This window comes from Photorhabdus sp. RM323S (genome assembly GCF_042879375.1).
GTDB classification, from domain to species: Bacteria; Pseudomonadota; Gammaproteobacteria; order Enterobacterales; family Enterobacteriaceae; genus Photorhabdus; species Photorhabdus tasmaniensis.
In genome coordinates, this window is sequence record NZ_JBHFKZ010000010.1 from 1 (window position 1) to 101,294 (window position 101,294).

Below are 101,294 nucleotides of genomic sequence, written 5' to 3' on the forward strand. Positions count from 1 at the left end.
TAATCCTCGTTTTCACCCCTTTTAATACGGGATTTTTATTACATTTAATCACCATAAAATATCATGTTTTACATTTAAAAACCCCTAAACACCTCCACTTTTTATCTTTACCAACGCTGTTTTACCCGCCTTTTTCAGCACTTAAATCCTGCCACATTAACCGTTTTATCCCTTTTTTATTGCATGGTTTTTAGAGTTTTACCCGTAAAATAACCATCGATAAAACGCTTTAATACCTATTCTGTTCTGATAGTATTCTTTTATATGCAGATTTCTTTTCAACTCTCTTTTAACGGTTAATCATTTTCGATTAAATACCATTAAATCCCCCGCTAAAAACTCGCATTTACCGAGTTAAATCCGATCTTGATAAAAAAGCCAAAAGCTTTAATACCTTTTTATTTGCATTTTCAAATATTCATGGCAGGTTAGGTAAATGTAAAATAAATCGTGTATAAAATTTTAATCCTTGTTTTCACCCCTTTTAATACGGGCTTTTTATTACATTTAATCACCATAAAATATCATGCTTTACGTTTAATAAACCCTAAATCTCTCCACTTTTTATCTTTACCAACGCTGTTTTACCCGCCTTTTTCAGCACTTAAATCCTGCCACATTAACCGTTTTATCCCTTTTTTATTACATTACTTTTAGGGTTTTATCCGTAAAATAACCGTCGATAAAACGCTTTAATACCTATTCCGTTCGGATAATATTCTTTTATATGTGGATTTCTTTTCAACTCTCTTTTAACGATTAATCATTTCCGATTAAATACCATTAAACCCCCCGCTAAAAACTCGCATTTACCGAGTTAAATCCGACCTTGATAAAAAAGCCAAAAGCTTTAATGCCTTTTCACTTGCATTTTTAAATAATCATGTCAGGTTAGGTAAATGTAAAATAAATCGCGTGTAAAATTTTAATCCTTGTTTTCACTCCTTTTAATACGGGCTTTTTATTACATTTAATCACCATAAAATATCATGTTTTACGTTTAACAAACCTTAAATCTCTCCATTTTTTATCTTTACCAACGCTGTTTTACCCGCCTTTTTCAGCACTTAAATCCTGCCACATTAACCGTTTTATTCCTTTTTTATTGCATGGTTTTTAGAGTTTTACCCGTAAAATAACCATCGATAAAACGCTTTAATACCTATTCTGTTCTGATAGTATTCTTTTATATGCAGATTTCTTTTCAACTCTCTTTTAACGGTTAATCATTTTCGATTAAATACCATTAAATCCGCAGCTAAAAAGTTGCATTTACCGAGTTAAATCCGATCTTGATAAAAAATCCAAAAGCTTTAATACCTTTTCTTTTTCTTTTTCTTTTTCTTTTTCTTTTTCTTTTTCTCTCTATTAATCCGGTTAATCGAAAAGCTTCCTAGCTTTCTTTAACGATTTATCTCACTTTTCGAAAACCTTTTTCAACCATGTAACATCTTTTACTTAAAAAAATTTTTTAATGCGATTAATCATGCTTTCAATACCTTGTGATTAATAGGATCGAATAGAAAGCGAACGTGTTTTTCAGGAACCGGAAACCTTGCATCAGCAACTTTATCCAACTGGCTGTAAACCCGGCCAGAGAGCTGATAATGAACATCAGGCTGTTTATCTTTACTTGGGCGTCCACGGCCTTGATAAGTGACGACATCCTTAGCCTCAGGCGTATCAATACGGATAAGCTGGCATTCGGATTCAAAATCGTACAGGGTTTGCAAGGTATAGGCCTGAAAGAAACCGCCATGCCAACAGAAGGGGAGCCACTGGCAGCAGGCCGGTTCTACCGCGAGCTGGGCTCCTCATTAGGTAAAGCGCAACGGGCAAACAAAAAATCCCGGGTGAAAGCTATCCACGCCAAAATAAAAAACCGCCGCAAAGATGCAATCCATAAATACACAAAACATGCGAAAGATAACACTATCTTTAAATCAGGAATTAGGTGCGGAATGACGGATGAAATACTCCATTGCCAATTTTAAACTTTTTGTCGGCAATTTTCATGATGAGCATGGCTATCATTTTGCCGTTTGGATGTTTGTGTCCCGATGCCAAAAGATTTGGAGAGGAACTCGAAATAGAAAAATTGTAGGAAGGAATGGAAAGTGCTGGAGCTTCTGGCTATGAGTTGCAGTAATACAGGGCTATATAGCCCTGATTACAAAGCTCTGATTGCCATTATTATGGTTTTTCAGGTACTTGCACACGAACATTGATCACTCTTCCGTCTGGAATATCGCACGGTTCACCATCATTGTAATAAACGATTTCTCCTGTTGACATTAGGCTTTTGACGCGCTTATTTTGAGCAAATTTCGGTGCGTCTGTGTTTTGACGATGGTAACATTCGATGGTTATATTACCGCTGGATGTGTCTACCGATTCGCAAACCCAAATAAGATTTAACCCGTTGCTGTCTGCTGGGACGACAGTTCCACCGTGAATTCCCCATGCCCCATCTTTGGCAAAACCGTTGCAGCCGCTAATACGATATTTCCCTGTATCTACACGCTTAACAGTCACTCCCTCAGCTTCGCTAGTTAACTGGTAAGTTCCGTCTGGATGAATATCTACAACTGGGCTGGCTCTTCTAAGAATGCCGTTAGCGTCAGGGTGTGCATTTTTATCTGTCCAAAGTCGGCTAACTTTTGTATTTCCGCCCCCATCATTTCCGTGGATAAAGCTAATACCGGCATAGTCGTGATGCGCGACAAATCCTGCCCATATATCATGCATTCTTGTTATATAGCCGCCTGACCATGAATAGCCAATGCCATGCTCCCCGTTAAATCTGAATGCATGACCGCCCTGTGGCAATGATTTTATCCATGCTGTAAAATCAGTTATATTCGCTTGAGTCACATATTTTGGCTGGATAAATTCAGAACCTTCAGATTTTGTATATGCTCCGATATCCGCCGCAGTCGGTTTATTTTTTGTTGTGTAAATATAAGTCCAATCTTCCTCAAAACCATAACTATCACGGGCAGAGCGATAAGCGATTCCTCCATTTCTGTACTGCACTCTCAATTGAAAAGCGGGGCAACTTCCAATGCCATTATTGAAATGAGCGATATGCGAAGAATCTATTCCAGGGTTCAGCAAATCATATAACCCTGTGTTTGCGTTCCAAGGAACTTGATTATTAACAGTGTATCTTTCTGTTAATCCGAGCCTAAATGCTTCCACATCTCCAGCATTCAGAATAACATCCCCAGTCAACGCCTTGCCGTTAATTTTTCTGCTATTCGGCACGGCATTCTTGGCCAGATTCACAGTTTCCGCCAATCCGAGATTTTTCACAAACGCATTTTTATCCGGAATGTCTGCGCCATTTTGGTTTTTTGCCAATCTATTGTTAGCATTATCATTGATATCAGAAACAAGTTTCTGAGTGACTGCAAGTGAATTACTGTTGCCAGTTTTGTCTGTGAGTTGAACTATTCCTTTTTGAGTTAATGAAGCGCTGGGAACTTCTGTTGCTATCTTTTGTTCTAAGGCTTTATTTAATTGATTAGTGAGTTTAACTATATTTCCATCATCAAGAACATCATTGCCAGATTGTGTCTCTATAAAATTAGCCACGACAGATGATATGGTTGATGACTGACGTAATACCTTATTTAACACATGAGTGGTAATATGCTCTGGAGGAAACCCAGTTTTTAAACTTTGCTCTTCTTCATATCTTTCTTGGCTTACTACGTTAGCATTATTGCTAATAGAAAAAGCCTTAAAATCATTCTTCGTACTCATATATTCCCCTCAAATAAAATAATGTTATTTTATAATAAATATATTAAATTATTATAAAGACAATCCCCTTGGATTCGCGTTAATGACAGTTTAGTTCGAGGCAAAGATAATTAAATGTTCTTATAACTTAGAAGATTAACTATTTTTGTATAGTTGGTGGTAATAAATAATTTAACAATTTGCAACCAGAACTATATTAAATTATTTGTATTAAGTTATTTATATTAAATATCTGAAAATTATTTTTCCATTCCGCACACTGTTTCTTCATGAAATTTTCCATGATGATATTTCTTGAACTTATTAAAATAAGAGGTGAATGGCACGAATATTTAGGATACGACTAATCATAGGCCATGCCCCTGTACCGGAATAGGCATAACTTTGGGGTCATGCGCAATGCTAAATTCTGCTTCAGTTTTTTCCCGCAGAATTTCTAGTGTGACGTTTGGTGCATGTTCTTTCAGGATTAGCAGGCCTTGTTCAAAGTAGAAGACGCCCAGCTCAGTTACAATCATGCTGACTTTGTTGATGGCGGTAAGTGGAAGAGTACATTGCTTAACAATCTTGGCAGAACCATCTTTGGTACAGTGTTCCATTGCAATTATCACTTTACGGGTGCCAGTGACAAGGTCCATTGTGCCCCCCATTCCTAGTACCATCTTCCCCGGTATCGTCCAGCTGGCCAGATTGGCATACTGGTCAACTTGAAGACCGTCCAGAACACAGGTGTTTATGTGACCACCGCGGATCAGGGCAAAAGAAAGGGCACTGTCAAATATGGCCCGCCGGGCAGGATACCACAAGGTTTTCTGCCAGCGTTGACCAGATGGGGATGTGCTTCTGCCGTGGGGCCAAGGCCCAGAATGCCGTTTTCTGACTGGAGAGTAATGTGCATGTGATCAGAGTTTAGCTGTGAGGACTGTTCAGATGACAGATATTCAGGTAGATCATCAGGGAAAATAATAAATCCGGTACTCATGATCACTGCGCGTTCAAGGGGGTTGGAGAGTTACCGAACATTACCCGGCCAGTGGTACTCCTCCAGAATTGACAATGTACTGGCGTCCAATCCGATGATTTCTTTATTGTTTTCTGCACTGAATTTTTGCAAGAAATGATGAGCCAGCAGGGGAATATCCTCAGGGCGTTCCCGTAGTGGCGGTGGAGAAAGATGGATAACGTTAAGACGGTAGAAGAGATCCTGACGGAACTCTCCTCGTTCCACCATAGCAGTCAGATTACGGTTAGTTGCTGCAATCAAGTGAATATCAGTTTTAATAGTCTGGCTGCCGCCTAAGCGTTCAAATTCTTTTTCTTGTAATACACGTAGCAGTTTGGCTTGTAGGCTTAGGGGCATCTCGCCAACTTCATCCAGCAACAGAGTGCCCTGATTGGGACGTTCAAATAGCCCCTGACGTTGTATCTGTGCGCCAGTAAAGGCCCCTTTTTCATGGCCGAATAGTTCACTTTCCAGTAAAGATTTAGGTAAAGCGCCACAGTTGATTTTGATGAACGGTCCTTTTGCCCGTGGGCTGTTGTAATGGATGGCTTTAGCGATTAGTTCTTTACCGGTACCGCTTTCGCCAGTAATCAATACTCTCGCATGGCTGCGGGCAATTTTCGCTGTATCTCGGCACAAGGCCATCATTTTGGGGCTGTTAGTTAAAATCCGATCCCTGCAGTAGCTGTCGGATGAGGCACGGTGTCATTGATTGACTTCCTGCTTCATCAATTAGCCTCCGAAAAACCTCGCCGTTCAGGATAGGGGAAAGCGGTGATTGGGAGTATAGAAAGCGTTGCCGAATGGGGGCAAGGGCGAAAATAGGTAAGTGTGAGGGGGCTTCTAATGGGTTTGGTTCACTTTAGCCTTATAGGTGTATAACGTAGTGATGACCTGTTGGTACTGAGAAGTACGGCATTGTATTCAATACCGTACCTTGAATCTATTTGCTAAGACAAATGTAGGAGAGGGTTTCTAAGAGAAATAGTTATAGTTCCGACTTGATTACCTTTGCGGGTATCTTGTCCATAATTAAAATCAAAATATTTCATCTGGTCTCCGGTTTCTACCATCTTTCCATTAATTGCTGTGAAATTTTTGCGGAGCATTGTATTAAGTCCATAGGCATTAGCATCTTTTGGTGCGACATCAATGACGACTTTTCCTGTATTCTTTTCCCCTTTAGCCATGAAATTGAACATACCTTTAGGGTAGTCTTCTCTGTAAATATCTAATGGGAAATTGATGCCATCCAGGGAATTGAGATTTAATGAAGTGTCTCCAGCTTTGAGGATGAAATTTGTGCTGGGTAAAGAGGGATCTTGTTTATCCAATTTATTATTTATATCCAATACTTGGGAGCTTATTAACATCTGTGCATTATCTTGTAAGATGATACTACCACCACCTATAGAGACAATATGACTTTCAAGACTAGCTTGAGCGGATTCAGTGATAGAGAAATAACAATTTAGTGAGATAAAGTTTTCTATGTTTTCTGGTACTTGTTGGATCTTAAAACAACTTTTCCCTGATATATCCACTGTTGGTTTTTCTTGTATTGGTGCTGTATTTTTGTCGTTATTTGTGTGGGTGCTGATTCCTATAACTCCGGCGTTTTCTATTGTAAAGGTACTTGAGTTTTGTAGTTCAATTCTATTTTTATAGTTAAATAAAAAAATTTCATTATTCAGATAAAAATTAACAGGTTTTTCTTTACTTCCAGATATTATAAGATTTCCTGAGGATATAGTTATTGTTACCCATGGAATTTCATCTGTATTTTCTGACTTATAGGCTTTGTCGCTTTCGTTTAGTTCAATTAATGGCGAAAAAGGCCAATTAATATTATTTCCTTTATTATTTCTCGTGTTATCAGTGGTATCCAGTGTTAATTTGTGTTCTCCCGCGTCCATTGTAAAGGTGAAACCAAGAGTTTTATTGAAAGAATGTAATGGGGGAATACTTTGAGTGCCGTATTCATGACTGTATAATTGATTTTCATCAGGGAACCAGATAAATTTTTCGTTCATTGTTCTACCCTTGTAGGAGTTGATATTATTTTTGTAATTAAATAAACGTGAATTAATGTAAATATAGTTCAAAATGGGTGGATTTCAAGATACTTTTAACCTATTTTATTGTGATTTTGTTACTGCTGGATGAAACTTAATATCAGCATTTTTCTCTGTTTTTGATAAAATATTTTAATAGTTTATTTATATAAATCATAACACTATAAGGGAGTGGTTTATTACGTTTTCTAACCAAATAATGCTGTATGAATGCAGATTTACTCGATCATAATTGGTGAAAAAATTGCTTAAGTTGATAAACAATTCTTTGTGATTGAGAAAATAATGATAGGTGATAATCCTGTGTCAGGATAGATGTATTTGGTGGGTTATTAATGTAACTGGTTATAAGAAGACGATATTAATTTTAATATGAAAATTAGCAATCTCATAATTTCTCAATTGTAGAGAAAAGGTGTGAGTTCTATAGGGTATAGAAGGATTATATCAGGGCGAGAACACGAACGTTTTTTGAACTTAAATTGCACGTAACACAATCTAAATATAAACAAAAAACACTCAATTCAACGCTATTCAAGCATTGGGCAGTGCTTTATTTGAGCGATTTGTTTAAAATACAGCCTTTCATGCTCTCGCCCTGAGGATTATATCGTTTTATTATCTTCTGCCAAAGATTTTCGTTGGAATTTTAATCTATTGGTTTTATTGGATAAGTCTGTGCTAAGTAGGCTATCAGCACATTTCAATAGCCTGTTATCATCTTATTTCTTTTCATATAGACAATTAAGATAGTTGAGTGAACCAATCGATTTTCCTATATGTGATTTAAATCTCAAAAAATAAAATTTCTAATTCATGTACGCTTTATTGTAGATTGTCAAATGAAGTGATTCTTTGAAGGGGGTTTTATTTTGGATAACATATACTGAATACTATAATTAATTGTAAATACTACAATAATTGCAAAATTAATTGAGAATATATTTGAGCGTGACGATTTCTAGGATGGTTAATTTTATTAGGAGATAATAATAAGCAAGATCAGAATATTATTCTGCTTTGTATTTTTTTAGCACTCTTATAGGCATAATTAACTTATTTTATTTTTTACATAGATTATTTTGTGGTTTTCAATGTCTCAATATGAAGATGGATAAGATGTCATAAAATAACTTTAAAATTTAGTGGAAAAGATTAGAACTTTGGCTATATTTAATTAACAACGTAACATGATAAATAAAAATGATAATACTTTAGTGGAATAGAAGATAAAATTTTCCGTCAACAATCAATTTCGAGATTAAGGAGGTGATTAGAGATTAATTTATCAATTTAATTAAGTCAGAATTTATATTGTGTTTTGAATGTAAAGATAAATGCTATTCAATATCTTATGATGTTTTTTTGATTTTTTAATAATATAGGTGAATGAAATGATAGAAAAAATGGATAATATTGAAGCGTTACAAGTCCTTGAGAGTTTAAAATCAACACATATTGTTTCTGTGTCCAATTATTTGCCTCCTGATACGATAAAGTTGCATGTAATGCCATATAGTCTACCATACTATAATTTTATCGTTGATGTGGAGACTACGCAAGTACCCCCTTGTGGCTTATTACTAATTCCATTGACTGGTCCAATGGATAAGCGAGATGATACAATTCTACTTGCCACTATGCCTATTCCAGGTAGGGGGCCTGCTCGTCAAAATATTTGGCTATTCCAAGATAAATACAGTAATGACAATGCTGTTATGTACAATATTGGTGATGCCTATAATTACAACAATAGACAACCGGTTCATGGTGATTCTAAAGGTGGGGGACAGAGGCATATGATAGTTACTCCTGATCCGAAAGTGAAAGAAAATATTATTTTGACAATGTATAGAGCGTTATAATAGACCATTTTTATGAAATGGAATTTTATAGATTAAGTATTTTCAATTTATTGAAAACTCATCATGAACTTAAATAAGTTTTTGCAAACTTACAAATTAAATTATATGTAATTGCTTTACGAGTATGATGGTTTTTTAATTCATGGCTACGCTCTAGTCGTAGCCTTTTTATTTTATGGGTAATATAATTCTAAGATATAGAATAATATTTATAATTAACAAATTAATGATATGAGGGATGTTATCAACAAGTAACTAATACTGTTGTTTAGGCGTTAGGTTGTTTGATTTTTTTGGCTTATCTATTGATAAAAATCTATTAAATCAGATTTTTTTCTAATCTTATATTCTGTACAGCCAAATGGTATATTGCTGATTTTTATTTTTCCATATTGCAGGTTAAAACCACCGTCTTTAGACGGTGACTTTGACTTTAATGTTTTGACCTATGCGCGTTTACGAGGTGCGTGGTTCGACGACTTTCAGTCGTCGGCACCGAAGTGCGCTAACCCACCTACTTCAGTAGGTGGTAGTTAAGTTATATTGAGTGGTACGTCATCTTATTTTGTGTCGTACCACAAAGGGAAAATTAATTATGGCCGGCCATGTGTTTATATTTACTCTATAAAATAATTGATATTATAATTTGAGTGATATTTTTGTAGTTGTCACACTATTACCTTGGCGATTTTCAGTTCCATAACTAACGCTAAAATTCTCTTTTTCTGCTATTTTCCCATTTATAGCTATGAGTTTTTTATTAAATATCTTATCGATGAATTTGGGGTCATTTATGACATCAATGATAATTTTTCCTTTATTATCACCTTTTGTAGTAATGAAGTTAAATAGGCATTCAGGATATTCTATATTATCAAGATCCAGAGGAGAATTAATACCAGAAAAAGATGATATTTTTAATAAAGGAGAACCGGTTACAAGATTAAATTGTGTCTTACTTATGTCTATACCACTTTTCGGAAATATACCGTTGTTGTCTAACATTAACTTTGAGTTATCTTGTATGTGTATATTACAGTAATTAAATTGACCATCTCCCAGAAATAGTCCACTACTTTCAAAAGTAAGTTCAGATGAGTCCTCCAGAGAAATACTACTGGCCAAAAAAATAAATGCAGGAGAATCTTGTTGTATATCCATTGGTTGTGTTATCTTGAATTTGCTTTTTCCTAACATAGTTAGTATAGGAGGCTTATCAGAAGTAATATAATCTATGAACATAAACACAGTTCCTGGGTTTCTTATTTCTAATTCGCTTAAGTCTCTAAAATCAAATGTGGCGCTATCAGCGCAGCCAAAATAAATAACCGTATTATCTCTTTTTTCTGATTGATAGTCTATTGTTAATATCCCTGTAGAATTATTTATTGCCATAACTTTGTCACTACCAATGAGTTCTCCATTATCGTTGGAACTAAACTCTGGCCAATAGATAGAGACATACTTAGATTTGCTTGTCAATGTTAATATCTTATCATTTTTATCCATGGTAAAACTGGTACTATCTGATTTATCTAACGAATTAGATTCAGATTGCGGAGGAAGGATAATCGTTTGGGTTCCATAATCGTCAGTGTATATTTTAATTTCCTGTTGATTTGATGATTTAGTAAAAATTTTTCTCATTTTTAATTCCCCATAAAAATTAATTTTTTCATAATTCAGAGTGGTTAAAATAAATATAGTTCAAAACGGATGAATTTCAAGGTAATAAATAACTTATATCCATATTTTATTAATTTATTTCTCGTTCAACATAAATACAATTTTAGTGAGTGGTTTAGTCGCTTCTACTGTTAATGAGTTTACTTGAAGAATAACATTTTATCTTTAAATCTAAACGTTAAGCACAATTAACTTTAATATTTTATTCTTTGAATGGTTGGGTTTTATATCTTGAATTATTTAAACTTTATAATACATTGATTCAATTGAAAATTAAATTTATATTATATGTTGTTTGAATGGAATTTATCCATATTGATCTGTCTAATTAATGCTTAATTAATAAAGGTTTATATTTAACTCATTATAATCTTGTAGGGTAAATAATATCATTCTAATGATAGCTATTTGGAGTTAACATATGGTTTTATTTATATGATATTCCAATTGGCTTGTAATTATGTGGGGAATTGACTACTTTTTTAATATGAATATATGAAACTTTCAGATTCACTAAAGAATGGTGGATTCACATCATAAATGCAACATAATTACTCTGCGAGTAAACAAGTTCGTATTCGATTAAATCATTTATTTGCGGATTTTGTTATTCCTATTTTTTACGAATAATTATTTAATTGGCTGATAAAGAATTCACTCTCCGATTGAAAACGTTATTAAATCCGGTTCTTTTTTTAAATATATTGTCTGAATGACCTATTATATATTCTTATGTGTCTTTTTACAGGGGATATAAGCATTAATAAAGCCAATGCTTTTTCTCATTTTTACTGATAGATTTATGATGGGTAGGTTTTTAACCTCTGGTTTTAATTGATATAATAAAGTCTTAACCGTTGTTTTTACTGCTTTTAACACTTGATTTTTATTAAACTTAATCATCATGGTATATTGTGTTTTACGTTTAACCAATGTTAATAATATTCGATTTTTATCTTTATTGAAGCTGTTTTACTGGAAATTCTGGGTAGTTTTTATAAGTTACCATCCTTTGTTTTATCTTCATAAATAGACTTGTAAATAGCTTTGTAGTATACAGATACTCCTTTATGTTTTTTCGGATAATATTTTTTGTCGCTGATTTATTTTAAGTTTTTTGTTAATGGTTAATGTCATTTAAAAAACTGCACTTATTAGTCGAATCCGCCTAGGCAATATATTTTCCAAAAGGAGCAAGATTTAATAACATTTTTAACTGGGAATAAATTTTTTCATAAACCAATTAAACCATCAAGCATAAAAATTGGTATAAAAAAAGAGACCCTGTAAATGATTTAACCGAATACGAACCAAGTTACTTACAACATTATTATGTTGAATTTGTTATAAAAAACCACGATACTTTAAATATGCCAATTTAAACTTACTTTACCCTGATTTAACCCGTTCAATCGCATTTCTTTTCTACGCTTCGATTTAATACCCGTCCAACCGTTATAACCTTTCTAACTAATTAATTCGCCAGACTTTTAACCATTGGTACCAATTTTTCGGTTAAAGATAACTCGACACCACAAGCAGAGCTTGAGCCATCACTTAAATATCCTTCGCAAATAATAGGTTATTTTCCTAAATTCACCATTACGCACCATCCCGATCAGAATCCCCAGCAGCGTATAAACCACGCCAAGGATCAGCATCATGGCGATATCTCCCAGTACATTCTGTAATGGCAGCCCCATCTGGTTAACACCTGCAATCGCTTTTGTCGCCCAAGTGGATGGTAAGGCGGAAGAGATTGCCCTCACCCAATCAGGCATCGCCTGTACCGGCCAGATTGTGCCGGAAATATAGAACACCGGCGTTGTGCTAAGGGCAAGCGTCAGATAGATCATTTCCACACTGCGCATGCATTCTGTCACCAGCTTCCCCAATCCAAACACCGATAACATAAACAGGAAAGTCAGCATTAATAACAGAGGAATAGGCGCTTCCTGACGGTATCCCAATACCCACGGCCAAAGAACAAAAAATATGATGGAGAGGAAAAGCCAGATGGGTAATAACGCCGACAATGCCCCTAAATAGACGGGTAATGGTGGTTTACCTTTCGGCGTACTGCGCATCGTAATACTGACCCGCACACAAGATATGAGTAAAGAGTGTTGCAACAGCATCACCAACAAACCAGGAAAGGTAATTGCAGCAAAGCTAACACCTGGGTTGAACAACCCAACAGTTTCACTACGAATTGGCATCAGTAATAGTTTTACCTGTTCAGGACTAAAACCATATTTCAGTAGTAATTTGCTGTTATATTCACTCAGCAATTGCCGGTGAGCAGAGGTCAACTCTTGCTGAATTTGCCCATTGGCAAGACGACTCGTTGCATCTCCATAAATCGGGAAGGTGATGTTTTTTCCATTAAGGATATTTTTCTCCAGATCCGCCGGTATGATGATGATCGCAAAAATTTCACGTAATAGCAGATCGTGACGAGCATCAGCCAGATTGTCATAGCTGTGAACAGCAATTTTAGCCGTGGAATTAAGCTGACGTATCAGAGCACGACTGGCGAAGCTGTGATCCTGATCGATCACGGCAACGGGCAAATCCCATACTGTTGGCCGGACATACACTAAACTCATCAGACACAGGGAAGCCAGCATCAACATCCACATGGGTTTTTCCAGCATTCCCATTAATACCCGGCGAAAAGTCTGCCAATACATCTGCATCATTCACCACCTTGTGGCAGACTAAGCCGTTTCAATAACCGGTTACGCACCAGCAGGGAACAAACGACCGGATAGCTCAGTAACGAAGCACAAACAGATAAAATACCCAGCAAAGAAACCTCACGCAGAAAAATATCAAACATCGCATTCAAGGCATGGGTCAAAGGCTCAAGATTGGCAATTATCCGCGCCGGCAATATCATTGATAATTCGGGTACTGACATACCTGAAAAGGTCATCGCGATACTTACCAGCACCCCGATAAGGCTATAAGCTGTCAGTGCGCTATTAGTGAAAGTAAATAACAACAGGCCAACACTCTGGGCGGCAATCACATAGAAGAAACCTACTATCACCATATATATTGGATTACCATTCACTTTTGCATCAAATACCCCAATCAGCGCCGCCAACTCCACAATCAACAACAGAGTAAAAAACAGGGTATAAGGCGCCAGTTTTCCCAACAGGGCGAAGGTAAACGGTTTCATTGTCATCAGCGTACTGCCGCGAGACATGCTGTAAATAGTGCAAGTCACAACAAAAAGCTGTAACAAATGGATAGTAGCCGCAAACTGCTGATAATAGATGTAACTACCACTGGCGTTGAAAAGACTGTCATAAGCAAGTGTGACATTGGCTAACGGAGGTAACTGGTGCCCCATCTCCGTTGCCAATACGGAACGGTATTTCGCATTGATTTCCGCCATTACTCCACTGAAATCCTGAATAGAATAACTTCCAGCGCCATAAAACAGTGCGTTGTAATACATACGCACTGTTGGCTGGTACCCCCGGAGGGCATCAGCCTCAAAATTATTCGGGATATAAAGCAGGGAATAATCCTTAGCGTTGCCAAGCCGTTCAAAAGATTCATGCAATCCGCCATCATAGGATTTAATATGCGCATGAGAAGCGCCATCCAGGTTCCGTATCAGACTACGTGACAACGGGCTATGATCATTATCCACTACCGAGACTGGCAGATTGAGCAACGTCCCTTCTGAAAAGTTAGCGCTGATTAACACAAACAGCATCAAAGGGAATAACCAACTTAGCCAGTGAAAAACCGGACTGCGGATCGTTGCCCGAATCTCTTGACTAAAAGCGCGCTCGAACCCACGCCATGCAACCTTGCCCCTCATCAACCAGCCACCTATTTATCCCAACGCCACAAGGCGCTCATGCCAGGGCGTAAGCCTTCAACCGGCTGTAAGGGGAATAAACGAACTTCAAAGGTTCTCAGATCAAAATCACCGGTTGCACGAGTCGCGCGTTTGGTTGCGTAATCTCCCATCGGGGCGATATAACGTATTTCTGCTTCGATCTCTTTATCACCCAGCGCGGGAACACGCAGTTTGACTTTATCCCCTTTACGCACTTTCGCCAGAATGTCTTCCCGCAAGTTATAAATAAAATAAGCTTCCGGTACGCGAACTAATGTCACCAACGGGCTGTTGGCATTAAATAATTCACCAACCTCTGCCGGAATCGGACCAACTTCACCCGCCACTGGCGCTTTAACCTGCAAATCATCACGTTGGGATTGTAATTCAATCAGTTGCTGTTCAGCCTGACGTAAAGCTGCCGCATATTTCTGGCGTAGCTCAATCCTGTCACCATGTATGCCTTCATCTAACGCAGCTTTCGCTCCCTGCATTTTTTGATAGACAACATCCCTGTCTCTGCGGGCATTATCCAGTTCATTTCGTGAAACATAGCCTTTAGACGCTATGTTCTGAATACGGTTATATTCACGTACCGCATTATCATATTCAGACTGAGCTTGTGCTAAACCCGCTTGCAGATTCCGGATACTTTCTTCACGCGTACCATGCAGAGATTGCTCTAACTGGGCTTTAGCCTGATCACGGACAGCTTCCAATGAAGCAACTTGAGCCAGTAATTCAGGGCTTTCAAGTGTGATCAAGAGCTGACCTGTTTTGACATCATCCCCCCGTTCGACGTGACGCTCGAGCACTCGGCCTTTGGCTTTGGATGCCACAATCACTTCCGGTGCATCAACTTCACCTTGCAGTAATAAATATTGGTTATGAGAACGGAATAGCACAGCCATTGCTGTGAGCAAAATAACCAGTAAGATCGTAAAAAGGGTTCTTTTTTTCATTATGTCTTACACATCCAAAATTGCTCAATCGGAAACTAATAGCATCTTCACATTATTCTATAGAAAGTTTCTTGTATATTTGTGCATATAATCACTAGCAGAAAGAATAGATCTTCATAATAGTGTAACGGTTTATGACTCTTGTCAAATATTGACCTACTTAAAATAAGCTTTTGATAATCTTGTTAGCTAATTCGGTAAACTGGTAGCCTTCGCCATCCTTCCGGAAAACTTAGTTACCAATATATGTCGAAAAACAACGAAAAGGGAGAAAGGCTATTTATGTGTACTGACAAAAAACAGCTCCTGTAAAAAGGAGCCGTTTTATTATTTGAATATTAGTTCAGTCAATTACTGCGCGTTACTGTTGCTATAACGGCGGCGTGGAGCAGCAGATGAACCTTGATCATCACTGCGGCCACGGAAATTGCTACGGCTTTGGCCTTCACCACGACTTTCGCCACTACGGCCTTCACCACCACGGCGCTCACCGCTAAAACGACGGCCACCACCGTTAAAATTTTCACGATCACGACGAGGAGCATTGCCGTTACCGTTACCATTACGTGGGCCACCACGGCGTTCGCGGCGTTCGAATGGCTGTGCATCACCCATTAACTGCATATTCATTGGCTTATTCAGAATACGAGTACGGGTAAAGTGAGACAACAAGTCGCCTGGCATACCTTTTGGCAGCTCAATTGTAGAATGAGTTGCAAACAGTTTGATGTTACCAATATAACGGCTGCTGATATCGCCTTCGTTAGCAATCGCACCAACGATATGACGGACTTCAACACCATCATCACGACCGACTTCAATACGGTACAGTTCCATTTCACCCACATCACGACGTTCACGACGAGGACGATCACCACGTTCGCCCCGATCACCACGATCATCCAAACCATTGCGACGACGATCATCACGCTCATTGAACTCACGACGAGGACGGCGAACCGGATCAGGTGGCAGAATCAATGGACGCTCACCTTGTGCCATTTTCAACAACGCCGCTGCCAGAGTTTCGATGTCCAAATCTTCCGCCGGTTGCAATTTGGATAACAGAACGCGGTACTGTTCCAGATCACTGCTTTCCAACTGCTGCTGTACATTGGCAGCGAATTTTTCCAAGCGACGCTGACTCAAAAGCTCCACATTTGGCAATTCAACTTCAGGAATAGTCAGCTTCATCGTACGTTCAACGTTACGTAACAAGCGGCGTTCACGGTTTTCTACGAACAATAACGCACGGCCCGCTCGGCCCGCACGACCAGTACGGCCAATACGGTGAACATAAGATTCCGCATCCATTGGAATATCATAGTTAACAACCAGACTGATGCGCTCAACATCCAGACCACGCGCGGCAACATCCGTCGCGATCAAAATATCCAAGCGACCATCTTTCAGGCGTTCTAGTGTCTGCTCACGCAGTGCCTGATTCATATCACCGTTCAAGGCTGCACTGTTGTAGCCACTACGCTCCAGCGCCTCTGCCACTTCCAATGTTGCATTTTTAGTACGCACGAAAATAATCGCAGCATCAAAATCTTCAGCTTCCAGGAAACGTACCAGCGCTTCATTTTTGCGCATACCGTGAACAGACCAGTAGCTCTGGCTGATGTCAGGACGAGTAGTTACACTTGCCTGGATACGCACTTCCTGCGGATCGTTCATGAAACGACGAGTAATGCGGCGGATAGCTTCTGGCATTGTTGCAGAGAACAGCGCAGTTTGGTGTTCAGCCGGGATCTGGCTCATGATGTTTTCAACATCTTCGATAAAGCCCATGCGCAGCATTTCGTCTGCTTCATCCAAAACCAAGCCGCTCAAGTTAGAAAGATCCAAAGTACCACGTTTCAGATGATCTAAAAGACGCCCAGGTGTACCCACAACAACTTGTGGGCCTTGACGCAAAGCACGTAGCTGAACGTCGTAACGCTGCCCACCATACAGTGCAACAACATTCACGTTACGCATATGTTTAGAAAAATCTGCGCACGCTTCAGCTACCTGTACCGCCAGTTCACGGGTCGGGGCCAGAACAAGGATCTGCGGAGCTTTCAGCTCAGCATTGATATTATGTAATAAAGGCAGGCTGAATGCCGCCGTTTTACCACTGCCGGTCTGTGCCATACCCAACACGTCACGACCATTTAGTAAATGGGGAATACATTGTTGCTGGATTGGAGATGGCTTTTCATAGCCAAGATCTTCCAGTGCAGAAAGAATAGGTGCTGATAAACCTAAATCAGCAAAAGAGATTTCAGTTTCAGTGGTCATGTAATGGTGCCTCATTAGTTATGGCGGCCAGTCTACATAACGCATTGAAAAAAATTTCGGTCATTTTCATTTAAAATGTGAACTGGCTCAAAGTATGTAATTAAACGAACAAACAAGCCCTCATCGGTCAAGATGATGGACTTTGCAAATCGATCTCGAAATGTTCGTCAGCTATTGCTGGTCCGATTCTGATAGGTCGTCTTGTTCCTGGCCTAACAGCGCCAATTCCAACAATGCGTAGCGGTGCTCAACAAAGTTATGTGCATTGTTAGCTACCGTCAGCTTGAATAACGCAGATGCGCTATCCTTGTCCCCCAGACTTAGGTAATGTTTACCTAAATAGAAGTCAGTTTCACTGAGATGCTCAGCGAGCGAAGTGTTATCCGTTGCATTCTCTTTCAGGCGATCCATCAATGTATATTCACTGATTTTGCCTAAATAGAATTCAACTATATTCCAGCCCCATTGCCCCCGGTTCGCTCTTTCATAGTGTTGCGACAAGTTTACCATCGCTCCTTTAGGATAAAATTCTTTTTCCACCAGGTATAACCATAACGAACGGAAGGGATCATTTGGATCGTCTTGATAAAACGCCTGCAGATCATCCTGCGCTAACTTATACCGGCCACCGTAATACAACGCGATGCCGCGGTTCAGACGCGCGTAATTGTAAGTTGGATCAAGCTCTAATACAGAATCAAACGCTTCATAGGCGGCATCAAAATTGCCAGCCTGCGTAAAGTAAATGCCCAGATAATTAAAAATCTCTGGAATATTAGGCCGAATAGACAAGGCAATAGAAAAATCATTCCGTGCCAAGGCTCTCAGCCCGAGACTATCATACAGCACACCCCTCTCATATAAAAGCTGTGCGTACTCATCTTCTGTCAATGATCGACTCGCAAGAATCTGTTCCATACGGGCCAGAATAACTTCCTGCTGCAATGAAGGTTGTAATGGAATAGCAAAGACTTCGTTTTTACGCCAATCCTTACTGCTGCATCCTGCCAAAATAAGTATTGCTACAGCATAACACCAGCGCAGAAAAAAATTCATTTCCTACTCCCGAAAGTCAGACATTGATTAAGAATGCCCTATCACCTATTGCATTTATTGGGCCTCCTGCCCTGAGTCTGTTAAACGGCGCTTTTTTACAAGACACCGTTTATGACATCAAATTTATTCTGCTGATTGTGGTGCTGGTTGTGCTTCCTCAGCCACGGTGCCGGCTGTCGCTTCTTTGATGCTCAGGCGAACACGACCCTGGCGATCAATTTCCAGTACTTTAACTGATGCTTCCTGACCAACCTGTAAATAGTCAGCCACTTTCTCAACGCGCTTATCAGCAATCTGAGAAATATGTACCAGACCTTCTTTACCACCACCAATAGCAACAAATGCACCGAAATCAACGATACGAGTTACCTTACCAGCGTAAATACGGCCAACTTCGATCTCTGCGGTAATTTCTTCAATACGACTGATTGCATGTTTTGCTTTTTCGCTATCAGTTGCAGCAATTTTCACGGTGCCATCATCTTCAATTTCAATGGTAGTCCCGGTTTCTTCAGTCAGTGCACGGATAACCGAACCACCTTTACCAATAACATCTTTGATCTTATCAGGGTTGATCTTGATAGTGTGAATACGTGGTGCAAATTCAGAAATATCATTACGTGGGCTGTTAATTGCCTGTTCCATCACGCTCAGGATATGCAAACGCGCACCTTTTGCCTGATTCAAAGCAACTTGCATAATTTCACGAGTGATACCTTCAATTTTGATATCCATTTGCAACGCACTGACACCTTCACAGCTGCCCGCTACTTTAAAGTCCATGTCACCCAGATGATCTTCATCACCCAAAATATCAGACAGAACAACAAAGTTATCACCTTCTTTCACCAAACCCATTGCAATACCAGCAACAGCCGCTTTAATCGGTACACCTGCATCCATCAACGCAAGAGATGCGCCACAAACAGATGCCATTGAAGATGAACCGTTAGATTCTGTAATTTCAGAAACTACACGAACTGTGTATGGGAACTCGTTAGCTTTTGGCATAACTGCCAATACACCACGTTTAGCCAAACGACCATGACCAATTTCACGACGTTTTGGTGAACCCATCATACCTGTTTCGCCAACAGAATATGGAGGGAAGTTATAGTGCAGCAAGAAGCGATCTGTACGTTCGCCCATCAGCTCATCAATGATCTGTGCATCACGTTCTGTCCCCAGAGTCGCACTAACCAGAGCCTGGGTTTCACCGCGAGTAAACAATGCAGAACCGTGAGTACGAGGCAGAACACCAGTACGTACATCCAACGCACGGACCATATCTTTTTCACGGCCATCAATACGTGGTTCACCGCGTAAAACACGACTACGAACAACATTTTTCTCTAAGCTGCCCAGAATTTCATGGATTTCCGCTTCTTCCAAAGTTTCATCCTGCTCTAACAGCGCTGCTGTAACTTCATCTTTGATAGCATCAACCTGAGCATAACGCTCCTGTTTCTCAGTGATACGGTAAGCATCACCCAGACGCCTTTCTGCTAATTCAGCTACACGATCATGCAACGCCTGGTTAACAGATTCTGGCACCCAATCCCATTTCTCTTTGCCCGCTTCCGCAGCCAACGCATTAATGTTATCAATAACCACTTGTTGTTGATCATGGCCGAACACTACCGCACCCAGCATTTGTTCTTCAGCCAGCAGATCTGCTTCAGATTCCACCATCAAAACAGCACCGGCAGTACCTGAAACCACCAGATCCAAACGGCTGTTTTTCAGCTCATCACTGGTTGGGTTCAGCACATATTGATCATTAATATAACCAACGCGAGCAGCGCCAATCGGGCCATTGAATGGAATACCAGACAATGCCAGCGCAGCAGAAGCACCAATCATTGCAACGATATCCGGGTTAATTTGTGGATTGACAGAAACAACAGTCGCTACAATTTGAACCTCGTTCAGGAAACCTTCCGGAAACAGAGGGCGCAAAGGACGATCAATCAAACGGGCTACCAACGTTTCGCCTTCTCCTGGGCGACCTTCACGACGGAAGAAGCTGCCTGGGATACGGCCAGCGGCGTAAGTACGCTCCTGATAGTTAACAGTCAGCGGGAAGAAACCCTGACCAGCTTTTACTTTTTTCTGACCAACAACAGTGACGAATACAGCAGTGTCATCCATATTGACCATGACAGCAGCTGTGGCCTGGCGTGCCATCATACCAGTTTCGATAGTAACGGTATGTTGACCATATTGAAATTTACGAACAATCGGATTTAGCAAAATAATATCCTTTCGTTAACGTTGTCTTTTATATTCAGCAGACAACAATGAATGATCTCTTCATGCCACATCCTCGCGACTAATGACAGCTCTCACTCCTTTAAGCACTCTCATTAGCCGCGCGAACCTCTGTAACCGAAGAGCCTTACCCAAAAACCATCATCAGCATTCTTATGCTGTTACATATGATGATTTCTCAGAAGAAAAGGGGCCATATATGGCCCCTTTCCACTGAAACTTGCTTGATTAGCGACGTAAGCCAAGACGCCCAATCAGCGCAGTGTAACTTGTTACATTCTTACGCTTCAGATAGTCCAGCAATTTACGACGCTGAGAAACCATGCGCAGCAGACCACGACGGCTATGGTGATCTTTTTTGTGCTCTGAAAAATGGCCTTGCAGATGGTTAATTTGTGCGGTCAGCAGAGCAACCTGCACTTCACTAGAACCACTGTCATTCGCATCACGACCAAATTCAGCAATAATTTGCGCTTTTGCTTCAGTATTTAGAGACATATTACAACTCCAAAAATACATAAATTAAAATTACAGGTGCCGATCTCTAATTCAGCTACCCAACATATAGCTGCGCCATTCTACGCTGCAAATAAGTTAAGCGCAAGATAGCCCCAAATACCCTAATCCTGGTTTTCAACAACCAAACGGCGAGGAGCAACAAGCCCATCATCATTGATAACAGCAATGCCAATGAATTTGCGTTCATTACCCTCAGTTACACGCACTATACTCTCAATCAGAGCCAGAGATTTAGCACTTCGTACCGCCTGACCTTGTTTAAAATAAGCCGCAACTACCGGAAGTAAATTAACCTCTGGGAAATGAGCAACTGCACTATCCATGGGTAATAACAACGAATCAATTAATTCGTCCACAGGTATTTCCCGATCTTCAGCCTGCTTTTGCAATTCATATAATTGCTCAAGCGTAACCATTCGATCATTTGGATAATTTGCTACCTGTAAACGACGTAAATAAATAACATGAGCACCACAACCTAATAATTCACCTAAATCATCAATAATAGTGCGAATATAGGTTCCTTTCGAACAGTGTATTTCCAATTCCAGTTCATCATCTTCCCAGCGGATAAACTGTAATTCATAGACCGTAATTGGCCGTGCTTCCCGTTCTACTTCAATACCTTGACGAGCATACTCATACAGTGGTTTCCCCTGATGTTTCAGTGCAGAATACATTGAAGGAATTTGCATGGTATCACCGCGAAATTTAGCCAAAGCTTCATTAAGCTGAACCTGATCTAACCGGATTGCTCTTTCACTGATAATCTGCCCGTGTGAATCAGATGTGTCAGTACGCTGACCAAGGCGGGCTATCACCCGATAACGCTTATCAGAATCAAGTAAGAACTGGGAAAACTTCGTAGCTTCACCGAGACAAACCGGCAGCATACCCGTTGCCAGCGGATCCAACGCGCCAGTGTGACCAGCTTTATTGGCGTTGAAAATACGTTTTACTTTTTGCAACACATCATTAGAAGAAATATCCTGCGGCTTATCCAGTAACAACACGCCATGTATATCACGACCGCGACGACGACGCCCCATTACTGCTCCTCTTTGTGATCCACAGAAGCCCGGCGCTGTTCATCATTCTTCACAACATTAGTGACCAGATTGGACATTCGCATCCCTTCGACCAGGGAATTATCATAGGAGAAAGTCAGTTCTGGTACGATACGCAAACGCATTGCCTTACCCAGCAAAGAACGAATAAAACCAGAGGCTTCATTCAATGCCTTAATACCATTTTTCACCACATCGGAATCATGTTCTTCAGTCAACACATTCAGAAAGGTAACAAATACTTTGGCATAAGCCAAATCACGGGAAACTTCAACACCAGAAACAGTCGCCATACCGATCCGAGGATCTTTTACTTCTCTCTGTAAAATGATGGCAATCTCTTTTTGCATTTCCTGTGCAACGCGTTGAGTACGGCTGAATTCTCTTGCCATTGTTATATCTCCTGACATTTGGGGGGCATAAGCCCCCCAACAATGAAATTAACCAGCGGTAGGAATTAAGCGATAGAACGTTTAATTTCAATAATTTCAAATACTTCTATCATATCGCCGACACGAACATCGTTGTAGTTCTTAACGCCGATACCACATTCCATACCGTTACGGACTTCGTTAACGTCATCTTTAAAGCGGCGCAGGGATTCCAGTTCACCTTCGTAAATCACCACGTTATCACGCAGTACGCGAATTGGGTTATTACGCTTAATGGTCCCTTCAGTCACCATACAACCTGCAATCGCACCGAATTTCGGTGATTTAAACACATCACGAACCTCTGCCAAGCCCATGATCTGCTGTTTATATTCAGGTGACAGCATACCACTCATTGCCTGTTTAACTTCGTCAATCAGGCTATAGATAACGGAGTAATAACGCAGATCCAGGCTTTCATTTTCAACGACACGGCGTGCAGAAGCATCGGCACGAACGTTGAAACCCAGAATAATTGCATTAGAAGCAGCTGCCAATGTAGCGTCAGTTTCAGTAATACCACCTACACCAGAGCCGATGATTTTCACTTTCACTTCATTGGTAGACAGTTGTTCCAGTGCTTCACGGATTGCTTCACATGACCCTTGAACATCAGATTTCAGAACGATATTCAGTTCAGAAACTTCACCTTCTTCCATATTAGCAAACATGTTTTCCAGTTTGGATTTCTGTTGGCGAGCCAGTTTGACTTCACGGAATTTACCCTGACGATACAGAGCCACTTCACGGGCTTTCTTCTCGTCACGTACAACAGTTGCTTCATCACCAGCTGCCGGTACGTTGGACAAGCCAAGGATTTCCACTGGAATAGATGGGCCCGCAGAGAACACTTCACGCCCTAGCTCGTCACGCATTGCACGAACTCGTCCATATTCAAAGCCACAAAGTACGATATCGCCTTTGTTCAAAGTGCCTTCCTGAACCAGCACAGTCGCAACCGGACCACGGCCTTTATCCAGGAACGATTCGATAACAACCCCGCTTGCCATACCAGAATAGACCGCATTCAGTTCAAGAACTTCAGCTTGCAGCAAGATTGCATCCAGCAGTTCATCAATTCCGATACCAGCTTTAGCAGATACATTGATAAACTGAGTTTCACCACCCCACTCCTCGGGCTGAACACCGTGCTGAGAAAGCTCCGTTTTCACGCGATCTGGATCGGCTTCTGGTTTATCGATTTTGTTAACTGCAACAACCACAGGAACATTGGCCGCTTTTGCGTGCTGGATAGCTTCGATAGTCTGAGGCATTACACCATCATCAGCTGCAACAACCAGAACCACGATGTCAGTCGCTTTCGCCCCGCGCGCGCGCATTGAAGTAAATGCGGCGTGTCCTGGAGTATCCAGGAAGGTAATCATGCCACTTTCAGTTTCAACATGGTAAGCACCGATATGCTGGGTAATACCGCCTGCCTCACCAGAAGCCACCTTCGTAGAACGAATGTAATCCAACAGAGAAGTTTTACCGTGGTCAACGTGACCCATGATAGTCACAACCGGCGCACGAGATTCGGCTACAGCTTCACCGGTATCGCGGTCACTCATCAGCGCTTCTTCCAGCTCGTTTTCACGACGCAGGATGACTTTATGACCCATTTCTTCAGCAACCAGTTGTGCAGTTTCCTGATCAATCACCTGGTTGATGGTTGCCATTGCGCCCATTTTCATCATGGCTTTGATGACCTGAGAGCCTTTAACCGCCATCTTGTTAGCCAACTCAGCAACAGTAATCGTTTCACCAATTACAACATCACGGTTAACCGCAGCTACAGGCTTGTTGAAGCCCTGCTGTAATGTACTGGTTTTACGTTGTTTGCCTTTTGTACGGCCAACTGCACGGGCTTCTTCACGATCCGCTTTGGATTCAGAATGTTTATTATTTTTCTTCTGGCGAGTAGTTTTGCCACTGCGGGTACGAGCACGGCGATCACCTTCAACTTTAGCATCGTTTTCGTCTTCGGCAGCACGGGCGTGGCGAGAGGTAGTGACATGATAATCTTCATTATTATCGCTGGAATCTGAATCATTTGACCATTTATCCTGATTCTCCTCAGCCATACGACGAGCCTCTTCAGCAACGCGTTTAGCTTCCTCTTCTACCTTACGGCGCATTTCTTCTTCGGCTTTACGCTTAAGATCAGCAGCTTCTGCTTCTCGACGCGCTTTCTCATTTTGAGCTGGTTTTTGTCTATGTTCGGTATGTTGATTGGTCACTTTTTCATTTTCCGCTGCCTGGCGCTTAGCTTTTTCAGCTGCCTCACGTTCGGCTATTTCTTCTGCCTCACGTTTAGCCTGCTCTTCAGCGAGTTTCTTCGCTGCTGCTTCGGCTTCGCGTTGCGCTTTTTCTTCTGCTTCGCGCCGTGCTTGCTCTTCCGCTTCACGCTTCGCCTGTTCTTCCGCTTTAGCCTGTTCAACTGTATCGCGGTTTACATATGTGCGCTTTTTGCGGACCTCGACGGCTACCGGTTTGCTTTTTCCATCGGTGCCTGAAACACTCAATGTACTACGTGTTTTACGCTGTAATGTTAATTTATCTGGTTTACCAGCTGAACCGCCTTGTTCGCGGTTCAAATGCGCCAGTAAAGCTTCTTTTTCTTTCTGGGAGACAAAATCAGTTTCGGTTTTTCTAATCCCTGCATCAGCAAATTGCTGTACCAGGCGATCAACCGAAGTCTGGATCTCTTCTGCCAGTGATTTTACGGTTACATCTGTCATGCTGTTCCTTCCTGCTACAGTTTATTACGCATCATCACCAAACCAACAGATATTGCGAGCAGCCATGATGAACTCTCCTGCTTGCTCATTACTCAAACCTTCAATATCCGATAGGTCGTCGATACCCTGCTCGGCAAGATCTTCCAGCGTACAGATGCCACGGGCAGCCAGGTCAAATGCCAGAGTGCGGTTCATACCAGTCAGATTTAACAACTCTTCAGTTGGTTGCTTATCACTAAGACTCTCTTTCTGAGCCAGTTCCAAAGTAGTTAAAGCAGCTTTTGCACGTTCACGCAGGACTTCGATAGTTTCCTCATCAAGGCCATCAATTTCCAGAAGCTCTTTAATTGGCACATAAGCCAGTTCTTCCAGAGTTGAAAAACCCTCTTCGACCAGAACAGTAGCGAACTCTTCATCAATATCGAGATGCTTAGTGAATGTATTAATAGAAGCGTGAGCTTCTGCCTGATGTTTTGCTTGCAGCTCCTCAGCAGTCATGACATTTAATTCCCATTTGTCATCACCACGGTGTTTTTTCAGCAACTGCGCAGCCAGACGCACATTTTGACCATTACGGCCAATAGCCTGAGCCAAGTTGTTGCTTTCAACGGCAACATCCATCGTGCATTTGTCTTCGTCAACAACAATGGATGCAACATCAGCCGGAGCCATAGCATTAATCACGAATTGAGCTGGGTTATCATCCCACAATACGATATCAATTCGTTCGCCGCCCAGTTCACTGGAAACAGCCTGTACTCGCGCACCACGCATACCAACACAAGCACCAACCGGATCGATACGCTTATCATTAGTTTTTACTGCGATTTTAGCGCGGGAACCCGGATCACGGGCAGCAGCTTTAATCTCGATAAGCTCCTCACCAATTTCCGGAACCTCAATACGGAACAGTTCAACCAGCATTTCCGGACGGGAACGGCTGACAAACAGTTGCGCTCCTCGTGCTTCAGGGCGAACATCATACAGTACACCACGCACGCGGTCACCTGGACGGAAATTTTCCCTAGGTAACATGTCTTCGCGAAGGATAACGGCTTCAGCATTATTGCCCAGATCAAGAGTGATATTTTCACGATTTACTTTCTTAACGACACTGGTGATGATCTCACCTTGTTGTTCGCGAAACTGGTCAACAACCATGGCGCGTTCAGCTTCACGTACTTTCTGTACGATAACCTGTTTAGCAGTCTGCGTTGTAATCCGGTCAAATGTGACTGATTCAATTTGATCTTCGGTATAACCACCCAAATCAATTTCAGGCTCTTCGAATCTAGCCGCTTCCAACGTAATTTCACGAGTCGGCTGAGTCACTTCTTCAACAACTAACCAACGGCGGAAGGTGTCAAAATCGCCAGATTTACGATCTATACTGACACGAACATCAATATCTTGTTCATATTTTTTCTTGGTGGCTGTGGCCAGTGCTGTTTCCAGCGCCTCGAAGATTTTTTCGCGTGGAAGGGATTTTTCATTAGAAACCGCTTCCACAACAGCCAGAATTTCTTTATTCATCCTAGTTGCCTCATCCGAACTTTAAAAGTGGGGTACCAGGTTCGCTTTCTGGATGTTGCTCAGTGCGAACACTTCATCTTTTCCATCCACCGTAACCGTGATCATTTCGCCGTCGACAGTTTTGATAATGCCCAGCCATTTCCGACGGTTTTGCATTGCAATACGTAAAACCAGACTGATTTCTTCACCAATAAAACGCTGGTAATGTTCAGCATTGAACAATGGACGTTCTAGACCAGGTGAAGAAATTTCCAGGTTATAAAGCACCGAGATAGGATCTTCGACATCCAATACCGCACTGACCTGGTGGCTAACATCAGCACAATCATCAACAGTGATACCATTCTCACTATCAATATAGATCCGCAGTGTAGAAACACGCGCACGAATAAACTCCAAGCCGACTAATTCAAAGCCTAAAGCTTCAACTGGTGCTGAAATCATCGCTGTTAATTTTTGTTCTAATGTGGACAAACCCACCCCCAAGACATAAAAAAAGGGCTCATTAGCCCAGTAGTTCTGTTGTCAAATAACAAAAAACCCCGAAATTCGGGGCTTTATGCAACTGGACCCTATTTGCTGCCAGTGACTTAAACCACTCACTTCGCGCACCTTTCAAATCAGGATCAATACGTTAAATATTGCTGAATTATTTCATTCGAAAAAGGTACATCTTATTAAGAAGTGGTTGCGGGAGCCGGATTTGAACCGACGACCTTCGGGTTATGAGCCCGACGAGCTACCATGCTGCTCCATCCCGCGTTCGAAAACGTGGCAAATATTACGCTGATAACTGCCAAAACGCAAGCTATCTAAATTTAATGGTACCGAGGACGGGACTTGAACCCGTAAGCCCTAGTGTGGGCACTACCACCTCAAGGTAGCGTGTCTACCAATTTCACCACCTCGGCACTGATATAAGGCTATCTACTTAACCAATAACCTTATCTTAATTCTTTTTCGTGACGATTATTGCGGAATGTCACTATTTGGTGCTGCTGGCGTTGCCGGGATTTCTGTGGACTTCTCGACTTTAGCCGGTTCACCAATATTCTCCCACTTACTGCCTATACCCGTTTGGTTACTGGTCATGTTCCCAAGCACCAAACTAAGAATAAAAAACAGAGTGGCAAAAAGCGCAGTCATGCGGGTCATAAAGTTACCAGAACCCGATGAACCAAACAGTGTTGCAGACGCACCCGCACCAAAGGAAGCACCCATATCAGCACCTTTACCCTGCTGTAGCATGACCAAGGCAATTAGCCCGATAGCAACCAGCAAGAAAACAACTAAAAGAGCTTCATACATATGTTGTACCTGTATCCTCGTGGGGTTTACCACGATTTACGTGGTTACCTTATTACCGCATCACCCACCCAAACAGATTAATCCCCTGTTGAGTGGGTGTGAATACTAACCAAACAACATCTGATACGCAAGGTTAATTTCAATAATCAGAATCACTTGGGGAAAAAAACAACAAATTAACCAGCATGTTTCACTGCATCAGCAATGCGATGCGCCAAAGCCGTTACCTGAACATCATCTTCGCCTTCCACCATGACACGAATCAATGGCTCAGTACCTGACTTACGTAACAGTACCCGTCCACGGCCATTTAATTCAGCCTCAACAGATTTGGCGACACTGATTACATTTTCTGATTGAAGCGGATCGTGTGAACCAGAAAAACGAACATTTACCAGCACCTGCGGTAAAAGTTTCATACCACTGCATAAATCATGCAGGCTCATATGGTTACGCACCATTGCACTCAGAATTTGAAGGCCAGCAACAATACCATCACCTGTGGTTGTTTTATCAAGCAGGATAACATGACCGGAATTTTCAGCACCTAAACGCCAGCCTTCTTCCTGCAATTTTTCCAGCACATAACGGTCACCCACCTTAGCACGCAAGAATGGGATACCAAGCTGCTTCAATGCCAACTCCAATCCCATATTACTCATCAGCGTACCCACAACACCACCACGCAGTTGCCCCTGTCTCAGGGCTTCGCGGGCAATAATATAAAGGATCTGATCACCATCAACCTTCTGCCCCAAGTGGTCAACCATAATCACGCGGTCACCATCACCATCGAATGCCAGGCCAACATCTGCCTTCTCTTCTACAACACGTTGCTGCAACAACCGAACATCGGTAGCACCACATTTTTCGTTGATATTAATCCCGTTCGGCTCACAGCCAATCGTCACAACATTAGCCCCTAGCTCTCTGAGTACATTTGGAGCAATGTGATAAGTCGCACCGTTAGCACAATCAAGAACAATTTTTAACCCATTGAGACTTTGTTCGCTTGGAAATGTACCTTTACAGAACTCAATATAACGACCAGCCGCATCAACAATACGGTTTGCACGTCCTAACTCTGCGGATTCCACGCAAGTCAGTGGTTTTTCCATTTCAGCTTCAATCGCTTCTTCCACATCATCCGGCAGTTTCTTACCGTCAATAGAGAAGAATTTAATACCATTATCATAATAAGGATTATGAGAAGCAGAAATAACAATTCCAGCTTCAGCACGGAAAGTACGGGTCAGATAAGCAACAGCTGGTGTTGGCATAGGACCAGTAAATGAAGCAGACAAACCAGCCGCTGCCAAACCTGCTTCTAAAGAAGATTCCAGCATATAGCCGGAAATGCGGGTATCCTTACCGATAATGATCTTACGAGAACCATGACGGGCCAGTACCTTACCCGCAGCCCAACCGAGCTTTAACACAAAATCCGGCGTGATTGGGCTATCGCCCACTTTGCCACGGATGCCATCAGTACCAAAGTATTTGCGGTTACTCATAATTTCTTTTCTTCCTTTACTGAAAGTGTTTCTTCAACAATTCGCATTGCCTGCACGGTCTCTTTAACGTCATGTACCCGGATAATTTGTGCTCCTTGCATAGCAGCAATAACAGCGCAGGCCACACTACCGGCAACCCTTTCTTGTGGTGGGACATCAAGCAGATGACCTATCATGGATTTACGTGACATTCCTGCCAACACAGGCAAACCAAATTGATGAAGTTCGTTTAAATGCGCCAGTAACTGATAATTATGTGTCAAGTCCTTGCCAAAACCGAAGCCCGGATCAAGAATAAGTTTATCTTTCGCTATCCCTGCCGCCATACAACGTTCAATTTGCTCAGTAAAAAATTGTTTCACTTCGCCCAACAAATTTTCATAATGTGGCGTATCCTGCATAGTCCTCGGCTGACCTTTCATATGCATCAAACAAACAGGTAAGCCAGATTGAGCAGCACTTTCCAAAGCACCAGACTCTTGCAATGAACGAATATCGTTAATCAAATGAGCACCAGCTTTTGCTGATTCACTCATAACCAATGCTTTTGAGGTATCAACAGAAATCCAAATATTAAATCGTTGAGCTAAAGCTTCAATAACCGGAACAACCCGATCTACTTCTTCCTGTTCACTGACCTCATCAGCCCCCGGACGGGTAGATTCTCCGCCAACATCAATGATTGCAGCGCCTGCGAGAACCATCTTTTCAGCATGTCGTAAGGCCATATCCAAAGTATTATGAGCACCGCCATCAGAAAATGAATCTGGAGTAACATTCAAAATACCCATCACTTGCGGGCGGGAAAGATCGAGAACATTATCTCTAGCTATGAGTTTCATGTTGGTCTACCTTTAATATCAAAACCCCAGGGCTTGCCTGGGGTTTAATGCGTATATCTATCGGACTAATGAACAATTACTGATCTTTATTTCCTGATTGCTCACCATCTGGTACCGACGTATTGATATCATCAGCTGGTTTTGCAGCCTGTGGAGATGGCGTATTACTTGCTGGTCGGCCGTTATTGTTACTACCATTACCATTTTCCCATCCTGCTGGCGGGCGCACATTGGTACGATTCATTAAGTCATCGATCTGAGGTGCATCAATAGTTTCGTACTTCATCAATGCATCTTTCATCGAATGCAGGATATCAAGGTGTTCCATCAAAATTTGACGGGCACGTTGATAGTTATGATCAACAATCGCTTTAACTTCCTGATCGATCAGACGAGCCGTTTCATCAGACATTTGTTTAGCTTTCGCAACTGAACGCCCGAGAAACACTTCCCCTTCTTCCTCAGCATAGAGCAATGGGCCGAGTTTTTCCGAGAATCCCCACTGAGTGACCATGTTACGGGCTATTGATGTTGCAACTTTGATATCGTTAGATGCACCAGTAGAAACACTATCTGGACCATAAATAATTTCTTCTGCCAGACGGCCTCCGTATAAGGTTGAAATCTGGCTTTCCAACTTCTGACGGCTAGCGCTGATCTGATCCCCTTCTGGCAAGAAGAAAGTCACACCCAAAGCTCGCCCACGCGGAATAATGGTAACTTTATGAACGGGATCATGCTCAGGAACCAAACGACCAATAATGGCATGGCCTGCTTCATGATAAGCAGTTGCTTCTTTTTGCTCTTCCGTCATCACCATGGAACGGCGCTCCGCCCCCATCATGATTTTGTCTTTCGCTTTTTCGAATTCAACCATAGAAACTACACGTCTGTTGCCACGGGCAGCAAACAAAGCCGCTTCATTCACCAAATTCGCTAAATCAGCACCAGAGAATCCCGGAGTACCACGCGCAATGACAGAAGCATCAACATCAGTATCCAGAGGAACCCGGCGCATATGAACTTTCAGAATCTGCTCACGACCGCGTACATCTGGCAGACCGACAACAACCTGGCGGTCAAAACGCCCAGGGCGCAGTAACGCCGGATCAAGTACGTCAGGGCGGTTAGTTGCGGCAATAACGATAATACCTTCGTTACCTTCAAAACCATCCATCTCAACCAGCATCTGGTTCAAAGTCTGCTCACGTTCATCGTGACCACCACCCAAACCGGCACCACGCTGACGGCCTACTGCATCAATCTCATCAATAAAAATGATACAAGGTGCTGCTTTCTTCGCCTGTTCGAACATATCACGAACACGAGATGCACCAACACCGACAAACATTTCAACAAAGTCAGAGCCAGAAATAGTAAAGAATGGCACTTTTGCCTCACCGGCAATTGCTTTTGCCAGCAAAGTCTTACCAGTACCTGGAGGCCCGACCATCAGAATACCTTTTGGGATTTTTCCACCCAATTTCTGGAAGCGGCCTGGCTCACGCAGATATTCCACCAGTTCACCGACTTCTTCTTTGGCTTCGTCACAACCAGCAACATCAGCAAAAGTGGTTTTAATCTGATCTTCTGTCAGCATACGGGCTTTGCTTTTACCAAAAGACATTGCCCCTTTACCGCCACCACCCTGCATCTGACGCATAAAGAAAATCCAGACCCCGATAAGCAGTAACATCGGGAACCAGGAAATGAAAATAGAAGTTAGCAGACTTGGTTCTTCCGGCGGTTCACCAACCACTTTCACGTTCTTATTCAGTAACGTATCAAGTAGTTTTTCATCCTGTATTGGTAGGTAAGTGGTGTATCTGCTGTTATCTTTCTTACTAACATTAATTTCACGACCTGTGATACGAACTTCGCGCACCTGATCCTGGGCTAACTCATTGATGAAGGTAGAGTAATCCACCCTACGACTATTGGAATCGCTGGGACCAAAACTCTGGAATAACGACATCAGCACAACTGCGATAACTAACCAGAGAATCAGGTTTTTCGCCATGTCACTCAAGGGATTAACCTCATATTACAACTGTGTTAACAAATAGCATTCAGGGTACTATAGTTTCCGCCCTGTCGCTACAATGTATACTTCACGCGATCGTGCCCGCGAAGCGTCTGGCTTACGAATTTTCACGTTCGTAAACAGGGAGCGAATTTCCCTCAGGTATTCATCAAAGCCCTCTCCCTGAAACACTTTGACAATGAAACTCCCCCTAGGGGCCAGCACATCACGACACATATCTAACGCCAATTCAACCAGATACATGGATCGAGGAATATCGACCGCAGGTGTTCCGCTCATATTGGGTGCCATATCCGACATGACAACCTGGACTTTGTTATCACCAACTCGCTCAAGCAATGCTTTCAATACAAGTTCATCACGAAAATCGCCCTGAAGGAAATCGACTCCGACAATTGGATCCATCGGTAAAAGATCACAGGCAATCACCCGCCCATGCTCATTAATTTGACTTACTGCGTACTGAGACCATCCACCAGGGGCGGCACCTAAATCAACAACGGTCATGCCGGGCTTAAAAATTTTGTCACTTTGTTGAATTTCATCAAGTTTAAACCAAGCGCGAGAGCGAAGCCCTTTTTTCTGTGCCTGAAGAACATATTTATCACTAAAGTGTTCTTGTAACCAGCGGCTGGAGCTTGCCGAACGTTTTTTATTGGCCATTGTCCTTTCCAACTATACTAATAAAAGCCAGATATCTATGCTCAACACACCAAAACCACAACACACTATTTATGGTGATAGATATGAGATGGCGGTAGAATGTCCCGTTTTCAATCCTAACTAAGCAAAAAAACAATGACTCTTAACAAAAAACAAGTGCAACACCTGAAAAGTCTCGCTCATCCATTAAAACCTGTCGTCATGATTGGTAACAATGGTTTGACTGAGGGCGTGTTGGCTGAAATTGAACAAACGCTGGCACACCATGAGCTTATCAAAGTCAAAATCGCAGGCGAAGATCGTGAAATCAAAAATTTGATCGCCAATGCAATTGTCCGCGAAACTGGTGCATATAATGTGCAAATTATCGGAAAAATACTGGTTCTTTACCGCCAATCGGCAGAACGCAAAATTATTTTACCTAAATAATCAAACCACATTTATATAAAAATGCCATGCGTATGATTATGGTAAAAAAGGCCATATCCGGCCTTTTTTACCTTCTCTACGATTTTTATGTAACTTTACCTAATAGGAATCAATAGCAACAGGCTGATTCTGAGGTTTAAATATATTCAACTTTCAGGATTTCATATTCAACTTCACCGCCTGGCGTTTTGATAATAACAACGTCATCAGCTTTTTTACCAATCAAACCACGGGCAATCGGTGAATTCACTGAGATTAAATTTTCTTTAATATCAGCTTCATCATCACCCACAATCCGGTAAGTCTGCTCTTCATCCGTATTTATATTCAAAGCTGTAACTGTAGCGCCAAAAATAACGCGCCCAGTCTTGGGCATTTTTGTGACATCAATCACTTGTGCATTAGAAAGTTTAGCTTCGATTTCCTGAATACGGCCTTCGCAGAAACCTTGCTGTTCACGAGCCGCATGATATTCAGCGTTTTCTTTCAGATCACCATGTTCACGCGCTTCAGCAATGTCTGAAATAATTTTTGGACGGCGTACGTTCTTTAGATAATCTAACTCTTCGCGCAACTTATCCGCGCCACGTACCGTCATTGGAATCTGTTTCATTTATTAATCCTCTAAATCTTTCCTGAGCAAAAAACAAGCATCATCCTGATGTTTTCAGATAACAGCACAATGAGCACGCCTTGTCGGGCGGGCTTCCAGACAATAAACAATAATGTGAACCACCGCGCTACCCAGAGTTCACAGTCATATTCTACATATTAATATATCATTCTAACGTAGACTTGATGATGGGTCATCGTTTACTTTCCCCCTCGTTGCGCTTTAGTATTGTGGCATGTCCACATCCATATGCGAAATTTATGTCCTTCTTTAAAATTGCCAGCAAGTTAGTCTGCGTTACCTGTCTGTACTTGGCTACCCCCAATGCAAACGCCACACCTGTTGAGGAATATACGCAATATCTGCCTGATGGCACCAATCTTGCGTTAATCGCTCAGAAAGTTGGTGCCAGTACCCCGGTAATTGATTATCACGGGCAGCAAATGGCTTTGCCAGCAAGTACGCTGAAAGTTGTCACCGCGCTTGCAGCATTGTTACAACTGGGAAAAGACTATCGCTTTATCACCACATTGGAAAGTCATGGCAAAATTTCAAACGGTATTTTAAAAGGGAATTTGATCGCTCGTTTTGTCGGAGATCCAACACTGACCCGTCAACAACTTCGCAATATGGTTACAGTTTTGAGCCAAGCCGGCGTGAAAAAAATTGACGGTGATCTCTTAATAGATGTTTCCGCTTTTGCCAGCCACGATAAGGCTCCCGGCTGGGTATGGAATGACATGACCCAATGTTTTAGTGCGCCACCTGCTGCTGCAATCGTAGATCGAAACTGTTTTTCCGTTTCACTGTATAGCGCAGAACGTCCCGGTGATACTGCATTCATCCGTGTCGCATCCTTTTATCCAGTGAATATGTTCAGTGAAGTTAAAACATTGGCAAAAGGCGCTCCTGAAAGCCAGTACTGTGAATTAGATGTCGTTCCAGGAGAACTCAATCGTTTTACACTTACCGGATGCCTTACTCAGCGCAGCGAACCATTACCATTGGCTTTCGCTATTCAGAACGGAACCAGCTACGCGGGGGCAGTTCTCAAAAACGAACTGCAAATTGCTGGAATTGAAATCACAGGCAACCTAAAACGCCAAAGCTTACCAACTGAACCGGGTAAAATTCTGGCTCATAATCAATCCGCACCATTACATGATCTGCTGAAAATAATGCTAAAGAAATCTGACAATATGATCGCGGATACTGTATTCAGAACAATAGGCCGACAACACTTTAATATACCAGGAACCTGGCGTTCAGGCTCTGATGCGGTACGGCAAGTATTAAAACAAAAAGCAGGTATCGATCTGGGAAATACCGTGATGGTAGATGGCTCAGGATTATCCCGCCATAATCTGATTACCCCAGCAACCATGATGGAAGTATTACAATTCATTGCTCAACATGATCAAGAATTAGATTTCATTTCCATGCTGCCATTAGCCGGTCATGACGGTACTCTAAGATACCGGGGAGGATTGGATGAAGCAGGAGTAAACGGGAAAGTTTCGGCTAAAACCGGTGCCCTGCAAGGAGTGTATAATCTGGCTGGCTTTATAACCACTGCTAGCGGTCAGCGAGTTGCCTTCGTGCAGTTTATTTCTGCTTATGCCGTGCCACCAAAAGAGCACCGCAGCCGGCGAGTTCCTCTAGTGCGATTCGAAAGTCGGCTATATAAAGATTTATATCAACAAAACTAATAAAATCGGCGCCACAAATAGGTGGCGCCCTTAACTGCAATGAGAGAGACTGAAGAATCAGCGTTTATAAATCACTTCAATACCTTCGTCGTCATCTTCATCCCAATCGTCATCCCAGTCATCGTCTGCTGCCGAAACCTGTTCTAGTTGCTCTTTATGGTAATCATCCCACATGAATTCAACTTTCTCAGGTTGAGCTTCATCTTCTGTTGTACTCATATTACGAGGTTTGGTTTTCATAAACTCCATAATATCCCAACAAAGCTCTTTAACACCCAGACGATTTATCGCTGAGATCATGTAAAAATCGCCTTCCCAACCCAATTCATCAGCAATAACTTGTGCACGCTGTTTAGCTTCTTCTGGCTCTAACAGATCAACTTTATTGAATACCAACCAACGTGGTTTTTCTGCCAATTTTTCGCTGTATTGCTGTAACTCATTGACAATAATCCGGGCATTTTCAACAGGATCTGATTCATCAACAGGACAGATATCAATTAAGTGCAACAACACCCGACAACGTTCCAAATGTTTCAGGAAACGAATACCCAAGCCAGCACCGTCGGAAGCACCTTCAATAAGCCCTGGAATATCAGCAACCACGAAACTCTGCTCGTTATCCATCCTTACAACACCCAAGCTGGGTACCAGAGTTGTGAATGGATAATCTGCAACTTTTGGTTTAGCGGCAGAAACAGCACGGATAAATGTAGATTTCCCTGCATTTGGCATCCCCAGCATACCAACATCTGCCAACAACATCAGTTCCAGCATCAATTCGCGGGTTTCACCTGAAGTCCCCATTGTTTTTTGGCGAGGAGCCCGGTTAACAGAAGATTTAAAGCGGGTATTACCCAGTCCATGAAATCCACCTTTCGCTACCATCAGACGCTGTTCATGACGAGTCATATCGCCCAGAATCTCACCGGTTGCCATATCACGGACACGCGTACCAACAGGCACTTTAATCGTAGTATCCTGACCACGCTTACCGGTACAATCACGGCTTTGACCATTTTGCCCACGTTCCGCCCGGAAAGACTTTTCAAAACGATAGTCAATCAGTGTGTTGAGATTTTCATCTGCCAGCAGATAAACATCTCCACCATCTCCACCATCACCACCGTCTGGCCCACCTTTCGGAATATATTTTTCACGACGGAAGCTGACACAACCATTGCCACCATCCCCCGCAACAACCAGTATTCTGGCTTCATCTACAAATTTCATATTTTTTCTCCGTATGATAGCCATTATCGTGCTGGACGGCTGTTTTACCCAGAGATGGCGTATTCAGAATAATAAAAAGCCCCGCAACACATTGCGGGGCTTCTGATTCGGTTTGTAACTCGAAAAACTTATTCAGCTTCGATGCTGATAAATTTGCGGTTTTTCGGGCCTTTAACTTCGAACTTAACTTTCCCGTCAGCTAATGCGAACAGGGTGTGGTCACGACCACAACCAACGTTGCTGCCCGCGTGGAATTTAGTACCACGTTGACGAACAATGATGCTGCCTGCTAATACAGACTCGCCACCAAAACGTTTTACACCCAGACGTTTGCTTTCAGAATCGCGGCCATTACGAGTTGAGCCGCCAGCCTTTTTGTGTGCCATTTAATCTGCTCTCCTAAATCTTAAGCGATGCCAGTGATTTTAACATCAGTGAACCACTGACGGTGGCCTTGCTGCTTACGGCTGTGCTTACGACGACGAAACTTAACAATTTTAATTTTCTCGCCGCGACCATGAGCAACCACTTCAGCTTTGACTTTAACGCCTTCAACTACAGGAGCGCCGATTTTGATGTCATCACCATTAGCGACCATCAGAACCTGGTCAAACTCAACAGTTTCACCTGTTGCGATGTCCAGCTTTTCCAGGCGAATTGTTTGACCTTCGCTGACTCGGTGTTGTTTACCACCACTTTGGAAAACCGCGTACATATAAACTCCGCTTTCCGCACGCCCCCTAAATATCATTCCAGAGCGCGCTATAAATATTCATAATAGGGCGCGAATTCTACGCAAAAAAGCCTAAGAAGACAAGAGCAGAATTAGAGCAGATGATAAAAAAACATAGTTTCTGAATTGTCATTTATTTGAACTGTTTTTCGAGTACAATCAAGCCACAGCGATAACTATTATAATGTTAATATGAACACTGCTCTGCATTAGAACCCATAGCCGAAAAAACATGAATTTAGAATCTATTATCAAGCTAACCGCTGATGATATGGCAGCGGTAAATGAAGCCATTCTTAGCCAGTTGAATTCTGACGTTACTCTTATAAATCAACTGGGCTACTACATAATCAGTGGCGGAGGAAAACGCATCCGCCCAATCATTGCCATTCTCGCTGGCAGAGCATTAGGTTGTCAGGGTGATAAGCATATTACTGTTGCTGCTTTAATCGAATTTATCCACACAGCGACCTTGTTACATGATGATGTTGTGGATGAATCGGATATGCGACGTGGCAAAGCCACCGCCAATGCCACTTTTGGTAACGCGGCCAGTGTACTGGTTGGCGATTTTATATACACCCGCTCTTTTCAGATGATGACGACGCTTAACTCTATGCGGGTTCTTAAGCTGATGTCAGAAGCAACCAATGTTATCGCTGAAGGCGAAGTTTTACAGTTAATGAACTGCAATGACCCAGATATCTCTGAAGACGATTATATGCGCGTGATTTACAGTAAAACAGCACGGCTGTTTGAAGTTGCCGCCCACTCCTCTGCGATCCTTTCCAACGCGACACCAGAGCAGGAAGCTGCTTTACAAGATTACGGACGTTATTTAGGTACTGCATTCCAGCTAATTGATGATTTGCTAGACTATGATGCCGATAGCAACACACTAGGCAAAAATACTGGTGATGACCTCAATGAAGGTAAACCAACATTACCATTGCTACACGCTATGAATCATGGTAACCCAGAACAATCATCACTTATCCGTGAAGCAATTGAAAAAGGTAATGGTCGCCATTTACTCGAAACCGTACTGACAACAATGAAACAGTGCGGTTCGCTGGAATATACCCGTAAGCGAGCAGAAGAAGAAGCAGATAAAGCCATTGCTGCTTTACAGGTGCTAGGAAGCTCCCCATACAAGCAAGCACTTGTGGGGTTAGCACATATCGCCGTACAACGCCTCTCTTAATTGATAGCAGCAAAACCTGGGGTTAATCCGCCTCCAGGTTTTTTTCTACGTCTTCAACATCAATATAGCTAATAAGTTTTGCCAACCCTTCCCGAAGAATGAATTTCACCATTTTTTCCCGCTCAACTTTAGTCAGTTGATAGTAAGCTTCAACCCAGATTAAGAATGGGTCCTGCCGTTTGTTTGCATAATCAACGGTGTTTTCCCCTACGGATAACATATTAAGTACATCTTCAGGCAAACTATTTATATTGTATTCAAGAGCCTTACCCTGAACACCCAGTTTACGTCTATACTCCCATCCTTCCCGCCTTGCCATCAGATTTATTCCCTGTGGCGAAGAAGGAAGTCCGGCAATACCAACCAGCTCTTTAGCTGAGTACCATTCTTTTTTCATACTTTTCTTCTCACTTTGCACCGGGATAATGAAGAAGAAGCCAAGTTAATTGGCATTTTTAATTTCCAAAAATGAGCTAAATAACAGAAATTTTTTCCAAAAAACTTCTGATACCGTCTCGTAAAATCATGGCTGTCACAGCCTGTTTCTCAGATTCTGACAACTGGTGGAAAGCTCCAACCCAAATCGATAAAGGATCTTGCCTCTGCACCTGATACTCAGAAGATGATTCATGAAGCTCCAGCGCTGCAATGGTCGTCTCTGGAAAACAGGAATAGTGATATTCGACTGCTTTGCCTTGTACCCCTTGCTTTTTCTGACATAACCACTCCTCGCGTTTTGCTCTGGCATTAACTCCTTGTGGTGATCCAGGTAACTCACCCACGCCAACCAATTCCTTGGCCGAAAACCACTCTTTTTTCATCACGTTTCTCTATTTTTGTAACCAAGTTCAAAAAAGAAGTTTTTAAGAAAAAATTTGGAAATATTTTTAGGAAAATAATGCTATTTTATTTCTCAATAACAGGTTTCAGTTCGTTATTGCTCTCATGCAGACCTGTTATTTATACCACTAACATAGCATCAAATTTAATAAAAAAAGGATTAAAAATGATTTCAAGGAAATCTGATTGGCATCCAGCCGACATAATTGCAGCTTTACGCAAGCGGGGAACAACCTTAGCTGAGGTATCACGCAAAGCGGGACTGAGCTCATCTACACTCGCTAATGCACTGTCTCGCCCATGGCCAAAGGGGGAATGGATAATTGCGAATTATCTGGAAATACATCCTTCAGAGATTTGGCCGAGTCGTTATTTTGATCCAAATACTGGAGAATTATTAGAAAGGAAAGTACGCGAACAAACAAATAATTAGCTAACGAATTATTTTCGTTAAATAAAAACCGCCGGTAATTCGTTATACCAGCGGTTTTTATTGTTTCATAAGTATATATTTTATATCTATAAAATATACCAATTAGTTATTAATGAATTTTTCACCTAATTCTATATCTTTTCTCAATACGTCCAACATGCCTTCCAGTGATTTCTGTTCAAAATCACTCAACTTGCCGATGTCCAAACGCTCTTCTACACCATTTTTACCCAAACGAACCGGCTGAGCGAAGAAACGCGCATATTTGCCATCACCTTCAACATAGGCACATTCCACAACATTGCTTTCGCCTTGTAAGCCACGGACCAAAGAAAGACCCAGACGAGCCGCGGCTTGCCCCATAGACAGAGTTGCTGATCCACCACCAGCTTTAGCTTCAACAACTTCAGTACCTGCATTCTGAATACGTTGAGTTAAAGCTGCCAATTCTTCATCAGTAAAGCTCACACCAGGGATTTGGGACAACAGAGGCAGGATCGTCACACCAGAGTGACCACCGATAACTGGCACTTCGATTTCCTGTGGTTTTTTACCTTTCAATTCAGCAACAAAAGTATTGGAGCGGATAATATCCAGGGTTGTTACACCAAACAGGCGGTTTTTATCATATACACCCGCTTTTTTCAGCACTTCAGCCGCAATAGCTACAGTTGTGTTGACTGGGTTAGTAATAATCCCAATCAGTACCTTCGGACACGTTTTAGCCACTTGTTCTACCAGGTTACGAACGATACCAGCATTAACATTAAACAGATCTGAACGATCCATACCTGGTTTACGGGCAACACCAGCAGAAATCAATACAACGTCCGCGCCTTCCAACGCTGGCGTTGCATCTTCACCAGCAAAGCCCTTAATTCTCACATCCGTTGGGATGTGGCTCAAATCAACAGCCACCCCAGGTGTCACTGGCGCGATATCATATAAAGAGAGTTTTGAACCTGAAGGAAGCTGGGTTTTTAGTAGAAGAGCAAGAGCCTGACCAATACCACCGGCTGCACCGAGAACTGCAACTTTCATCCTGATACTCCTTAAATCGTTTATACTTTAAAATGCTGTGAATTCATCTGGTTACAAACCATAGATTACTACTTTCTTGAAAACAACCTGTTAACAGCCAAATTGCGGACTTACGCTCTAATCGTCGGACGTAAAAGTCGCCGTATTCTAGGCAAAATGCTTATCTGTTAATGAGATAATGGACACTATTTTGATAATTACCTTATGATTTTATGAAATAACCCGCAAATACCTTACACCCAACAACAACACCAAACAACATCATTTGATTAACAATATACTTACATGATAACCCGCCCAAAAAAGCAAATTCTCATATTCATATTTTGTGAATTTCTATATAGCATAAGACTAATTCATGCTTTTAAAATAGTGATAAAATCATTTTTATTGCATAAAAATTCATTTATATGCATAATATAATCTTCATAGCTGATTGAATATGGTGAAATATGCGTACTCCCTCTAAACAGGAAGAGTTAGTAAAAGCTTTCAAAGCGTTATTGAAAGAAGAAAAATTTAGCTCTCAAGGAGAAATCGTCACCGCCTTGCTGGAAGAAGGTTTTGAGAATATTAATCAATCCAAAGTCTCCAGAATGCTGACTAAATTTGGTGCTGTTCGCACCCGTAATGCCAAAATGGAAATGGTCTACTGCCTTCCTGCTGAGCTTGGCGTCCCTACTGCCACTAGTCCACTAAAAAACCTGGTACTGGATGTTGATCACAACCATTCAATTGTTGTAATTCGTACAAGCCCTGGTGCTGCCCAACTTATTGCTCGCCTGTTGGATTCCCTTGGTAAAGCAGAAGGCATACTTGGCAGTATCGCGGGTGACGACACCATCTTCATCACACTTGCCAGAGGCTTCACAGCAGAACAACTACGTGAAAAAATTCTTGAATTGTTCGAACAAGAACTTTAAATGAATCGCGCCAGCATGGCGCAATTCATTTTTCCTGCCGTCATCCTCAGGACTGATAAGTTTTTTTATTCAGTTCAAAGAGTAGTTTCTCATGAATACCGCTAAACCCGCCATTACTCATAACCAAAATATGATCGCCTTTCTGTGCCTTATCAACAATCATATGCACCAGCGAATCAATGTCAGCGCTCCAATACGCTGGCTGAACACAGCGATCTGCAATTTCTGATACATGCCATTTAATATTAGCTGGTTGAAATAAGAACACTTCATCAGCACGCCCCAGCGCTGGCGCGATCTCATTCTTGCTGACACCCATTTTCATGGTATTTGAACGCAGTTCTAACACAGTAATAATACGGGCAGTTCCACCAACCTTACTACGCAGAGCTTCCAGTGTTGCCAGAATTGCTGTCGGGTGATGCGCAAAATCATCATAAACGGTAATACCATTCTCCTCACCACGTAGTTCAAGGCGACGGCGGGCATTAATAAAATCGCTCAAAGCACGACAGGCATCGGCTGGCTGGACACCAACATGATGTGCAGCTGCAATTGCAATCAGCCCATTACGCATATTATGTTCACCAACCAGTGACCAATTCACTTCTCCAACAATTTCACCACCATAAAACACCCGATAATCACTGCTATCCGTACTTATCTTTTTTGCCTGCCAGCGACCGGTTTCACCCACCAGCTCCAATTCACTCCAGAATCCCATAGACAAGACATGTTTCAGGTTAATATCGTTATCTGGCATAAAGATCTTGCCACTACCCGGAATGATCCTGACAAGATGATGGAACTGTCGCTGAATAGCAGCCAGATCGCCGAAAATGTCTCCATGATCAAATTCCAGATTATTCATGATCAGCGTACGTGGGCGGTAATGCACAAACTTAGATCGTTTATCAAAGAAAGCACAGTCATATTCATCGGCTTCTATCACGAAAAACGGGCTTTCTCCGATCTGAGCTGATGTTGCAAAATTCCCAGGAACACCACCGATCAAGAAACCCGGTTTATAGCCACAAGCTTCAAGAATCCAAGCCAACATGCCCGCTGTTGTTGTTTTGCCATGCGTCCCTGCAACCGCCAGAACCCAACGCTCCGGCAAGACATAATCATGCAGCCATTGAGGGCCAGAGATATAAGGAAGCCCGCGCTCCAACACAGCTTCTACACAAGGATTTCCACGGCTCATGACATTACCGATGATGACCATATCTGGCACAGAATCCAATTGTGCCGGATCATATCCCTGAATCAGGCTAATCCCATGTTTTTCTAATAAGGTACTCATTGGTGGATAAACATTGGTATCTGAGCCGGTTACCTCATGGCCTAGAGAACGTGCCAAAATTGCCAGTCCACCCATAAAAGTACCGCAGATACCAAGAATATGAATACGCATTGATTTCCCATTCCGTAGCATGAAGTTAGCCACTATTCTAACCATCAAAAGCAAGATAAGAAATGGAATAGCCTATGAATCATCCCTGTCTTTGGCTAAACTGCCCGCGAAAGAGTGCAATGGACACTCTAAAACCACTATCAAATCACATTCAGGACTTTCGTCATGAAAACATTAGGCGAATTCATCGTCGAAAAGCAGCAAGATTTTTCTCATGCCACAGGTGAACTCACCGCATTGCTTTCCGCTATTAAGCTCGGAGCAAAAATCATTCACCGTGATATCAACAAAGCCGGTTTAGTGGATATTTTAGGGACCAGCGGTGCGTCCAATATCCAAGGCGAAGTACAGATGAAACTGGACCTGTATGCTAATGAAAAACTCAAAGCAGCACTGAAAGCACGCGGTGAAGTTGCCGGTATCGCCTCAGAGGAAGAAGACAACATCGTTATTTTCGAAGGTGACCGCGCTGAAAATGCAAAATATGTTGTTTTGATGGACCCATTAGATGGTTCTTCAAATATTGATGTAAACGTTTCCGTTGGTACTATTTTCTCTATCTACCGCCGTATTACCCCAATCGGCGAGCCCGTGACTGAAAAAGATTTCCTGCAACCAGGTCACCACCAAGTCGCTGCCGGATATGTTGTCTACGGTTCTTCAACTATGTTGGTTTATACCACTGGCTGTGGTGTACATGCCTTTACTTATGATCCTTCACTCGGCGTATTCTGTCTTTCTCATGAAAAAGTCCAGTTTCCCCCCAAAGGCAATATGTACTCCATCAACGAAGGGAATTACATCAAATTCCCTATGGGAGTGAAGAAATACATTAAATATTGCCAGGAACAGGATGAGGAGACTCAGCGTCCTTACACCACACGCTATATCGGCTCGTTGGTTGCTGATTTCCACCGCAACTTGCTGAAAGGCGGAATCTACATTTATCCAAGTACCGCCAGCCATCCATCAGGAAAATTACGCCTGCTATATGAATGTAACCCAATGGCATTCCTGGCCGAACAAGCCGGCGGTAAAGCCAGTGATGGTGCCAACCGGATTCTGGATATCATCCCATCCAAACTGCATCAGCGCGTGCCTTTTTTTGTTGGCAGTAAATCAATGGTAGAGAAAGCCGAAAGTTTTATGGCTGAATTCCCGGATGAGTAATTTCATCGGTTAATTATGAATAGAAGGCGGAACTCACCGCCTTCCTTAGTTTTGCAGATTTTTAACAGAGAAGGTGCTAGATATGGTGAGATTTCATCATCATTCTGGCTATAATAGCCCCCACTCTATTCTGGTTTGAAATAAAGGAAACTTTCATGAGCCTGAACTTAGTACCGGCAGGAAAAGAACTGCCTGAAGACATCTATGTCATTATTGAGATCCCTGCCAACGCAGATCCCATTAAATATGAAGTTGATAAAGAATCCGGTGCGCTGTTTGTAGACCGTTTTATGTCTACCGCCATGTTCTATCCATGCAACTATGGTTACATCAACAATACTCTGTCTCTGGATGGTGACCCGGTTGATGTTCTGGTTCCAACGCCATACCCATTGCAACCCGGTGCTGTGATCCGTTGCCGTCCAGTTGGCGTTCTGAAAATGACTGATGAATCAGGTGAAGATGCAAAACTGGTCGCGGTTCCACACAGCAAATTGACCAAAGAATATGATCACATTAAAGATGTGAACGACCTTCCAGAATTGCTGCGTGCCCAGATTACCCACTTCTTTGAGCATTACAAAGATCTGGAAAAAGGCAAGTGGGTTAAAGTTGATGGTTGGGATAATGTCGAAGCAGCTAAAGCAGAAATTATCTCCTCTTTCGAACGTGCCGCTAAAAAATAATTTTTCTCTGTCTGCATAATTAAAAAACCCCCGCCAAGACATTTCTGACTGGGGGTTTTTGATATCACAATCCCTTAAAAAGGGAACTCCACTTTACTCTTTTTCGTGGCGTTTCAGCCAGTCACCGCTTTTTATCCGCCGTAAACCGGTTACCGGAAACTGATAAAGATATATCCATGCACTGCCATACGGTGTCTGAATCAACTCCCTTACATACTCACGAGAATTATCTTTCAAATCATCTAACTCTGTCAGGATAGTAGAATTGATGCGATATATCTCACATTCAATACTCCCGTCACCACGGATTACCGCAGGATAATGCCCAAGGTCGTATAACTCATAGCCTTCCAGCTTATGATCCCCTAACCATTGAGCATCAGTCATCCAGTGATGATTGCCTTGTTTGCGCCGTAAGCTGCCATAAACAATAATTCGCATTTTCAAAACTCAAACTGATAGAGCAAATCCAATGTCTGATCAATACCAGACACTGCTTCCAGATACAATCTAGGCATTAACCTATAGCGTAAGGTTAATGTTGCCAGTGAATCAAATATACCAACACCATACTTAACTTGCAGATCTTTTGTGATCTTTCCGCTAACAACTACCTGTGATTTATCACCAACCCCTTGAGTATCCAGTGCTAAATCGGAAACACCAAATATTTCACCAATTTTACCTACCAACTGACTACTCTGCGCAACCCCCAAACCTATCAACATTGCCGCCATCTGGGAGTTGTCTGAGTCACTGCTCTCCAACCCTTCACCACGCAACAGGTAAGAAAGCGCTTCCTGTTGTGATTTGGCAGGTTCTGAGAAAATTTCCACTTTTGGCTGATCCGCCAAACCGGTAACTCTCACCCCAGCAATAACACGACCATCCGTTGATTCTGGGTTACGGATAGCCTCAATATTAAGCAATGGTTGATCCGATGGACCTGAAAACACAATCATCCCTTTACGGACAATCAGATCTTGTCCATAGGCATGGAAACGGCCATCAAGAATATCAACTTGTCCATTCAAACCCAGGCCCTGTTCACCCTGAACAGCTTTCAGAGCGCCTCTAAGTTTCGCTGTGAGGCCAAATGCACTGAGTCGAACATCATCTCCTATATGAATCATCAAGTTACTTTGAATCGGGATTGACGCTTTTTTCACGTCTAACGGCTGAAGATTCTCACCCAACATAATCTCATCCGATGATGCCTCAACAGCCGATTCAGGTAGTTCTTTAACTGTAATACTCGCCCAGGGAATATCAACATTACCATCCAATTTCAGCAACTGAGGAGAAGCCTCAAATACCAAAACAGGGCTGACATCAATTTTCACCATTGGTGGAAAAGTTACCCTCAACTTATCACCGTTAGCGGCAATTCTTGCATGCCACGCATCCAAATTACGCCAGTCAGCATCACCATTCAGGTAAAGCTGCCCCTTAGGCGTTTTGATAACCCCCTCAAGATCAGAACGTATTCCATCAAAATTTACACCAAGTTGCCCTTGAGTAATATCAAATGGAATCCAATGACCCGAAGCTTGCAGTGCGCTCAGGTTCAACCGACCAAACAGTAATGGATTTTTGGCATTTCCGCCCAGGCGCAGGTCAGCATTCAAATGACCTTCTGCCTTATCACCTTTTCCAAGAATCGGTTTGATCAACGCCAGTGAAATATCCTGAATACCAATATTGCCCGATAATTTGCGACGCCCTTCAAGATCAGCAACCTGTACCGCACCGTTAAACTGACCATTTCCCATAATTTTAAACAGCCAATTCAGCTCTGCGGCTCCGTTCTTCAAACCTGCATTGAGTGTCAGGGTTTGAAAATCTACAGGTAATGCGATGCCATCAATTACTTGCTTAACCTGCACCGCCTCACCACGCAAATTAACGTTGGCCTGGGGCAATCCACCTCCAGCACTCCACTTAACATCCGCATTACCACTGAATACACCTTTCAAATGTGTTTCAGGCCCCAGTAATGGTTGAATCATAGCAAGATCAAAACGATCAAGAACAATAGACGCACTACCGCTGGCACCCGCTTCAATGGGTTTCGGTGCGCAGAGCTGCGCATGTGGATTCAACCAACAATGAGTACCTACAGTGACTTTCTGCTGCTGATTGAGATAATCAATAGTAATAGCTTTGGTTAAACGCCATTCGCCAACCGGAGTATCAAAACGGGTATTATTAATACTGCCTTTCCATCGTTGTTGCTTGCGATCAAAACTACCATTAAGCGCAAGTTGACCGGCAACCGGCTCACCATCGACCTTCAGTTGCAAATTATGTTGTTTCTCATTGCCCTTAGCATTCAGCGTCAAACTACGAACGATTAAATCAGCCTGTTTCAACTGACCAACTTTGATAGCAAGATCGCCTTGGATCTGTGCAGCAGAACGTACATCTCCCTTCACATTCACACTATCAATGCGCAAATCCTGCCATTTCAACCCATTAGCATTCAGATCAGCCAGAATTTGAGGCGCTTGCATATTACCACGCAGTTTCAGCGTCCCATTAACGACACCACCAAGTCCTGGTAATAAGCCATCCAGCCTAGGTGCTCTGATATCGCCATCAAGTTGCCACTGTTTGAACAACTGTCCCTGGAGATTGATTTTATTACGCCCTAAGGCCAGCTCAAATTGAGGAATATTCCACTGACCAGCCGCATTACCCGAAATCTTACCCCTGGCTTTTATCAAGTTCTGTTTTACATTACCATCAAGTGTGATTTCCGGGATTCGGAGCTGCCAGCTACCACCGTGCAAACTGCCACGAGTCACTATTTTTCCATCTATTTCGGCTGGCCATTCCGGCCACTGTTTAGCAGTATTGATTCCAGAGAGTGTCAACACCGCATTCCAACTTACCGCCTTACTCCAATCTGCCACACCGACCAGTTCAGTCCTTCCCTGCAAAGCAGACAAACGTAAGCGGGTCAACTTAAAACGTTCTTCATTACCTTTAGCATCCAACACCAATAATGCCGGTGGAATTTCATTACCTTTAATACCCGAACGCAATGACAAATCATAACCACTCGTTTTACCATTCAGGCGCATTTTTACATTATCAAGCTGATATTCAGGCTCCCCCGCCAAAGGCCAACTCAGTTGCTGGCTTTCAAGCGTCATACGCACGGGCAAACCTGCCTTAGCCAGTTCCACCTGGGCATCAATTTTAGCTTTGACAGGGCCAGACAAATTCAGAATTAAGTTGAGTTGCTCCAGCAAGGCTCCATTAAGCTTCAAGTCAACTTTTTGCCCTTGAATCTCTTGCTGATCTATCTCACCTTTTATTGACAGCTTCACCGGCCATTGCTGCGCCAAAGTCGCGGAACCATGAACGGCTAAAGAACCTTCCAGTGCCTTTACATTCAATTTATTAAGCTGAATCTGCTGCCCCTGATTACTAATTTGCAGTAATAACTCATTGATTGTGATATTGGTATCACCAGTCAGCCGTAATTGCTTACCACTGATCTCTTCAACCGTAATATCCAGTGGAATAGGCACTTCCGGTAACCTTGCCAATAGCGGCTGAGAAAATAGTGCTTTCAGGATTTCTCCCAACGACTTTTCTGGTTCAATTTCCCGTTTTGCTTTTTCTGCTGCTTCCGCTGTTTTCAATTGTTCAGGAGTCGTCTTTGGTAATCCTACCCGCAATCCATTGATTTTCGTTGGCTTAAGAATTAATGCCTTTTGCTGCCACTCAGCTGCAGTCCTGAATTCATCAAGGTCAAACACCCTATCATCTATGGTGACCGCAGCATTTTTAATGGATAGCAAGTTAAGTGAAATCGGATATGGAGTCTTTAGTTCAGTCAGAGGTGCTGATTCTGGCGACGGCTCTCCCGCAAGTGGCAATTGTTTGGTGTTAATCGCGACTTTTACGCCTTCTGTCGTCAATGCATTAATACATAACTGACTATTTTTCAGGCAAGAAAGACGTAAAGAAAGGTGGAGTTGATTCACATTAACATCAACACCGGGCATCTGATACCTGACACCTCTCAAAGTCAAATCACGCCAGCCACCACTAACACCTGCTATATCCAGCCCCGGAACCCAACGGACGGCACTGTTAATCATAGTATGCAAACCAGATTGCGTTCCTACCAATCCGGCAACAGCAATAACCAACAGAGTAATAATCAGCAAAAAAGCAATACTGACCTTCTTAATCCATCTCATAATTCAGATCCTAACCCTATGTAAAACTGGATATTACGGGATTCTGAATCCCCTATTGGCCTGGCAAGGTCAAACTTAATGGGTCCGACAGGAGAGGCCCAACGCACACCGACACCTGCGCCGGTTTTAAAATTGCTCCTTCTAACATCATTGACTGCTTCACCTGTATCGACAAAAACAGCACCCCACCAATCACCCGTTACGTTATATTGATACTCAAGCGAACCCACGATCAGCATAGATGCCCCGGTCAATTTTCCGTCATTGTCTTTAGGGGAAATTTTCTGATATTGGTAACCACGGACACTACGATCACCACCAGCAAAGAAACGTAAATCAGGAGGGACTTTCTGGAACTCATTGGTTTCTATCCAACCCAAATTACCTCGGGCAACAAAACGGTGGTTATCCCAGTAAGTTCTGATCCAAACGTTTTGCGCCTGTAATACCAGGAAATCCACATCAGAACCCCAAAGGGTATCAGAAATATCAATGGAATAACGCTGGCTATCGCCCCAATAAGGCATCGTACCCCCACGTTGGCGGATACGACTAACGTTCACTCCCGGATACAACAACATAGCCGTATTGGTGACATTAGCTTGCGTAAAGTGGCTGAGACTCCAGCGCATATTAATCCCATATTGCCAACCAGTTGAAAGATCCCAGTTACGGGAAAGGTTCACCGTTGCGGTATCTGATACGGTATCGTTGACATCCTTACGTTTATAGCCGGTCTGCAACGCATAATATTGCTCCAGCGGATTCGCTTTCAGCGGCATTTTATAGGTAGCATCAATCACCTGTTCAGGTGCAGAAAGGTTGATACTCGTGCCAAGGCTGTGTCCACGAGAATTTAGCCACGGTTTTGTCCACTTAGCTTTTACCCGTGGCCCAACATCTGTTCCATAACCCCCACCCAGTTCAACATAGTTTTTGGAACGTGGTGTTAATACCGCCTCAAGAGGGAGAGTCTTATTACCACTTTTTCTGGCAGCCTTAAAATCAGGTGTCACCAGTGCTGAATTAAACCAGCCGGTTTCTGCCAGCCGCCGATTCAATTCCGCCAATTGTTCCGAGGTATAAAAATCCCCTTCTTTAAACGGCACCAAGTGACTCAGATAATCTTCACGAATTTGTGAACCACGATAATGTATCTGACCAAAGTGATAACGCTCACCGCTGTTAAAATTAAAATCCCAAAATGCCTCATACCGCTCTTTAGCAACACCCAATTGGCTCTTTTTCATTACGGCGTCAAAATAACCTTTTCTAATAGCAAGCCCAGTCAGAGAGCCTTTAAAGCTTTCATAGCCACCATGATTAAGAATTGTCCCTTTTTTCGGACTTTTGCTTTTAACCAGTTTGGCATAATCTCCATCTGTCTTAGCCCCACCGTCCAAAACAACATTAACACCGGCAATCCGTACAGGTTCCCCGACCGTGACTTTTGCTGTTAATACCGAACGAGCGGGGGGGTTATTTTCCTGATAGGTAAATTCGATAATGGGTTCATAATAACCAAGCGGACGCAGACCTTCACGAATCGCTTTATCTACACGAGCGCGGAAACGCCCATCTGCTGCAACCTCGTCAGTACTGATAGTGGAAAGATGAACTCGGGCATTTTTTTCCAAACTGCCGGTTAATCCTTCTATTTTCAGGCGAAGACTAGCACTATGAGCGATAGGCGTTACGATAGACACACAAAGAAGACATAAAATGGGGTATCTCGACACGCGAACTCCTAACCTGATCGGAACAATTTAACTATAATAAAATTTATTTTGATTAAAGTTTATAATATATACAATCTATTAATATCTGAAAACTTAATAATTACAGGAGGGAATATTGTGCCAACTTCAGCTAATGAGATCCAATCTCTTGATCCTCAACGCATATTACCGGGCAGAATAGAATCACTTAAAGTTTCACCTGAACATACTGTCACCAATCATACGATAGAACCTGTTCCAGAAAATATGGAAGTTGCCTATGTTGGTATGGGATGCTTCTGGGGTGCAGAACGGCTGTTCTGGCAACAACCTGATATTTACACGACCTCTGCGGGTTATAGCGGCGGTACAACACCAAATCCAACTTATGAAGAAATCTGTAGCGGTCTGACCGGTCACGCCGAGGTTGTCAGAATTGTTTATGATCCGGTAAAAAATAGTTACGAAAACCTGCTAAAACTTTTCTGGGAAAACCACGACCCGGCTCAAGGAATGCGTCAGGGAGGGGATATTGGCACTCAGTATCGTTCCGCGATTTATACTGTATCACCTCAGCAACATGAACTGGCATTAGCCAGCCGCGAACGCTTCCAAAAAGCCATGCAACAACAAGGAGATAACCGGCCTGTTACAACCGAGATCACAGAAGCAGGGCCATTCTATTTTGCGGAAGATTATCACCAGCAATATCTGTTTAAAAATCCTGAGGGATACTGCGGGTTAGGCGGTATTGGCATTTGCCTACCACAAATGAGCAAAAACTAGCCAGCTCACCTAAACTGATGTTATAATTATCACACTAATCAATAGCTTTCTAAGTATCTATTGCAACTTTTTATTTTACATAATTTTTATTGTTTCCTCCGGTGATCTTTCAACCATAACCAATCCTATCGCCGGAGGTAAAACACGGATGCCTTATGCTAAATAGTCTCTTAGTGGTGCTTTTACTGTGCGCGATCAGCGCTTTTTTTTCGTTATCGGAAATCTCTCTGGCCGCCTCAAGGCGAATCAAATTAAAGCTGATGGCAGATGAAGGTAATGTCAACGCAGCTCATGTCCTCAAATTACAAGAATCTCCGGGAATGTTTTTTACCGTTGTGCAAATCGGCCTGAATGCGGTGGCCATTTTGGCTGGTATTGTTGGTGAATCGGCATTTTCTCCTTCACTGAAAGCTTTTTTCATTCAATTTATGCGGCCCGAATGGGCAGAACAACTCGGCTTTATCTGTTCATTTATCATTGTGACCAGTACATTTATTTTGCTTGCTGACTTGACACCAAAGCGTATCGGTATGATCAAACCAGAAGCTGTCGCGGTGAAAATCGTTAATCCAATGCGTTTCTGTCTGGCAATTTCCCGTCCGTTAGTCTGGTTATTTAATGGACTGGCTGATCTTATCTTTAAGATCTTTAAAATTCCGATGGCGCGTAATGAAGACATCACATCTGATGATATTTTCGCGGTTGTGGAAGCAGGCGCTGTTGCGGGGATCCTGCGTAAACAAGAGCATGAACTGATTGAAAACGTGTTCGAACTCGAATCCCGTACCGTTCCTTCTGCCATGACCTCACGGGAAAGCATCGTCTACTTCGATAAGCATGAAAGTGAAGAAAGTATCAAACAACAGGTTTCCACCCAACCACACTCCAAATATCTGATATGTGACGGCGATATTGATCATGTTATCGGTTATGTGGATTCCAAAGACCTGCTTAACCAAGTCCTGAGTGGTCAGAGCCTGAGCTTCAATAAAGGTGTCCAGATCCGCAACGCGTTGATCATTCCAGATACTTTAACGCTTTCAGATGCTCTGGAAAGTTTTAAAGCTGCCGGTGAAGATTTCGCTATTATCCTGAATGAATATGCGCTAGTCATGGGGGTAATTACCCTCAATGATGTGATGACTACCCTGATGGGTGATTTGGTTGATCAAGGACAAGAAGAGCAGATCGTCGTCCGGGACGAAAATTCATGGCTGGTTGAAGGCGGAACACCGATTGATGATGTACAGCGGGTACTGGATATTGATGATTTTCCTGATTCCAGTAACTACGAAACTATTGCAGGCTTTATGATGTTCCGATTGCGGAAAATTCCAAAACGTACTGATTCGGTCAAGTTTGCGGGTTATAAGTTCGAAGTTGTCGATATTGATAACTACAAAATCGATCAGCTATTAGTCACAAAAATCACTGACACCCCCACCACAGCTCCCGCTCACAACCCAACCATCAGTGATGATAAATAAAAACGGCCTTTGAACTGAGGCCGTTTAATATTCTGTGTTATGCGCCACTTATTGTGGCGCAGATTATTCAGTATGCTACTCGCGGCTATTCTCGTTATCTATCCTATTTCGGCCTGCAAACGTAGCACCTGCTGATTAACTTCACTCATCACACTAAAATGGCGTTTGTCTCTTACCTTCGGCGGTAAAATTTTGCCGCAGTCGAATTCAAAAGCCCCCATATCTTTAATGTATAAACGTCCACGGAATAAAGTTTTAACGTAGAGAGCAATTTTCAGTGGGTTATATCGGTGAAAAATTTTCATCTCTGCTTTTTTCCTCCTATGCTTCTTACGGTTACGTTTGGTGAACCAGCTCCATGCACCACACCGTTATGTAGAATAGTAGACTTAATTTATCGGATTTTGTTCCCCCCATTTTCAGTTTTATGTACTAACTTTACATAAAATGACAGATATTTAGATATGCATAATTATGTAAATTTATCCCTTACTTAATGTTAAAAAATTGATCTTCTTTAAAGAGATAAATCAACTGATAACCGCTATGCTAAAGGCCCGTGCATCGTCACATTCACTTACAAAGGAAAAATTATGATCAAAAATTTTATGTTATATGCTGCGCTACTCTGTTCTCCTGCTCTGGCATTCGCTCACAACATTAACCTGGAACAAAAGGTTCCTGCGGTCAGTGTTTCTGATAAAGGTGAGTTGTTACTCAACAATAATAAGTTTAGCTACCAAAATTGGGATAGTGGAAAACTGATCGGAAAAGTGAGAGTCATACAACATATTGCAGGTCGTAGTGCAGCAAAAGAACTGAATGCTCCGCTGATAGAAGAAATAAAACGTGCTGATTTTTCAAAAGAAAAATACCAAACAACCACCATCATCAATGTTAATGATGCCATATTTGGTACCGGGCCATTTGTCCGCAGCAATATTGAAGACAGCAAAAAAGAGTTTCCTTGGTCCCAGTTTATCGCTGACAGCAATGGTGTAGTCAAGAAAACCTGGCAGTTGGAACCCAAAAATTCTGCCATTGTTGTCCTGGATAAAAATGGCGTAGCGAAGTTTGCCAAAGAAGGTAAGCTAAACAGCAACGAAATCAAACAGGTAATTGAATTAGTTCGTAAAGAATTACAGTAAAAACATCAGTGGTGATAACGACTTGCGGATATATTTCGATTTGCCCTTATCACCACCACCCTACTGAAAAGCAACTTATTTAACATCAGCTTTGCTTAAGAGCAGCAATTTCAAGATCACGTAAATTCAAGCTCGGTTTGCGACAAATCTTGCGACCACACCTACTCGATATCACGTTAACATGAAATAAAAACCTTCAGGGACAATTGTAATGATTACCATTCTCACATTAAGATGATACCGTGATTATTAACTTTTGATATTATAAAGCTATGTCTGACTACATTGTTGTTTCTGCGGAGCTGACGCTTGAATCGTTTTACGGCGCGCATCACGGCTGGCTAAAAAACTGGCTCACGTGCAAACTGCAATCGTCCTTTGACGCCGACGACGTAGCGCAGGATACCTTCCTCCGCGTGATAACCAGTGATTCGCTACAGACAATTCGCGACCCAAAATCCTTCCTCTGCACTATTGCCAAAAGGGTAATGATCGATCTGTTTCGCCGCAACGCTCTGGAAAAAGCCTATCTGGAACTGCTTGCGCAACAGCCCGAGGCGCTTATACCCTCGCCAGAAATTCGTCAGTGCCAACTTGAGACGCTCCAACAAATCGACCAGATGATCGATGGCCTGAGCAGCAAAATTCGCCAAACGTTTTTACTGTCTCAGCTTGAAAGTCTGACCTACAGCGATATCGCTTCACGTCTTAATGTGTCTGTCAGTTCCGTGAAAAAATATATGGCCAAAGCCACCGAGCATTGCTTGCTGTTTCGCCTGGAGCATGGACTCTGATATGAATACCACATTGACCAATTCTCGTCTCCAGGCCCTAAAATCAGCATCACACTGGTATGCAGTACTGAGTAGCGATCAAGCAAGCCCACGGCAAATCGAAAAATGGCAGCGTTGGTACGAACAGCATCAGGATAATCAGTGGGCGTGGCAACAGGTGGAAAATCTGCGTAACCAGATGCTTGTAGTGCCAGGTAATGTGGCAAGCCGCACACTTCAGGAAACACACCTGTCACGCCGCAGAATAATGAAAAGCGTGCTGTTGCTACTAGGGGTTGGCGGTATCTGGCAACTGTGGCATTCAGAAACAGGAGAGGGTCTGCGAGCTGGTTACCGTACTGCTAAAGGGGACATTCAGCAGTATCAACTGAGCGATGGCACACTGCTTACACTCAATACTGACAGCGCAGTGGATGTCCGTTTTGACCCTCAGCAACGTCTGGTGCATCTCTGGTATGGCGAAATTGCCATCACCACCGGGCACGGTGCTGGAACAAAGTTATTGCGCGTACAAACCCGCCAAGCACAACTGACTGCGTTGGGTACCCAATTTACGGTTCGTCAGGAAGACAACACCACGCTGGTTAGCGTACAGCAACATGCCGTAGAAGTGATCCTGACCGGCGCTGACCGCAAATGTATTGTACGTCAGGGTGAAAGCTTAAGATTCAACGCTACCGATTTTAGCGAGCTGACAACAGCAATCGCCGAAGACAACGCGTGGACGCAAGGTATATTAAGCTTCAGCGACAAACCACTGAGTGAAGTGATAGCGACCATCGCCCGCTATCGCAACGGCGTATTACGCTGCGACCCAACTGTCGCCTCACTACGGTTAACCGGCACTTTCCCGATAAAAAATACCGATACGGTATTAACCGTCATAGAAAAAACACTTCCCGTTAAGATTCAATACATTACCCGCTACTGGGTGAATGTTCTGCCCGCATAAAAATCATTAACATAAAAATAATCATTTTCAATTGTCCCTTTTTACCTCTTCATTCGACTTATAAGTGAATACAGCAACAAAATGATTATGGAGACGTTATGACACTTTTACGTGCACGGTCACTGCGCGCGCTTTACAAAACAACACCGCTGGTAATGGCGATTCATTTAAGCCTGTTACCGGTGGCTTGCCTAACCTCGGGGATCGCGTATGCTTCTGTGGTGCCAGCTAGCGCACACTATGACATTAATGCAGGCGAACTGGATAAAGTTCTCAATCAGTACTCCACCCGCGCTGGTATTACCTTTTCGGTAGATGCCAGCTTAACGCGCGGCAAACAGAGTAGCGGCCTACACGGTGATTATTCCATCACCGATGGACTGAACACCTTACTGATCGGTACTGATTTACAGACAAAAACGTTGGGTGATAACACGTTCACACTCGAACCCGCTTCTGCCACGCAGAAAGACTCGATGACCGTGATAGGCGACTGGCTGGGCAGTGCTCGTGAAACTGACGTGTTTGAACATGCAGGTGCACGCGATGTTATCCGCCGTGAAGATTTTGCCAAAACAGGCGCAACAACAATGCGTGAAGTGCTAAACCGCATTCCTGGCGTCAGCGCACCGGAAAACAACGGTACCGGCAGCCACGACCTGGCGATGAACTTCGGCATTCGTGGCCTGAACCCGCGTCTTGCCAGCCGCTCTACGGTTCTGATGGATGGCATTCCGGTCCCCTTCGCACCCTACGGCCAGCCACAGCTATCGTTGGCGCCAGTCTCTCTCGGCAACATGGACGCAGTAGACGTAGTACGCGGCGGCGGCGCTGTGCGCTACGGACCACAAAGCGTAGGTGGTGTGGTGAATTTCGTGACTCGCGCTATCCCACAGGATTTTGGCATTGAGGCAAGCGTGGAAGGCCAACTTAGCCCCACATCTTCACAAAATAATCCAAAAGAAACCCATAATCTGATGATTGGCGGTACGGCAGATAACGGTTTCGGCACGGCGCTTCTCTACTCCGGTACACGTGGCAGCGACTGGCGCGAGCACAGCGCCACGCACATTGACGACGTGATGCTCAAAAGCCGCTATGCCCCCAATGAAGTGCACACCTTCAACAGCCTGCTGCAATATTATGATGGCAGTGCGGATATGCCCGGAGGTCTTTCACGCGCCGATTACGATGCCAATCGCTGGCAATCCACTCGCCCATATGATCGCTTCTGGGGCCGCCGTCAGCTCGCAAGCCTTAGCTATCAGTATCAGCCCGACCAGCAGCACAAATTCAATATTCAGAGCTTATATACCCATACCTTGCGCAGCGGTTATCTCGAGCAGGGCAAACGCATTACCCTTTCCCCACGGGAATACTGGGTGCGCAGCATCGAACCGCGCTATAGCCAGCTCTTCAATTTAGGGCCTTCAGCCCATGAAGTAGGGATTGGCTACCGTTACGTGAATGAAGCCAGCCACGAAATGCGTTACTACACCGTCACCAGCAGCGGCGAATTACCCAGCACGTCGAGTCCTTATGACCGTAATACCCGCTCTGGTACCGAAGCTCATGCCTGGTACATTGACGACCGCATTGATATCGGCAACTGGACCATCACTCCAGGGATACGATTCGAACATATCAAATCCATCCAAAACAACAACCTGAAAGGCACCCGCCAAGAAGTAAGCTACAATGCGCCGCTGCCTGCACTCAACGTTCTTTATCACGTTACTGACAGTTGGAATCTTTATGCCAATACGGAAAGCTCATTCGGTACCGTACAGTACAGCCAGATTGGTAAGGCTGTACGGAGCGGCAATGTAGAACCGGAAAAAGCGCGAACCTGGGAAGTCGGAACCCGCTACGACGACGGCGCTCTGACTGCGGAAATGGGGCTGTTCCTGATTAACTTCAACAATCAATACGACTCCAACCAGACCAACGATACTGTTACGGCACGAGGGAAAACCCGGCACACCGGGCTGGAAGCTCAGGCACGTTACAATCTTTCCGAGCTTACGTCTAAATTGGAGAACATTTCGGTTTACGCCAACTACACCTATGTAAACGCGGAAATTCGTGAAAAAGGCGATACCTACGGGAATCAAGTGCCGTTCTCACCGAAGCATAAAGGTACATTTGGTATGGATTACAAACCTGGCAACTGGACCTTCAATCTCAACAGCGAATTCCAGTCCAACCAGTTTGCTGATAACGCTAACACCATACAGGAAAGTGCCGATGGCAGCACTGGCCGCATTCCGGGCTTTATGCTGTGGGATGCGCGCATGGCGTATGACTTCGGTCCACAAATGGCCAATCTGACTCTAGCCTTTGGGGTGAAAAACATTTTCGACCACGAGTATTACACCCGTTCTTATGATGATAACAATAAAGGCATCTACGCCGGGCAGCCGCGCACATTCTATATGCAAGGCTCGCTGAAGTTCTGATGCTGCATTAACCCTTTCGCCGGGCCATTGCCCGGCTTTACTATTTCTGATAGAAAAAGCTGTTGACCAACTTAAAAATATTTCCCAGATGAACACACAAAGCACCGTAGTATACTCGGCTTTTTGTTAGAGATTGTGTCGGGATTAATTGTTTATACCTTCCAACCAAAAAAGCCGAGCTTGAATTTACGTGACTCTGAAATTGCTGCTCTTAAGCAAAGCCGACATTAATTTATTAAAAGATTGTTACTCTAAATCCTGGATTCAGGAATGATTCACGAGGCGTATAATTCAGAGTCTGGCCTTTCCAGTTTGTTACATGAGCACCGGCCGCAATTGCCACAGCATGGCCTGCTGCGGTATCCCAGATATTAGTTGGTCCAAAACGGGGATAAAGTTGCGCTTTTCCTTCGGCCACCAGGCAGAACTTTAATGAAGAACCCACAGAAACCGTCTGATGTTCACCTAACTGATTGAGATAATCCTCCAATTCTGTATCCATATGAGAGCGGCTGACTACCACCATTGGGGGATTAGCATCACGAATTTTAATCGGCAAGCATTGACCACTACAGGTTTTTTTCCATGCCTGCCGCCCTTGCCCGAAATAAAGCGTATCCTGTACAGGAGCGTACACCACCCCCATCACAGGAATGCCCTCATCAATCAGAGCGATATTAACCGTGAATTCGCCGTTACGATTAATAAATTCCTTGGTTCCATCCAGCGGATCAACTAACCAATAGCGCTTCCAATCACACCTCTCCTCCCAGGCTGGCGGCTCTTCTTCCGACAACAATGGAATTTCCGGTGCGATACGGGACAATCCGGCTTTAATTATTTTATGAGCCGCAATATCAGCAATAGTAATCGGTGAATCATCCTGTTTATGATCAACTTTCAGGGGATGTCCATCCTGATAAACTGTCATAATAGCCACGCCAGCTTCCCGGGCCAGTTGGCAGACTTGTTCTAGCATCATACACCTCTACAGTGAGTTATCTGTTATCATTTTAGACTATATTATCAATCGATCTTCTGCCGGAATTGTAAGAATTTTATTGCCATCACCAAAACAAAAACAGCCGGATATACCGGCTATTTTTAATCATATTTCTGGATAAAATTATAGAATATCCAGTAATTCCACTTCAAAAATCAGTGTGCTATATGGAGGAATCGATGCGCCGGCACCACGCTCACCATAAGCCAAATCATATGGGATATACAGTTCCCATTTAGAACCGACAGGCATCAGGGTCAATGCTTCGATCCATCCAGCAATCACACCATTCACTGGGAATTCGGCAGGTTCGCCACGCTGTACTGAACTGTCAAACACAGTGCCATCAATCAGGCGACCAGTATAGTGAACACGAACCTGGTCAGTACGGGCCGGAATTGCACCATCACCCTGTTTTAGTACAGAGAACTGTAAACCAGATTCTGTCGTACTGATACCATCACGCAGGGCATTTTCTGCCAGAAACTTCTGACCCTCTTCTGCCATAGCCTGCTGGCGTTCACGGCGCACACCGTCTGCACGCTCATGCATCTCACGTAAAGCACGATGCAGTATATCAACCGGCACTGCTGGAGAACGACTTTCCAGCGCATCACATAACCCTGCCAGCAATGCTTCCGGCTCCAGACCTTGCAAACCAGATTCCAGTAATTGCTGACCGACTTGTAAGCCAACCCCATAACTTGCTTGTGCTTCGATAGAGTCAAAAGAAAGTTTTGCCATGAAAATACCTGTGATCAAATTAAATTAGGCCAGCAAGCATAACAGTGCTATGTAACAGGGTAAACCTAAGATATCACTGGAGGATACGTCTCGCCGTAATATATAAGACTCAGTAATCGATATAACTCTAAGTGGCATATTCATTTCTTAAAGGTTATAATACAAATAAATTTTTTAAAATATTTTTACTTCCAATTGATTATATGAATAAAATATTATTGATATAGAATTAATTCTACTGCTAATATTATACAATGAGGAAAATCTTATGAATACATCATTTAATGAGATTTTATCAGAAATTCAGAAATCCAAGACTATGCCGGAATTAGAAGAGAAATTATTAAACGCGATAAATTATCTGGATTTTGAATTTTACTCAATTTACCAGGAAGAAAAATACCCATTCACGATAAAGAAATATGTTCTAATAACCAATTTAAATATAGAAACTGCGAACAATTATAATCAAAATAACAATCACGACAGCGACCAATTAATGAATGGTGATTATACTTTCTCCATCCCTTCAATTTGCAATGAAAAAATATCAAAAAACGCTGATTTTATGATTAAAAAATCAAATATAGACGAAGTTCAAAATAGTCTCTCAATTAAAATAAAAGGCTCTCATGGAGAAAGATCAATTTTTTCAGTCGCTAGAAAAAAAGGTGCTATTTCTCACAATGAGATACTTAATAAAGCAGGCATGTTAGGCATATTGGCAAATGAATGCGTGGAAACATTCAATAAATTAAAGAATAAAAAGGATAAAATAATTGTCCCAACACTATCCACGAGAGAAGTCGAAGTAATACGATGGACTTGTGAAGGAAAAACTTCGGCTGAAATAGCCAATATACTGGAAATCTCAACAAGAACAGTCAATTTCCATATCAATAATGTTATGGAGAAATTAGTTGTTCCCAATAAAGTCGCAGCGGTTGCTAAAGCAATAGCATATAACCTGATTATATAACAATTAGAGCCAAAATGAGGCTCTAATCACTGAAATTACAAAATATAATTTTTCAAAATATCTCTCCAGGCGTCATTAATTTCATTCATCAGGGATCCACATTTGATATGCTCGTCATTAATATGCACACAAACATAACCACAGAAATCATTATTGCTCTTTGGTGTTTCGTAAACCAGCGAATTTTTGTCTAAATTAATTTTTATTGAAATAATATCATAATGTAATTTCCTCAGGATATTATCAATAGATACTAACAATAATCTATTTACCTCTGTTTTACTAAATTTATCATTAATTTTTCCGTCTTTACCCGCTAGCAAATTAATCAAAAATGCTCTCCCCTTCGCTTCGGGTAATATCATTCGATCACTAAATCCTTTAACTAAATGATCAACCCAAATTTCCTGTAAGCTTATACCATATACCCGATTAGCCATATCCCAAATACGCATACCGGCTGGTCTACGGTTAGTTTCAACCAGGAAAGTTTCCCCCGTTTTACTATCTTGTTTAATCTCATTATGGAATGCGCCGAGAGTCTGCCCTGAAATCAGGTTAATTGCTTGCCCTGCTTTATGTAATGCAATAGCATTTCTTCCATCACATTGCGCGGGAACTATTTGCCCTATTTCAACAGGATATTCACCTTTCTGAGAGACTTTTTGCGTTAAAAAAGCCATACAACCAATACCATCGTACGAATATTCTGTATCGAAAGTAATAAATTCCTCTGCAAGAATTGGGTTGCCACCAGACTGCTCAACAGATTGAGCAAAAGCAGTTGGGATTTTATTCCTATCTTTAATCGCCACTACACCGAAATTTGCCCGGCCACAATTAGGTTTAATAACCACACCATACGGAACAGAGTCATAAAACGCTTCCAGTTCATTAATATTATTAATGAAACTGTATCGAGGGGTTTTAATATGTTGGGCCGCAAGCAGTGGTAATATACGTGTTTCTTGTTGACGGAACTGAGATTTCTCAATACCGGCGAAGCTTAATTCAGGATCATCACCATAAACATTCAGTTTCTTGGCTATAACAGCAGCATACCCGGATACCGCATCCATAAAGGGAAGAATAGCGGCACATGTCATATCAAGTTCAGAAAGAACACCTATTACTTGATCAACATAACTTTCTGTCCGTACAGGTATATGATAGACAAATGGGGTAATATTTTTCTCTTCACCGGACAACATATCACTAATAATCACTAATTCAAGGGAATAATTATATTGAATATAGTCACGAATATTAACTATTTCATTCAGTCTTGCCGGAAGATAATCAAGTACTAACAAGTATTTTCTCGAACTCATATTTCCTCCATTATTAACTATTATGCAAATTGAATTTAAGTGAACGATAAGGATTAATAATGACGAACATTAATAAAACAAATACAGAGAATATCAAATAAATACTATTGTAGGAAAAATAGTTCAGCAAATTAGCACAAATGAAACTAGTTAAAGGTGTCGCTACCTGATTCAAAACAAGCACAACACCGAGATACTGAGAAAAATTCTTCTTCGGAATAAGGCTTGCCCGATAAGAGCGAGAAAAAAGATTGAAACAACCTTCCGAACCAATGACCAGCAAGAAACCCAACGTATAAATAACAAATAACGGACCGGTAGCGAATAATGTCAGACCACATAACGCAATAAGAAAAGCCGTCACACCAACGATACGCACATCAAAAATACGGCATAATTTCGGAGCAACAAAGAAGACACAACAATTCACCACCCCTGCATAAGCCAAAAGCCGGGCATAACTCTCTTCCGATTGCGAAAAAATACTGGTAATAACATAAACAGCCGTTGATAAGATAGCCCCTTGCATCACATTCATCAGAAATGTCAGGCTAATAACCCGTAGCAGCGATGGATTTCCCATCAAGAATTTAAAAATCGCAGGCAGATTATAACCTTCTCTATTCGCATGCTCTGCAATCTGATTTTTCCTTTGTAGCTGAAACCATATGAAGCTGCTAATCAGGAAAGGAAAAAAAGCAAACGCAAATACGGCATAAACACTGAATTTATAAACCAGTACACCAACAACTGCCGGGGCTGCGATATAGGTAAACTGTTCAACAAATTGCAAACGAGAGTTAACAGAAGGTAACTCTATTGCATTAATGTTTTTAGAGACGAAACCTTCGAGGTTGACATATCCCGCGCCACTAAAAAAAGATAAAACACATGAGAGAGGAATAATGATATATACAATATTATTATCGGAATATATAAATGAAAGAATAAAAAGGAATAAACAAACCAATGAGCGTAGAACATCACTCAGGAATAACATAACCAATGTATGCATCCTATCACCCATCCAACCAGAAATAGGGAGTGAAATGACTCTGAATAACCGTTCAAGCCCAAAAGCAAAAGATGAAAGTGAAGCACTATTAGTTGAGGTATACACTAATACAGGCACAGCAAACATAACAAATGCCTCTGAAAAAACAGAAAAAAAGCGGGCCAGTATGATCCTGTGTATCATTAGTATTACCCCAACCTTATTGTCTATCCCATTAGGCTATTTTATTTATCAAATTGAGTCTGGGCAATACTCAAACTGATTTTATCAATTATGCCTACTGGGATAGACTTCTACTACGCAAAATTTAATGAATCGATTTAATCAAATAATTCCCCAAAACTAAATAATCAATATTTGTCTTCATGAAAGTTTTAATAGCATCCTCAGGTGAACAAACAATCGGTTCACTATCGTTATAAGAGGTATTCAGCAACAAAGGAACACCTGTTTTCCGATAAAATTCCTCAATCAACCGAGCATAACCTGAATTTGATTCACTATCTACAACCTGAACTCTGGCAGTGCCATCTGCGTGAACGACGGCTGGAATTTGCGATGCTTTATCGACTTTAGCATCCATCGCCAACAGCATATATTTTGCAGCTTCAGGTAATTCTTTCCGAACGTGGAACCAATCAGCGACATGCTGACGCAATACACTCGGCGCAAATGGCCTGAACATTTCACGATGCTTAATTTTACGATTCATTAAGTCCCGGATATCTTTATTTCTCGGATCTGCCAGCAAACTACGATTACCCAGAGCCCTGGGCCCAAATTCCATCCGCCCCTGGAACCAACCAATCACATTATTTTCAGCCAGTAAGCCTGCGACGACCTCATGAATATTTTCTTCATATGTCCAATCCAAGCCATACTCACTCAAACTACGCTGGTAATCATCATCACTATATTCAACCCCCCAATAAGTGTGAGGCAAAGGATAACGTTGCTCATTGCCAAGAATCTGATGCCAAATAAATAACGCAGCACCTGTAGCAGTACCCGCATCATGCGCGGCAGGTTGCACAAAGATATCTTCAATATCCAACTCTTCATACAACCGTTTATTTGTTATGCAATTTAATGCAACGCCACCAGCAAGACAGAGCTTATTCGTTGCTGTTTTCTGTAAATGATAACGAGCCATATTTAAAACTATCTCATCAGTTATTTCCTGAAGAGAGGCGGCAATATCATAATATTCCTGTGCAACTTCTCCACCAGGAACTCTTTTCTCAATGCCAAACAAAGATTCCAATTTAGAAAAATCTTCACTGCGGAAATTGAGAATAGTATTATCGATAGTAAACTCACCTTTATCATAAATCTTGACTAATTGTTTGAATGCCGGCATAAAACCTTCATGCGTTCCATAAGCAGACATCCCCATCACTTTGCAAGCATCGTATACAGAGAAACCCAAGAATTCTGCCAATTTCTCCCACATAAAACCGATTGAATTAGGATATTCAATGGTTTTAATTTTTTCTATGCTATTGCCATTGCCCAGATATATTCCAGCAGTATTATCTTCTCCAACACCATCAAGTGATAACGTTAACGCTTTATCAAATGACGAGACAAAATAAGCCGATGCCGCATGAGCTGTATGATGAGGCACCCAATGAAATTGACCACGAAATCCCATCGACTGCAAAATTTCGGGCACTGAGGTCGTTTTACGATAGAAAACTGACTCACCCGAAACACTTCCCCAACTGCCTTCATTCTTAATTTCATCAATAAAGACTGACTTTCTTCGTTCTATCGGATCGATAGAAAACCCTATATGACTCACATCTTCCAATTTAATACCAGCAAAGTCTAATGCAACTTCAATTGAAGCCAATGGCAGTTCATCAGGATTATCAATATTTGCTGGCTTTCCGTGTTTTTTTCTATTTAACCGCTCTTCTTCAATGGAAAAAATAGTTTCTCCATCCTTTAATAAACAAACTGCTGATTCATGATAAACAGAATTTATACCTAAGATATACATGACTTATTATCCTCTCACTATAGTTAGTTTATTTTTAATACCAAGCAGCGCAAGCTACCACCACTCTTTAAGAATTCACCCATATCACATTTAACAACATGATAGCCATAATTATTTAATTGTCGTTCAACCTCAATAGAACAATCATGCATAAAAATATCTTTTCCTATTGGGATATTATTACAGACAAATAACTCTTTGGCATCATGCTCTGATATTGGGATCCTTCGTTCAAAGGTTTTAGAGATATAATCCTGACTTTCTTTAGTAAATGCCTCCGGATAATAAATAACAGTATCTTTGTCAATAAATGAAAATGCCAAAGCCACATGGAAGAAAGTGTTATCCTGAATATGAAGTTCTCCTTTGACTTTAAGCTCCGGATATACTTTCTGAATTGTATTTATTGCTTCTTTATCTGATCGAGGACCATAACCAAATATGATGTCATTATCCCAATAGATAACATCTCCCAGCCCTTCAAAATAGATATCTTCCTCAACGCGATGTATCTCATAACCCAGATTTTCCATATAGTCTATATAATACTGACTTTCGCCCTGACGTTCAGCGTGCCGGAAATTACTGGAAAGAAACTTATTATTATGCACCATGCCACTATCTCCTGAAAAAGTCATATCAGGCAAACCATTGACAGGATCGATAGTGCGAATATTAATACCTCTTTCAATCAATCGTTCATAAAGAAAATCCCACTGTTGTTGTGCTAATCTCTTATTCACTTTGTTATTAGGATCCATCCAGTCATTAATAACGTATTCAATATCGTAAAAATCAGGTTTACACATTAATAATTCTTTAATCATAATATTTTCCTCATTCTGGATTTAACACTTTGATTAGTATGAATATTAAATATTTTTGCGAATCCATTTGCATCATTTTGACTATATAAATGACCACATTTATATATCGCCAAATTATGATCATAAATGCTGCTCTTTGAAGAACGGGAGCAAACATTGATATATTTATAACCTAATTCAAGTTTGACCTCACCATTGACATGCTGATTCATACTATCAATAAATTGGTTCAAATGAGTAAATAATGGATCATACCAAAGCCCGGAATAAACTAGTTCAGCCCATTTTTTATCAATTATTTCTTTAAACCAGTTTTCATTACGATTACTACAGTAAAGTTCCAAATCACGATGAGCGGTAATTAAGATATGTGCAGCAGGTGATTGATAAATTGCTCGCGTTTTCAAACCTACAATGCCATCTTCAACAATATCAAAAATACCAATTGATAGATTTTTACCAATTTCATTTAATATTTCAATGATTTCATTTAATGATTTTTTTTCGCCATCAAGCAATAGAGGTATACCATTTTCAAAACCTAATGATAAAGATATTGGCTCAGTGGCCAATAGTGCCCGCTCAAATAATTTCTCTTTGACATCCTCAGGAATCAATGTTTCCGGTTCTTCCAATGGGCCACACTCGATACTTAATCCCCATATATTTTCACTGGTAGAATAGGGATTATTACAACCAAATTCTTGAGGAATACCATATTGGGCAGCATAATTATTTACGATATTTTCATCGTATTTAAAATCTCTCAACGAAGAAATAGGAATTTTATCAAGAATTTCTATATTCATATCCATTCTGGCTTGATCATTACCTCTGAATTGGTGCGCAATATAATTAATATTGAGTGCACTTGCTACTTCAACTGCGGCTTCAGCAATTGCGGGCCGGGAAAGTGCAGCACTGAGATAATAGCCATTTTGATAAATAGCGTTGGCTTTGATTGCTTTTGAAAGAAATTTTTCAGCAAATTGCGTTCGATAATCTTTATAAATAAACTTATCAGCACCCGCAACCATGCATTCCAATTCAATATCTTCAATGTCTCTTACTTGTCCCTCATCAATATAAAGAGCAATAACCTCTTTAAACTCAGATTTAAGACTTCTTATGATAAGAGGATTATAGCGGCGATTATAGTAAATCACCAAAACACTATCAGAATTCATTTAGCGTGCACCCCATGCTTATAATAATTTCTTCTAACCCAGACTCTGTCGTACTTTCTTCAATGAGTTCTGAGAAATTATTTTCAAATAGCCAGGTATTGTTATAAATCGTGTCTATATAACGCTCTCCACTATCAGGAATAATGACAACGATATTATCTCCAGGTTTAAAATCATCCAAGAGATCCAGTGCCGCACTAACTGCACAGGCTCCCGTCCCACCAATCAGAATACCTTCATTTCTGGCTAATTTTCTTGCCGTACGGAATGCGTCAATATCTGCCACTTTCAAGGTAAAATCGATATTGCTGCAATCGAGAATAATTGGTATAAATGCCAACCCCGCACCCTGCACCAGATATTTTCCTGGCTCTCCACCGAAAATAATCGATCCAGCAGGTTCAACACCATAAATTCGTACTTGTGGATTTTTTTCTTTCAGATAACGAGAAATCCCTGTAAGGGTTCCACAACTTCCTGCCGTAGAAAAACAAGCCGTCAAATTATCGCCAAAGGTTTCATACAACTCACGCCCTGTGGAATGATAATGTTCATCAGGATTAACCTGGTTTTCAAATTGCATGGGACTGAACGCATTCGGATAAGCTTTTATGATCTCTTTGGTTAAATCAATACGATATTTGACAGTATCCACTCCAGCTTCAAATTCTGGCAAGAAAATAATTTCTGCGCCAAATGCTCTGATTTTATCGCGTTTCGCTATCGGCACCATGCGGTCTAAAACAGCAATAAACCGGTAACCCTTAACAGCACACGCCATTGCCAAACCAATCGCAGTATTACCCGATGATGGTTCAATAACTACCATTCCTGGTCTCAATTCTCCCTGGGCTTCCGCCCTTTCCAGCATGGCGACGGCAATACGGTCTTTAATACTCCCACCGGGGTTAATATTCTCCATTTTCAGAAAAACATTAACACCTTTAGTATATTTTCCATCCAACATAACCACAGGGGTATTACCTATAGTTTGTAATATATTTTTACCTAGCTTCATATCCGTTTTATCTCTCATTTTTTAGTCAATGTGAAGAACATACAGTGATAACGAGGTATTTTTATTAACAAATAAAGTGCTTTTATATTTAATATATCTATTAATCCATTGATGAAATTACCTATTTTATAAATAATTACAGGAGTAATTTAACTCCTATTAAAAATAAGCCAATTTATTTATGCTCTCACTCAATGATTAATCAATACAACTGATAATTATAAATTTACACTTAAAAGTCTACTGTCAACTCTGACAGTTATATACAGAAAAATCCATATAACTTTTTGATATTATTATTTAATAATAAGAATATGAATCATTAATTCCCCATATTCTTATATAAAATTAGATAAAATAAATTATTATTACAAATAACAGTGATTATATAAGAATATATTTTTAAATTATTATAAAATAATAATATATGCAATTAACCAGATCTATAAGAAAATATATCAAAATAGCTGATAAAAGATCGCCCATCAAAATGAAATTATCAAGGCCATATTATTAGATAGTGAAAAACATGAAATCAATTATTTATAGATAACAATATGATAACTAGTGGTATTTTCACCATAGAAAACCAATAATAAAAACAAACCAAAAGACAAAAAATGGAAAATAAGTCAGATTAATGTTCAGTTTAATATAAATTACCCACGAAAATTATATAGATTAACGAAACAATAGTGGGTTAAAACAATAAAAAACGCTGGCAATGCCAGCGTTTTTTACTTGTTAGCATCAGTTAATCAGAGATTAAGCTTCAGCAACAATGTTAACGTTCAATTTCGCGAATACGTCGCTGTGTACCTGGAAGTTAACTTCATGTTCACCAGTAGTACGCAGAACACCGTTAGGCAGACGAACTTCACTTTTAGATACTTCAACACCTGCGGCAGTCACTGCATCAGCAATATCGCGGGTACCGATAGAACCGAACAGTTTACCTTCGTCACCCGCTTTAGAAGCGATAGTAACGGAACCCAGTGCGCTGATTTTCTCAGCACGAGCTTGCGCTGCTGCCAGAACGTCAGCCAGTTTGGCTTCCAGTTCAGCGCGGCGAGCTTCGAAGAATTCGATGTTTTTCTTAGTCGCAGGAACAGCTTTGCCCTGTGGTACTAAGTAGTTACGGGCATAACCCGCTTTAACGTTAACTTGATCACCCAGGCTACCCAGGTTTGCTACTTTATCAAGCAGAATAATTTGCATTACCTTATCCTCTCAGAGTCGTTAATGGACTGTGCCGATTACTGATGACGATCAGTGTAAGGCAACAAAGACAGGTAGCGCGCGCGCTTGATAGCACGAGCGAGCTGACGCTGGTATTTTGCACGGGTGCCAGTAATACGGCTTGGTACAATTTTACCACTCTCGGTGATGTAGTTTTTCAGCGTAGCGATGTCTTTATAATCAATCTCTTGAACACCTTCCGCGGTGAAACGGCAGAACTTGCGACGACGGAAATAACGTGCCATTTGGCTAGTCTCCAGAATCTATCAATTCAATCTGCTCGGCATGAAGAACCAGTTTGTTCAGACCATTGCGACCTTGATGGCAACTAATGAATCCTGAAACGGTTAATCGACTGCCGACCGTTATACTGTGAGTTAAAACTTGTAACAATTGTCCGCTGGCAATAACGGGCATTCTGCACCATGCTTGCCTGCTCAGACCGGCTTCCTGCTGCTGTGAGCGATGCTCAAGTACAAACTGGCAATGAGGGATACCGGTAGGACTGATTTTTCGAATGGGGGCTTTGCACACTGTGCCAGAAAGCACCAAACGATTAGTTGTCACAGTTATTACTCTTCAGAATCCCCAGCTTCTTCAGCATCAACGCCGGCGTCTTCCATAGAGTAATCGCGGCTGCGACGCTCATCTTTGGCTTTAACCATTGGAGATGCTTCAGTTACCGCGTGCTTAACGCGCATAATCATGCTGCGGATAACGGCATCGTTGAAGCGGAAGTTAGTTTCCAGCTCATCAATCACTTCCTGCGGCGCTTCAACGTTCATCAGAACGTAATGAGCTTTGTGCAGTTTGTTGATCGGATAAGCCAGTTGACGGCGGCCCCAGTCTTCCAGACGGTGAATCTGACCTTGCGCGTTAGCGATAGTCGCACTGTAACGCTCGATCATGCCCGGAACCTGTTCGCTTTGGTCAGGATGGACCATAAAAACGATTTCGTAATGACGCATTAGAATTGCTCCTTACGGATTATTCAGCCTCCTGTCAGGGTCAACCGCGGCCCATGGAGGCAAGGAACTTGTTTAAGTGCGGCTGAAAAATTGACGCGTAACTATACCCGCCCCATATAAAAAACTCAAGGAGCGGGTAATGCTTTATGTTATGGGTTACTGCGAACTCCGCTGACGCACTGCTTCAAACAGGCAAATCCCCGTTGCAACAGACACATTCAGGGATGAGACCGAACCCGCCATTGGAATACTAATCAACTCATCACAGTGTTCGCGGGTCAGACGACGCATACCTTCCCCTTCAGCCCCCATCACCAGCGCCATCGGGCCGGTTAGTTTACTCTGATGTAGCGTATGGTCAGCTTCTCCTGCTGTACCCACCACCCAAATATTGTGTTCCTGTAACAAACGCAAAGTACGGGCAAGGTTGGTGACTCGAACAAGCGGTACGCTCTCCGCGGCTCCACATGCCACTTTCTTCGCAGTGGCATTAAGCTGGGCGGAACGGTCACGGGGTACAATGACAGCATGTACACCTGCTGCATCAGCACTGCGCAGACAAGCCCCCAGATTATGTGGATCTGTCACACCATCAAGCACTAGCAAGAAAGGAGTTTCCATTTGTGCCAGCAAATCTGGCAAGTCGTTTTCCTGATACTGACGACCTGGCTTTACTTTAGCAATAATCCCCTGATGTACAGCACCTTCCGTTTGATTATCCAACCACTGACGATTTGCCAGTTGGATAGTCATCCCGATATTTTCCAGTTCATTAATCAATGGCATCAGACGGCGGTCTTCACGCCCTTTCAGTACATAAACTTCCATAAAACGCTGAGGGTCGCGCTCCAATAAAGCTTTAACGGCATGAATACCGTAGATAATTTCACTCATAATCTTCTTATTTTCACTGTCATACCATGAACCCATCCATCAGGCTCAATGTATTCAAGAGACTAAAATATTCAGGCTACCCTGAAAAAACAGGATAGCCCTTTGATTATTTATCTGCGCTTTTCTTAGCCCGTTTAGCTTTGAATTTAGCAGCAATTTTCTGTGTTTTGGCTGAAAGGTTCTTACCCTTTTTCTTATCTCCTTTAGGCTTATCCACAGATTTCTTTTTACGGAAAGCGCCATCGGGTTCAAAGTTAGCCTCTTTGCTATAACTACGCCCTTTCTTACTGTTTCTACGGCCAGGTTCTGCTTTTTTCGCCCTGTCACGCGCTGTCTTACCGATATTTCGGGCTTCCCGACTAATGGAGAGCAGTTTAAAATCAATATTACGCTCATCCATATGGACAGCTTCCACACGGATTTCAACTTCATCTCCCAGCCGGAAAGTTTTACCAGAAAACTCACCAATTAAACGCTGACCAACATTATCGAAATGATAATAATCATTATTCAATGTAGAAACATGTACCAAACCGTCAATAAACAGATCATTTAAGCGAACAAAGAAGCCGAAACCGGTCACACTCGTGATAATGCCGGTAAAGGTATTACCCACCTGATCCTGCATAAAGTCACACTTAAGCCAATCGGCGACGTCTCTTGTTGCTTCATCGGCACGGCGCTCTGCCATTGAGCAATGTTGGCCCAGTTGCAGCATATGCTCCATATCGCTGTGCCATCCACCTGTCGGTGTCCCACATTGTTCAGCAACACCTTGTTGTTCCACCAGCAGATATTTAATCGCTCGATGCAGTGCCAAATCAGGATAACGGCGGATAGGTGAGGTAAAGTGCGCATAAGAATTCAATGACAGACCGAAATGACCACGGTTTTCCGGATCATAAATTGCCTGTTTCATTGAACGCAGCAACATAGTTTGCAATAACTCATGATCCGGACGTTCAGCCACTTGATGCATCAGTTGCGCATAATCTTTTGGTGTTGGTTGCATACCACCTGGCAGAGTTAACCCCAATTCGCCGAAAACAGAGCGCAGATTAACAATGCTCTCTTCTCTTGGCCGATCATGAATGCGGTAAAGCACCGGCTCGCTGTTTTTCTCCACGAAACGCGCAGCCGCAATATTCGCCAGAATCATACACTCTTCAATCAGCTTATGAGCATCATTGCGGGCAACCGGTTCAATTCGCTCAATACGGCGTTCAGCGTTAAAGATAAACTTCGCCTCCTCTGACTCAAAGGAGATAGCACCACGCTGTTCACGGGCATTTTCCAACGCCTGATAAAGCTCATGTAAATGTTCAATATGCTGAACCAACGGTTTATAGTGCTCACGCAGTTCTTCATCACCCTGCAACATACGCCATACTTTGGTATATGTCAGGCGTGCGTGAGAATTCATTACTGCTTCGTAAAATTTATAAGATGACAATTTTCCCTGCTCTGAAACCGTCATCTCACACACCATACAAAGGCGGTCAACCTGCGGATTCAGAGAACAGAGGCCGTTGGAAAGCACTTCAGGTAACATGGGAACAACCTGAGATGGAAAGTAAACTGAGTTACTCCGGTTGCGTGCTTCTGTATCCAATGCCGTTTGTGGGCGGACATAGTAACTGACATCAGCAATAGCAACCCATAAACGCCAACCGCCACTTCGCTTTCTTTCACAATAAACGGCATCATCAAAGTCACGAGCATCTTCACCATCGATTGTCACCAATGGCAAATCACGTAGATCAACGCGGCCTTTTTTCGCAGATTCCGGCACCTGCTCATCCAGGGAGGCCACTTGGTTTTCTACCTGTGGAGGCCAACTGTGCGGAATTTCATGAGTACGCAGGGCAATTTCCACTGCCATGTTTGTTCCCATCTTTTCACCCAGCACTTCAACTATTTTACCAACAGCTTTTGTACGGCGCGCCGGGCGTGTAGTCAACTCGACGACAACGACGTTACCCATGCGGGCACCACTATTTTCATCTTTCGGGATCAGGATATCAAAGCTCAAACGACTATCATCCGGCACAACAAAACCCATGCCGGAGTCAATAAAATAGCGGCCAACAATCTGGCTGGTCTTGGGTTCCAATACACGGACAATGCGCGCTTCACTACGCCCTTTGCGATCGGAAGGTAATTGCTGCGCCAACACAACATCACCATGAATAGCCATTTTTAACTGCTCGGCAGAGAGATAAAAATCGTCTTTGTGGCCTTCTACCCGCAGGAAACCATAACCATCCCTGTGACCAATGACTGTGCCTTTCAATAAATCCAGTTTTTCCGGCAAGGCGTAACATTGACGGCGCGTGAAAACCAGTTGACCATCACGTTCCATCGCCCGTAAACGACGACGTAACGCTTCAAGCTCCTCATCGTTAGTCAGATTCAGCTCTTGTGCCAGTTCCTGGCGACTTACCGGTGCAGTGTGTTTAGAAATAATGTCTAAGATGTATTCGCGGCTTGGAATAGGAGATTCGTATTTTTCTGCTTCACGTTCCAAAAAAGGATCTTGTGACATGGCGGTTCCTCCGTTGTCATCAGCAGGCTGTTTGCGCCATTTCTTCATTCGGTCAGAAGCAGCTTATAAAGGGGGATATTATCTTCAACCATATCAGCTAAAGTATGCTTATCCAGTTCATTCAAAAATGTTTCTACTGCCTGACTTAATACCACTTTCAGGCGACATGCAGAGGTAATATGGCAAGATTCCTGACTACAGTTAACCAATGATAATGGCTCGAGAGCACGAACAACATCACCAATTCTAATATCCTTTGCTGGCTTACCCAGACGAATACCGCCGTTTTTACCACGAACAGCATCCACCAATCCTAAATGGCTCAACTGGTTAATAATTTTTACCATGTGGTTACGAGAAACACCATAAACACGAGTGACTTCAGAAATACTGGTCATCCGGTTTTGCGGTAAAACAGCCATATAAATTAGCGCCCGCAAGCCATAATCTGTAAAACTCGTTAACTGCACATCAACCTCTGGATAATGAGATATAATTAAAAAAATAAGTATTTGTTCAATTTATATACCTTGAATTGGCCAAAATCATGTTAATCATCTGGTAGTTAGCAAAAAAGACCATAATAAATAGCAAAAAACCGGGCTGAAAAGCCCGGCTTTACCTGATTATGTGACACAATCAAGCATCAAACGGATCACGCAGAATCATCGTTTCTGAACGATCCGGGCCTGTAGAAATAATATCAACCGGAACACCGGTCAGCTCTTCTACACGTTTGATATAATTCAGTGCCGCCTGAGGCAATTTACTGTGTTCTTTCACACCAAAAGTACTTTCGTCCCAGCCTGGCATAGTCTCATAAACAGGTTCAATACCTTCCCAGTCATCCGCAGCCAGAGGCGTTGTTTCAACCACATGACCATCAGGCATCCGGTAACCAACACAAATTTTGACTTCTTTCAAACCATCCAATACGTCCAGTTTGGTCATACAGAAACCTGACAATGAGTTGATTTGTACTGCGCGACGGATAGCAATGATATCCAGCCAGCCAGTACGACGGCTACGCCCCGTCGTCGCACCAAACTCCTGGCCTTTTTCACGCAGATAATTGCCAGTTTCATCAAACAGCTCAGTTGGGAATGGGCCAGCACCTACACGAGTGGAGTAAGCCTTGATAATCCCCAAGACATAATCAACATAGCGTGGACCTAGACCGGAACCTGTTGCAACGCCACCCGCCGTGGTGTTGGAAGAGGTCACGTATGGATAGGTACCGTGGTCGATATCCAACAGCGTGCCTTGTGCGCCTTCAAACATAACCAGCTCACCTTTCTGAGTTGCTTCATACAACAGGTCAGAAACGTCAACAACCATACCCGTCAGAATATCGGCAACAGCCATGATTTCGTCCAGAGTTTTCTGGTAATCAACCGCTGGTTCCTGGTAATAGTTAACCAGTTGGAAGTTATGATATTCGATAATTTCTTTCAGCTTGGCCGCAAATACTTCTTTATCAAACAAATCACCAACGCGCAGGCCACGACGTGCAACTTTGTCTTCATACGCAGGGCCGATACCGCGGCCGGTTGTACCAATTGCTTTTGCGCCACGTGCTTTTTCACGGGCATTATCTAACGCAACATGGTACGGAAGAATAAGCGGACAAGCTTCTGAAATGAGCAAACGCTCGCGGACAGGAACACCTCGGGACTCTAACGCGTTCATCTCTTTCATCAGCGCGTCCGGTGCTAATACGACTCCGTTTGCGATGATGCTGATAACATTTTCACGCAGGATCCCCGACGGGATTAAGTGGAGAACGGTTTTTTCACCGTTGATAACCAGTGTATGACCAGCATTATGGCCCCCTTGATAACGAACAACATACTTAGCTCGTTCAGTCAGCAAGTCGACGATCTTGCCCTTGCCCTCGTCACCCCATTGGGTGCCCAATACGACAACGTTCTTACCCATTTCAAAAATTCACTCGGTTGCTTAAAAATGGATTCTAACATCTCATTCCGCACCTTTCAGTAATTTTTATCACATCCGTTATTTTTGTTGACCACCTGACACGACAAGGCCCGCCTGATGCGGGCCTTACTTAGATATTCAAACATCAATCAATGCTGAACTGCACGTTTTTCAGGTGCTTTCATATAACGGAAGAAATCAGTATCCGGGCTTAACACCAGAACATCTTTCCCATCTTCACTGAAGCTCTTCTCGTAAGCGCGTAAGCTACGGATAAAGGCATAGAAGTCAGGATCTTTGCTGAATGCATCAGCAAACAGTTTAGCGGCTTCTGCATCACCGGAACCCCGTAAGGTACGGGCTTCACGCTCCGCTCTTGCCAATGTTTCAGTCACTTGTTTATCCGCTGTTGCGCGCAATTTCTCTGCTTCTTCCTGCCCCTGAGAGCGGTGACGACGGGCTACTGCTTCACGCTCTGCCCGCATACGCTGGAAAATAGCTTCTGAAACTTCCAATGGCAGGTTAATCTGTTTGATACGCACATCAACAACCTCAATCCCCAGAGCAGCCATACTGTTCGGATTAATAGCCAGTTGTTTACCCGCAGTTTCTTTCGCTACACGAGCCGCAGCGGATGCAATAGCGTCATCTGCTTCACTGGTAGCCGCTGCTTCGCCGTCAGTCGTACCTTTGTTCAGGGCATCACGAACATCAGTAGTCAGTTTACCACGGGAATCAGTCACAATGCCGCGTACATCCAGACGACCAATTTCAGAACGCAACCGGTCACTGAACTTACGTTTTAGCAGAACTTCAGCCTGAGAAATATCACCATTACCGGTAGCCAGGTAGTAACGGCTAAAGTCGATAATGCGCCATTTCAGGTAAGAATCAACAATCAGGTCTTTGTTTTCACTGGTCAGGAAACGGTCCGCCTGAATATCCATAGTCTGGATACGAGCATCAAGTGTTTTCACTGTTTCAACGAATGGCACTTTAAAGTGCAAACCCGGTGCATAAACGATCGGTTTATTTTCCGCGTCACGGGCAACCTTACTGAAACGCAGAACAATACCACGCTGCCCCTCATGCACAACAAACACTGAGGTATACAAAGCCACCAGTACAGCGACAATAATAACAATGAATGACTTACGCATGATTATTGTCTCCCTACTCTGACAGTATCGTTACGCAGATTATCTGTACGACTGTAATCTACTGTCCGGTTTGAACTTGAGGGTGTTGTTGGGCGAGTAACGCGCGGGCTGGAAACCGTTGTATTACCAAGCTGACTTTCCACGGCCGTTTTACCACTGGCTGCATCGCTACGGAACATTTGCTCTAATGGCAGGACCATCAGGTTATTACTGTTCTCATTGGCAATAACTTTGCGGGTATTACTCAGTACTTTTTCCATAGTTTCAATATACAGACGCTCACGGGTAATTTCCGGTGCTGCTTTATATTCAGGCAGCATCTTGGCAAAACTCGCCACTTCACCCTGCGCTTCCAGTACCACACGCGCCTTATAAGCCTTGGCATCTTCGATTAATCGTTGAGCCTGGCCATTTGCACGTGGCTGAACTTCATTAGCGTAAGCTTCCGCCTCACGAATGTACTGCTGCTCATTTTCACGGGCAGCAATCGCATCATCAAACGACGCTTTGACTTCTTCCGGTGGACGGGCAGTCTGGAAGTTGACATCCAGCAGTGTAATACCCATTTTGTATGGACGAATTGTTTCTTCCAGTACCCGCTGGGTATCACTACGTACAATGGTACGGCCTTCAGTCAAAATTTTATCCATAGTGTATTTGCCGATAACACCACGAACCGCGCTGTCTGTTGCCTGACGCAGGCTGTTATCAGGGTTTGTTACGCTATAGAGGTAAGCCGCTGGATTAGTCACACGGTACTGAACGTTCATTTCCACACGAACAACGTTTTCATCGGAAGTCAACATCACACCGGATGCTGCCAGTTCACGAACAGATTCCACGTTAACCGGAACAACTTCATCAATGAACGTTGGTTTCCAGTTCAAACCTGGCTGCACAATATGGCTCAATTTACCCAAACGGGTAACAACACCACGTTCTGTTTCTTTAATCGTATAGAAACCACTGGCGGCCCAGATCACGACAACAGCGACAACAGCAAGGCTAACAATACGCCCGCCAAACTTTGCCCCCTGGTCAGAACCATTACCGCCCTTATTCCCACCGAAACCACCGAGTTTACTACTCAGCTTACGGAACAGATCGTCGAGATCAGATGCCCCACGGTTTCGACTACCTTTGTTCCCGCCGGAGTTGCCGCTATTATTCTTGCTGCTCCCCCACGGGTCGCGGTCTTGTCCGTTGTTTCCGGGCTGATTCCACGCCATGTTTTAACTCCATTCTTTTATGATTGGTTTTTCAGGCCAAGAGCCGCTTGTAAACAAGCCCGCTCTCAATCACACAAGTTTTCAGATATTCATCTGACAAGCACATCAGACGATATAATCAAACAAATCCTGTTCTTGTTTGCACAGACGGCGCCAGTCAACAATCGGCATTCTCACTTCAATACCAACTTTGCCGTCCTCTTCTACCCACTCTTTCTCTATTGCCTGAAGTTGATAGAAGCGGCTGCGTAAACGACCCGCTTCTGGCGGCAAGCGCAATTCGTAGTGTGCGATTTCACCCGAAAGACGCTCCGTTAACGCTTGTAACAACAACGGGATACCTTCACCGGTTTGCGCCGACAACCAAACTCTGACCGGTAAGTTATCTTCGTTGCGATCAATACGCGGGGTGAAGTCCTCCAGCATATCAATCTTGTTCATCACCAGCAGTACCGGAATTTCATGAGCTTCAATTTCTTCCAGTACACTGTCAACCGCGGTAATATTTTCGTCCAGGCGACTATCCGCAGCATCAACAACATGCAGCAATAGTGTTGCCTGCCGGGTTTCCTGCAATGTCGCTTTAAATGCCGCAACCAGATCATGAGGCAAATGACGGATAAAACCAACAGTATCAGCCAACACTGCCGTGCCAACATCATCAACTCCAATCCGCCGCAACGTTGGATCCAGTGTTGCAAACAGCTGATCAGCCGCGTAAACCTCAGCGGAAGTCATACGGTTAAATAAGCTCGATTTCCCGGCGTTGGTATATCCCACTAGAGAAACCGCCGGTATATCCGCCTTATTCCGCGCCTGACGCCCCTGTTCACGCTGCTTCTCAACCCGACTAAGGCGGCCCAGAATCCGGCGGATCCTATCCCGCAGCAAACGCCGATCTGTCTCTAGCTGAGTTTCCCCCGGCCCCCTTAGACCAATCCCACCCTTTTGACGTTCAAGGTGAGTCCATCCCCGGACAAGACGGGTAGAAAGATGGCGTAACTGTGCCAGCTCTACCTGCAACTTCCCTTCGTGAGTTCGCGCCCGTTGAGCAAAAATATCTAGGATCACACCGGTACGATCGATCACCCGACACTGACAGAGCCGTTCAAGGTTACGCTCTTGCGCAGGGCTAAGAGTATGATTAAACAGCACAACATCAGCACCACTAGCCTGTACAGCCTCCGCAATCTCCTCAGCCTTACCTTCTCCGACAAAATATTTCGGATTAGGTACTTTTCTGCTCCCTGTAACAATTTGAACAGGAGCCACACCAGCAGAGGTTACCAGTGATTCAAACTCACTGAGATTGTCTGTGTCTTTATCCTGCGAGAAGAAAATGTGCACCACAACGGCTCGTTCACCGCCTTCATAACGCTCAAACAAAGGTGAGACCTCTCAGGCTGAGTAAAAAACTATAGGAAAAAACATAGGTAAAGTCTCCCTACCTATGTTTTTCTGCATTTTGTTACCGTTCTCAAGCTTATTCAGCGCCATCACTTTCCTGTTGTGCTGCCGGAGCGGAAGCCCCACCAGAGTGGTAATTACCGACACTTGCCCCTACACCCGTATTGCTACTGTGATGAGAAACCGGGCGGGAAGGTACAACAGTCGAAATGGCATGTTTATAAACCATCTGGCTAACCGTATTTTTCAGTAAAATGACAAACTGGTCAAAAGATTCAATCTGCCCCTGCAATTTGATGCCGTTGACCAAATAAATAGAAACCGGGACCCTTTCACGCCGTAATGCGTTCAGGAACGGATCTTGCAAAGATTGCCCCTTAGCCATTCTATATTTTCCTTATTTTGTTGTTTTTAACTAAGAACCTGGAGGTTCGAAAAAATAAACTACTCAAAAATTGCGCTTTGGTACTCATCAATTGTACACAATCAATAAACCTATGCACTAACAACCTGCATAACTGTGCTTAAAGCCTGTTCAGGTTGAGAACTCTCCAACCAATGAACAGGCTCCCAACCTCTGAGCCAAGTTATTTGACGCTTTGCCAACTGGCGTGTTGCACAAATACCACGATAAACCATTTCATCGTAGTTAATCTCGCCGGAAAGATAGGACCACATCTGACGATAACCAACGCAACGAATAGAAGGTAAATCCACATGCAAATCATGACGAGCATAAAGTGCTTTAACTTCTTCTTCAAATCCTGATTCAAGCATTTGATGAAAACGCGCTTCAATACGTTGATGAAGGATCTCACGCTTTGCCGGCGCAATAGCAAATTGATGGACACGGTAAGGAAGCATTTCTCCTGACAATCTCGTCAGCTCAGTAAGAGTTTTACCTGAAATAAGAAAAACTTCCAGTGCCCGGGAAAGCCTCTGTGGATCATTGGGATGAATTCTTAACGCCGCCACAGGGTCAATCTTCTGTAGTTGCTGATGCAATGCATTCCATCCTTGTTCTGCCGCCTGCTGTTCTATCTCCGCCCGAATAGCCGGATCAGCAGAAGGCAAAGGCGATAAACCTTCAAGCAATGCCTTGAAATAAAGCATCGTTCCGCCAACCAACAGAGGAATACGACCAGAAGCGGTAATTTCTGCCATTTCCCCCAATGCATCCCGACGGAAATCAGCCGCAGAATAAGGCTGAGAAGGATCAAGAATATCGATCAAACGATGAGGTGCCAACGCTTGCTCTTCTGCTGTTGGTTTAGCGGTACCAATATTCATTCCACGATAAATCAACGCAGAATCAACGCTTATCAGTTCCACAGGAAGATGCTGACGCAAAGCGATAGATAAGGCAGTTTTGCCTGAGGCCGTCGGCCCCATAACAAAGATTGCCGCTGGCAGGTATTGAGCTTTCTGATCACTCATGAGTAAGGGATGCCACCACTGCTTGTAAATCAATTAATTGTAATAGCCCATCTGGTGGAGATTTTACCAGTTGTGGGCAAAGCCGCTCAACATCAGCCAATAACTGTATTGCCTGAGCAACATTCCACGTTTCATGCTCACTGCCAATATGACGAGCAAGCCAAGTTACAATCTGTTCTTCCGATACTGATGGCTGCTGCGCCAAATAGTTTAACAATTCAGGAATTAATTTGGGCAAATTTTGCTGGCGCAATGGTAACGATACAGCACGTAGTGTTGCTTTTCCATGAGATACAGACGCTTCGATACCAAAAGAGCCTAATAAGTCATTATAACGATTTAAAGCGCTCGCTTCTTCCTTACTGAGAGCAAGTTTCAGCGGGATCAAAAGTGGTTGTGGTTTCAGTCCTTGCTCCGTTGGTGTCAACTGTACTTGTTTCAACCAACGTTCGGCGACTGGCAAAGATAGCAATCCAAGACCTAACGGAGATTCAATCAGAGCGTAACATGGCGGATATATACTCAATACTTTACCAAAACTATGACTATTATTTTTAACCTGAACAGGAACAGACGTCACTTTTTCCGCCATAACAGGAGAGGTTCTTGCCGGGAACAGCTCCCTTTTCTCTTCGGGTTCCGGTACAGATTGCATCAACTTCTGATACAACTCACCCTGAGGTTTTTGATAATTGTCCCCATGATACTGACGGTTTTCACCACTGCGGGGAAAACCTGTACCACTCCTGCCTGACAAAGCCTCTTTTGGTGATGAAGTTGCCGTAGATGCGGCGGTATTTTGCCGGGAAAAATGATTTTCGCCCGCTGATGGGCGGTTTTCCGGCTCCCAAACCGGAGCAGGTTCACAACATGCCATACCCAGTTCAGCGCCGCTTCCGCGCTGTTTTAATACAGCGGTTACCCCCTGATAGATAAAATCATGTACCAAACGGGCCTGATGGAAGCGAACTTCATGTTTCGCCGGATGTACATTCACATCCACCTGATGCGGATCGACTTCCAGATACAAAACATAAGCCGGCTGCTGTTCTCCCTGGATCAAATCTTGATAAGCCTGACGGATAGCATGATTAATTAAACGATCACGCATCATTCGTCCGTTAACATAGCAATATTGAATCTCTCCACTCGCCGTCGCATTCATCGGATCAGCAACCCATCCCTTGATGGACAAATCGCCATGCTGCCAGGAAAGAGCAAGCGCTTGTTGCATAAAAGCGGCACCACAAATGGAAGACAAACGTCGTTCATACTGTGATTCATCTTTTGCTGGCCGGTACTGGCGAAGCAACTTGCCGTTATGATGCAAATTGATTGATACATCCAGACGCGCTAGCGCAATACGCCTGACTATTTCATCAATATGACCAAATTCTGTTTTTTCTGTTCGCAGAAATTTACGCCGCGCGGGAGTGTTATAAAACAGATCTAACACTTCAACCGTACTGCCTACCGGATGGGCAGCCGGCTTCACTGTGACTTCCATATCCCGTCCTTCAGCGTAGGCTTGCCAGGCTTCATTCTGCTCTTCAGTACGGGAAGTCAATATCAGACGCGAAACTGAGCTAATACTGGCCAGCGCCTCTCCGCGGAATCCCATACTGATAATCGCTTCCAGATCATCCAGTGTGGCAATCTTACTGGTGGCATGACGAGCCAGTGCCAAAGCAAGATCCTGATGATTGATTCCACAACCATTATCACGGACACGGATAAGTTTTACTCCACCGCGTTCAATTTCAATATCAATGCGGCTGGCACCAGCATCAAGACTATTCTCCATCAACTCCTTTACTACTGATGCAGGACGTTCTACTACTTCGCCAGCAGCAATTTGGTTTGCCAATTGAGGAGGTAAGATCTTGATCGCCATAGTTAACCTTTACTTCCTGGCTGTTTTAGGTGCAGCCTGTAATGGATGGGCCAGAAAATAGTTGCGCAATCCCCGATGGATAGCGCTTGCCAGCTTATCCTGAAAATCACTGGAACCAAGTAATGCTTCTTCCGCTGAGTTACTGATAAATCCTGTTTCTACCAAAATTGAAGGGATATCCGGTGAACGTAGCACACCCAAACTGGCATGTTCTGGCGAGCGTTTATGTAATGAACCAACTTTGCGCAACTCATTCAAAACCTGTACTGCAACATTATAACCCACCCGTTGAGAGTGACCGAATTGTAAATCCAGTACCGCCTGGCTTAGATAAGGATCTGCGCCATTTGCCAATGCATCGCCTGCACCGCCTAGTAATTCAGACTGTTTCTCATGCTGCTCAAGCCAATTACCCAATTCGCTGTTTGCACGCTTGTTTGACAGTACCCAGACAGAAGCACCACGGGCGCTGCGATTAGGTGCAGCATCAGCATGAATAGAAACCAGCATATTTGCGCTATGTTTACGCGCAACCTCAGAACGACCTGCAACAGAAATAAAATAGTCTCCGTTACGGGTCAAAACAGGTTTGAACATAGGATCATTACGCAATAGCACTTCCAATTTACGCGCAACACTAATAGTGACATTCTTCTCTTTCAGTCCATGTTGCCCGATCGCACCAGAGTCTTGTCCGCCATGTCCCGCATCAATCGCAACAACAACCCGCTGACTCCCCTTGGGAGTCATTAGTGGAGTCGCCTTTTTTGTCGCCGGCTGTTTATTATCAGCAATGACTGATTTACTTGCTGCCACGTGTGAACTTTCTCTGAAAACAGGATTACTGACAGCTATACCGGAAGCCCGCAAGGTAAAAATAACCCGATATTCACCACCCGACTGCTGCACTATAGAGTTGACTTTAACTTTTTTATTTAGTTCAAACACAATACGTTTTTTTTGTGCATCAGGTGCCTGACTGGCGCGAATTTTCTTCACTAAATCCAGTCCCGGCAAATTCATTGGCAAACCAATAATATTTCCTGGCTGGTGAATATCTACCACCAAACGTTCGGGTAAATGCAACGGGAAAAAGCTGTAATCAGGGCGACCACCTGAAAAAACCATCGTCACTTTGGATTCACTGACACTATTACTCACGTGAATATTGGATAAAGTCGCCGCTGTCGCTGTTACCACCACTAAACTGCTCATCATGATAAACAGCCAGCAAATTATCATAAAACTGATTTGCCATTTCTTTATCATTTTTGCAACTAAAGGGTGCATCATGGTCGGGTTATCCCTCATAAATATTTCAAATTATCCAACAAGCTCTCACCATATTCAGATAAAGCAATAAAATGTGCCTGTCGCCCTTCGGGCTGGTAACTCAAATGTAATTTAATATCTGCCTCCGGTAACACACCTTCTCCTTGCTGAGGCCATTCCACCAGACAAATGGCATTCTGATGGAAATAATCACGAATTCCCATAAACTCCAACTCTTCTGGGTCAGCTAACCGGTAAAGATCAAAATGGTAAACTGGCCTCGGTGTTAAAGCGTAAGGTTCAACCAAAGTGTAGGTTGGGCTCTTCACATGCCCTTGATGACCCAGAGACTGCAAAAAACCACGGCTGAATGTCGTCTTACCCGCGCCTAAATCACCATATAAATAAACGACACTGCCATGATTACAGGCAGCCGCAACCGCGCCTCCAAGGGAAACCGTTGCCTCTTCATCTTGAAGTGATAAAACAAGTTCTTTCATCGAATAATATCTGTTGTTTTATGAATTCATCAGCTAAAACAATAACCCTAACACAACTCTATTATCAACATTTAACATCTTCTGCTCTGTTTCACTGCCGGACTCACTATTTTTGGCCTGCAACAGATTATGCTATACTGCGGTTCCTTGCAGCATAAACTAATTTCCGCCATGGCAACTTCTCTCGATCTCAATCTCTTGGTCACAAGCATCAAACAATGGGGCCTCTCTCTTGGTTTCCAGCAAGTTGGCATTTGTGATATTGATTTATCAGCAGAAGAGCCGAAGCTCCAGGAATGGCTGGATAAACAGTATCACGGTGAAATGGCATGGATGAAACGCCACGGTATGATGCGTGCCCGCCCAAATGAACTGCTGCCAGGAACATTACGCGTCATTAGTGTAAGAATGAATTATCTCCCTGCCAAAGCCTCTTTTGCCAGCACACTCAGTGATTCTGCACTCGGTTATATAAGCCGTTACGCTTTGGGAAGAGATTATCACAAACTACTGCGCCAGCGTCTGAAGAAACTGGGTGAACAAATTCAAGACTATTGCCATGACTTCGAATATCAGGGCATCCTTAATTTCCGGCCTTTTGTTGATTCCGCACCAATAATGGAACGCCCACTCGCTGCTAAGGCCGGATTAGGCTGGGTTGGTAAACACTCGCTTATCCTTAATAGAGAAGCCGGCTCATGGTTCTTTCTTGGTGAACTACTGATAAACCTTCCCCTACCTGTAGACACGCGACAGGAAGAACAATGTGGCCGCTGTGTGGCCTGTATGACAACCTGCCCAACAGGTGCAATTATCGCTCCTTATACCATTGATGCTCGCCGTTGTATTTCTTATCTCACGATTGAATTGGAAGGTGTTATTCCTGAAGAATTTCGCCCACTGATGGGAAACCGCATTTATGGTTGTGATGACTGCCAGATTATTTGTCCGTGGAACCGCTTTTCCCAACTAACAGATGAAGGTGATTTCAGCCCCCGGGCAGCATTACATACGCCGGAATTATTGGATTTATTCAATTGGAGTGAAGAAAAATTCCTGCGAATAACAGAAGGTTCTGCAATCCGCCGTATCGGGCATTTACGCTGGTTACGCAATATTGCGGTTGCCTTGGGAAACGCGCCATATCAAGACAACATCGTTCTGTCTCTGCAACAGAAACTAGGATTAAACACAATGCTTGATGAGCATATTCATTGGGCTATTGACCAACAAATGACTCGCCGGGCAACCAATACTGTCAATGTACAAACTTCTCAACAAAAACGGCTTATCCGAGCGATAACCAAAGGCTTACCCAGAGATGCTTAATTATTAGCCATCCTGGCAGTGTATAAAAAAATTCAAATAATTTTCCTGTGAATAAAATAAAAATCCCTTGCTGATCAATACTCAAAAAAAGCGCAAGTGATCAGTATGACATTTCTTAACAAAGGACTATTCCGAAAAATTATCAATAACTTACAGAAGAAATATTGATTTTATAAAATGTAAGATCAGCAAAATCCGAAAGAAACAGCCTGTGGATAAGTCTGTGTGGTAATTTTAAGGTGTCGTACTTATTTACCAGGGAATCACTTTCTATTCTGTGGATAAAAAATAGAAATCAGCACCGAACCCTACAGCCCAAAAATCGAATCAAAATAAGCGAGTATTATCATTGAGGAAGAAACTTGGAAAGGGAAGCAAATCGTTTGAATCCCACTTAACTCATTGATTCAACAGAGATTTTTAAATAGATCGTCGTTGAAAGGAGTGCATTATGTACCACCCTCAAAAGTTTGGCAAGCAGAAGTTGAAAAAACTTTGGGGGCTAAAGGATTATGCCTTTCTCCTTCCTGCGTGTCCTGAGCCAAACGACGAAGATAAATCAAAATTGATTTCGCCCATTTACAACAGATTACTATCGCAGGCACACACTACCGAAATATAAGGTGGCTTATGCAAAGAAAAACAGGAAACCAACAACCAGGCAGTAACTCTTTACGGATAGACATTACACAATAACTGTAGAGTCGCCGCACAGATTTAAACATCCAACGAAAGCTTGCGTTTGATCCCAGGTTATTGCAGTGAGACTCTCTTCATATCGGATTGCGCGCAGTTGTTGCATACAGATAACAGTAAAATAACTATCTAGCAATGAGGATCGAAAAATGAAAAGATTCACCAAAATTGCAGTAGGTCTTCTAGTATTAACCGCAGCTCAAACGTCCTTTGCCGCCACCAGCAATTGGTCACAAACAATTCGTGCTCCAAACGTTTATGGTGGAAACTCCACCAACTCAAACTTCTTTAACACACCCATCTCGGTACCGGCAAAAGCAACTATCACGACAGTATCCTGGAACATAGGCTTGTATGCCAATGGTGCAACAACTCAGACTTTTAACGTTTGTTACACCCCAAGATACTCTTCCACCCCATCACAATGCCTGGATGTCTCCGGCAGTCTCAATGGCTCCACAAATGCCTTTATTGGCAATGATGCCAAAGGTTCCTTTAGAATTAGCGGGATTCTGACCGGAGGAACTTACCCTGTTTACCCATCTCACTACAATACGATCATAGTCGACTATCAGTATTGAGCAACCCGACCTGAAGCCATAAGGCTTCAGGTCATTAACGAAAAGTCACACCAATACATGCCAAAACAACACCCCATCGATAGCGTTGAAAGTGCCATCTTTTCTGATGATCCTACGCCTACCTAGCAACGAAGTCTGTCAATTGAGAAACTGTCGAACCCACCATTCGGAATTTTTTAACCGTCAATGTGATACGGGCCATGAACCAATGAAACCTGCCGGAAATTACTCTCTCTACTGTCCCCTTTTAGTATCGGCATGATTACCAGCGCTGACTGGGGTTATGCCAGAAAAGTGCCGAAAGATAAGCATCTGACCGGAAAAATCTTTACTCAGCGCATTAAGCGTAACAACCTGACGCAGAGAACTCGAATCAAACAGCTTACCCGCAAAACCATCTGCTTTTCGCGCTCTGTCGAATTACATGAAAAGGTCATCAGCGCTTTCATCAAAAAACGTATGTTAAACTAATGGGAGGCATTACCAGATTTTTCAACAAAATTTATATTTCATTCAAATTCGAAAAACTCTATCAGCAAACTGGATTGTTGATTGCCTATGCGCAATCATAATTCGCGTTATTTGCATGTTGCCTATAGAAAGGTTTATTATATTTTCGTTTTCATCGTCTAAATGGCTTGTTGCCTCATCTAAAAATAGAATTTTTGGTTTTTTATATAAGGCACGAGCAATCATTAATCTCTGTTTCTGACCTCCAGATAAAGAATTACCTAATTCACTAATATTCGTAAAATAACCGCGTGGCAAATCTTTAATAAAGTTGTGAATGTTGCATTTTTTTGCACAGTCTATAGCAAAACCAATATCATAATTAGTATTAAAGCAGGTTATATTCTCTACGATAGAACCTGAGAGCAATTTGTCTTCTTGTAATACACAAGCAATCATGTTTCTATAATTATTCAAACCAATTTTATAAATTGAAATTCCATTAATTAAAATATCTCCTTTTGTTGGTCTAATCAGACCCGCCATTATTTTCATTAAAGTAGACTTTCCTGCCCCTGAACTACCAATGATTACTATATTTTCACCATGATCCATTTTAAACGATATGTTTTCCAATACATAATTATAACTATCATATGTATGATTGATATTTTTTACTTCAATTGTTCTGGGTATAACCTCATAATTATCATTAATATCTTCCGTTATTTCCTCCTTCTTTTGAAAGGCAATTTCACTAACGCGCTCTCCATGCAGACTCAGTATCTTAAATTGAAGAAAAACATTAACTAAATTTGAAAAACGGTCTGAAAATACACCTCGATATGAATTGAAAGCTATAAACATACCAATAGTCATTTCATGTTCTATAACCATAGAACCCGATAAAAAAAGAACTATAACTTGTTCTATTGAAACCGTTAGTGCATTTATTTCCAAAAATAGCATATTAAACTTATCAGCCCTTATATTAGCATTATTGTTATTTATTTGTAAGTTCATCCACCTATTTTTTCTAATTCTTTCAATACCTAAAGACTTTATTGTCAGTAAACTATATAAAGTTTCCATTATGTGTGAGTTATTCTGGGCGTTTGTTGTTATTTTATTACTTTCTAACGATTGATAATAATCGTAGGTTGCTATTCTTAATACAGCATATAAAAAAGAAAAACCACATACAACAAGGATTAACCATTTTCCATACACAAACATCATAACAATAAGGGTGCTTATCATTATTAGGTCTATTAGGCCACGAATAAATACCTCGGTATATGTTTCCTTAATAGAATTCAATGGCGGATTCGACTAATAAGTTCTATCATAGATTCAGTTCCCGCTATTAATACTTTATAAAAAGAAAGGGAATCGATATTCTTATAAGGCTTTAAATTATACTTAGATATTTCATCATCGGTAGCAGAAAGATTAGAGATAGATTCTATTTTTCCAACAAATTGACCGTATTGCTCATAAGGAAAAGCATCATACCGTATTATTACTTGATCATTCACTTTAATATATGGAATTACATAGTTAGGCACCCATGTTATAATATTGTGCTTTTTGATTGATGGACTAACTTGGATGAGAACATCACCTGTATTTACTTGTTCACCCTGTGATGTATTTAATGATTCAATTATGCCATTAATAGGTGATACCACTATCTGTTCATTTTTTATCTCAAGATCATTTAAGTAATTTTGCAAATCAATTATTTTTAACAAATTAGATTTTATAAATATTTCACTATCGTTTTTTTCTTCCTCTTCTTTCTCTTCTAACTCAGCCATTTTCGAAACAATATCATTCCTCTGCATAAAAATCGATTGATAGAGGCCATATTGTTGATAATAATTATAGCTCTGAATTACTGCCTGTTCTTTTGTTATTAGTCCTTTTTTAAGAAAATCCTCAAAAGATTTTTTATTATTTTCAAAGCTGGACAAGCCGTTTTGAATATCGATTTCAATTTTTGTTGTTTTACTTAATAATAGTTTGTATTGAGATACTTGTTAATTGAACGCATAAATTCTTTTTGTAGACAATTCTTCACGATTAGCTATTGATTTTTTGATAATCTCTATTTGGTTAGATACATTATTTAATTTTAGATTAACATCTCTTCCTTCCTTAGTTATAAAACTGGAATCTATAGATACTAATTTATCACCTTTATTAACAAGCGCTCCATTATGAACAAATACATTCTTTATGAAACCATAACTATTAGTTTTTATGTTTAATGATTTTGGCGTGCTAACCACTTCCCCTTCAATTTCAATCCTTTTGGCAAATGAACAAAAAAACATCAGGTAAATAATCATGAATATAACTAAAAATGACAGAATATAAATTACATTTGAATTAAAGGTGTTAACTAAATAAGCATTACCATCCCATTCAAATCTATCTGTATTAGACCTATTTATATTTTTAGTCATGCTGACCTCTACAGTTAAAGCCTGCTAGCAATGCTAGACAGGCTTTCATTACATCACATGTTATAATATATCATTTATTAAACAATGTTTAAATTTAGCTATTTCTTTTTCGTCGATATCACGTAAAGGTTTTTGCGTGTCATCAGTTATTAAAAGCTCACCGCTAGATTTAGGATTTCCTTTTGTAGCATCAATTGTAACATTTAAGTTTATAGTGTATTTTTTCCCATTTTCAGGCAGATAGTTGATACAATGTGTAATTGCTCCTTTCTTTTCATACTTAGCCTCATGGTTGTTAGATTCTGCATAAGTTAATGCAGGAATAAATAAAGTCAGAATAAGGAAAAAGTATATTTTTTTAAATAACATAGTCATATTAAACACCTTATTTTCATGTAATTGAAAGGCTTTACTCTTCATATAGAAGAATATCACCGGGTTGGCAATCTAGAACTTTACATATTTTCTCAAGCGTGTTAAATCTAATTCCTCTTGCTTTCCCATTTTTTAAAATGGACAGGTTTTGCTCAGTGATTCCAATTTTCTCAGCTAGAGCTCTTGATGTCATTTTATTTTTAGCCAGGATTATATCCAGGTTAACCACAATAGTCACTTTTCACCTATATAATCGAATCAATGTCATTTTTAATATTAAATCCACTCTTTAATATGTTAGTAAAAATAAACACAAACCCACTAAAATACAGCCCCATTACCTGCCCCCAAGATAATGAAATCATTATCAACCTATCACCCGGTGGGTTATTTAATGTAAGCAAATAAGATGTCAGCGGAACTGACAAGAAATCTATCACAACCCATGAGAAGATATAGAGAGAGATTTTTTTCAGAGACCTCACATTAGCGAGACTAAAAATTTTCATTTCAATTACGCTAGTGTAGAAAACTTTAATTTTATGCAGAATTGTTATTAACAAAATTATTGGAATTGTTGAAAGTAAAGCGCATAAAAAACCTGATTTTATCGACAAAATTTGGAATTCTGGATTGGCTCTAATTCGGTCTGCCAAAAAAAAACCTAAACCGCTTGGGTTATAACTTTTGTTAAACCAAGTGTAAACATTCAACACAGCTAGTGTCACAATGAGTAATTGTGTAATAAGAATCATTACGTTGATAAGTTTGTTGTTCATGGTTATCAGCATCTTGTTTAACGATAATTATTTATCGTAATACGATAAGTTAATTTGTCAATGTTTTTTTTGAAACGTCTTATTCATTGTAATGTAAACAATATTTTTATGGATGGACACGACTTTTGAAGTGGTCAATAAAAATTGATCACAACCTGAGAGGTTTTCCAAAATCATCGTTCTGATTCGTTGGGTGTTAGCCCATGGCTATACCAATGAGAGCGAAGTTGGCTGTAATAACTCGTGATTGAGTGGAAAGCCTCCGTAAAATTCGGATATCCCTCTTGAGGAACCCATTCACTTTTTAAGCTCCTGAAGAAGCGCTCCATTGGACTGCTATCCCAACAATTTCGCTGGCGGCTTTCCCCTTGACTCCCAAGCCATTGTAAGGGATTTCTTTGTCAGCCCAGAGTCCGGTGAGAAGGACATTGCCCAGCCGATGGGTTTACGGGCAAAAAGGTCAGCAAGCGAAGCCGCAATTTGAACAAGACGTTTTGAACGTCGCTTATCGCCTAATGGATCGGTCGAGCAGTTTGCATTCCCGCACTGGGACATGCCGATACAATCAGCGGCACGTCCAGCTATAATAGATTGTGTTTTTCTGACAAAATCAGAAACATGTATATAGTTTTCATCATCCGCATCAAACCATAAATCATAGACTTTTTTCCACGGTTCAAAAAATTCATCAGCGTCTAACCCTAAATCATTAGTTGAAAATGCTTTCCTCCATCTTAAACGCTGTGGTATAGCGACCCGTTATGCCAAAAATAGTGGCTCATTTCTTGCTCGTGTTTAGATCCGCTGTCTCGCTCTTTGGTTAGGAATTTTATGACGACACTATCTAGCATTCAACCTACATCAAGCTGTCTCTTGTCGCCATCATCTGGAGCAGGACATTTGTTGCAGGTCGCTACATTTCTGTCGAAACGCCGCCCTTACTGTCAGCAAGTCTCAGATTCATTCTTGCGGGTATAACGCTAATCATCTTCCTCATTTTGCCAAGAAAGATGTTCGTCAAGATTAATCTACATCAACTATTGAAAATCATGGGACTTAAAAGTCGCGATTGGCTAAAGACTTTAATAGATATCTATGGAAGGATAATTGGAGCGGGAAACGAGACTCGAACTCGCGACCCCGACCTTGGCAAGGTCGTGCTCTACCAACTGAGCTATTCCCGCATTACTGACTGACTAATCATAGCCTGATTGAAAACTTGGAGCGGGAAACGAGACTCGAACTCGCGACCCCAACCTTGGCAAGGTTGTGCTCTACCAACTGAGCTATTCCCGCGTCGCTGATTGGCTAACTATAACCTGAAATAACATACTGATGACAAACCGAAATTTGGAGCGGGAAACGAGACTCGAACTCGCGACCCCGACCTTGGCAAGGTCGTGCTCTACCAACTGAGCTATTCCCGCATATCTTTCAGTATGCCATACCTGACAAAATTCTTCATCGGTATGGGGAGCGCATTATACGAAAAATCGTTGCGCTCGCAAGTCCCTTCAACGCAAAAAAACAAACTTTTCGGTCAAATGGCGATTTAATAAACACCAATGCGGATTAATAATCATCACACTGAGCTTACGTTATCATAGCCAACAGAGGACAAAATAAAACTTTCTTATTCCGATTGAATAAAATGTTCCCGGTAATACGCTAATTCAGCCACTGATTCGCGGATATCATCCAATGCCTGATGCGTATTCTGCTTTTTTAATCCCGCCAAGATTTCCGGTTTCCAGCGACGGGCTAATTCTTTCAGTGTACTGACATCCAGATAACGGTAGTGAAAATAGGCCTCCAGCGCCGGCATATAACGGAACAGAAAACGCCGATCCTGACCAACACTATTACCACAAATAGGTGAAGCCCTCGCGGGAACCCATTGTTCCAGAAATTCAATCGTCGCCTTCTCTGCCGCACGATCATCTATTTTGCTTGCTTTAACACGTTCAACCAACCCACTGCCAGTATGGGTACGCACATTCCATTCATCCATCAGAGCAAGTTGCTCATCAGACTGATAAATCGCAATGACCGGCCCTTCAGCCAGAATATTCAAATTTGCATCGGTGACAATTGTCGCAATTTCAATAATGCGATCCCGCTCTGGATCTAAACCCGTCATTTCCAGATCTATCCAGATAAGATTGTGCTCACTTTTTGACATGTTATATCCTAGGTTGGAGAGATAGTTCTTATTAATGGTGTATCATAGCGCTTTTAAAAAATAGCAGCGATAAATATGGAACAAGTGAGGTTCGGTGGCTAAGAATAAATTATCCAAAGGCCAGCAACGGCGGGTACAGGCAAATCATCAGCGCAGACTGAAAAAACAGGATAATAAACCTGAAATGGATGATAGCCAGTTAGGTGAACCCCAGGAAGGGTTGGTTATCAGCCGTTTCGGCCAACATGCTGATGTAGAGGCTGCAGACGGTTCTATACAACGTTGTAATATTCGCAGAACGATCCGTTCATTAGTCACCGGTGATCGGGTGGTATGGCGTCCTTCGCTGCAAACGCAAACAGATGTTAAAGTAAATGGCATTGTTGAAGCGGTTCACGAGCGGACTTCGGTACTGACACGCCCTGACTACTATGATGGCATTAAACCTATCGCCGCCAACATTGACCAGATAGTTATTGTGTCAGCCATTCTCCCTGAGCTTTCACTCAATATTATCGATCGCTACCTTGTTGCCTGTGAAACACTGGGCATTGAACCATTGATTGTACTAAATAAAATTGATCTACTGGACGAAGAAAGCCGTGAGTGGGTCAATGAAGTCATGTCCACATACCATAATATTGGTTACAGAGTATTAAAGTTATCAAGCCATACTGGCGAAGGTATGGAAGAATTACTAAAGATGCTCGCAGGCAGAATCAGCATCTTCACCGGTCAGTCCGGAGTGGGTAAATCAAGTTTACTGAACACGCTGCTACCAGAAGATGAAAAAGAAATTCTGGTCAATCAGGTTTCAGAAGCTTCCGGTTTAGGTCAACACACCACCACGGCATCCCGCCTTTATCATTTTCCATATGGCGGTGATGTGATTGATTCTCCAGGTGTACGGGAGTTTGGCCTGTGGCATTTAACCCCAGAACAGATAACTCAGGGTTTCGTCGAATTCCGCGATTATCTGGGAAATTGTAAATTCCGTGATTGTAAACATCGGGAAGATCCAGAATGTGCATTACGGAAAGCAGTAGAAGATAGCGAAATAACCGAAGAACGTTTTGAGAATTATCACCGTATTCTCGATAGCATGGACCAAATTAAACCACGTAAGATGTTTACAGATAACGATAGCTATACCCAATAGATTTCAAGTTGCAGCGCGGCGGCAAGTGAACGCATCCCCAGGAGCATAGATAACTATGTGACTGGGGTAAGTGAACGCAGCCAACAAAGCAGCAACTTGAAAGATGAAGGGTATAACTGACATTAAATAAAAGGACGGGTACAATAGCCCCCTTTTATCTAATTTTGCCGATAAAATAACATCCAAGAGGTTGACGTGCTGGATAACATTAAAATCAGGTTGCATTATTTACTGCCTAAACAGGGAATTACGAATCTGGCGGGCTGGTTTGCAAATAAAAAGGCTGGCTGGCTGACTCAATTGGCAATCAAGGCGTTTGCCCGTGTTTATAAAGTGGATATGAATGAAGCGAAGGCACCTGAGTTTTTAGCCTATACGACATTCAACGAATTCTTTATCCGCCCATTAAAAGAAGATGTTCGCCCGGTTGTCAGCGAAGCACATCAATTAGCACTACCTGCTGATGGCATTATCAGTCAATTAGGTAATATCCGTACAGACCAGATTCTTCAGGCCAAAGGGCACCACTATACCCTTGAAGCCCTGCTAGCCGGCAATCATCAATTAGCAGATATATTCAGTGATGGACAGTTTGTAACGACTTACTTATCACCAAAAGATTATCACCGTGTACATATGCCTTGCGATGGATTACTGAAAGAGATGATCTATGTTCCAGGTGATCTATTCTCTGTCAATCCGTTAACTGCCGCCAACGTGCCAAACCTGTTCGCCCGTAACGAAAGAGTCATCTGCCTGTTTGATACTCAATTTGGGCCAATGATACAAATTCTGGTTGGTGCAACTATCGTCGGTAGTATTGAAATGGCCTGGAGTGGGACGGTTACGCCACCACGGGAAGGTATTATCAAACGCTGGGCCTACCCTGACGCGGGTACAACCGGCGCGGTCTCGTTAAAGAAAGGTGAAGAAATGGGGCGCTTCAAACTGGGTTCTACCGTTATTAACCTGTTCGCAGCAAATCAGGTGCAGTTAGCCGGGAGCTTAAGCAGTGGTTCAGCAACCCGCATGGGTGAACTATTAGCCCTGGCGATAATACCTGAAGAACCTACTGATAACATAAGCTAATCCCCCTTCCAAGGAGAGCCCTCTATCGTGCGCCTGATTATCAGCTTATTACTTAGCCTGCTCATTATTAGTCCGGTTTTTGCTACTACTCAATTTGATGAAAACCAGCTCAAACAAGAACTGAAACAAATTGAATCCAGTAAAAATCCGCAGGATGCAGAAGTTGCTCAGGCGCTCCAAGGAGCGCTCAATTGGATTGCTGATACGAAATCGGCTAACGACAGAACACAGAAATATCAGGCTACTATTGATGATTTTCCAAAAATAATCAGAGAGCTCCGTCAAAAATTACTTGCTGAAAGTGATACTCCCCGCCAAATTCCGGCTAACCAGCCAATTGCAAATCTTGAGCAGCAAATCATTCAGATCAGCAGCCGGTTACTGGACCAAGGTGGACAATTACAGCAAGAACAGGACAAAGGACGGGAAATCAGCGACTCCCTTGGATTATTACCGCAACAACAATCAGAAGCACGACGCCTTCTGACGGAAGCATCCTCTCGCCTTCAATCATTAGAAACACCTGCCACTCCGTTAGGAGAAGCCCAATTTGCTTTAGCTCAAGCCGAAGTAAACGCTCACAAAGCTACAGTTAATGAACTGGAAATAGCTCAACTTTCTGCCAATAACCGGCAAGAAATTTCCCGTATGCGAGTTGATCTGTTCAAAAAGCGTTATCAGCGACTTGATCTTGAGCTGCAAAAACTCCGCAGTCAGCTTAACGCCCAACGCCAGCAAAAAGCAGAATTAGCTCTAGAACATACAGAAATGCTGGCAGAACAAAGTGGCCAGCTACCAAAATTTCTGCTTGATGAATTACAACTGAACCGTCATTTATCTCAGGAGCTAAATCAGCAAGCACAACGAATGAATACCATCGGCTCAAAACAACGCCAGGCCGCCAGTGATATTATTCAAGTCCGGCAAGCATTGAGTACCATTCGTGAACAGGCTCAATGGCTTGGAGGCTCCACAACGCTTGGAGAAGCACTTCGAACTCAGCTTGCCCGTTTGCCCGACCTATCTAAACCTCAGCAACTTGACCGGAATATTGTCAAATTCAGGGTCGATCGGCTGAAATACGAAGATATGCTGGAACAGTTACAGAAAGAAACAAAACCAACACAGGCAAACAACGTTGCACTGACGGCCGAACAAGAGCGGATTTACGATTCCCTGATTCGTACCCGCAAAGAATTACTCAATTCATTATTATCGGGTTATGACAGTGAGATTCTTGAACTAACCAAACTGAAAGTCTCTACCAACCAGCTAAACGATGCACTAACAGAAGTAAAAGAAGCCACCCACCGTTATCTATTCTGGGTCGCGGATGTTAATCCTGTCTCGCTCGATTACCCTATTAGTGTTGTGCAGGATCTGACCCGCTTATTATCACTGGATACTTTCTCCCAGTTAAGTGGTGCTCTAATCGTCATGCTGACCACTCAGGATACACTGCTATATCTGCTTGGCGCGCTATTTCTTGTCATATTCAGCATCGGTTCTCTCCGCCACTATCACGCATTTCTTGAGCGCGCGAGTAACCGCATCGGCAAAGTAACCTATGATCATTTCTCCCTTACTTTGCGTACCGTGTTCTGGTCGGTTATTGTCGCGTTACCTTTGCCAATGCTCTGGTCCGCGATCGGCTATGGGCTGCAAAGTGCCTGGCAGTATCCAATGGCGATCGCCATTGGTTATGGAGTCAGTGCGACGACTCCCGTATTATGGATCTTTATGCTGAGTGCGACATTTGCACATCCAAATGGACTCTTCATTGCCCATTTTCGCTGGCCGGAAGAACGAGTCAAACGCGCATTGCGATTCTACCAACTCTCTATCTTTGCCATCGTGCCATTGGTGATGGCATTAATCACTTTCGAACATTACAGTGATCGAGAATTTGCCTCCACACTTGGCAGGCTCTGTTTCCTGATACTGTGCGTCTCCTTAAGCTTGATTACCAGCAGCCTGAAACGGGCAAGAGTCCCTCTCTATCTGGATAAAAATGGCTCCGGTGAAAATGTTATCAATATTGCTCTCTGGTGGATTTTACTCTCTGCGCCAATAATCGCGGCTCTGGCTTCCATATTGGGCTATTTCAGTACATCGCAGGCATTACTGGGACGTTTGGAAACTTCTGTTGCTATCTGGTTCTTCCTGCTGGTTATTTACCATATTATCCGGCGCTGGATGCTGATTCAGCGGCGCCGGATTGCCTTTGAACGAGCAAAACAGCGGCGGGCGGAAATTCTGGCCCAACGCGCCAAAGGAGAAGATGATTCAACGGGTTCAAGCAGTATCGAAGGTTCCATTGAAGTTGACGAACCCATTATTGACCTGGATGCAATCAGTGCTCAATCCCTGGGATTGGTACGCTCAATTCTAACCATGCTTGCGCTAGTTTCACTGATTTGGCTCTGGTCAGAACTTCATTCAGCTTTCTCATTCCTGGAAAATATCCGCCTGTGGGATGTCACTACAACAATAAACAATGTAGAAACGGTTCAACCCATCACAATGGGCTCAGTATTAATCGCCATACTGGTGATTATTATCACAACTCAGCTAGTACGTAACCTGCCTGCACTGCTTGAGCTGGCCTTATTGCAGCATCTGGAACTGGCCCCAGGTACCGGTTTTGCCATTACCACACTAACCAAATACACCATTACGCTGATTGGTGGCTTGGTCGGTTTCTCGCTGATTGGTATTGAATGGTCAAAACTGCAATGGCTGGTTGCCGCACTGGGGGTTGGGCTTGGTTTTGGCTTACAAGAGATCTTCGCCAACATTGTTTCTGGCCTGATGATCCTGTTTGAAAAGCCCATCCGTATCGGTGATACCGTCACTATCCGCAATCTGACCGGCAGCATCACCAAGATCAATACACGGGCAACGACGCTTTCAGATTGGGACCGGAAAGAGATTATCGTTCCTAACAAAGCCTTTATCACTGAACAGTTTATTAACTGGTCATTGTCTGACACCATCACCCGTGTCGTACTGACAATTCCTGCGCCGGCAGAAAATAACAGCGAAGAAGTCACCCAAATCCTGTTAACTGCGGCTAAACGCTGCTCGATGATCCTTGATAACCCGGCACCTGAAGTGTATCTGGTCGATCTGCAACACGGCATCCAGATATTTGAGCTACGGATCTATGCTGCTGAAATGGGGCACCGGATGCCGGTCCGCCATGAAATCCACCAGCTTATTCTGCAAGAGTTCCACAAACAGGGTATTACTCTGCCATTTCCACCCTTTCAGGCTAACATCGATGTAATTGGTCAAAACATCCGCAGTGCGACAACCAACATGTCAGGCCGAAATCCCCCTCGTCAGCCCGGGAGTTTATAAAAAGAGAATGAAGAACTGAGCATCCGTATTTGAACCAATTCGCTCTATTTCAGGCAAAGTATTACCTTTTACCGCCATCCTATGCCTGAAATAGACTTTGCGAAGCAATCAATGTCGCCCCACAAGAGGTTTTCATCCCCTCTAGGGCATACATTTGCCCATTAGAGCTGACTATACCCGGCGTCCCTTCCACGATAGTTTGATTACCACCACATTTTGGACAGGATACAGCATCCCCCACCCGGGCCGCTTTCTTCCCTAACACATCAAAACCGCCATCACCTGCCAGCACCTTGCCGCCATGCGAAGTCGAGTCTCCAACCAAAATAATGGAACGTCACATTTATTTATCCTCTCAACTATTAGTTAACTATTAATTTCAGCTTATGACATCTAACTATCATGGTGCCATAACTTAATTAAGGCAAACTTCATAAAATCAAACTATTTGAAATAACTTAAATCATTATGTTACTTAAACACCGATAAAATTCACATCAGTGACTGTTTTGAAGTGAGATTTACATATCTTTAAAATATCAATCTTGATATTTGTCGAATATAAATATAAATTCACATTAACAGTTGAATATAAAACAAACAGTCGTAAATATGAAGAATTTTGAAGACTTCTATCGGGAAGCACTTTCGCAAATAAAGCAGGATATGCATCACGCGGCGCAAGAACATCCACACCTTGCCCCATTTACCGCCGAATCGGGTGACCCAGATATTCT

At 42.5% G+C, this 101,294-nt stretch carries 88 protein-coding genes, 5 tRNA genes and 6 pseudogenes; 25 read left to right on the forward strand and 74 right to left on the reverse strand.

Going from position 1 to position 101,294, the window contains the following annotated elements:
* Positions 1–194: hypothetical protein (locus ACGF7G_RS06835; RefSeq protein WP_387464385.1), on the forward strand; the 194-nt coding region annotated here is incomplete at its 5' end.
* A 1,290-nt stretch (positions 195–1,484) separates the two neighbouring features.
* Here the strand turns inward: ACGF7G_RS06835 and ACGF7G_RS06840 are convergent.
* Positions 1,485–1,733 (reverse strand): hypothetical protein, encoded by a 249-nt coding sequence (locus ACGF7G_RS06840; RefSeq protein ID WP_387464386.1) that lies wholly within the window; start codon positions 1,731–1,733, stop codon positions 1,485–1,487.
* Between the two features lie 24 nt (positions 1,734–1,757).
* Here ACGF7G_RS06840 and ACGF7G_RS06845 point away from each other — a divergent pair, with 24 nt between their 5' ends.
* On the forward strand, positions 1,758–1,994 hold the full coding sequence (locus ACGF7G_RS06845; protein ID WP_387464388.1) for a hypothetical protein: 237 nt from the start codon (positions 1,758–1,760) through the stop codon (positions 1,992–1,994).
* A 199-nt stretch (positions 1,995–2,193) separates the two neighbouring features.
* Here ACGF7G_RS06845 and ACGF7G_RS06850 read toward each other — a convergent pair whose 3' ends face one another.
* The 4 genes and pseudogenes from ACGF7G_RS06850 to ACGF7G_RS06865 form a co-directional block, all read right to left on the reverse strand.
* The gene (locus ACGF7G_RS06850) at positions 2,194–3,768 is read right to left on the reverse strand and encodes a phage tail protein (RefSeq protein WP_387464390.1); all 1,575 of its coding nucleotides are present in this window, start codon (positions 3,766–3,768) and stop codon (positions 2,194–2,196) included.
* 347 nt (positions 3,769–4,115) lie between these two features.
* Positions 4,116–4,735: pseudogene (locus ACGF7G_RS06855) on the reverse strand (CoA-transferase).
* Positions 4,709–5,476: pseudogene (locus ACGF7G_RS06860) on the reverse strand (sigma 54-interacting transcriptional regulator); the annotation flags it as partial. The pseudogenes ACGF7G_RS06855 and ACGF7G_RS06860, both read right to left, overlap by 27 nt.
* Positions 5,477–5,721: 245 nt before the next feature.
* Positions 5,722–6,804 carry a hypothetical protein gene (locus ACGF7G_RS06865; protein WP_387464392.1) on the reverse strand — a complete coding sequence of 361 codons (1,083 nt, stop codon included), beginning with the start codon at positions 6,802–6,804 and terminating at the stop codon, positions 5,722–5,724.
* A gap of 1,436 nt (positions 6,805–8,240) precedes the next feature.
* On the opposite strand from ACGF7G_RS06865, the gene ACGF7G_RS06870 reads away from it, so the two are divergent.
* Positions 8,241–8,711 carry a hypothetical protein gene (locus ACGF7G_RS06870; RefSeq protein WP_387464394.1) on the forward strand — a complete coding sequence of 157 codons (471 nt, stop codon included), beginning with the start codon at positions 8,241–8,243 and terminating at the stop codon, positions 8,709–8,711.
* Positions 8,712–9,350: 639 nt separating this feature from the next.
* Here the strand turns inward: ACGF7G_RS06870 and ACGF7G_RS06875 are convergent.
* From ACGF7G_RS06875 to rlmE, 21 genes are all read right to left on the reverse strand, one after another.
* Positions 9,351–10,358, reverse strand: coding sequence for a hypothetical protein (locus ACGF7G_RS06875; protein ID WP_387464396.1), 1,008 nt, complete (start codon positions 10,356–10,358; stop codon positions 9,351–9,353).
* A gap of 1,592 nt (positions 10,359–11,950) precedes the next feature.
* Positions 11,951–13,096, reverse strand: a complete 1,146-nt coding sequence (locus ACGF7G_RS06880; protein WP_387464476.1) for an ABC transporter permease — start codon at positions 13,094–13,096, stop codon at positions 11,951–11,953.
* On the reverse strand, positions 13,096–14,241 hold the full coding sequence (locus ACGF7G_RS06885; protein WP_387464397.1) for an ABC transporter permease: 1,146 nt from the start codon (positions 14,239–14,241) through the stop codon (positions 13,096–13,098). Before ACGF7G_RS06885 ends, ACGF7G_RS06880 begins: the two co-directional genes overlap by 1 nt.
* Positions 14,242–14,252: 11 nt before the next feature.
* Positions 14,253–15,224, reverse strand: coding sequence for an HlyD family secretion protein (locus ACGF7G_RS06890; RefSeq protein WP_133813813.1), 972 nt, complete (start codon positions 15,222–15,224; stop codon positions 14,253–14,255).
* Between the two features lie 351 nt (positions 15,225–15,575).
* A complete protein-coding gene (locus ACGF7G_RS06895; RefSeq protein ID WP_387464399.1) occupies positions 15,576–17,510 on the reverse strand; it encodes a DEAD/DEAH family ATP-dependent RNA helicase in 1,935 nt (644 codons plus the stop codon).
* Positions 17,500–17,580, reverse strand: a complete 81-nt coding sequence (gene yrbN / locus ACGF7G_RS06900) for a protein YrbN (protein WP_110742800.1) — start codon at positions 17,578–17,580, stop codon at positions 17,500–17,502. The genes ACGF7G_RS06895 and yrbN overlap by 11 nt, the downstream gene beginning before the upstream one ends.
* Before the next feature lie 101 nt (positions 17,581–17,681).
* A complete protein-coding gene (gene nlpI, locus ACGF7G_RS06905) occupies positions 17,682–18,566 on the reverse strand; it encodes a lipoprotein NlpI (RefSeq protein WP_021323312.1) in 885 nt (294 codons plus the stop codon).
* Between the two features lie 123 nt (positions 18,567–18,689).
* Positions 18,690–20,819, reverse strand: a complete 2,130-nt coding sequence (pnp, locus tag ACGF7G_RS06910; RefSeq protein ID WP_387464400.1) for a polyribonucleotide nucleotidyltransferase — start codon at positions 20,817–20,819, stop codon at positions 18,690–18,692.
* Positions 20,820–21,065: 246 nt separating this feature from the next.
* On the reverse strand, positions 21,066–21,335 hold the full coding sequence (gene rpsO / locus ACGF7G_RS06915; RefSeq protein WP_133813816.1) for a 30S ribosomal protein S15: 270 nt from the start codon (positions 21,333–21,335) through the stop codon (positions 21,066–21,068).
* A gap of 122 nt (positions 21,336–21,457) precedes the next feature.
* Positions 21,458–22,405, reverse strand: coding sequence for a tRNA pseudouridine(55) synthase TruB (truB, locus tag ACGF7G_RS06920; RefSeq protein WP_133813817.1), 948 nt, complete (start codon positions 22,403–22,405; stop codon positions 21,458–21,460).
* On the reverse strand, positions 22,405–22,815 hold the full coding sequence (rbfA, locus tag ACGF7G_RS06925) for a 30S ribosome-binding factor RbfA (RefSeq protein ID WP_387464402.1): 411 nt from the start codon (positions 22,813–22,815) through the stop codon (positions 22,405–22,407). The genes truB and rbfA overlap by 1 nt, the downstream gene beginning before the upstream one ends.
* A gap of 65 nt (positions 22,816–22,880) precedes the next feature.
* The gene (infB, locus tag ACGF7G_RS06930; protein WP_387464403.1) at positions 22,881–25,595 is read right to left on the reverse strand and encodes a translation initiation factor IF-2; all 2,715 of its coding nucleotides are present in this window, start codon (positions 25,593–25,595) and stop codon (positions 22,881–22,883) included.
* 24 nt (positions 25,596–25,619) lie between these two features.
* Positions 25,620–27,128: a transcription termination factor NusA gene (gene nusA, locus ACGF7G_RS06935; protein WP_387464405.1), complete on the reverse strand. Its 1,509-nt coding sequence runs from the start codon at positions 27,126–27,128 to the stop codon at positions 25,620–25,622.
* A 21-nt stretch (positions 27,129–27,149) separates the two neighbouring features.
* On the reverse strand, positions 27,150–27,602 hold the full coding sequence (rimP, locus tag ACGF7G_RS06940) for a ribosome maturation factor RimP (protein WP_387464406.1): 453 nt from the start codon (positions 27,600–27,602) through the stop codon (positions 27,150–27,152).
* A gap of 211 nt (positions 27,603–27,813) precedes the next feature.
* A tRNA-Met gene (locus ACGF7G_RS06945) sits at positions 27,814–27,890 on the reverse strand.
* 60 nt (positions 27,891–27,950) lie between these two features.
* Positions 27,951–28,039: transfer RNA gene (locus tag ACGF7G_RS06950), tRNA-Leu, on the reverse strand.
* 58 nt (positions 28,040–28,097) lie between these two features.
* Positions 28,098–28,436 (reverse strand): preprotein translocase subunit SecG, encoded by a 339-nt coding sequence (gene secG / locus ACGF7G_RS06955; protein ID WP_133813822.1) that lies wholly within the window; start codon positions 28,434–28,436, stop codon positions 28,098–28,100.
* A 176-nt stretch (positions 28,437–28,612) separates the two neighbouring features.
* Positions 28,613–29,950 carry a phosphoglucosamine mutase gene (glmM, locus tag ACGF7G_RS06960; protein ID WP_387464408.1) on the reverse strand — a complete coding sequence of 446 codons (1,338 nt, stop codon included), beginning with the start codon at positions 29,948–29,950 and terminating at the stop codon, positions 28,613–28,615.
* The gene (folP, locus tag ACGF7G_RS06965) at positions 29,947–30,792 is read right to left on the reverse strand and encodes a dihydropteroate synthase (RefSeq protein ID WP_387464410.1); all 846 of its coding nucleotides are present in this window, start codon (positions 30,790–30,792) and stop codon (positions 29,947–29,949) included. Before folP ends, glmM begins: the two co-directional genes overlap by 4 nt.
* Positions 30,793–30,868: 76 nt before the next feature.
* Positions 30,869–32,821, reverse strand: a complete 1,953-nt coding sequence (gene ftsH, locus ACGF7G_RS06970) for an ATP-dependent zinc metalloprotease FtsH (protein WP_387464411.1) — start codon at positions 32,819–32,821, stop codon at positions 30,869–30,871.
* Between the two features lie 48 nt (positions 32,822–32,869).
* Complete coding sequence (gene rlmE, locus ACGF7G_RS06975; RefSeq protein WP_036836731.1) at positions 32,870–33,499, reverse strand: 23S rRNA (uridine(2552)-2'-O)-methyltransferase RlmE; 630 nt, start codon at positions 33,497–33,499, stop codon at positions 32,870–32,872.
* 135 nt (positions 33,500–33,634) lie between these two features.
* On the opposite strand from rlmE, the gene yhbY reads away from it, so the two are divergent.
* On the forward strand, positions 33,635–33,928 hold the full coding sequence (yhbY, locus tag ACGF7G_RS06980; protein WP_133813827.1) for a ribosome assembly RNA-binding protein YhbY: 294 nt from the start codon (positions 33,635–33,637) through the stop codon (positions 33,926–33,928).
* 136 nt (positions 33,929–34,064) lie between these two features.
* Here yhbY and greA read toward each other — a convergent pair whose 3' ends face one another.
* Positions 34,065–34,541 (reverse strand): transcription elongation factor GreA, encoded by a 477-nt coding sequence (gene greA, locus ACGF7G_RS06985; RefSeq protein WP_133813828.1) that lies wholly within the window; start codon positions 34,539–34,541, stop codon positions 34,065–34,067.
* A gap of 260 nt (positions 34,542–34,801) precedes the next feature.
* Between greA and dacB the strand changes: the two genes are divergently transcribed.
* A complete protein-coding gene (gene dacB / locus ACGF7G_RS06990; protein ID WP_387464414.1) occupies positions 34,802–36,250 on the forward strand; it encodes a serine-type D-Ala-D-Ala carboxypeptidase in 1,449 nt (482 codons plus the stop codon).
* A gap of 57 nt (positions 36,251–36,307) precedes the next feature.
* On the opposite strand, the gene cgtA is transcribed toward dacB, so the two are convergent.
* From cgtA to rplU, 3 genes are all read right to left on the reverse strand, one after another.
* Entirely contained in the window at positions 36,308–37,483 is a 1,176-nt protein-coding gene (gene cgtA / locus ACGF7G_RS06995) for an Obg family GTPase CgtA (RefSeq protein WP_387464416.1), read from the reverse strand.
* Positions 37,484–37,611: 128 nt separating this feature from the next.
* Positions 37,612–37,869, reverse strand: coding sequence for a 50S ribosomal protein L27 (rpmA, locus tag ACGF7G_RS07000; RefSeq protein ID WP_015836118.1), 258 nt, complete (start codon positions 37,867–37,869; stop codon positions 37,612–37,614).
* 20 nt (positions 37,870–37,889) lie between these two features.
* Positions 37,890–38,198, reverse strand: a complete 309-nt coding sequence (gene rplU, locus ACGF7G_RS07005) for a 50S ribosomal protein L21 (protein WP_015836119.1) — start codon at positions 38,196–38,198, stop codon at positions 37,890–37,892.
* Positions 38,199–38,448: 250 nt separating this feature from the next.
* On the opposite strand from rplU, the gene ispB reads away from it, so the two are divergent.
* The gene (gene ispB, locus ACGF7G_RS07010; RefSeq protein ID WP_387464418.1) at positions 38,449–39,420 is read left to right on the forward strand and encodes an octaprenyl diphosphate synthase; all 972 of its coding nucleotides are present in this window, start codon (positions 38,449–38,451) and stop codon (positions 39,418–39,420) included.
* A gap of 22 nt (positions 39,421–39,442) precedes the next feature.
* Here ispB and ACGF7G_RS07015 read toward each other — a convergent pair whose 3' ends face one another.
* Positions 39,443–39,817, reverse strand: a complete 375-nt coding sequence (locus ACGF7G_RS07015; RefSeq protein ID WP_387464420.1) for a DNA-binding protein — start codon at positions 39,815–39,817, stop codon at positions 39,443–39,445.
* A gap of 76 nt (positions 39,818–39,893) precedes the next feature.
* A complete protein-coding gene (locus ACGF7G_RS07020) occupies positions 39,894–40,241 on the reverse strand; it encodes a DNA-binding protein (RefSeq protein WP_387464422.1) in 348 nt (115 codons plus the stop codon).
* 185 nt (positions 40,242–40,426) lie between these two features.
* Here ACGF7G_RS07020 and ACGF7G_RS07025 point away from each other — a divergent pair, with 185 nt between their 5' ends.
* Positions 40,427–40,693, forward strand: a complete 267-nt coding sequence (locus tag ACGF7G_RS07025; protein ID WP_021323294.1) for a helix-turn-helix transcriptional regulator — start codon at positions 40,427–40,429, stop codon at positions 40,691–40,693.
* Positions 40,694–40,795: 102 nt separating this feature from the next.
* Here the strand turns inward: ACGF7G_RS07025 and mdh are convergent, their stop codons facing one another.
* A complete protein-coding gene (mdh, locus tag ACGF7G_RS07030; RefSeq protein ID WP_387464423.1) occupies positions 40,796–41,734 on the reverse strand; it encodes a malate dehydrogenase in 939 nt (312 codons plus the stop codon).
* Positions 41,735–42,186: 452 nt separating this feature from the next.
* Between mdh and argR the strand changes: the two genes are divergently transcribed.
* Positions 42,187–42,657 (forward strand): transcriptional regulator ArgR, encoded by a 471-nt coding sequence (gene argR / locus ACGF7G_RS07035; RefSeq protein WP_021323292.1) that lies wholly within the window; start codon positions 42,187–42,189, stop codon positions 42,655–42,657.
* Positions 42,658–42,703: 46 nt separating this feature from the next.
* On the opposite strand, the gene mpl is transcribed toward argR, so the two are convergent.
* On the reverse strand, positions 42,704–44,074 hold the full coding sequence (gene mpl, locus ACGF7G_RS07040) for a UDP-N-acetylmuramate:L-alanyl-gamma-D-glutamyl-meso-diaminopimelate ligase (protein WP_387464425.1): 1,371 nt from the start codon (positions 44,072–44,074) through the stop codon (positions 42,704–42,706).
* 165 nt (positions 44,075–44,239) lie between these two features.
* On the opposite strand from mpl, the gene fbp reads away from it, so the two are divergent.
* Both fbp and ppa read left to right on the forward strand, forming a co-directional pair.
* Complete coding sequence (fbp, locus tag ACGF7G_RS07045) at positions 44,240–45,244, forward strand: class 1 fructose-bisphosphatase (RefSeq protein WP_387464427.1); 1,005 nt, start codon at positions 44,240–44,242, stop codon at positions 45,242–45,244.
* Between the two features lie 155 nt (positions 45,245–45,399).
* Positions 45,400–45,930 (forward strand): inorganic diphosphatase, encoded by a 531-nt coding sequence (gene ppa / locus ACGF7G_RS07050; RefSeq protein WP_133813842.1) that lies wholly within the window; start codon positions 45,400–45,402, stop codon positions 45,928–45,930.
* A gap of 93 nt (positions 45,931–46,023) precedes the next feature.
* On the opposite strand, the gene ACGF7G_RS07055 is transcribed toward ppa, so the two are convergent.
* Genes ACGF7G_RS07055 through ACGF7G_RS07065 form a run of 3 tightly spaced genes read right to left on the reverse strand, consistent with a single transcriptional unit; the run spans position 46,024 to position 51,886 of the window.
* The gene (locus tag ACGF7G_RS07055) at positions 46,024–46,371 is read right to left on the reverse strand and encodes a gamma-glutamylcyclotransferase (RefSeq protein WP_133813843.1); all 348 of its coding nucleotides are present in this window, start codon (positions 46,369–46,371) and stop codon (positions 46,024–46,026) included.
* A 2-nt stretch (positions 46,372–46,373) separates the two neighbouring features.
* On the reverse strand, positions 46,374–50,147 hold the full coding sequence (locus tag ACGF7G_RS07060; RefSeq protein WP_387464429.1) for a translocation/assembly module TamB domain-containing protein: 3,774 nt from the start codon (positions 50,145–50,147) through the stop codon (positions 46,374–46,376).
* Positions 50,144–51,886: an autotransporter assembly complex family protein gene (locus ACGF7G_RS07065; RefSeq protein WP_387464431.1), complete on the reverse strand. Its 1,743-nt coding sequence runs from the start codon at positions 51,884–51,886 to the stop codon at positions 50,144–50,146. The genes ACGF7G_RS07060 and ACGF7G_RS07065 overlap by 4 nt, the downstream gene beginning before the upstream one ends.
* A 117-nt stretch (positions 51,887–52,003) precedes the next feature.
* Between ACGF7G_RS07065 and msrA the strand changes: the two genes are divergently transcribed.
* Both msrA and ACGF7G_RS07075 read left to right on the forward strand, forming a co-directional pair.
* Entirely contained in the window at positions 52,004–52,651 is a 648-nt protein-coding gene (gene msrA, locus ACGF7G_RS07070) for a peptide-methionine (S)-S-oxide reductase MsrA (protein WP_387464432.1), read from the forward strand.
* A gap of 155 nt (positions 52,652–52,806) precedes the next feature.
* Positions 52,807–54,138: a hemolysin family protein gene (locus ACGF7G_RS07075; protein ID WP_387464433.1), complete on the forward strand. Its 1,332-nt coding sequence runs from the start codon at positions 52,807–52,809 to the stop codon at positions 54,136–54,138.
* Positions 54,139–54,236: 98 nt separating this feature from the next.
* On the opposite strand, the gene ACGF7G_RS07080 is transcribed toward ACGF7G_RS07075, so the two are convergent.
* Positions 54,237–54,443: a DUF1107 domain-containing protein gene (locus tag ACGF7G_RS07080; RefSeq protein WP_011148633.1), complete on the reverse strand. Its 207-nt coding sequence runs from the start codon at positions 54,441–54,443 to the stop codon at positions 54,237–54,239.
* Between the two features lie 288 nt (positions 54,444–54,731).
* Here ACGF7G_RS07080 and ACGF7G_RS07085 point away from each other — a divergent pair, with 288 nt between their 5' ends.
* From ACGF7G_RS07085 to fecA, 4 genes are all read left to right on the forward strand, one after another.
* Complete coding sequence (locus tag ACGF7G_RS07085; protein WP_133813848.1) at positions 54,732–55,286, forward strand: YtfJ family protein; 555 nt, start codon at positions 54,732–54,734, stop codon at positions 55,284–55,286.
* 272 nt (positions 55,287–55,558) lie between these two features.
* Positions 55,559–56,080, forward strand: a complete 522-nt coding sequence (gene fecI, locus ACGF7G_RS07090) for a ferric citrate uptake sigma factor FecI (protein WP_133813849.1) — start codon at positions 55,559–55,561, stop codon at positions 56,078–56,080.
* 1 nt (position 56,081) lies between these two features.
* A complete protein-coding gene (gene fecR / locus ACGF7G_RS07095) occupies positions 56,082–57,032 on the forward strand; it encodes a ferric citrate uptake sigma factor regulator FecR (protein WP_387464434.1) in 951 nt (316 codons plus the stop codon).
* 98 nt (positions 57,033–57,130) lie between these two features.
* On the forward strand, positions 57,131–59,491 hold the full coding sequence (fecA, locus tag ACGF7G_RS07100; protein ID WP_387464435.1) for a TonB-dependent Fe(3+) dicitrate receptor FecA: 2,361 nt from the start codon (positions 57,131–57,133) through the stop codon (positions 59,489–59,491).
* Positions 59,492–59,726: 235 nt separating this feature from the next.
* Here the strand turns inward: fecA and cysQ are convergent, their stop codons facing one another.
* Both cysQ and ACGF7G_RS07110 read right to left on the reverse strand, forming a co-directional pair.
* Positions 59,727–60,470 (reverse strand): 3'(2'),5'-bisphosphate nucleotidase CysQ, encoded by a 744-nt coding sequence (gene cysQ / locus ACGF7G_RS07105; protein WP_387464479.1) that lies wholly within the window; start codon positions 60,468–60,470, stop codon positions 59,727–59,729.
* Positions 60,471–60,617: 147 nt separating this feature from the next.
* On the reverse strand, positions 60,618–61,238 hold the full coding sequence (locus ACGF7G_RS07110) for a peptidylprolyl isomerase (protein ID WP_387464436.1): 621 nt from the start codon (positions 61,236–61,238) through the stop codon (positions 60,618–60,620).
* A gap of 268 nt (positions 61,239–61,506) precedes the next feature.
* Here ACGF7G_RS07110 and ACGF7G_RS07115 point away from each other — a divergent pair, with 268 nt between their 5' ends.
* Positions 61,507–62,217 carry a helix-turn-helix transcriptional regulator gene (locus ACGF7G_RS07115; protein ID WP_387464437.1) on the forward strand — a complete coding sequence of 237 codons (711 nt, stop codon included), beginning with the start codon at positions 61,507–61,509 and terminating at the stop codon, positions 62,215–62,217.
* 35 nt (positions 62,218–62,252) lie between these two features.
* Here ACGF7G_RS07115 and ACGF7G_RS07120 read toward each other — a convergent pair whose 3' ends face one another.
* The 22 genes from ACGF7G_RS07120 to tsaE all read right to left on the reverse strand — a co-directional run bounded on the left by ACGF7G_RS07120 (position 62,253) and on the right by tsaE (position 86,083).
* Entirely contained in the window at positions 62,253–63,548 is a 1,296-nt protein-coding gene (locus tag ACGF7G_RS07120) for an acetyl-CoA carboxylase biotin carboxylase subunit family protein (protein WP_387464438.1), read from the reverse strand.
* A 13-nt stretch (positions 63,549–63,561) separates the two neighbouring features.
* The gene (locus ACGF7G_RS07125; RefSeq protein WP_387464439.1) at positions 63,562–64,746 is read right to left on the reverse strand and encodes an MFS transporter; all 1,185 of its coding nucleotides are present in this window, start codon (positions 64,744–64,746) and stop codon (positions 63,562–63,564) included.
* A gap of 124 nt (positions 64,747–64,870) precedes the next feature.
* Positions 64,871–66,568 (reverse strand): carbamoyltransferase, encoded by a 1,698-nt coding sequence (locus ACGF7G_RS07130; protein WP_387464440.1) that lies wholly within the window; start codon positions 66,566–66,568, stop codon positions 64,871–64,873.
* Positions 66,569–66,591: 23 nt separating this feature from the next.
* Entirely contained in the window at positions 66,592–67,395 is an 804-nt protein-coding gene (locus ACGF7G_RS07135) for a dimethylarginine dimethylaminohydrolase family protein (protein ID WP_133813857.1), read from the reverse strand.
* Positions 67,392–68,582 carry an argininosuccinate synthase gene (argG, locus tag ACGF7G_RS07140; RefSeq protein WP_387464441.1) on the reverse strand — a complete coding sequence of 397 codons (1,191 nt, stop codon included), beginning with the start codon at positions 68,580–68,582 and terminating at the stop codon, positions 67,392–67,394. The genes ACGF7G_RS07135 and argG overlap by 4 nt, the downstream gene beginning before the upstream one ends.
* Complete coding sequence (locus ACGF7G_RS07145) at positions 68,572–69,618, reverse strand: PLP-dependent cysteine synthase family protein (RefSeq protein ID WP_387464442.1); 1,047 nt, start codon at positions 69,616–69,618, stop codon at positions 68,572–68,574. The genes argG and ACGF7G_RS07145 overlap by 11 nt, the downstream gene beginning before the upstream one ends.
* A 747-nt stretch (positions 69,619–70,365) precedes the next feature.
* On the reverse strand, positions 70,366–70,818 hold the full coding sequence (gene rplI, locus ACGF7G_RS07150) for a 50S ribosomal protein L9 (protein WP_387464443.1): 453 nt from the start codon (positions 70,816–70,818) through the stop codon (positions 70,366–70,368).
* A gap of 38 nt (positions 70,819–70,856) precedes the next feature.
* Positions 70,857–71,084 carry a 30S ribosomal protein S18 gene (gene rpsR, locus ACGF7G_RS07155; RefSeq protein ID WP_000135199.1) on the reverse strand — a complete coding sequence of 76 codons (228 nt, stop codon included), beginning with the start codon at positions 71,082–71,084 and terminating at the stop codon, positions 70,857–70,859.
* Positions 71,085–71,088: 4 nt separating this feature from the next.
* Positions 71,089–71,406, reverse strand: a complete 318-nt coding sequence (gene priB / locus ACGF7G_RS07160) for a primosomal replication protein N (protein ID WP_133813860.1) — start codon at positions 71,404–71,406, stop codon at positions 71,089–71,091.
* 5 nt (positions 71,407–71,411) lie between these two features.
* Positions 71,412–71,807, reverse strand: a complete 396-nt coding sequence (gene rpsF, locus ACGF7G_RS07165; protein WP_021322929.1) for a 30S ribosomal protein S6 — start codon at positions 71,805–71,807, stop codon at positions 71,412–71,414.
* A 156-nt stretch (positions 71,808–71,963) separates the two neighbouring features.
* On the reverse strand, positions 71,964–72,701 hold the full coding sequence (gene rlmB, locus ACGF7G_RS07170; RefSeq protein ID WP_133814255.1) for a 23S rRNA (guanosine(2251)-2'-O)-methyltransferase RlmB: 738 nt from the start codon (positions 72,699–72,701) through the stop codon (positions 71,964–71,966).
* Positions 72,702–72,807: 106 nt separating this feature from the next.
* On the reverse strand, positions 72,808–75,246 hold the full coding sequence (gene rnr / locus ACGF7G_RS07175) for a ribonuclease R (protein WP_387464446.1): 2,439 nt from the start codon (positions 75,244–75,246) through the stop codon (positions 72,808–72,810).
* A 44-nt stretch (positions 75,247–75,290) separates the two neighbouring features.
* Positions 75,291–75,716 carry a nitric oxide-sensing transcriptional repressor NsrR gene (gene nsrR / locus ACGF7G_RS07180; protein WP_387464448.1) on the reverse strand — a complete coding sequence of 142 codons (426 nt, stop codon included), beginning with the start codon at positions 75,714–75,716 and terminating at the stop codon, positions 75,291–75,293.
* A gap of 169 nt (positions 75,717–75,885) precedes the next feature.
* Positions 75,886–77,184 (reverse strand): adenylosuccinate synthase, encoded by a 1,299-nt coding sequence (locus ACGF7G_RS07185; RefSeq protein WP_387464449.1) that lies wholly within the window; start codon positions 77,182–77,184, stop codon positions 75,886–75,888.
* Positions 77,185–77,333: 149 nt separating this feature from the next.
* Positions 77,334–78,344 carry a protease modulator HflC gene (gene hflC, locus ACGF7G_RS07190; RefSeq protein ID WP_387464450.1) on the reverse strand — a complete coding sequence of 337 codons (1,011 nt, stop codon included), beginning with the start codon at positions 78,342–78,344 and terminating at the stop codon, positions 77,334–77,336.
* Positions 78,345–78,346: 2 nt separating this feature from the next.
* A complete protein-coding gene (hflK, locus tag ACGF7G_RS07195; RefSeq protein ID WP_133813866.1) occupies positions 78,347–79,573 on the reverse strand; it encodes an FtsH protease activity modulator HflK in 1,227 nt (408 codons plus the stop codon).
* A 105-nt stretch (positions 79,574–79,678) separates the two neighbouring features.
* Positions 79,679–80,959: a ribosome rescue GTPase HflX gene (gene hflX, locus ACGF7G_RS07200; RefSeq protein ID WP_387464452.1), complete on the reverse strand. Its 1,281-nt coding sequence runs from the start codon at positions 80,957–80,959 to the stop codon at positions 79,679–79,681.
* Between the two features lie 97 nt (positions 80,960–81,056).
* Positions 81,057–81,365: an RNA chaperone Hfq gene (gene hfq / locus ACGF7G_RS07205; RefSeq protein WP_023044707.1), complete on the reverse strand. Its 309-nt coding sequence runs from the start codon at positions 81,363–81,365 to the stop codon at positions 81,057–81,059.
* A gap of 110 nt (positions 81,366–81,475) precedes the next feature.
* A complete protein-coding gene (gene miaA, locus ACGF7G_RS07210) occupies positions 81,476–82,417 on the reverse strand; it encodes a tRNA (adenosine(37)-N6)-dimethylallyltransferase MiaA (RefSeq protein WP_387464453.1) in 942 nt (313 codons plus the stop codon).
* Positions 82,410–84,311 (reverse strand): DNA mismatch repair endonuclease MutL, encoded by a 1,902-nt coding sequence (mutL, locus tag ACGF7G_RS07215; RefSeq protein WP_387464454.1) that lies wholly within the window; start codon positions 84,309–84,311, stop codon positions 82,410–82,412. Before mutL ends, miaA begins: the two co-directional genes overlap by 8 nt.
* A 9-nt stretch (positions 84,312–84,320) precedes the next feature.
* Positions 84,321–85,604: an N-acetylmuramoyl-L-alanine amidase AmiB gene (gene amiB, locus ACGF7G_RS07220; RefSeq protein ID WP_133813870.1), complete on the reverse strand. Its 1,284-nt coding sequence runs from the start codon at positions 85,602–85,604 to the stop codon at positions 84,321–84,323.
* A gap of 14 nt (positions 85,605–85,618) precedes the next feature.
* A complete protein-coding gene (tsaE, locus tag ACGF7G_RS07225; RefSeq protein WP_387464456.1) occupies positions 85,619–86,083 on the reverse strand; it encodes a tRNA (adenosine(37)-N6)-threonylcarbamoyltransferase complex ATPase subunit type 1 TsaE in 465 nt (154 codons plus the stop codon).
* 171 nt (positions 86,084–86,254) lie between these two features.
* Between tsaE and queG the strand changes: the two genes are divergently transcribed.
* The 3 genes and pseudogenes from queG to ACGF7G_RS07240 all read left to right on the forward strand — a co-directional run.
* Entirely contained in the window at positions 86,255–87,412 is a 1,158-nt protein-coding gene (gene queG, locus ACGF7G_RS07230; protein ID WP_133813872.1) for a tRNA epoxyqueuosine(34) reductase QueG, read from the forward strand.
* Positions 87,413–88,257: 845 nt separating this feature from the next.
* Positions 88,258–88,689, forward strand: a complete 432-nt coding sequence (locus ACGF7G_RS07235; protein WP_133813873.1) for a flagellar protein FlhE — start codon at positions 88,258–88,260, stop codon at positions 88,687–88,689.
* 204 nt (positions 88,690–88,893) lie between these two features.
* A pseudogene (locus tag ACGF7G_RS07240) lies at positions 88,894–89,160 on the forward strand (IS1 family transposase); the annotation flags it as partial.
* A 42-nt stretch (positions 89,161–89,202) separates the two neighbouring features.
* On the opposite strand, the gene ACGF7G_RS07245 reads toward ACGF7G_RS07240, so the two are convergent.
* The 7 genes and pseudogenes from ACGF7G_RS07245 to ACGF7G_RS07275 all read right to left on the reverse strand — a co-directional run.
* A complete protein-coding gene (locus ACGF7G_RS07245) occupies positions 89,203–90,459 on the reverse strand; it encodes a peptidase domain-containing ABC transporter (protein ID WP_387464458.1) in 1,257 nt (418 codons plus the stop codon).
* Entirely contained in the window at positions 90,456–91,115 is a 660-nt protein-coding gene (locus ACGF7G_RS07250; RefSeq protein WP_387464460.1) for an HlyD family efflux transporter periplasmic adaptor subunit, read from the reverse strand. Before ACGF7G_RS07250 ends, ACGF7G_RS07245 begins: the two co-directional genes overlap by 4 nt.
* Positions 91,116–91,181: 66 nt before the next feature.
* Positions 91,182–91,610 (reverse strand): biotin/lipoyl-binding protein, encoded by a 429-nt coding sequence (locus ACGF7G_RS07255; RefSeq protein WP_387464462.1) that lies wholly within the window; start codon positions 91,608–91,610, stop codon positions 91,182–91,184.
* Positions 91,611–91,670: 60 nt separating this feature from the next.
* Positions 91,671–91,985 carry a hypothetical protein gene (locus ACGF7G_RS07260; protein ID WP_387464463.1) on the reverse strand — a complete coding sequence of 105 codons (315 nt, stop codon included), beginning with the start codon at positions 91,983–91,985 and terminating at the stop codon, positions 91,671–91,673.
* Positions 91,986–92,019: 34 nt separating this feature from the next.
* Positions 92,020–92,223: a helix-turn-helix domain-containing protein gene (locus tag ACGF7G_RS07265; RefSeq protein ID WP_387464465.1), complete on the reverse strand. Its 204-nt coding sequence runs from the start codon at positions 92,221–92,223 to the stop codon at positions 92,020–92,022.
* A 7-nt stretch (positions 92,224–92,230) separates the two neighbouring features.
* Entirely contained in the window at positions 92,231–92,764 is a 534-nt protein-coding gene (locus ACGF7G_RS07270) for a DUF2975 domain-containing protein (protein ID WP_387464466.1), read from the reverse strand.
* Positions 92,765–92,937: 173 nt separating this feature from the next.
* Positions 92,938–93,238, reverse strand: a pseudogene (locus ACGF7G_RS07275) (IS3 family transposase); the annotation flags it as partial.
* A gap of 229 nt (positions 93,239–93,467) precedes the next feature.
* Here ACGF7G_RS07275 and ACGF7G_RS07280 point away from each other — a divergent pair.
* Positions 93,468–93,563: pseudogene (locus tag ACGF7G_RS07280) on the forward strand (IS5/IS1182 family transposase); the annotation flags it as partial.
* Between the two features lie 67 nt (positions 93,564–93,630).
* Positions 93,631–93,801 (forward strand): annotated as a pseudogene (locus ACGF7G_RS07285) (EamA family transporter); the annotation flags it as partial.
* A 71-nt stretch (positions 93,802–93,872) separates the two neighbouring features.
* Here the strand turns inward: ACGF7G_RS07285 and ACGF7G_RS07290 are convergent.
* From ACGF7G_RS07290 to orn, 4 genes are all read right to left on the reverse strand, one after another.
* Positions 93,873–93,948: transfer RNA gene (locus tag ACGF7G_RS07290), tRNA-Gly, on the reverse strand.
* Positions 93,949–93,984: 36 nt separating this feature from the next.
* Positions 93,985–94,060: transfer RNA gene (locus ACGF7G_RS07295), tRNA-Gly, on the reverse strand.
* A gap of 55 nt (positions 94,061–94,115) precedes the next feature.
* Positions 94,116–94,191, reverse strand: a tRNA-Gly gene (locus ACGF7G_RS07300).
* A 206-nt stretch (positions 94,192–94,397) separates the two neighbouring features.
* Positions 94,398–94,946 carry an oligoribonuclease gene (orn, locus tag ACGF7G_RS07305; protein WP_387464468.1) on the reverse strand — a complete coding sequence of 183 codons (549 nt, stop codon included), beginning with the start codon at positions 94,944–94,946 and terminating at the stop codon, positions 94,398–94,400.
* A 94-nt stretch (positions 94,947–95,040) separates the two neighbouring features.
* On the opposite strand from orn, the gene rsgA reads away from it, so the two are divergent.
* From rsgA to mscM, 3 genes are all read left to right on the forward strand, one after another.
* Entirely contained in the window at positions 95,041–96,105 is a 1,065-nt protein-coding gene (gene rsgA / locus ACGF7G_RS07310) for a small ribosomal subunit biogenesis GTPase RsgA (protein ID WP_387464470.1), read from the forward strand.
* A gap of 195 nt (positions 96,106–96,300) precedes the next feature.
* Positions 96,301–97,194, forward strand: coding sequence for an archaetidylserine decarboxylase (asd, locus tag ACGF7G_RS07315; protein WP_387464472.1), 894 nt, complete (start codon positions 96,301–96,303; stop codon positions 97,192–97,194).
* A gap of 27 nt (positions 97,195–97,221) precedes the next feature.
* A complete protein-coding gene (gene mscM, locus ACGF7G_RS07320; RefSeq protein WP_387464473.1) occupies positions 97,222–100,557 on the forward strand; it encodes a miniconductance mechanosensitive channel MscM in 3,336 nt (1,111 codons plus the stop codon).
* Between the two features lie 79 nt (positions 100,558–100,636).
* Here mscM and ACGF7G_RS07325 read toward each other — a convergent pair whose 3' ends face one another.
* Positions 100,637–100,882: a PAAR domain-containing protein gene (locus tag ACGF7G_RS07325; protein WP_387464475.1), complete on the reverse strand. Its 246-nt coding sequence runs from the start codon at positions 100,880–100,882 to the stop codon at positions 100,637–100,639.
* Positions 100,883–101,294 lie beyond the last annotated feature (412 nt).

Coding starts and splice junctions, on each gene's coding strand:
- mutL (WP_387464454.1), bottom strand. CDS start 84,311: ATGGCGATCAAGATCTTACCTCCTCAATTGGCAAACCAAATTGCTGCT.
- ACGF7G_RS07130 (WP_387464440.1), bottom strand. CDS start 66,568: ATGTATATCTTAGGTATAAATTCTGTTTATCATGAATCAGCAGTTTGT.
- ACGF7G_RS07085 (WP_133813848.1), top strand. CDS start 54,732: ATGATCAAAAATTTTATGTTATATGCTGCGCTACTCTGTTCTCCTGCT.
- rlmE (WP_036836731.1), bottom strand. CDS start 33,499: ATGGCCAATAAAAAACGTTCGGCAAGCTCCAGCCGCTGGTTACAAGAA.
- ACGF7G_RS07255 (WP_387464462.1), bottom strand. CDS start 91,610: ATGACTAAAAATATAAATAGGTCTAATACAGATAGATTTGAATGGGAT.
- secG (WP_133813822.1), bottom strand. CDS start 28,436: ATGTATGAAGCTCTTTTAGTTGTTTTCTTGCTGGTTGCTATCGGGCTA.
- yrbN (WP_110742800.1), bottom strand. CDS start 17,580: ATGAAAATGACCGAAATTTTTTTCAATGCGTTATGTAGACTGGCCGCC.
- tsaE (WP_387464456.1), bottom strand. CDS start 86,083: ATGAAAGAACTTGTTTTATCACTTCAAGATGAAGAGGCAACGGTTTCC.
- ACGF7G_RS07060 (WP_387464429.1), bottom strand. CDS start 50,147: ATGAGATGGATTAAGAAGGTCAGTATTGCTTTTTTGCTGATTATTACT.
- ACGF7G_RS07015 (WP_387464420.1), bottom strand. CDS start 39,817: ATGAAAAAAGAATGGTACTCAGCTAAAGAGCTGGTTGGTATTGCCGGA.
- ACGF7G_RS07110 (WP_387464436.1), bottom strand. CDS start 61,238: ATGGCAAAACTTTCTTTTGACTCTATCGAAGCACAAGCAAGTTATGGG.
- argG (WP_387464441.1), bottom strand. CDS start 68,582: ATGAATTCTGATAGTGTTTTGGTGATTTACTATAATCGCCGCTATAAT.
- rpsO (WP_133813816.1), bottom strand. CDS start 21,335: ATGTCTCTAAATACTGAAGCAAAAGCGCAAATTATTGCTGAATTTGGT.
- ispB (WP_387464418.1), top strand. CDS start 38,449: ATGAATTTAGAATCTATTATCAAGCTAACCGCTGATGATATGGCAGCG.
- ACGF7G_RS06875 (WP_387464396.1), bottom strand. CDS start 10,358: ATGAGAAAAATTTTTACTAAATCATCAAATCAACAGGAAATTAAAATA.
- ACGF7G_RS06880 (WP_387464476.1), bottom strand. CDS start 13,096: ATGCAGATGTATTGGCAGACTTTTCGCCGGGTATTAATGGGAATGCTG.
- ACGF7G_RS06890 (WP_133813813.1), bottom strand. CDS start 15,224: ATGAAAAAAAGAACCCTTTTTACGATCTTACTGGTTATTTTGCTCACA.
- ACGF7G_RS07185 (WP_387464449.1), bottom strand. CDS start 77,184: ATGGGTAAGAACGTTGTCGTATTGGGCACCCAATGGGGTGACGAGGGC.
- rnr (WP_387464446.1), bottom strand. CDS start 75,246: ATGTCACAAGATCCTTTTTTGGAACGTGAAGCAGAAAAATACGAATCT.
- ACGF7G_RS06845 (WP_387464388.1), top strand. CDS start 1,758: ATGCCAACAGAAGGGGAGCCACTGGCAGCAGGCCGGTTCTACCGCGAG.
- rpmA (WP_015836118.1), bottom strand. CDS start 37,869: ATGGCACACAAAAAGGCTGGCGGCTCAACTCGTAATGGCCGCGATTCT.
- fecR (WP_387464434.1), top strand. CDS start 56,082: ATGAATACCACATTGACCAATTCTCGTCTCCAGGCCCTAAAATCAGCA.
- rplU (WP_015836119.1), bottom strand. CDS start 38,198: ATGTACGCGGTTTTCCAAAGTGGTGGTAAACAACACCGAGTCAGCGAA.
- cysQ (WP_387464479.1), bottom strand. CDS start 60,470: ATGCTAGAACAAGTCTGCCAACTGGCCCGGGAAGCTGGCGTGGCTATT.
- folP (WP_387464410.1), bottom strand. CDS start 30,792: ATGAAACTCATAGCTAGAGATAATGTTCTCGATCTTTCCCGCCCGCAA.
- infB (WP_387464403.1), bottom strand. CDS start 25,595: ATGACAGATGTAACCGTAAAATCACTGGCAGAAGAGATCCAGACTTCG.
- ACGF7G_RS07115 (WP_387464437.1), top strand. CDS start 61,507: ATGAATACATCATTTAATGAGATTTTATCAGAAATTCAGAAATCCAAG.
- ACGF7G_RS07145 (WP_387464442.1), bottom strand. CDS start 69,618: ATGAGAGATAAAACGGATATGAAGCTAGGTAAAAATATATTACAAACT.
- ACGF7G_RS07270 (WP_387464466.1), bottom strand. CDS start 92,764: ATGAACAACAAACTTATCAACGTAATGATTCTTATTACACAATTACTC.
- hflK (WP_133813866.1), bottom strand. CDS start 79,573: ATGGCGTGGAATCAGCCCGGAAACAACGGACAAGACCGCGACCCGTGG.
- nusA (WP_387464405.1), bottom strand. CDS start 27,128: ATGAATAAAGAAATTCTGGCTGTTGTGGAAGCGGTTTCTAATGAAAAA.
- ACGF7G_RS07120 (WP_387464438.1), bottom strand. CDS start 63,548: ATGAGTTCGAGAAAATACTTGTTAGTACTTGATTATCTTCCGGCAAGA.
- nlpI (WP_021323312.1), bottom strand. CDS start 18,566: ATGAATTTTTTTCTGCGCTGGTGTTATGCTGTAGCAATACTTATTTTG.
- mpl (WP_387464425.1), bottom strand. CDS start 44,074: ATGCGTATTCATATTCTTGGTATCTGCGGTACTTTTATGGGTGGACTG.
- ACGF7G_RS07025 (WP_021323294.1), top strand. CDS start 40,427: ATGATTTCAAGGAAATCTGATTGGCATCCAGCCGACATAATTGCAGCT.
- ACGF7G_RS07260 (WP_387464463.1), bottom strand. CDS start 91,985: ATGACTATGTTATTTAAAAAAATATACTTTTTCCTTATTCTGACTTTA.
- miaA (WP_387464453.1), bottom strand. CDS start 82,417: ATGAGTGATCAGAAAGCTCAATACCTGCCAGCGGCAATCTTTGTTATG.
- ACGF7G_RS07075 (WP_387464433.1), top strand. CDS start 52,807: ATGCTAAATAGTCTCTTAGTGGTGCTTTTACTGTGCGCGATCAGCGCT.
- rlmB (WP_133814255.1), bottom strand. CDS start 72,701: ATGAGTGAAATTATCTACGGTATTCATGCCGTTAAAGCTTTATTGGAG.
- amiB (WP_133813870.1), bottom strand. CDS start 85,604: ATGATGCACCCTTTAGTTGCAAAAATGATAAAGAAATGGCAAATCAGT.
- queG (WP_133813872.1), top strand. CDS start 86,255: ATGGCAACTTCTCTCGATCTCAATCTCTTGGTCACAAGCATCAAACAA.
- dacB (WP_387464414.1), top strand. CDS start 34,802: ATGTCCTTCTTTAAAATTGCCAGCAAGTTAGTCTGCGTTACCTGTCTG.
- rpsR (WP_000135199.1), bottom strand. CDS start 71,084: ATGGCACGTTATTTCCGTCGTCGCAAGTTCTGCCGTTTCACCGCGGAA.
- truB (WP_133813817.1), bottom strand. CDS start 22,405: ATGGGGCGTCGTCGTCGCGGTCGTGATATACATGGCGTGTTGTTACTG.
- ACGF7G_RS07235 (WP_133813873.1), top strand. CDS start 88,258: ATGAAAAGATTCACCAAAATTGCAGTAGGTCTTCTAGTATTAACCGCA.
- ACGF7G_RS06885 (WP_387464397.1), bottom strand. CDS start 14,241: ATGAGGGGCAAGGTTGCATGGCGTGGGTTCGAGCGCGCTTTTAGTCAA.
- hfq (WP_023044707.1), bottom strand. CDS start 81,365: ATGGCTAAGGGGCAATCTTTGCAAGATCCGTTCCTGAACGCATTACGG.
- greA (WP_133813828.1), bottom strand. CDS start 34,541: ATGAAACAGATTCCAATGACGGTACGTGGCGCGGATAAGTTGCGCGAA.
- yhbY (WP_133813827.1), top strand. CDS start 33,635: ATGACTCTTAACAAAAAACAAGTGCAACACCTGAAAAGTCTCGCTCAT.
- argR (WP_021323292.1), top strand. CDS start 42,187: ATGCGTACTCCCTCTAAACAGGAAGAGTTAGTAAAAGCTTTCAAAGCG.
- rplI (WP_387464443.1), bottom strand. CDS start 70,818: ATGCAAATTATTCTGCTTGATAAAGTAGCAAACCTGGGTAGCCTGGGT.
- mdh (WP_387464423.1), bottom strand. CDS start 41,734: ATGAAAGTTGCAGTTCTCGGTGCAGCCGGTGGTATTGGTCAGGCTCTT.
- ACGF7G_RS07055 (WP_133813843.1), bottom strand. CDS start 46,371: ATGCGAATTATTGTTTATGGCAGCTTACGGCGCAAACAAGGCAATCAT.
- ACGF7G_RS06850 (WP_387464390.1), bottom strand. CDS start 3,768: ATGAGTACGAAGAATGATTTTAAGGCTTTTTCTATTAGCAATAATGCT.
- cgtA (WP_387464416.1), bottom strand. CDS start 37,483: ATGAAATTTGTAGATGAAGCCAGAATACTGGTTGTTGCGGGGGATGGT.
- ppa (WP_133813842.1), top strand. CDS start 45,400: ATGAGCCTGAACTTAGTACCGGCAGGAAAAGAACTGCCTGAAGACATC.
- hflC (WP_387464450.1), bottom strand. CDS start 78,344: ATGCGTAAGTCATTCATTGTTATTATTGTCGCTGTACTGGTGGCTTTG.
- fecA (WP_387464435.1), top strand. CDS start 57,131: ATGACACTTTTACGTGCACGGTCACTGCGCGCGCTTTACAAAACAACA.
- ACGF7G_RS06870 (WP_387464394.1), top strand. CDS start 8,241: ATGATAGAAAAAATGGATAATATTGAAGCGTTACAAGTCCTTGAGAGT.
- fecI (WP_133813849.1), top strand. CDS start 55,559: ATGTCTGACTACATTGTTGTTTCTGCGGAGCTGACGCTTGAATCGTTT.
- orn (WP_387464468.1), bottom strand. CDS start 94,946: ATGTCAAAAAGTGAGCACAATCTTATCTGGATAGATCTGGAAATGACG.
- ACGF7G_RS07080 (WP_011148633.1), bottom strand. CDS start 54,443: ATGAAAATTTTTCACCGATATAACCCACTGAAAATTGCTCTCTACGTT.
- ACGF7G_RS07020 (WP_387464422.1), bottom strand. CDS start 40,241: ATGAAAAAAGAGTGGTTTTCGGCCAAGGAATTGGTTGGCGTGGGTGAG.
- fbp (WP_387464427.1), top strand. CDS start 44,240: ATGAAAACATTAGGCGAATTCATCGTCGAAAAGCAGCAAGATTTTTCT.
- ACGF7G_RS06865 (WP_387464392.1), bottom strand. CDS start 6,804: ATGAACGAAAAATTTATCTGGTTCCCTGATGAAAATCAATTATACAGT.
- ACGF7G_RS07125 (WP_387464439.1), bottom strand. CDS start 64,746: ATGATACACAGGATCATACTGGCCCGCTTTTTTTCTGTTTTTTCAGAG.
- ACGF7G_RS06895 (WP_387464399.1), bottom strand. CDS start 17,510: ATGACCACTGAAACTGAAATCTCTTTTGCTGATTTAGGTTTATCAGCA.
- glmM (WP_387464408.1), bottom strand. CDS start 29,950: ATGAGTAACCGCAAATACTTTGGTACTGATGGCATCCGTGGCAAAGTG.
- rbfA (WP_387464402.1), bottom strand. CDS start 22,815: ATGGCAAGAGAATTCAGCCGTACTCAACGCGTTGCACAGGAAATGCAA.
- ACGF7G_RS07135 (WP_133813857.1), bottom strand. CDS start 67,395: ATGATTAAAGAATTATTAATGTGTAAACCTGATTTTTACGATATTGAA.
- rpsF (WP_021322929.1), bottom strand. CDS start 71,807: ATGCGTCATTACGAAATCGTTTTTATGGTCCATCCTGACCAAAGCGAA.